The 86,758-nt window shown below is 63.0% G+C and carries 83 protein-coding genes; 40 read left to right on the forward strand and 43 right to left on the reverse strand.

Annotated features, from left to right (window positions below; genetic code table 11):
- Nucleotides 1-80 precede the first annotated feature (80 nt).
- The 10 genes from PPL01S_RS01460 to PPL01S_RS01505 all read right to left on the reverse strand — a co-directional run bounded on the left by PPL01S_RS01460 (nucleotide 81) and on the right by PPL01S_RS01505 (nucleotide 7,094).
- A complete protein-coding gene (locus PPL01S_RS01460; protein ID WP_016392684.1) occupies nucleotides 81-353 on the reverse strand; it encodes an HPr family phosphocarrier protein in 273 nt (90 codons plus the stop codon).
- A gap of 20 nt (nucleotides 354-373) precedes the next feature.
- Nucleotides 374-1,228, reverse strand: coding sequence for an RNase adapter RapZ (rapZ, locus tag PPL01S_RS01465; RefSeq protein WP_016392683.1), 855 nt, complete (start codon nucleotides 1,226-1,228; stop codon nucleotides 374-376).
- 2 nt (nucleotides 1,229-1,230) lie between these two features.
- Nucleotides 1,231-1,695: a PTS IIA-like nitrogen regulatory protein PtsN gene (ptsN, locus tag PPL01S_RS01470; protein WP_016392682.1), complete on the reverse strand. Its 465-nt coding sequence runs from the start codon at nucleotides 1,693-1,695 to the stop codon at nucleotides 1,231-1,233.
- A gap of 12 nt (nucleotides 1,696-1,707) precedes the next feature.
- On the reverse strand, nucleotides 1,708-2,016 hold the full coding sequence (gene hpf / locus PPL01S_RS01475) for a ribosome hibernation-promoting factor, HPF/YfiA family (RefSeq protein WP_016392681.1): 309 nt from the start codon (nucleotides 2,014-2,016) through the stop codon (nucleotides 1,708-1,710).
- 78 nt (nucleotides 2,017-2,094) lie between these two features.
- Nucleotides 2,095-3,588, reverse strand: a complete 1,494-nt coding sequence (locus tag PPL01S_RS01480) for an RNA polymerase factor sigma-54 (RefSeq protein ID WP_016392680.1) — start codon at nucleotides 3,586-3,588, stop codon at nucleotides 2,095-2,097.
- Between the two features lie 174 nt (nucleotides 3,589-3,762).
- Nucleotides 3,763-4,488, reverse strand: a complete 726-nt coding sequence (gene lptB, locus PPL01S_RS01485; RefSeq protein ID WP_016392679.1) for an LPS export ABC transporter ATP-binding protein — start codon at nucleotides 4,486-4,488, stop codon at nucleotides 3,763-3,765.
- Complete coding sequence (gene lptA, locus PPL01S_RS01490; protein ID WP_028625181.1) at nucleotides 4,489-5,013, reverse strand: lipopolysaccharide transport periplasmic protein LptA; 525 nt, start codon at nucleotides 5,011-5,013, stop codon at nucleotides 4,489-4,491.
- Nucleotides 5,000-5,572, reverse strand: coding sequence for an LPS export ABC transporter periplasmic protein LptC (gene lptC, locus PPL01S_RS01495; protein WP_016392677.1), 573 nt, complete (start codon nucleotides 5,570-5,572; stop codon nucleotides 5,000-5,002). Before lptC ends, lptA begins: the two co-directional genes overlap by 14 nt.
- Before the next feature lie 8 nt (nucleotides 5,573-5,580).
- Nucleotides 5,581-6,105 carry a KdsC family phosphatase gene (locus PPL01S_RS01500; protein WP_016392676.1) on the reverse strand — a complete coding sequence of 175 codons (525 nt, stop codon included), beginning with the start codon at nucleotides 6,103-6,105 and terminating at the stop codon, nucleotides 5,581-5,583.
- Between the two features lie 14 nt (nucleotides 6,106-6,119).
- A complete protein-coding gene (locus PPL01S_RS01505; RefSeq protein ID WP_016392675.1) occupies nucleotides 6,120-7,094 on the reverse strand; it encodes a KpsF/GutQ family sugar-phosphate isomerase in 975 nt (324 codons plus the stop codon).
- 249 nt (nucleotides 7,095-7,343) lie between these two features.
- Between PPL01S_RS01505 and PPL01S_RS01510 the strand changes: the two genes are divergently transcribed.
- From PPL01S_RS01510 to hisC, 10 genes are all read left to right on the forward strand, one after another.
- A complete protein-coding gene (locus PPL01S_RS01510; RefSeq protein ID WP_008092462.1) occupies nucleotides 7,344-8,153 on the forward strand; it encodes an ATP-binding cassette domain-containing protein in 810 nt (269 codons plus the stop codon).
- Nucleotides 8,153-8,950 (forward strand): lipid asymmetry maintenance ABC transporter permease subunit MlaE, encoded by a 798-nt coding sequence (gene mlaE, locus PPL01S_RS01515; RefSeq protein WP_016392674.1) that lies wholly within the window; start codon nucleotides 8,153-8,155, stop codon nucleotides 8,948-8,950. The genes PPL01S_RS01510 and mlaE overlap by 1 nt, the downstream gene beginning before the upstream one ends.
- Entirely contained in the window at nucleotides 8,950-9,435 is a 486-nt protein-coding gene (mlaD, locus tag PPL01S_RS01520) for an outer membrane lipid asymmetry maintenance protein MlaD (RefSeq protein ID WP_016392673.1), read from the forward strand. The genes mlaE and mlaD overlap by 1 nt, the downstream gene beginning before the upstream one ends.
- A gap of 9 nt (nucleotides 9,436-9,444) precedes the next feature.
- The gene (locus PPL01S_RS01525; RefSeq protein WP_016392672.1) at nucleotides 9,445-10,092 is read left to right on the forward strand and encodes an MlaC/ttg2D family ABC transporter substrate-binding protein; all 648 of its coding nucleotides are present in this window, start codon (nucleotides 9,445-9,447) and stop codon (nucleotides 10,090-10,092) included.
- Nucleotides 10,089-10,391: an STAS domain-containing protein gene (locus PPL01S_RS01530; protein WP_016392671.1), complete on the forward strand. Its 303-nt coding sequence runs from the start codon at nucleotides 10,089-10,091 to the stop codon at nucleotides 10,389-10,391. Before PPL01S_RS01525 ends, PPL01S_RS01530 begins: the two co-directional genes overlap by 4 nt.
- A gap of 119 nt (nucleotides 10,392-10,510) precedes the next feature.
- On the forward strand, nucleotides 10,511-10,750 hold the full coding sequence (locus tag PPL01S_RS01535) for a BolA family protein (protein ID WP_016392670.1): 240 nt from the start codon (nucleotides 10,511-10,513) through the stop codon (nucleotides 10,748-10,750).
- A gap of 23 nt (nucleotides 10,751-10,773) precedes the next feature.
- Nucleotides 10,774-12,039: a UDP-N-acetylglucosamine 1-carboxyvinyltransferase gene (murA, locus tag PPL01S_RS01540; protein WP_016392669.1), complete on the forward strand. Its 1,266-nt coding sequence runs from the start codon at nucleotides 10,774-10,776 to the stop codon at nucleotides 12,037-12,039.
- A gap of 93 nt (nucleotides 12,040-12,132) precedes the next feature.
- Entirely contained in the window at nucleotides 12,133-12,768 is a 636-nt protein-coding gene (hisG, locus tag PPL01S_RS01545; RefSeq protein WP_016392668.1) for an ATP phosphoribosyltransferase, read from the forward strand.
- Nucleotides 12,769-12,900: 132 nt separating this feature from the next.
- Entirely contained in the window at nucleotides 12,901-14,226 is a 1,326-nt protein-coding gene (hisD, locus tag PPL01S_RS01550) for a histidinol dehydrogenase (protein WP_016392667.1), read from the forward strand.
- Between the two features lie 2 nt (nucleotides 14,227-14,228).
- Nucleotides 14,229-15,275, forward strand: coding sequence for a histidinol-phosphate transaminase (hisC, locus tag PPL01S_RS01555; protein ID WP_016392666.1), 1,047 nt, complete (start codon nucleotides 14,229-14,231; stop codon nucleotides 15,273-15,275).
- Between the two features lie 32 nt (nucleotides 15,276-15,307).
- Here hisC and PPL01S_RS01560 read toward each other — a convergent pair whose 3' ends face one another.
- On the reverse strand, nucleotides 15,308-16,489 hold the full coding sequence (locus tag PPL01S_RS01560; RefSeq protein WP_016392665.1) for an alkaline phosphatase family protein: 1,182 nt from the start codon (nucleotides 16,487-16,489) through the stop codon (nucleotides 15,308-15,310).
- A 140-nt stretch (nucleotides 16,490-16,629) separates the two neighbouring features.
- Here PPL01S_RS01560 and PPL01S_RS01565 point away from each other — a divergent pair, with 140 nt between their 5' ends.
- The 4 genes from PPL01S_RS01565 to PPL01S_RS01580 all read left to right on the forward strand — a co-directional run bounded on the left by PPL01S_RS01565 (nucleotide 16,630) and on the right by PPL01S_RS01580 (nucleotide 19,420).
- Nucleotides 16,630-17,280 carry a FadR/GntR family transcriptional regulator gene (locus tag PPL01S_RS01565; RefSeq protein ID WP_016392664.1) on the forward strand — a complete coding sequence of 217 codons (651 nt, stop codon included), beginning with the start codon at nucleotides 16,630-16,632 and terminating at the stop codon, nucleotides 17,278-17,280.
- 13 nt (nucleotides 17,281-17,293) lie between these two features.
- Complete coding sequence (locus PPL01S_RS01570) at nucleotides 17,294-18,559, forward strand: CynX/NimT family MFS transporter (protein ID WP_016392663.1); 1,266 nt, start codon at nucleotides 17,294-17,296, stop codon at nucleotides 18,557-18,559.
- Nucleotides 18,560-18,654: 95 nt separating this feature from the next.
- Nucleotides 18,655-19,125 carry a nuclear transport factor 2 family protein gene (locus PPL01S_RS01575; RefSeq protein ID WP_016392662.1) on the forward strand — a complete coding sequence of 157 codons (471 nt, stop codon included), beginning with the start codon at nucleotides 18,655-18,657 and terminating at the stop codon, nucleotides 19,123-19,125.
- Nucleotides 19,126-19,132: 7 nt separating this feature from the next.
- Nucleotides 19,133-19,420, forward strand: coding sequence for a GIY-YIG nuclease family protein (locus tag PPL01S_RS01580; RefSeq protein WP_028625182.1), 288 nt, complete (start codon nucleotides 19,133-19,135; stop codon nucleotides 19,418-19,420).
- Here PPL01S_RS01580 and yejK read toward each other — a convergent pair whose 3' ends face one another.
- On the reverse strand, nucleotides 19,421-20,428 hold the full coding sequence (gene yejK / locus PPL01S_RS01585; protein WP_016392660.1) for a nucleoid-associated protein YejK: 1,008 nt from the start codon (nucleotides 20,426-20,428) through the stop codon (nucleotides 19,421-19,423).
- Nucleotides 20,429-20,821: 393 nt separating this feature from the next.
- On the opposite strand from yejK, the gene PPL01S_RS01590 reads away from it, so the two are divergent.
- Nucleotides 20,822-21,103, forward strand: a complete 282-nt coding sequence (locus tag PPL01S_RS01590; protein WP_016392659.1) for an HU family DNA-binding protein — start codon at nucleotides 20,822-20,824, stop codon at nucleotides 21,101-21,103.
- A 50-nt stretch (nucleotides 21,104-21,153) separates the two neighbouring features.
- On the opposite strand, the gene rlmF is transcribed toward PPL01S_RS01590, so the two are convergent.
- The 5 genes from rlmF to PPL01S_RS01615 all read right to left on the reverse strand — a co-directional run bounded on the left by rlmF (nucleotide 21,154) and on the right by PPL01S_RS01615 (nucleotide 27,520).
- The gene (rlmF, locus tag PPL01S_RS01595; RefSeq protein ID WP_016392658.1) at nucleotides 21,154-22,104 is read right to left on the reverse strand and encodes a 23S rRNA (adenine(1618)-N(6))-methyltransferase RlmF; all 951 of its coding nucleotides are present in this window, start codon (nucleotides 22,102-22,104) and stop codon (nucleotides 21,154-21,156) included.
- A 119-nt stretch (nucleotides 22,105-22,223) separates the two neighbouring features.
- Nucleotides 22,224-25,070: a valine--tRNA ligase gene (locus PPL01S_RS01600; protein WP_016392657.1), complete on the reverse strand. Its 2,847-nt coding sequence runs from the start codon at nucleotides 25,068-25,070 to the stop codon at nucleotides 22,224-22,226.
- A gap of 105 nt (nucleotides 25,071-25,175) precedes the next feature.
- On the reverse strand, nucleotides 25,176-25,541 hold the full coding sequence (locus tag PPL01S_RS01605) for a hypothetical protein (protein ID WP_016392656.1): 366 nt from the start codon (nucleotides 25,539-25,541) through the stop codon (nucleotides 25,176-25,178).
- 5 nt (nucleotides 25,542-25,546) lie between these two features.
- The gene (locus PPL01S_RS01610) at nucleotides 25,547-25,975 is read right to left on the reverse strand and encodes a DNA polymerase III subunit chi (RefSeq protein WP_016392655.1); all 429 of its coding nucleotides are present in this window, start codon (nucleotides 25,973-25,975) and stop codon (nucleotides 25,547-25,549) included.
- Nucleotides 25,976-26,026: 51 nt separating this feature from the next.
- On the reverse strand, nucleotides 26,027-27,520 hold the full coding sequence (locus tag PPL01S_RS01615) for a leucyl aminopeptidase (RefSeq protein ID WP_028625183.1): 1,494 nt from the start codon (nucleotides 27,518-27,520) through the stop codon (nucleotides 26,027-26,029).
- Nucleotides 27,521-27,809: 289 nt separating this feature from the next.
- Here PPL01S_RS01615 and lptF point away from each other — a divergent pair, with 289 nt between their 5' ends.
- Both lptF and lptG read left to right on the forward strand, forming a co-directional pair.
- Nucleotides 27,810-28,925 (forward strand): LPS export ABC transporter permease LptF, encoded by a 1,116-nt coding sequence (gene lptF, locus PPL01S_RS01620; protein ID WP_016392653.1) that lies wholly within the window; start codon nucleotides 27,810-27,812, stop codon nucleotides 28,923-28,925.
- A complete protein-coding gene (lptG, locus tag PPL01S_RS01625) occupies nucleotides 28,918-29,979 on the forward strand; it encodes an LPS export ABC transporter permease LptG (protein WP_016392652.1) in 1,062 nt (353 codons plus the stop codon). Before lptF ends, lptG begins: the two co-directional genes overlap by 8 nt.
- Nucleotides 29,980-30,104: 125 nt before the next feature.
- On the opposite strand, the gene PPL01S_RS01630 is transcribed toward lptG, so the two are convergent.
- The 6 genes from PPL01S_RS01630 to gcvH form a co-directional block, all read right to left on the reverse strand.
- Entirely contained in the window at nucleotides 30,105-30,593 is a 489-nt protein-coding gene (locus tag PPL01S_RS01630) for an RDD family protein (RefSeq protein ID WP_016392186.1), read from the reverse strand.
- Between the two features lie 89 nt (nucleotides 30,594-30,682).
- Entirely contained in the window at nucleotides 30,683-30,892 is a 210-nt protein-coding gene (locus PPL01S_RS01635) for a cold-shock protein (protein ID WP_016392187.1), read from the reverse strand.
- Between the two features lie 355 nt (nucleotides 30,893-31,247).
- Nucleotides 31,248-32,369, reverse strand: a complete 1,122-nt coding sequence (gene gcvT / locus PPL01S_RS01640) for a glycine cleavage system aminomethyltransferase GcvT (protein WP_028625184.1) — start codon at nucleotides 32,367-32,369, stop codon at nucleotides 31,248-31,250.
- A gap of 27 nt (nucleotides 32,370-32,396) precedes the next feature.
- Nucleotides 32,397-33,773 carry an L-serine ammonia-lyase gene (locus tag PPL01S_RS01645; RefSeq protein ID WP_016392189.1) on the reverse strand — a complete coding sequence of 459 codons (1,377 nt, stop codon included), beginning with the start codon at nucleotides 33,771-33,773 and terminating at the stop codon, nucleotides 32,397-32,399.
- 131 nt (nucleotides 33,774-33,904) lie between these two features.
- Nucleotides 33,905-36,760 (reverse strand): aminomethyl-transferring glycine dehydrogenase, encoded by a 2,856-nt coding sequence (gene gcvP / locus PPL01S_RS01650; protein WP_028625185.1) that lies wholly within the window; start codon nucleotides 36,758-36,760, stop codon nucleotides 33,905-33,907.
- 11 nt (nucleotides 36,761-36,771) lie between these two features.
- Nucleotides 36,772-37,155, reverse strand: coding sequence for a glycine cleavage system protein GcvH (gene gcvH / locus PPL01S_RS01655; protein ID WP_016392191.1), 384 nt, complete (start codon nucleotides 37,153-37,155; stop codon nucleotides 36,772-36,774).
- Between the two features lie 762 nt (nucleotides 37,156-37,917).
- Between gcvH and PPL01S_RS01660 the strand changes: the two genes are divergently transcribed.
- Complete coding sequence (locus tag PPL01S_RS01660; RefSeq protein ID WP_050483649.1) at nucleotides 37,918-39,612, forward strand: pyocin-S2/colicin E7-DNase domain-containing protein; 1,695 nt, start codon at nucleotides 37,918-37,920, stop codon at nucleotides 39,610-39,612.
- A 1-nt stretch (nucleotide 39,613) separates the two neighbouring features.
- A complete protein-coding gene (locus PPL01S_RS24430; RefSeq protein WP_081663492.1) occupies nucleotides 39,614-39,877 on the forward strand; it encodes a bacteriocin immunity protein in 264 nt (87 codons plus the stop codon).
- A 110-nt stretch (nucleotides 39,878-39,987) separates the two neighbouring features.
- On the opposite strand, the gene gltS is transcribed toward PPL01S_RS24430, so the two are convergent.
- The 7 genes from gltS to arcD (PPL01S_RS01695) all read right to left on the reverse strand — a co-directional run bounded on the left by gltS (nucleotide 39,988) and on the right by arcD (PPL01S_RS01695) (nucleotide 48,186).
- A complete protein-coding gene (gene gltS, locus PPL01S_RS01665; RefSeq protein ID WP_028625186.1) occupies nucleotides 39,988-41,166 on the reverse strand; it encodes a sodium/glutamate symporter in 1,179 nt (392 codons plus the stop codon).
- A 92-nt stretch (nucleotides 41,167-41,258) separates the two neighbouring features.
- Nucleotides 41,259-42,770, reverse strand: coding sequence for a transcriptional regulator GcsR (gene gcsR / locus PPL01S_RS01670; protein WP_016392195.1), 1,512 nt, complete (start codon nucleotides 42,768-42,770; stop codon nucleotides 41,259-41,261).
- Between the two features lie 124 nt (nucleotides 42,771-42,894).
- Nucleotides 42,895-43,263, reverse strand: a complete 369-nt coding sequence (locus PPL01S_RS01675; RefSeq protein WP_016392196.1) for a DUF5064 family protein — start codon at nucleotides 43,261-43,263, stop codon at nucleotides 42,895-42,897.
- 55 nt (nucleotides 43,264-43,318) lie between these two features.
- Nucleotides 43,319-44,257, reverse strand: a complete 939-nt coding sequence (gene arcC / locus PPL01S_RS01680) for a carbamate kinase (protein WP_016392197.1) — start codon at nucleotides 44,255-44,257, stop codon at nucleotides 43,319-43,321.
- Nucleotides 44,258-44,391: 134 nt separating this feature from the next.
- On the reverse strand, nucleotides 44,392-45,402 hold the full coding sequence (locus PPL01S_RS01685; protein WP_016392198.1) for an ornithine carbamoyltransferase: 1,011 nt from the start codon (nucleotides 45,400-45,402) through the stop codon (nucleotides 44,392-44,394).
- A gap of 69 nt (nucleotides 45,403-45,471) precedes the next feature.
- Entirely contained in the window at nucleotides 45,472-46,725 is a 1,254-nt protein-coding gene (gene arcA, locus PPL01S_RS01690; RefSeq protein WP_016392199.1) for an arginine deiminase, read from the reverse strand.
- Between the two features lie 33 nt (nucleotides 46,726-46,758).
- On the reverse strand, nucleotides 46,759-48,186 hold the full coding sequence (gene arcD, locus PPL01S_RS01695) for an arginine-ornithine antiporter (RefSeq protein WP_016392200.1): 1,428 nt from the start codon (nucleotides 48,184-48,186) through the stop codon (nucleotides 46,759-46,761).
- A 429-nt stretch (nucleotides 48,187-48,615) separates the two neighbouring features.
- On the opposite strand from arcD (PPL01S_RS01695), the gene arcD (PPL01S_RS01700) reads away from it, so the two are divergent.
- Nucleotides 48,616-50,043 (forward strand): arginine-ornithine antiporter, encoded by a 1,428-nt coding sequence (arcD, locus tag PPL01S_RS01700; protein WP_016392201.1) that lies wholly within the window; start codon nucleotides 48,616-48,618, stop codon nucleotides 50,041-50,043.
- On the opposite strand, the gene PPL01S_RS01705 is transcribed toward arcD (PPL01S_RS01700), so the two are convergent.
- From PPL01S_RS01705 to gap, 6 genes are all read right to left on the reverse strand, one after another.
- Entirely contained in the window at nucleotides 50,023-50,436 is a 414-nt protein-coding gene (locus PPL01S_RS01705) for a YbaN family protein (RefSeq protein ID WP_016392202.1), read from the reverse strand. The two genes, arcD (PPL01S_RS01700) and PPL01S_RS01705, sit on opposite strands and share 21 nt — an antisense overlap.
- Nucleotides 50,437-50,489: 53 nt before the next feature.
- Nucleotides 50,490-51,083 carry a biliverdin-producing heme oxygenase gene (locus tag PPL01S_RS01710; RefSeq protein ID WP_016392203.1) on the reverse strand — a complete coding sequence of 198 codons (594 nt, stop codon included), beginning with the start codon at nucleotides 51,081-51,083 and terminating at the stop codon, nucleotides 50,490-50,492.
- Between the two features lie 132 nt (nucleotides 51,084-51,215).
- Nucleotides 51,216-53,804: a TonB-dependent receptor gene (locus tag PPL01S_RS01715; RefSeq protein WP_028625187.1), complete on the reverse strand. Its 2,589-nt coding sequence runs from the start codon at nucleotides 53,802-53,804 to the stop codon at nucleotides 51,216-51,218.
- 125 nt (nucleotides 53,805-53,929) lie between these two features.
- A complete protein-coding gene (locus tag PPL01S_RS01720; RefSeq protein WP_028625188.1) occupies nucleotides 53,930-54,892 on the reverse strand; it encodes a FecR family protein in 963 nt (320 codons plus the stop codon).
- A 90-nt stretch (nucleotides 54,893-54,982) separates the two neighbouring features.
- Nucleotides 54,983-55,495 carry an RNA polymerase sigma factor gene (locus tag PPL01S_RS01725; RefSeq protein WP_028625189.1) on the reverse strand — a complete coding sequence of 171 codons (513 nt, stop codon included), beginning with the start codon at nucleotides 55,493-55,495 and terminating at the stop codon, nucleotides 54,983-54,985.
- 188 nt (nucleotides 55,496-55,683) lie between these two features.
- Complete coding sequence (gene gap, locus PPL01S_RS01730) at nucleotides 55,684-56,685, reverse strand: type I glyceraldehyde-3-phosphate dehydrogenase (protein ID WP_016392797.1); 1,002 nt, start codon at nucleotides 56,683-56,685, stop codon at nucleotides 55,684-55,686.
- 264 nt (nucleotides 56,686-56,949) lie between these two features.
- On the opposite strand from gap, the gene edd reads away from it, so the two are divergent.
- The 11 genes from edd (at nucleotide 56,950) to PPL01S_RS01785 (ending at nucleotide 70,217) form a co-directional block, all read left to right on the forward strand.
- Complete coding sequence (gene edd / locus PPL01S_RS01735) at nucleotides 56,950-58,776, forward strand: phosphogluconate dehydratase (RefSeq protein WP_028625190.1); 1,827 nt, start codon at nucleotides 56,950-56,952, stop codon at nucleotides 58,774-58,776.
- Complete coding sequence (locus PPL01S_RS01740) at nucleotides 58,773-59,732, forward strand: glucokinase (protein WP_016392799.1); 960 nt, start codon at nucleotides 58,773-58,775, stop codon at nucleotides 59,730-59,732. Before edd ends, PPL01S_RS01740 begins: the two co-directional genes overlap by 4 nt.
- 175 nt (nucleotides 59,733-59,907) lie before the next feature.
- Nucleotides 59,908-60,633, forward strand: a complete 726-nt coding sequence (gene gltR, locus PPL01S_RS01745) for a two-component system response regulator GltR (RefSeq protein ID WP_016392800.1) — start codon at nucleotides 59,908-59,910, stop codon at nucleotides 60,631-60,633.
- Entirely contained in the window at nucleotides 60,614-62,068 is a 1,455-nt protein-coding gene (locus tag PPL01S_RS01750) for an ATP-binding protein (RefSeq protein WP_016392801.1), read from the forward strand. Before gltR ends, PPL01S_RS01750 begins: the two co-directional genes overlap by 20 nt.
- A gap of 120 nt (nucleotides 62,069-62,188) precedes the next feature.
- The gene (locus PPL01S_RS01755) at nucleotides 62,189-63,412 is read left to right on the forward strand and encodes a D-mannose isomerase (protein WP_016392802.1); all 1,224 of its coding nucleotides are present in this window, start codon (nucleotides 62,189-62,191) and stop codon (nucleotides 63,410-63,412) included.
- A 103-nt stretch (nucleotides 63,413-63,515) separates the two neighbouring features.
- Nucleotides 63,516-64,808 carry an ABC transporter substrate-binding protein gene (locus PPL01S_RS01760; RefSeq protein ID WP_028625191.1) on the forward strand — a complete coding sequence of 431 codons (1,293 nt, stop codon included), beginning with the start codon at nucleotides 63,516-63,518 and terminating at the stop codon, nucleotides 64,806-64,808.
- A 153-nt stretch (nucleotides 64,809-64,961) separates the two neighbouring features.
- A complete protein-coding gene (locus PPL01S_RS01765) occupies nucleotides 64,962-65,870 on the forward strand; it encodes a carbohydrate ABC transporter permease (protein ID WP_016392804.1) in 909 nt (302 codons plus the stop codon).
- Complete coding sequence (locus tag PPL01S_RS01770; RefSeq protein WP_016392805.1) at nucleotides 65,863-66,702, forward strand: carbohydrate ABC transporter permease; 840 nt, start codon at nucleotides 65,863-65,865, stop codon at nucleotides 66,700-66,702. The genes PPL01S_RS01765 and PPL01S_RS01770 overlap by 8 nt, the downstream gene beginning before the upstream one ends.
- A 3-nt stretch (nucleotides 66,703-66,705) precedes the next feature.
- Nucleotides 66,706-67,860, forward strand: coding sequence for an ABC transporter ATP-binding protein (locus tag PPL01S_RS01775; protein ID WP_016392806.1), 1,155 nt, complete (start codon nucleotides 66,706-66,708; stop codon nucleotides 67,858-67,860).
- A 42-nt stretch (nucleotides 67,861-67,902) separates the two neighbouring features.
- Nucleotides 67,903-69,246: a carbohydrate porin gene (locus PPL01S_RS01780; RefSeq protein ID WP_016392807.1), complete on the forward strand. Its 1,344-nt coding sequence runs from the start codon at nucleotides 67,903-67,905 to the stop codon at nucleotides 69,244-69,246.
- A 116-nt stretch (nucleotides 69,247-69,362) separates the two neighbouring features.
- Nucleotides 69,363-70,217 (forward strand): D-hexose-6-phosphate mutarotase, encoded by an 855-nt coding sequence (locus PPL01S_RS01785; RefSeq protein WP_028625192.1) that lies wholly within the window; start codon nucleotides 69,363-69,365, stop codon nucleotides 70,215-70,217.
- Here PPL01S_RS01785 and hexR read toward each other — a convergent pair.
- Entirely contained in the window at nucleotides 70,210-71,073 is an 864-nt protein-coding gene (gene hexR / locus PPL01S_RS01790; RefSeq protein ID WP_171817231.1) for a DNA-binding transcriptional regulator HexR, read from the reverse strand. The genes PPL01S_RS01785 and hexR overlap by 8 nt on opposite strands.
- Nucleotides 71,074-71,284: 211 nt before the next feature.
- Between hexR and zwf the strand changes: the two genes are divergently transcribed.
- The 3 genes from zwf to PPL01S_RS01805 are packed head-to-tail and all read left to right on the forward strand — an operon-like array spanning nucleotide 71,285 to nucleotide 74,152.
- The gene (zwf, locus tag PPL01S_RS01795; RefSeq protein WP_016392810.1) at nucleotides 71,285-72,754 is read left to right on the forward strand and encodes a glucose-6-phosphate dehydrogenase; all 1,470 of its coding nucleotides are present in this window, start codon (nucleotides 71,285-71,287) and stop codon (nucleotides 72,752-72,754) included.
- Nucleotides 72,741-73,454, forward strand: coding sequence for a 6-phosphogluconolactonase (gene pgl / locus PPL01S_RS01800; protein WP_028625193.1), 714 nt, complete (start codon nucleotides 72,741-72,743; stop codon nucleotides 73,452-73,454). The genes zwf and pgl overlap by 14 nt, the downstream gene beginning before the upstream one ends.
- 17 nt (nucleotides 73,455-73,471) lie before the next feature.
- Nucleotides 73,472-74,152 (forward strand): bifunctional 4-hydroxy-2-oxoglutarate aldolase/2-dehydro-3-deoxy-phosphogluconate aldolase, encoded by a 681-nt coding sequence (locus tag PPL01S_RS01805; protein ID WP_016392812.1) that lies wholly within the window; start codon nucleotides 73,472-73,474, stop codon nucleotides 74,150-74,152.
- Nucleotides 74,153-74,323: 171 nt separating this feature from the next.
- Here the strand turns inward: PPL01S_RS01805 and leuA are convergent, their stop codons facing one another.
- The 4 genes from leuA to PPL01S_RS01825 form a co-directional block, all read right to left on the reverse strand.
- Nucleotides 74,324-75,997 carry a 2-isopropylmalate synthase gene (gene leuA, locus PPL01S_RS01810; RefSeq protein ID WP_016392813.1) on the reverse strand — a complete coding sequence of 558 codons (1,674 nt, stop codon included), beginning with the start codon at nucleotides 75,995-75,997 and terminating at the stop codon, nucleotides 74,324-74,326.
- A gap of 350 nt (nucleotides 75,998-76,347) precedes the next feature.
- Nucleotides 76,348-77,175 carry a M23 family metallopeptidase gene (locus PPL01S_RS01815; RefSeq protein WP_016392814.1) on the reverse strand — a complete coding sequence of 276 codons (828 nt, stop codon included), beginning with the start codon at nucleotides 77,173-77,175 and terminating at the stop codon, nucleotides 76,348-76,350.
- Nucleotides 77,176-77,178: 3 nt separating this feature from the next.
- On the reverse strand, nucleotides 77,179-78,558 hold the full coding sequence (gene xseA / locus PPL01S_RS01820) for an exodeoxyribonuclease VII large subunit (RefSeq protein ID WP_028625194.1): 1,380 nt from the start codon (nucleotides 78,556-78,558) through the stop codon (nucleotides 77,179-77,181).
- 105 nt (nucleotides 78,559-78,663) lie between these two features.
- Entirely contained in the window at nucleotides 78,664-79,542 is an 879-nt protein-coding gene (locus PPL01S_RS01825; RefSeq protein WP_028625195.1) for a LysR family transcriptional regulator, read from the reverse strand.
- 97 nt (nucleotides 79,543-79,639) lie between these two features.
- Here PPL01S_RS01825 and PPL01S_RS01830 point away from each other — a divergent pair, with 97 nt between their 5' ends.
- From PPL01S_RS01830 to guaA, 4 genes are all read left to right on the forward strand, one after another.
- Complete coding sequence (locus PPL01S_RS01830; protein ID WP_016392817.1) at nucleotides 79,640-80,395, forward strand: sulfite exporter TauE/SafE family protein; 756 nt, start codon at nucleotides 79,640-79,642, stop codon at nucleotides 80,393-80,395.
- A 46-nt stretch (nucleotides 80,396-80,441) separates the two neighbouring features.
- Nucleotides 80,442-80,999 carry a hypothetical protein gene (locus PPL01S_RS01835; protein WP_016392818.1) on the forward strand — a complete coding sequence of 186 codons (558 nt, stop codon included), beginning with the start codon at nucleotides 80,442-80,444 and terminating at the stop codon, nucleotides 80,997-80,999.
- Between the two features lie 87 nt (nucleotides 81,000-81,086).
- Nucleotides 81,087-82,556 carry an IMP dehydrogenase gene (gene guaB / locus PPL01S_RS01840; protein WP_016392819.1) on the forward strand — a complete coding sequence of 490 codons (1,470 nt, stop codon included), beginning with the start codon at nucleotides 81,087-81,089 and terminating at the stop codon, nucleotides 82,554-82,556.
- 127 nt (nucleotides 82,557-82,683) lie between these two features.
- Entirely contained in the window at nucleotides 82,684-84,261 is a 1,578-nt protein-coding gene (gene guaA / locus PPL01S_RS01845) for a glutamine-hydrolyzing GMP synthase (protein ID WP_016392820.1), read from the forward strand.
- Nucleotides 84,262-84,324: 63 nt separating this feature from the next.
- Here the strand turns inward: guaA and PPL01S_RS01850 are convergent, their stop codons facing one another.
- Nucleotides 84,325-84,495 carry a hypothetical protein gene (locus PPL01S_RS01850; protein ID WP_162180275.1) on the reverse strand — a complete coding sequence of 57 codons (171 nt, stop codon included), beginning with the start codon at nucleotides 84,493-84,495 and terminating at the stop codon, nucleotides 84,325-84,327.
- 5 nt (nucleotides 84,496-84,500) lie between these two features.
- Entirely contained in the window at nucleotides 84,501-84,719 is a 219-nt protein-coding gene (locus tag PPL01S_RS24995) for a hypothetical protein (RefSeq protein WP_144062864.1), read from the reverse strand.
- A gap of 196 nt (nucleotides 84,720-84,915) precedes the next feature.
- On the opposite strand from PPL01S_RS24995, the gene PPL01S_RS01855 reads away from it, so the two are divergent.
- Together PPL01S_RS01855 and tadA are read left to right on the forward strand one after the other, a co-directional pair.
- Nucleotides 84,916-86,298, forward strand: a complete 1,383-nt coding sequence (locus PPL01S_RS01855) for a multicopper oxidase family protein (RefSeq protein ID WP_016392823.1) — start codon at nucleotides 84,916-84,918, stop codon at nucleotides 86,296-86,298.
- Nucleotides 86,298-86,758, forward strand: a 461-nt coding sequence (tadA, locus tag PPL01S_RS01860; RefSeq protein ID WP_042155221.1) for a tRNA adenosine(34) deaminase TadA, incomplete at its 3' end; no start/stop codon positions are given. The genes PPL01S_RS01855 and tadA, both read left to right, overlap by 1 nt.

An 86,758-nucleotide genomic window follows, 5' to 3' on the forward strand; every position in this document is an offset into this window, starting at 1 on the left:
ACAGGTCAAGCATTGCGCTGTACCTGTGGGAGCCGGCTTGCCGGCGATAGGGCAGGTTCAATCAGCCCAGATGCAGCGGCTCACTCGCCTTCGTCGAAGTAGTTGTTGATCAACGCGACCAGTGCTTCCAGTGCATCGTTGTCCTGCTCACCCTCGGTTTGCAGGTGCACCTGGGTACCTTTGCCCGCCGCCAGCATCATCACCGCCATGATGCTCTTGCCGTCCACCAGTTTGTCTGGCGCACGCCCCACCCGCACCTGGCAAGGGAAACGCCCGGCCACGCCAACGAACTTGGCTGCCGCCCGGGCATGCAGCCCCAGCTTGTTGATGATGGTGATTTCGCGGGCGGGCATCGTGGGGCGGATCCTGTGGGCTAGAGGTCGCGGTGGCGGACCTGGACGTTTTTCAGGGACTGTTGCAGCAACTGGCCAAGCCGTTCGGTGATGTAGACCGAGCGGTGGTGACCGCCGGTGCAGCCGATGGCGATGGTGACATAGGCACGGTTGCTGGCAGCGAAGCGTGGCAGCCATTTGAGCAGATAAGTGGAAATGTCGGTGAACATCTCTTCGACATCCGGTTGAGCGGCGAGGTAGTCGATGACTGGCTGCTCGAGGCCGGAATGCTCGCGCAATTCGGGCTTCCAGTACGGATTGGGCAGGCAGCGAACATCGAACACCAGGTCGGCATCGACCGGCATGCCGCGCTTGAAACCGAACGACTCGACCAGGAAGGCGGTGCCGGGCTCGGGTTGATTGAGCAGGCGCAGCTTGATCGTGTCGCGCAGTTGATAGAGGTTGAGGTTGGTGGTGTCGATCTTCAGGTCGGAGAGGTCGGAGATCGGTCCCAGCAGCTCGCTTTCCACGCGGATCGCTTCAGCCAGCGAGCGGTTAGCGTTGGTCAGCGGATGGCGACGGCGGGTTTCGGAGAATCGCTTGAGCAGCGTTTCTTCATCGGCATCGAGAAACAGTACGTCGCACTGGATATGGCGGGCACGGGCTTCTTCGAGCAGCTCGGGGAAACGCGACAGATGGCTTGGCAGGTTGCGCGCATCGATCGAGACGGCCACTTTCGGTTGCAGCAGCTCGGTGTTGATCAGCGCACTCTCCGCCAGCTGCGGCAACAAGCCGGCCGGCAGGTTGTCGATGACGTAGAAGCCGTTGTCTTCCAGTACGTCGAGGGCGGTACTCTTGCCGGAGCCGGACCGGCCGCTGACAATGATCAGGCGCATGTTCAGTGCTCGTTCTGTGCGTCCAGGACAACCTGGTAAAGGGCCTCGCTGCTGTTGGCGGCACGCAGGCGCTCGCGAACTTCCTTGCGGTCGAGCATGCTGGCGATCTGACGCAGCAGTTCCAGATGGGCATCGGTGGCAGCTTCTGGCACCAGCAGGACGAACAGCAGGTCGACTGGCGCGCCATCGATGGCGTCATAGTCGATCGGAGCATCCAGGTGCAACAGGGCGCTGACGGGCGTAGAGCACCCTTCGAGCCGACAGTGGGGAATGGCGATTCCATTGCCGAAGCCGGTGGAACCGAGCTTTTCCCGGGCAATCAGCTTTTCGAAGACGTCTTGCATCTCCAGCTCGGGTACTTGTTCGGCAATCAGGTTGGCGACCTTTTCCAGGGCGCGCTTCTTGCTGCCGCCCGGCACGTTCACCAGGGAACGGCCGGGGGTCAGGATAGTTTCAAGTCGGATCATGGATGAGGGGGATCAGCGGGCGGCTGCACCTTGCAGCAGGCTTTGCTGTTTTTCCTTGTGTTTTTTCAATTGGCGGTCGAGCTTGTCGGCCATGTCGTCGATCGCTGCATACATGTCTTCGTGTTCCGCATTTGCTACCACTTCGCCACCGGGAATCTGCAGGGTCGCTTCGACCTTCTGTTGCAGTTTCTCGACTTTCAGGATGACCTGCACGTTGGTGATCTTGTCGAAGTGACCCTCCACGCGCTTAAGCTTCTGCTCTACGTAGTCGCGCAGAGGGGGGGTGACTTCTACATGGTGTCCACTGATGTTGACTTGCATACAGCTTCTCCTTTGTTGCCCGTGCATAAAGAGGCAGGTATTGCACCTGCCCCAGAAACGCTGTGGCACACCCAGGGGCTACATCAGTCGCTTGCGCTCGCTCGACGGTGCGATGCCGAGGGACTCGCGGTACTTGGCGACGGTGCGACGGGCTACCTGGATGCCTTGTGCCTCCAGTAAACCAGCGATCTTGCTGTCACTCAATGGCTTTTTCTGATTTTCCGCCGCAACCAGTTTCTTGATGATCGCGCGGATCGCCGTGGACGAGCATTCTCCGCCTTCGGCGGTGCTGACGTGGCTGGAGAAAAAGTATTTCAGTTCGTAGATGCCGCGGGGCGTGTGCATGTATTTCTGCGTGGTGACCCGCGAAATGGTCGATTCGTGCATGCCGACGGCTTCGGCGATGTCGTGCAGCACCAGGGGCTTCATCGCCTCGTCGCCGTGGTCGAGGAAACCACGCTGATGCTCGACGATCTGCGTGGCCACCTTCATCAGCGTTTCATTGCGGCTCTGCAGGCTCTTGATGAACCAGCGCGCCTCTTGCAGCTGGTTGCGCATGAAGGTGTTGTCGGCGCTGGTATCGGCGCGGCGGACGAAGCCGGCATATTGCGGGTTCACGCGCAGGCGCGGGATGGCTTCCTGGTTCAGTTCGACCAGCCAGCGCTCGCTGTCCTTGCGCACTATCACGTCGGGCACCACGTATTCGGGTTCGCTGGACTCGATCTGCGAACCAGGGCGCGGGTTGAGGCTCTGGACCAGCTCGATCACCTGGCGCAGCTCGTCTTCCTTGAGCTTCATGCGGCGCATCAGCTGGCTGTAGTCGCGGCTGCCGAGCAGGTCGATGAAATCGCTGACCAGGCGCTGGGCTTCGCTCATCCATGGCGTGCTGGCGGGCAGTTGGCGCAGTTGCAGCAGCAGGCACTCGCCAAGGGTGCGGGCACCGACGCCGGCAGGCTCGAACTGCTGGATGCGGTGCAGCACCGCTTCGATCTCGTCGAGTTCGATATCCAGTTCCGGGTCGAAGCCGGCGCAAATCTCTTCCAGCGTGTCTTCCAGGTAGCCCTGGCCGTTGATGCTGTCGATCAGGGTGACGGCGATCAGACGGTCGGTGTCGGACATCGGTGCCAGGTTCAGTTGCCACAGCAGGTGGCTTTGCAGGCTTTCGCCTGCCGATGTGCGCGTGGTGAAGTCCCACTCGTCGTCATCGTTGCTCGGCAGGCTGCTGGCGCTGGTCTGGTAGATGTCTTCCCAGGCGGTATCGACCGGAAGCTCATTGGGGATTCGCTCGTTCCACTCACCGTCCTCCAGGGTTTCGGCACTGCTGGTGCTTTCCTGGAAGCTGTTGTCCTGGGTTTCGGCAACCGGCTTGCTCTCGGCGTTGTCCGCCATCGGGTCGCTGTTGTCGAAGTCGTCGCCGTCTTCCTGGCGTTCGAGCATCGGATTGGACTCCAGCGCTTCCTGGATTTCCTGTTGCAGGTCCAGGGTGGAAAGCTGAAGGAGGCGGATGGCCTGTTGCAACTGCGGAGTCATCGTCAGTTGCTGGCCCATTTTTAGGACGAGCGATGGTTTCATGGCTGGGGCTAAATACCTTGTTCGCCGGCGCGCATGCGCCATCCACTACACGAGGGCGCCGGAGCGCCAAATTCAAGCAAGTTTTATGCCTTAAATTGTAGCGTTTGCCTAGAGCACTGTAACAACTTAAGCCCCGTCAGGAGACGTTTGCCAGTGCTCCAGGCACATCCGGGGTCAGAGTCGGAACTCGTGACCCAGATAAACTTCCTTCACCAGGTCGTTGGCCAGGATGGTCTCGGCATCGCCCTCGGCGATCAGTTGGCCATCGTTGACAATGTAGGCGGTTTCGCAGATATCCAGGGTTTCGCGGACGTTGTGGTCGGTGATCAGCACGCCGATGCCTTTCGCCTTGAGGTGGTGGATGATCTGCTTGATGTCGCCCACCGAAATCGGGTCGACACCGGCAAAAGGTTCGTCCAGCAGGATGAACTTCGGCGCGGTCGCCAGCGCGCGGGCAATCTCGACGCGGCGGCGTTCGCCACCGGAAAGGCTCATGCCGAGGTTGTCGCGGATATGGCTGATGTGGAACTCCTGCAGCAGGCTTTCCAGTTCCTTGCGTCGGCCATCACGGTCGATATCCTGGCGCGTCTCGAGGATCGCCATGATGTTGTCGGCCACCGACAGCTTGCGGAAGATCGATGCCTCCTGCGGCAGGTAGCCGATACCGGCGCGGGCGCGGCCGTGCATGGGCTGGTGGCTGACGTCGAGGTTGTCGATCAGTACGCGACCCTGGTCGGCCTGGACCAGGCCGACGATCATGTAGAAGCAGGTGGTCTTGCCGGCGCCGTTGGGGCCTAGCAGGCCGACGATCCGGCCACTGTCGATAGACAGGCTGACATCGCGCACGACTTGCCGGCCTTTGTAGCTCTTGGCCAGATGCTGGGCTTTGAGGGTTGCCATTTACTCGGCCTTCTTCTTCGGCTGGATCACCATGTCGATGCGCTGACGTGGTTGAGTCACGTTGCCACCACGACCGGCGGTCGCAACCTGGGTCTTGGTGTTGTAGACGATCTTCTCGCCTTCGGTGGTGTTGCCTTCGTTCTCGACCTTGGCGCGGTCGGTGAGGATCACCATGTCTTTCTGCGACTGGTACTGGATGGTGACTGCCCAGCCTTTCATCTTGTCGGGCTTCTCGGCGCTCTGCTGCTGCTCGAAGTAGGCCAGGTTGCCCACCGAGGTCACCACGTCGATATCGCCGGACGGGGCGCGAGTGATGGTCACGGTGTTGCCTTTGATCATCATCGAACCCTGGGTGATGATCACATCGCCGGTATAGGTGGCCACGCCCTGCTTGTCGTCCAGGTGAGCGTTGTCGGCCTGGATGCGAATAGGCTGGTCACGGTCATTCGGCAGGGCGAAGGCGCTCGCGCTTCCCAGTGCTGCGCTCAGGCTGAGCAAAAGGGGGAGGGTTTTAACGAGCCTCATACTGTCCTCTTACGTTAGAAAGCAAGTCCATCTTGCCTTCTTTCAAATACGCTTTCATTCCCTTGCCTGTGGTCGTGCCACCGGCGCCGTCGATTCTAACGGCTTGCTCGGTCTGCGCATATTGCTTCTCTGGGAATACCGTCATGCGCGAGCTGGTAATGATCAATTCGCGCTGTTTTTCGTCCGTGCGGGCGACCCGCACGTTGTCGATCAGTTCGACCTCGCTGCCGTCGGGGTTGACCTCGGCGCGAACGCTCTGCACGTGCCATGGGAACTCGGTGCCGCGGTACATGTGCAGGTCGGGCGTGGTCACCATTGTGACTTCGCTGGCCTTGAGGTGTTCGACCTTGTCGGCGGTCATTTCGTACTGCAGCTTGCCATCGGGAAGAAACTGCAGGCTGTGGGCGTTGATCGCGTAGTAGTCGATGGCACTTTCATCGACCTGGGCCACGGGCTCGTCGAGGAAGCTTTCAGGGCTGACATTCCAGTACCCGATCGCCACCAGCAGGGCGGCGATCAGCGCGAGCAGCACGGTATTGCGGGCTTTCTTGCTGAACATGTTCGGCCTTAGAGGTAATTGGCATTGGCAGCGTCCAGGGTGCCCTGGGCCTGCATGATCAGTTCGCAGAACTCGCGTGCGGCGCCTTCACCACCGCGCGCCTGGGTCACGCCGTGGGCGTGCTGGCGAACGAACGGCGCGGCATTGGCCACCGCCATGCCCAGGCCGACCCGGCGAATCACCGGCAGGTCTGGCAGGTCATCGCCCAGATAGGCGACCTGTTCATAGCTTAGGCCCAGTTCGGCGAGCAGGCTGTCGAGCACCACCAATTTGTCCTCGCGGCCCTGGAACAGATGCGGGATGCCGAGGTTTTTCGCGCGACGTTCGACGACCGGGGTCTTGCGTCCGCTGATGATTGCCGTGGTCACGCCCGCGGCCATGAGCATCTTGATGCCGTGGCCGTCGAGGGTGTTGAAGGTCTTGAACTCGCTACCGTCCTCGAGAAAGTACAGCCGTCCGTCGGTCAGCACGCCATCGACATCGAATACGGCGAGCTTGATGGCTTTGCCACGTTGCAGCAGATCCTGGGTCATTGTGGGGTTCTCCTTTACATCACGCCAGCGCGCAGCAGGTCATGCATGTTCAGGGCGCCGGTCGGGCGGTCGTCCTTGTCGACGACCACCAGGGCGCTGATCTTGTGGTCTTCCATGATCTTGAGGGCCTCGGCCGCGAGCATCTCGGCGCGAGCGGTCTTGCCGTGCACGGTCATCACCTGGTCGATCAGGGTGGTGTGCACGTCGATACTGCGGTCCAGGCTGCGGCGCAGGTCGCCGTCGGTGAAGATCCCGGCCAGCCTGCCGTCCTGTTCGAGAACGACGGTCATGCCCAGGCCCTTGCGGGACATCTCCAGGAGTGCGTCCTTGAGCAGCGTGCCGCGTTGCACCTGCGGCAGCTCGTCACCGGCGTGCATGACGTTCTCGACCTTGAGCAGCAAGCGCCGGCCCAGGGCTCCGCCCGGGTGCGAGAAGGCGAAGTCCTCGGCGGTGAAACCACGCGCTTCGAGCAGGGCGATGGCCAGCGCGTCGCCCAGCACCAGGGCCGCAGTGGTGGAGGAGGTAGGCGCCAGGTTCAGCGGGCAAGCCTCCTGGGCGACACTGGCGTCGAGGTTGACCTCGGCTGCCTTGGCCAGAGGCGAATCCGGATTGCCGGTCAGGCTGATCAACTGGATGCCCAGGCGCTTGATCAATGGCAGCAAGGTGACGATCTCGGCAGTGCTGCCCGAGTTGGACAGGGCGAGAATGACATCGTCGCGAGTGATCATGCCCATGTCGCCATGGCTGGCTTCGGCCGGGTGCACGAAGAATGCCGTGGTGCCAGTGCTGGCCAGGGTCGCGGCGATCTTGTTGCCGATATGTCCGGATTTGCCCATGCCGACCACCACCACGCGGCCCTTGCTCGCCAGAATCAGCTCGCACGCCTTGACGAAGTTGGCGTCGATACGGGCCATCAGGCCTTCCACGGCCTCGAGTTCAAGGCGCAGTGTGCGCTGGGCGGATTGGATCAACTCGCTGGATTGGCTCATGTTGGAAAGCGATGCCTGAAGAAAAGGCGGCGATTATAGCCGCAATGGAAGAAAGCCTCATCCTTTCGATTCTGCTGACGAAAAACCATCAAAGCCTGTCATTGGCCTGAACGGGTCGTTCCATGGCCTTGGGGGCGGCCTGTCAGCGGTGCTATAGTTCGCCGCTATTCGGCCTGCCAGGGGGCGCGTGTGCCTTCCTGAGAGGGACCGGCGTCCATAAGGACAAGCCTGCACTAGCAAGGAGTCTAGATGAGTGTGGATAGCGCCTACGCGGTCGAGTTGAAGGGCGTCACCTTCAAGCGCGGTTCGCGCAGCATTTTCAGCAATGTCGACATACGCATTCCGCGTGGCAAGGTCACCGGCATCATGGGGCCGTCGGGTTGCGGCAAGACCACGCTGCTACGCCTGATGGGTGCGCAATTGCGTCCGGCGAGCGGCGAGGTATGGGTGGCCGGCCAGAACCTGCCGAGCCTGTCGCGCAGCGACCTGTTCGACGCGCGCAAGCAGATGGGGGTTCTGTTCCAGAGCGGCGCCCTGTTCACTGACCTCGATGTGTTCGAGAACGTCGCCTTCCCGTTGCGTGTGCACACCCAGCTGTCGGACGAGATGATCCGTGACATCGTCCTGATGAAGCTGCAGGCAGTCGGCCTGCGCGGCGCCATCGACCTGATGCCCGACGAATTGTCCGGCGGCATGAAGCGTCGGGTGGCGCTGGCGCGGGCGATCGCGCTGGATCCGCAGATCCTCATGTACGACGAACCGTTCGTCGGCCAGGACCCGATCGCGATGGGGGTGCTGGTGCGGCTGATCCGTCTGCTCAACGATGCCCTTGGCATTACCAGCATCGTGGTGTCCCACGACCTGGCCGAAACGGCCAGCATCGCCGACTACATCTACGTGGTGGGTGATGGTCAGGTATTGGGTCAGGGCACGCCCGACGAGCTGATGGGGTCGGATAATCCGCGCATTCGCCAGTTCATGAAGGGTGATCCGGACGGCCCGGTGCCATTCCATTTTCCTGCGCCTGACTACCGCGCCGATCTGCTGGGGGCGCGTTGATGCGTAGAAAATCCTTACTGGAGCGTATTCGCCTGATGGGCCGTTCGGCTATCGACGTGCTGGCGGTGCTGGGGCGCTCCTGCCTGTTCCTGTTCCATGCCCTGGTCGGCCGTGGCGGTATCGGCGGCGGTTTCCAGTTGCTGACCAAGCAGCTGTATTCGGTGGGCGTGCTGTCGCTGGCGATCGTGGTCGTGTCGGGTGTGTTCATCGGCATGGTGCTGGCGCTGCAGGGCTACAGCATCCTGACCAAGTACGGTTCCGAGCAGGCGGTCGGGCAGATGGTGGCCTTGACCCTGCTGCGTGAACTGGGCCCGGTGGTCACTGCGTTGCTGTTCGCCGGGCGTGCGGGTTCTGCGCTGACGGCCGAAATCGGCAACATGAAGTCCACCGAGCAGCTGTCGAGCCTTGAAATGATCGGCGTCGACCCGCTCAAGTACATCGTCGCGCCGCGCTTGTGGGCCGGTTTCATTTCCCTGCCGTTGCTGGCACTGATCTTCAGTGTGGTCGGCATCTGGGGTGGTTCGTGGGTCGCGGTGGACTGGCTGGGCGTCTACGAAGGCTCCTTCTGGGCCAACATGCAGAACAGTGTTTCCTTTACCGACGACGTGCTCAACGGGCTGGTCAAGAGCCTGGTGTTCGCCTTCGTCTCGACCTGGATCGCCGTATTCCAGGGGTACGACTGCGAGCCCACCTCGGAAGGGATCAGCCGTGCCACCACCAAGACCGTGGTCTATGCCTCATTGGCAGTACTGGGTCTGGACTTTATTCTGACCGCCTTGATGTTTGGAGATTTCTGATGCAAAACCGCACCCTGGAAATCGGTGTCGGCCTGTTCCTGCTGGCCGGGATCCTGGCGCTGCTGCTGCTGGCCCTGCGTGTCAGCGGGCTGTCGGCCAGCCCGAGCAGCGATACCTACAAAGTTTACGCCTACTTCGACAATATCGCCGGATTGACGGTCAGAGCTAAAGTGACCATGGCCGGTGTGACGATCGGCAAGGTCACCGCCATCGATCTGGACCGTGATTCGTACACCGGTCGGGTGACGCTGCAGCTGGACAAGACGGTCGACAACCTGCCGTCGGACTCCACTGCCTCGATCCTGACCGCGGGTCTGCTTGGCGAGAAGTACATCGGCATCAGCGTGGGCGGCGAAGAAGAGGTGCTCAAGGACGGTGCAACCATCCATGACACCCAGTCGGCACTGGTGCTGGAAGATCTGATTGGCAAGTTCCTGCTCAACTCCGTTGGCAAGGAACCGAAAGAAGCGCAACCGGCTAATTAAGGAGTTTCCATGATTTCGATCCTGCGACGTGGCCTGCTGGTCCTGCTGGCGGCTTTCCCTCTGCTGGCCCTGGCAGCGCAATCACCTCATGAGGTGGTTCAAGGCACCACCAATGAACTGCTGAGTGATCTCAAGGCCAACAAGGAGCAGTACAAGACCAACCCGCAGGCGTTCTACGATGCACTCAATCGCATCCTGGGCCCGGTGGTCGATTCCGATGGCATTTCCAAGAGCATCATGACCGTCAAGTACTCGCGCAAGGCCACGCCCGAGCAGATGCAGCGCTTCCAGGAAAACTTCAAGCGCAGCCTGATGCAGTTCTATGGCAACGCACTGCTCGAGTACAACAACCAGGGCATCGTCGTCGATCCGGCCAAGGCAGACGACGGCAAGCGCGCCAGCGTCGGCATGAAGGTCACCGGCAACAACGGTGCCGTGTACCCGGTGCAATACACCCTGGAAAACCTGGGTGGCGAGTGGAAGGTGCGTAACGTCATCGTCAACGGCATCAACGTCGGCAAGCTGTTCCGTGACCAGTTCGCCGACGCCATGCAGCGCAACGGCAACGACCTGGACAAGACCATCGACGGCTGGGCCGGCGAAGTGGCCAAGGCCAAGGAAACTGCCGAAAGTTCGCCAGAGAAGAGCGTCAAATGAGCGAGTCCGATGTGAGCATGGTCGAGCCGGGCGTGTTGCGCCTGGCCGGCGTGCTGGACTACCGCAGCGGCCCGGCCTTGCGCAAGCAGGGCAAGGGCTTGATCGCCGCCTGTCGTGAAACGAAGCTGGTGCTCGATTGCTCGTCGGTGGACAAGTCGTCCAGCGTCGGCTTGTCGTTGCTGCTTGCCTTCATGCGTGACGCCCAGGCTGCCGGCAAGACCTGCGAAGTTCGCGGGATGCCGGAGGACATGCGGGAAATTGCCGAGGTCTATGACCTCGATGAAGTACTGGCGAGCTGATGGCTCGTCACTGATGGAGGGCCCCTCGGTCAGCGCGCACACTCGGTGGGCTTCGCAGGCGAGGGGCTTTTTTGTATGATGGCCGACCCGTGCGCATCGGGCGCCGATTGAGGTTGAGCATGCAGGCCGTAGAAGTTAAGAACTTCCTTGAAGAGAAATTGCCGGGATCCCGGGTCGAAGTTGAAGGCGAAGGCTGCAACTTCCAGTTGAACGTGATCAGCGACGAGTTGGCTGGCCTGAGCCCGGTCAAGCGCCAGCAGGCGATCTATGCTCACCTGAATCCCTGGATCGCCAATGGCAGCATCCATGCGGTAACCATGAAATTTTTCAGCAGCGCAGCCTGGGCTGAGCGCACCTGAGCCAACTTGGCGGCGAGACTCCAATGGACAAACTGATTATTACTGGCGGCGCTCGCCTCGATGGCGAGATCCGCATTTCTGGCGCGAAGAACGCGGCCCTGCCGATTCTGGCGGCGACCCTGCTGGCCGATGGCCCGGTCACCGTGGGCAACCTGCCGCACCTGCACGACATCACCACCATGATCGAGCTGTTCGGACGCATGGGCATCGAGCCTGTGATCGACGAGAAGCTGGCGGTGGAGATCGATCCACGCACCATCAAGACCCTGGTCGCGCCTTACGAACTGGTCAAGACCATGCGCGCCTCGATCCTGGTGCTCGGCCCGATGGTCGCGCGCTTCGGCAAGGCCGAAGTGGCCCTGCCAGGTGGCTGCGCGATCGGCTCGCGCCCCGTCGACCTGCACATCCGCGGCCTCGAGGCCATGGGTGCGAAGATCGAAGTGGAAGGCGGCTACATCAAGGCCCAGGCGCCTGAAGGCGGCCTGCGTGGCGCGCACTTCTTCTTCGATACCGTCAGCGTGACCGGTACCGAGAACATCATGATGGCCGCCGCCCTGGCCAACGGCCGCAGCGTCCTGCAGAACGCCGCGCGCGAGCCTGAGGTGGTCGACCTGGCCAACTTCATCAACGCCATGGGCGGCAAGGTCCAGGGCGCGGGTACCGATACCATCACCATCGATGGTGTTCAGCGTCTGGACTCGGCCAACTACCGCGTGATGCCAGACCGTATCGAGACCGGCACCTACCTGGTCGCCGCTGCCGTGACCGGCGGCCGCGTCAAGGTCAAGGACACCGATCCGACCATCCTCGAGGCGGTGCTGGAGAAGCTCAAGGAAGCGGGTGCCGACATCACCACCGGCGAAGACTGGATCGAGCTGGACATGCATGGCAAGCGGCCGAAAGCCGTCAACCTGCGTACCGCCCCGTACCCGGCGTTCCCGACCGACATGCAGGCTCAGTTCATCTCGCTGAACGCCATCGCCGAAGGCACTGGCGCGGTCATCGAGACGATCTTCGAGAACCGCTTCATGCACGTGTACGAAATGCACCGCATGGGCGCGCAGATCCAGGTCGAAGGCAACACCGCCATCGTCACTGGCGTACCGACGCTCAAGGGCGCCCCGGTAATGGCCACCGACCTGCGCGCATCCGCCAGCCTGGTGCTGTCGGCGCTGGTTGCCGAAGGCGATACCCTGATCGATCGCATCTACCACATCGACCGTGGCTACGAGTGCATCGAAGAAAAACTGCAGATGCTGGGCGCGAAGATCCGTCGCGTACCGGGCTAGTCATCTGCCTGGCGCAGGGACGCGCCTCACGAATCGAATGCGGTCGGGCCAGCGGGCCCGGCCGGCAGTAGCCGCTTAAGGACCGACGTTCCAATGTTGACCATCGCGCTTTCCAAAGGCCGTATCCTCGACGATACCCTGCCGTTGCTGGCCGAGGCCGGTATCGTGCCTACCGAGAATCCGGACAAGAGCCGCAAGCTGATCATCCCGACCACGCAGGACGACGTGCGCCTGCTGATCGTGCGTGCCACCGATGTGCCGACCTATGTCGAGCATGGCGCCGCCGACCTTGGCGTGGCAGGCAAGGACGTGCTGATGGAGTACGCTGGCCAGGGCCTGTACGAGCCGCTGGACCTGCAGATCGCCCGCTGCAAGCTGATGACCGCAGGCGCGGTCGGTGCACCGGAGCCCAAGGGCCGCCTGCGTGTGGCTACCAAGTTCGTCAACGTGGCCAAGCGCTACTATGCCGAACAGGGACGCCAGGTCGACATCATCAAGCTGTACGGCTCGATGGAGCTGGCCCCCTTGATCAACCTTGCCGACAAGATCATCGACGTCGTCGACACCGGCAACACCCTGCGCGCCAACGGCCTGGAGCCTCAGGAACTGATCGCCACGATCAGCTCGCGCCTGGTGGTCAACAAGGCATCGATGAAGATGCAGCACGCCCGCATCCAGAGCCTGATCGACACGCTGCGCGGAGCGGTCGATTCGCGACACCGCGGCTAACTCCCTACCTACTGCGCGGCCTTCGCTGTCGCGCCCGTCTATCCGCGTCATAGCCATTTTTCTCGGGTGCCCGCGCGGATGGATTGGTAGCCTAGGGCGCCTGAGCATTCGCCAATAATCGAGGCCCTCGCCATGACCGTGTCCACTGCAATTGCCCGTCTCAACGCTGCTGATCCGGATTTCGCCCGACATCTGGATCATCTGCTGAGCTGGGAAAGCGTGTCCGATGACGCGGTCAATCAGCGCGTGCTCGACATCATCAAGGCCGTGCGCGAGCGTGGCGATGCAGCGTTGGTGGAATTCACCCAGCGTTTCGATGGCGTCGACGCGAAATCCATCGACGACCTGATCCTGGGTCGCGAGCGCCTGGAACTGGCCCTGACCCGCATTACCCCGGTCCAGCGTGAAGCCCTGGAGAAGGCTGCCAACCGTGTGCGCCTGTACCACGAGCGGCAGAAGCAGGATTCCTGGCAGTACACCGAAGCCGACGGCACTGTACTGGGTCAGAAGGTCACCCCGCTGGACCGCGCCGGCCTCTATGTGCCCGGCGGCAAGGCGTCGTACCCGTCGTCGGTACTGATGAACGCCATTCCCGCCAAGGTCGCTGGCGTCACCGAAGTGGTGATGGTCGTGCCGACCCCGCGTGGCGAGGTCAACGAGCTGGTGTTGGCCGCGGCCTGCATTGCCGGTGTCGATCGCGTGTTCACCGTCGGCGGCGCCCAGGCAGTCGCGGCGCTCGCCTACGGCACCGAGAGCGTGCCGCAGGTCGACAAGATCGTCGGTCCGGGCAACATCTACGTGGCCACCGCCAAGCGCCATGTATTCGGCCAGGTCGGTATCGACATGATCGCCGGCCCTTCGGAAATCCTCGTGGTGTGCGATGGCCAGACCGACCCGGACTGGATCGCCATGGACCTGTTCTCCCAGGCCGAACACGATGAAGATGCCCAGGCCATCCTGGTCAGCCCGGATGCTGCATTCCTCGACCGCGTCGCCGCCAGCATCGACAAGCTGCTGCCGACCATGGAGCGCGCCGAGATCATCGAGAAATCCATCAACGGCCGCGGCGCGCTGATCCAGGTGCGCGACATGCAGCAGGCGATCGAGGTGGCCAATCGCATCGCACCCGAGCACCTGGAGCTGTCGGTCGCCGACCCGCAGGCCTGGTTGCCGCAGATCCGCCACGCCGGTGCGATCTTCATGGGGCGCCACACCAGCGAGGCGCTGGGCGACTACTGCGCAGGCCCCAATCACGTGCTGCCGACTTCCGGCACGGCGCGTTTCTCGTCGCCGCTGGGGGTGTACGACTTCCAGAAGCGTTCGTCGATCATCTTCTGCTCCGAGCAGGGCGCATCCGAGCTGGGTCATACCGCCTCCGTCCTGGCCCGTGGCGAATCGCTGACCGCCCACGCGCGCAGCGCCGAATACCGCATCCTGACCCAAGACAAGGGGAACTGAGCATGAGTCGATTCTGGAGCCCCTTCGTCAAGGACCTGGTGCCTTACGTCCCGGGCGAGCAGCCCAAGCTGGCCCGTCTGGTCAAGCTCAACACCAACGAGAACCCCTATGGGCCGTCGCCCAAGGCGCTGGAAGCCATGCGTGGTGAGCTCAACGACAACCTGCGCCTGTACCCGGACCCGAACGGCGACCGGCTCAAGCAGGCAGTGGCTGAGTATTACGGTGTAACGCCCGCCCAGGTATTCGTCGGCAACGGCTCGGACGAGGTGCTGGCGCACATCTTCCACGGCCTGTTCCAGCATGGCGCGCCGCTGCTGTTCCCGGATGTCAGCTACAGCTTCTACCCGGTGTACTGCGGCCTGTACGGCATCCCGTACGAGCAGGTGCCGCTGGACGAGCAGTTCCAGATCCGTGTGCAGGACTACAACAAGCCCAACGCCGGCATCATCTTCCCCAACCCCAACGCGCCGACAGGCTGCTTGTTGCCGTTGCAGGCGATCGAGCAGCTGCTGCAGGCCAACCGCGACTCGGTGGTGGTGGTGGATGAAGCCTACATCGACTTCGGTGGCGAAACGGCCATCAGCCTGGTGGGGCGTTACGACAACCTGCTGGTCACCCAGACCCTGTCGAAATCGCGCTCGCTGGCCGGGTTGCGGGTTGGTCTGGCCGTGGGTCACCCTGACCTGATCGAGGCGCTGGAGCGGATCAAGAACAGCTTCAACTCCTACCCGCTGGACCGCATGGCGATCGTTGGCGCGGCGGCGGCGTTCGAAGACCGGGCGTATTTCGAGGAAACCTGTCGCCAGGTGATCGACAGCCGCGAGGTGCTGGTAGAGCAATTGACGGCCAGGGGCTTCGAAGTGCTGCCTTCGGCTGCAAACTTCATCTTCGCCCGTCATCCGCAGCAGGATGCCGCGCAACTGGCTGCACGCCTGCGTGAACAGGGCGTGATCGTGCGTCACTTCAAGCAGCAGCGCATTGCCCAGTTCCTGCGCATCACCATCGGCACGCCGGAGATGAACCAGGCGCTGATCGACGCCTTGGGCTGATTGTCATCGGGGCCGTACTGCGGCCCCTTTGTTCAATAGGCAACTTTCTCGTTGGCATGCGGTTTACCGGCCGGTTCATTGCGCACCGCCGCCGCAGTGCCATTGAGCATCAGCAGGTAATCGTTGACCTGTTTCATCCCGTCTGGATCTGTCCACTGCCCGTGAGCCGCTGGCACTTCTGTCAGCAGGTAGCCATTCCTGTAGATCGTCACGCCTGCGCTGGAAGCGCTGTTCCATAACAAGCGCGCGCGGCTTTCGTCGGCCCTTGCCTTGCGCACTCCGGTCTCGCCCAGTAGCGGAGTGCCGTCGAGGTTCCATTTGGGCTGCAGATCGACCCCCATGTGCCGCAGCACGGTGGGTGCAACCGACGTTTGCGCGGCATGGCTGTACAGGTTGTTGGGGCCTGGATTGTCCTCTGGAATGCTGGGCTCGGTCAGCTCCTCGTTCAACACCTTGTTGCTGGCGATGAACACGGTCTTTTCCTGCTCCGTCACGCCGCCATGTTCTTTGCCCCAGAAGTCGCGGCCATGGTCCGTGCTGACGATGACCAGCCAATCTTCCTGGGGATGCTCCTTCGCACGCGCTTCGACCTTGTCCAGCAGCCGCCCGATCCTGTTGTCGGTTTCGCGCAGCGCGAGTTGATAGCGCTCGCCGAAGCCGCTGCCATGGCCAGCCTGGTCAGGCTCGTCGAGCTGGATGAAGGTGAAGTCGGCCGATTGCCTGTCGAGGATTTCCAGGGTGCGTTCGATGACCTGATCATCCGACAAGCCGCTTTCGCGCACATCATTGTCCTTTGCGTCTTCGAGCAGGAACGCAGTGTTGATGGGGCCCCAGTTCACCACGCTGGCCAGGTAGGCATTCGGCAGCGCCTGTCGCAGCCTTTTGAACAGGCTGGGAAACGCTGGGTCGACCCGCAGTGACTCGACATTGCCGGTAACGCCATGCTTGTTCGCCCACACGCCGGTCAGCAAGGTGATCCAGCCGGGGCCGCTGACGGTCGCCTGTTCGCTGCCGCGGCCGGTGATGCCGCCAGCATAGGCCTTGGCGTAGTGCAGCCGGCGCTTGAGCTGGGTGTCGTCACCCAGCGCTTCGTAGTGCTGCAGTTGAACGCCATCGACACCGATGAACAGGGTCTTGGGCTGCGGCGCCGCAGATCCTGCATCGCAGCCAGAGAGCAGCAGACATGCCAGCAATAGCGACTCGGTCATGCGCATGGGGAGACATCCTTGATCCTGTTGTCGGAAGCGTTGCAACAAAATGCGGCGTTCACAACTGGTAAAAATGTCAGTGGCATTGATGGCCTCCCAAGGTTCGCGTAAGCTTGAAAAATTCATAGGATGATTGGTTGAGTAGCATGAGTAGCGAATTGCCTCGACGCTCCCTGGTCGAGCTCGCCGTCGAGCGGATGCGCGAACGCATTCTCCAGGGCGACTGGGCCGTCGGTGAGCGCCTGCCGACCGAGCCTGTGCTGGCAGTGGACATGGGCATCAGCCGCAACACCGTGCGCGAAGCCATGCGCGTGCTGGCATTCAGCGGCCTGGTAGAGATCCGTCAGGGAGATGGTAGCTACCTGCGCACCTGCCAGGACCCCTTGCAAGCCGTGCTGGCCATGTCTCGCAGTACGCCTGAACAGGCCCGAGAGACCCGGCACATACTCGAAAGCGAAGCCATCGGCCTTGCGGCGCTGCGGCGCACCGACGAGGACTTGCGAGGCTTGCGCGAAGCCCTTCAAGCCAGCGCAGCGCACTTTCACGGCGACATCAACGCGTATGTCAGCTGCGACCTGGTATTTCACCAGCGCCTGATCGATGCCGCACACAACCCGGCCCTGAGCGAGTTGTACCGTTATTTCTCGGGCGTAGTCAGCGCGGCCTTGCAGCGCAACATGGCCACGGTGCCCCGCTGCCAGGCGACCTTCGACCTGCATGGGCAGATCCTCGCCGCCATCGAACAACGCGATCCGGAGCAGGCCAAGCGCCTGAGCCGTACCCTCATCGAATCCTGAGCACGAGAAGGCCATGGCTGAACCTATCACCCGCGAGCGAGAGCTCGATGAACTGCTGATCGACGCCGAAGCCGACGACGCCCAGGTGCAGCAACAGGCTGTCGTGCTGCGCCGGCCATGGCTGTTGTTGCTGGGGCTGGTGCTGGTGGCGCTGAACCTGCGCCCGGCGCTGTCGAGCATGGCGCCTGTGCTGGGCCAGGTGTCGGAGGGCCTGGGCCTGAATGCATCGCAGGCCGGCCTGCTGACCACCCTGCCAGTACTCTGCCTGGGGTTGTTCGCGCCACTGGCGCCGATGCTTGCGCGGCGGTTCGGCAGCGAGCGGGTAATCCTCGGCATCTTGTTGACGCTTGCCCTGGGCATCCTGGTGCGCAGTGCATTGGGGGCCGTCGGGGTGTTCGTGGGCAGCCTGATGGCGGGCGCCAGTATCGGCATCATCGGCGTGTTGCTGCCGGGTATCGTCAAGCGTGATTTCCCCAAGCATGCCGGGACCTTGACCGGGGTCTACACCATGGCACTGTGCCTTGGGGCGGCCATGGCCGCTGGCGCCACCGTGCCACTGAGCCAGCATTTCGACGACAGCTGGGCCGCTGGCCTGGGCTTCTGGATGCTGCCGGCGCTGCTGGCGATGCTGGTCTGGTTGCCCCAGGCGCGTCAGGGCCATGGCCTGCACAAGGTGGCCTACCGGGTGCGCGGGTTGTGGCGTGATCCGCTGGCGTGGCAAGTCACCCTGTACATGGGCCTGCAGTCGTCATTGGCCTATATCGTCTTTGGCTGGTTGCCGTCGATCCTCATCGGCCGTGGCCTGAGCCCGACCGAGGCCGGGCTGGTGCTTTCCGGCTCGGTGATCGTGCAGTTGATCAGCTCGTTGGCTGCACCATGGCTGGCGACGCGCGGCAAGGACCAGCGACTGGCCATCGTGATCGTGATGCTGGTCACCCTGGCCGGCCTGTTAGGCTGCCTGTATGCACCGATCGAGGGACTCTGGGGGTGGGCGGTTCTGCTGGGGTTGGGGCAGGGCGGTACCTTCGCCCTGGCATTGACGCTGATCGTGCTGCGCTCGAAGGATGCGCATGTGGCAGCGAACCTTTCGAGCATGGCTCAAGGGGTGGGGTACACGCTGGCGTCCATGGGGCCTTTCGCGGTCGGCCTGGTGCACGACCTGACCGGAGGCTGGGCGGCGGTGGGGTGGATTTTCGCCGTGCTGGGCGTGGGGGCCATCGTGTTCGGGCTGGGCGCGGGGCGGGCGCTGCATGTGCAGGTGACCTGCGAAAAGCTCTGAAATCGAGTGTGGCCTTACTGGCCCTGTCGCCGGCACTGGCATCCACAAGCGGAGCAGATTATCGTTCTGCTTCCGACCGCCAGGAGGGCCCGCCCATGAGCGACGCCAATCATGACCTGATCACCCGCTTCTACCAGGCCTTCCAGCGCCTGGACGCCGAGGCAATGGTGGCCTGCTACAGCGAAGACATCGTGTTCAGCGACCCCGTCTTTGGCACCTTGCGCGGGCGTGATGCCGGTGACATGTGGCGCATGCTCACTGCCCGAGCCAAGGACTTTTCCCTGACCTTCGACCAGGTTCGTGCCGATGCCGGCAGCGGCTGCGCCCACTGGGTGGCAACCTACCTGTTCAGCCAGACCGGCCGGGTTGTCATCAATGATATCCAGGCGCGCTTCGTCATCCGTGACGGCCTGATCTGTCAGCACGACGACAGCTTCGATCTGTGGCGCTGGTCGCGTCAGGCGCTGGGCATGCCGGGGGTATTGATGGGCTGGTCATCGCTGTTGCAGAACAAGGTGCGCCAGCAGGCGTTCAAAGGCCTGCGTGCCTTCCAGCAGGCGAGCTGAGCGTTCGATGGCAAGCGACGTATCCGCAACCACGCTCGGCAAGCCCTGGTATGTCTACCTGGTGCGGGCCGCCAACGGCTCCCTGTACTGCGGCATCAGCGATGACCCTGCGCGGCGTTTCGTTGCGCACCAGAAGGGGCAGGGTGCACGCTATTTCAAGACCAGCCCGGCTCAGGCGCTGGTGTATGTCGAGCAGTGGCCGGACAAGGGCGAGGCCCTGCGTCAGGAGCGCCTGGTGAAGAAACTGCGCAAGTCGGCAAAGGAGGCGCTGGTCGCCTCCTATGCTGGTTGCTGATCAGTCCTTGCGGCGCTTGAGCTGATCCACCAGCTGGGTTGGCAGCCCCTTGATGATCAAGGTCCCGGCCACCTCGTCGTATTCCACCTTGTCACCCAGCAAGTGCGCCTCGAAACTGATCGACAGGCCTTCGGCGCGGCCGGTGAAGCGGCGGAACTGGTTGAGGGTGCGTTTGTCCGCAGGGATTTCCGGTGACAGGCCGTAGTCCTTGTTGCGGATATGGTCGTAGAAGGCCTTGGGGCGATCCTCGTCGATCAGGCTGGAGAGCTCTTCCAGGGTCACAGGCTCCCCCAGCTTGGTCTGGGTGGTGGCGTAGTCGACCAGGGTCTGGGTCTTTTCGCGGGCCGATTCCTCTGGCAGGTCCTCGCTTTCGACGAAATCGCTGAAGGCCTTGAGCAGGGTGCGGGTCTCGCCGGGGCCGTCGACGCCTTCCTGGCAGCCGATGAAGTCGCGGAAGTAGTCCGAGACCTTCTTGCCGTTCTTGCCCTTGATGAACGAGATGTACTGCCTGGAGTTCTGGTTGTTCTTCCACTCCGACAAGTTGATGCGCGCCGCCAGGTGCAGTTGGCCCAGGTCCAGATGGCGCGAAGGCGTCACATCCAGCTCGGCGTTCACCGCCACGCCTTCACTGTGGTGCAGCAGGGCGATCGCCAGGTAGTCGGTCATGCCTTGCTGGTAGTGGGCGAAGAGGATGTGGCCGCCCGTGGAGAGGTTCGATTCTTCCATCAGCTTCTGCAGGTGCTCGACGGCTGTCCGGCTGAAGGCGGCAAAATCCTTCTCGTCTTCAAGGTACTGCTTGAGCCAGCCGCTCAAGGGATAGGCCCCCGATTCGCCGTGGAAGAACCCCCAAGCCTTGCCCTGTTTGGCGTTGTAGCTGTCGTTGAGGTCGGCCAGCAGGTTTTCGATGGCATCCGATGCCGCAAGCTCCGTGTCCCGTGCGTGGAGCACGGCAGGGCTGCCATCGGGCTTCTTGTCGATCAGGTGAACGATGCAGTGACGGATTGGCATGGGGGTCTCGGCGAGTCTGGGGCGGTCAGGGGCCGCGCTGCAAAAGTGGTCAAGTTTACCCCAGGTGCCCGGTGGTGCAGTGGCCGGATGTTGGCAGAAATGCCTGTTGTTCGATTTTTGTTCAATTTTGTGCGTTTTCGGCTGAACCCCCCGAAAAACCTGCATAAAAGCGAAGCGGGCAGCGGATATTTATCCTTTCCTGTGGTAGCTTTGCGCGGTCTTGCGCACCTCGGGTGGCGCATTGCTGGCAGCGTGCTTGCGCCGTGTCGAACCAAACGCCGATTTTCGCATCTACATGCGCGATTGGCGCGGCCCTCCATCTTTCAGGGGCTGGCCCGATAACGTCGTAGAACGCTGCATAACCACTGAATTTGATAGGGAAGGAACATCACCATGGCATTGACCAAAGACCAACTGATTGCCGACATCGCCGAGTCGATCGACGCGCCGAAAACCACTGCTCGCGCTGCGCTGGAGCAACTGGGCCAGATCGTTGCCGACCAACTGGAAAACGGCGCTGAAATCACCCTGCCAGGCATCGGCAAGCTGAAAGTCTCCGAGCGTCCTGCCCGTACCGGCCGCAACCCTTCGACTGGCGCTGCCATCGAAATCGCTGCCAAGAAAGTCGTCAAGTTCGTTCCAGCCAAGTCGCTGACCGACTCCGTCAACAAGTAATTGTTGGCGTTTTGACGAAACCGCGCCCGGCTTGTCCGGGCGCGGTTTTTTCATGCCTGCGATTTGCGCCGGGCCTGCCAGTCCTTGCGTGCGCTGTCGTCGTGGAAGCTCCAGGCGATCATGCGGCTCTGCTTCTGCCCCTGGCCCATCTCGACGATGCGCCGGGCCTTGACGCCGGCCTTGTTAAGGGCCGACTCGATGCCCGGCAGGTTGCTGGCCTTGGATACCAGGCTGGTGAACCACAGCACCTGCTCGGCGTATTGCACGCTTTCGCCGATCAACTGCGTGACGAAACGAATCTCGCCGCCCTCGCACCACAGCTCGTTGTTCTGTCCGCCGAAGTTGAGCACGGGCAGTTTTCGCTTGGGGTCCTGCTTGCCAAGGTTCTTCCACTTGCGTTGGCTGCCGCGGGTGGCTTCTTCGCGCGAGGCATGGAAGGGCGGGTTGCACAGGGTCAGGTCGAAGCGGTCGTCTGCCTGCAGCAGGCCGCTGAGGATGTGCTTGCGGTCGCCTTGCTGGCGCAGGGCGATGCCCTTTGTCAGGCCGTTGGCCTGGACGATGGCCTTGGCCGATGCCAGCGCCACCGGGTCGATGTCGCTGCCCAGAAAGCGCCAGCGATAGTCGCTGTGCCCAAGCAGCGGGTAGATGCAGTTGGCGCCCACACCGATGTCCAGCGCGCGCACCTGGGCGCCCTTGGGGACTTCGCCGGCATTGTCTTCGGCCAGCAGGTCGGCGGCCACGTGGATGTAGTCCGCGCGACCGGGTATGGGTGGGCACAGGTAGTCGGCGGGAATGTCCCAGTGCTGGATGCCGTACTGGGCCTTGAGCAAGGCGCGGTTGAACACCCGCACGGCCTCGGGGTTGGCGAAGTCGATGCTGGGTTTGCCGTGGGGGTTGGTGATGGTGAAGCGGGCCAGGTCCGGGTGGGCCTTGATCAGGCTGGGGAAGTCGTAGCGGCCCTGGTGGCGGTTGCGCGGGTGCAGGGTGGGTTTCTCGGTCATGGTGAGGTCCTGAAAAAGCATCGCCGGCAAGCCGGCTCCCACAGGTACGGCGTTGTCCTTGTGGGAGCCGGCTTGCCGGCGATGGGCTGCAAAGCAGCCCGCTATGGCTTCACGTTAGGTTACAGCGCCGCAATCCGCGCATGCTGCTCGGTGAAGTTGGCCAGCGCCTGCTCGGAGTCGGCCAGCTTGGCGCGTTCCTTCTCGATCACCGCAGGCGGTGCCTTGTCGACGAAGGCGGCGTTGGAGAGCTTGCCGCCGACGCGCTGCACTTCACCTTGAAGGCGCTGGATTTCCTTGCTCAGGCGCGCGAGCTCGGCATCCTTGTCGATCAGGCCGGCCATCGGCACCAGCACCTGCAGGTCGCCAACCAGGGCGGTAGCCGACAGCGGGGCTTCGTCGGCATCGCCCAGCACGGTGAACGACTCGACCTTGGCCAGCTTCTTCAGCAGTGCTTCGTTCTCTTGCAGGCGACGCTGGTCGTCGGCATTGGCGTTCTTGAGGAACAGCGGCAGTGGCTTGCCCGGGCCGATGTTCATCTCGGCGCGGATGTTGCGCAGGCCGACCATCAGCTGTTGCAGCCATTCGATATCGCCTTCGGCGGCCACATCGATGCGGGCTTCATTGGCCACCGGCCATGGCTGCAGCATGATGGTCTTGCCATCGATGCCGGCCAGCGGCGCGATGCGCTGCCAGATCTCTTCGGTGATGAACGGCATGAACGGGTGCGCCAGGCGCAGCGCCACTTCCAGCACGCGTACCAGGGTGCGGCGGGTGCCACGGGCGCGCTCGACCGGGGCGTTCTCGTCCCACAGTACCGGCTTGGACAGCTCCAGGTACCAGTCGCAGTACTGGTTCCAGATGAACTCGTACAGGGCCTGGCTGGCCAGGTCGAAGCGGAACTGCTCGAGCTGGCGGGTCACTTCGGTTTCGGTGCGCTGCAGCTGCGAGATGATCCAGCGGTCGGCCAGCGACAGCTCGTAGGCCTCGCCGTTCTGGCCGCAGTCCTCGCCCTTGTCCAGCACGTAGCGGGCGGCGTTCCAGATCTTGTTGCAGAAGTTGCGATAACCTTCGACGCGGCCCATGTCGAACTTGATGTCGCGACCGGTGGAGGCCAGCGAACAGAAGGTGAAGCGCAGGGCGTCGGTGCCGTAGCTGGCGATGCCTTCGGGGAACTCGGCCTTGGTCTGCTTGGCGATCTTCTCGGCAAGCTTGGGCTGCATCATGCCGCTGGTGCGTTTTTCCAGCAGGGCGTCAAGGGTGATGCCGTCGACGATGTCCAGCGGGTCGAGGACGTTGCCCTTGGACTTGGACATCTTCTGGCCCTGGCCGTCACGCACCAGACCGTGCACATACACGGTCTTGAACGGCACCTGCGGGGTGCCATCCTCGTTCTTGATCAGGTGCATGGTCAGCATGATCATGCGCGCAACCCAGAAGAAGATGATGTCGAAACCGGTGACCAGTACGTCGGTGGAGTGGAAGGTCTTGAGGAATTCGGTCTGCTCTGGCCAGCCCAGGGTGGAGAAGGTCCACAGGCCGGAACTGAACCAGGTGTCGAGCACGTCGTCGTCCTGGCGCAGGACCACGTCGGCACCGAGGTTGTGCTTGGCGCGGACCTCTTCTTCGTTGCGGCCCACGTAGACCTGGCCGGCTTCGTCGTACCAGGCCGGAATGCGGTGGCCCCACCACAGCTGGCGGCTGATGCACCAGTCCTGGATGTCACGCATCCAGGAGAAGTACATGTTCTCGTACTGCTTGGGCACGAACTGGATGCGGCCGTCTTCCACGGCAGCGATCGCAGGCTCGGCCAGCGGCTTGGTGGAGACATACCACTGGTCGGTCAGCCACGGCTCGATGACGGTGCCGGAGCGGTCGCCCTTGGGCACTTTCAGCGCGTGGTCGTCGATGCTGACCAGCAGGCCCTGGGCATCGAGGTCGGCGACGATCTGCTTGCGCGCGACGAAGCGGTCGAGGCCGGCGTACTGCGCAGGCAGGCTGGTGTCGACCTGCTCGTTGACGCTGCCGTCGAGGTTGAAGGCCTGGGCGGCGGACAGCACCAGGGCGTTCTTGTCGAAGATGTTCAGCAACGGCAGGTTGTGGCGCTTGCCGACTTCATAGTCGTTGAAGTCGTGGGCCGGGGTGATCTTCACGCAGCCGGTGCCGAATTCGGGGTCGCAATAGTCGTCGGCGACGATCGGGATGCGACGGCCGACCAGCGGCAGTTCGACGAACTTGCCGATCAGTGCCTGGTAGCGTTCGTCGTTCGGGTTGACCGCGACCGCGGCGTCACCCAGCAGGGTTTCCGGACGGGTGGTGGCGACTACCAGGTAGTCCTTGCCTTCGGCGGTCTTGGCGCCGTCGGCCAGCGGGTAGCGCAGGTTCCACAGGTGGCCTTTCTCGTCGTGGTTTTCCACTTCGAGGTCGGAGATCGCCGTGTGCAGCTTGGTATCCCAGTTGACCAGGCGCTTGCCGCGGTAGATCAGGCCGTCCTCGTGCAGGCGCACGAAGGCTTCCTTGACCGCTTCGGACAGGCCGTCGTCCATGGTGAAGCGTTCGCGGCTCCAGTCGACCGACGAACCCAGGCGGCGGATCTGCCGGCTGATGTTGCCACCGGACTGCTCTTTCCATTCCCAGACCTTGTCGAGGAAGGCGTCGCGGCCCAGGTCGTGGCGGTTCTGGCCCTTGGCCTCGAGCTGGCGCTCTACCAGCATCTGGGTGGCGATACCGGCGTGGTCGGTGCCCGGCTGCCACAGGGTGTTGCGGCCCTGCATGCGGCGGAAACGGATCAGGGCGTCCATGATCGCGTTGTTGAAACCGTGGCCCATGTGCAGGCTGCCCGTCACGTTCGGTGGCGGGATCATGATGGTGTAGGACTCACCTGCACCTTGCGGGGCGAAATAGTTCTCGGACTCCCAGGTGTTGTACCAGGAAGTTTCGATGGCGTGCGGCTGGTAGGTCTTATCCATGCGCGGCGGGACCCTATGGCATTAATTCGGGAAAGCCGGGAAGTATAACCAAGCTGGGGGCCGCAGGCGACAGCTGTACTTGTGTTGCCGGTGCAGGCTTGTTCCTTATTCGGACCGCTGGATCAACCGCTCGATGCGCGCATCCAGTCGGCGCTTGATCTCGGTCTCGATATGCGGGGTGAAGTCGTTGATCACGTCCTGCATGATCAACTGCGCCGCGGCACGCAGTTCGGCTTCCAGGTGCAGCAGGGTGTCCTGGCGGCGGGTCTGCGGGTCATCCTCGGGCTCGGCCTTGACCGGCTCTGGTGCAGGCTCGGCGTTGCCGCTCGGGGTGTCCAGCAACAGTGGAATCTGTTCGACCGTCTCGGTCAGCAATGGCGGCTGCAGGTCGGCATCGCCCAGCAACTGGCGAATCGACTCGAGGTCGTCGAGCAGATGGGCGGAATCGGGTAAGGCGGAAGGCTTGTCCATCGTCGTCAAAGTCGCTGTAAGCGGTGATCTTGCAGAGCATAGCCCTGTTCGCGGTAGAAACGGAATCGTTCGCGCGCCGATTGGCGGACGCCGGGCTCCTCGACCACGATTTCGGCGACCCGCTCGAACTGGCCCACGAAGCTGGGTACACCGGCACCCAGGTTGATCAGCAGGTCGCGGTGTTCACCGGCATCGTCGGCCAGGCCCAGGGCCACCGTGGCATCGGCATGGGCTTCGGCCAGGTCGTGGGGGACGAATGCCTCGCCCTTGAAGCGCCACAGGCGTTGGTCCAGCGCTTCGCGCTGTTCGGCGTCCTGGCAGTGCAGGTAGACCCGGTGACCGAGGCGCCAGGCCTTCTCGCACAGCTTGCAGGCGAAATCGAGCCGCGCCGACAGCGAGTCGGTGGGCAGGATGTAGAAATCGACTTTGCTCATGATTCATTCAGCCGACCGGCGGCGCCGTCGGGCGCCACCGGCCTTGCGCCGTCAGGCGCCGGCGCGATCCAGCAGGTACTGGGTCAGCATCGGCACTGGGCGGCCAGTGGCACCCTTGTCCTTGCCGCCGCTGATCCAGGCCGTGCCGGCGATGTCCAGGTGCGCCCAGTCGTAGGCCTTGGCGAAGCGCGACAGGAAGCAGCCCGCCGTGATGGTGCCGGCCTTCGGCCCGCCAATGTTGCCCATGTCGGCGAACGGGCTGTCCAGCTGTTCCTGGTACTCGTCGAACAGTGGCAGCTGCCAGGCGCGGTCATCGGCACGCTTGCCGGCGTCCAGCAGTTGCTCGACCAGGTCGTCGTTGTTGCCCATCAGGCCGGAAGTATGGCTGCCCAGGGCGACGATGCAGGCGCCGGTCAGGGTGGCGATGTCGATCACCGCCTGTGGCTTGAAGCGTTCGGCATAGGTGAGGGTGTCGCACAGCACCAGGCGGCCTTCGGCGTCGGTGTTGAGGATTTCCACGGTCTGCCCGCTCATGGTGGTGACGATGTCGCCCGGACGGGTGGCGCCGCCGCTGGGCATGTTCTCGGCACAGGCCAGCAGGCACACCAGGTTGATCGGCAGCTGCAGTTCGAGGACGGCACGCAGGGTGCCGAACACGCTGGCGGCGCCGCACATGTCGTACTTCATCTCGTCCATGCCCGCGCCCGGCTTGAGGCTGATGCCGCCGGTGTCGAAGGTGATGCCCTTGCCGACCAGCACGAAAGGCTTCTCGGCCTTCTTGCCGCCCTGGTAGTTGAGCACGATCAGCCGTGGCGGCTGGTCGCTGCCCTGGCCCACGGCGTAGAACGCGCCCATGCCCAGGTCCTTGATCTTCTTCTCGTCCAGCACTTCGACCTTCAGGCCCTTGTGCGCCTTGCCCAGGTCTTTGGCCTGCTCGGCGAGGTAGCTTGGGTGGCACAGGTTGGGCGGCAGGTTGCCCAGGTCGCGGGTGAAGGCCATGCCGGTGGTGATGGCACTGGCATGCTTGACGGCGCGCTCGACTTCGCCCTGGCCCGACTTGTCGGCCAGCAGGGTGATCTTCTTCAGCGCGCGTGGTTCGGCTTTCTGGCTCTTGAAGCGGTCGAACACGTATTCGCCATCGAGCAGGGTCTCGGCCAGCAGGCGGTACTTGCCGTAATGGGCATCGCGGTTGTTGACGGCAATGTCGTCCAGGGCCAGCACCGCATCGGCGCCATTGAGGCTCTTGAGCACACCGGCCACGCTCGCCACCAGCTTGCGCCAGGCGCGGTCGCCCAGGGCGTCGTCCTTGCCGCTGCCGACCAGCAGCACGCGCTCGGCCTTGAGGCCCGGCAGGCTCTGCAGCAGCAGGGTCTGGCCAGGCTTGCCAGCCAGGTCGCCGCGCTTGAGTACGGCACTGATGGCGCCTTCGCTGGCCTGGTCGACGGCCTTGGCAACAGCGCCAAGCTTGCGGCCTTCGCCCACCGGTACGACCAGGGTGGCGGTTTTTACAGATGCAGCAGCTACGCTTTTTACAACCAGTTCCATGTCAGGGTCCCCGAATGATCTTTGCAGTTGGCGCTTGGAGTTCTCGCGCTCTGGACGGGCCTGGCCGCTTGCTCGCGCACCAGTGGAAAAGCTGCCAGTTTGAGCCTCTGGCAAGTGTGCTGACAACCCCGTTGTCTGCCTTCATGCGCGGCCAAGTGACAGGCGCGGCCAATCACAGGATAATGCGCGCACTTTACATGGAGGTTCGCCTTCGGCGAACCGGCATTGGTCTTGGCTGTCGTCAGCCTTTGTTTGGCAATCCGCCCCTGACAACCCAGGAGTGTCTGGCTTGATCGTCTTTCGTTATCTGTCCCGCGAGGTCTTGCTGACCTTGAGCGCCGTCAGCGCCGTGCTGCTGGTGATCATCATGAGCGGGCGTTTCATCAAGTACCTGGCCCAGGCCGCCCAGGGCGTGCTCGACCCGAGCGTGCTGTTCCTGATCATGGGTTTCCGACTGCCAGGCTTTCTGCAACTGATCCTGCCATTGGGGCTGTTCCTCGGCATCCTGCTGGCCTACGGCCGGTTGTACCTTGAAAGTGAGATGACGGTCCTGTCGGCCACCGGCATGAGCCAGCAGCGCCTGCTCGGCCTGACCATGGTGCCTGCCGCCCTGGTGGCGCTGCTGGTTGCCTGGCTGAGCCTGGGCCTGGCGCCTCAGGGTGTGGCCCAGGTGCAGAAGATCATTGCTCAGCAGGATGCCCTGACCGAGTTCGATACCCTGGTGCCCGGACGCTTCCAGACCCTGCGTGACGGTTCGCGGGTGACCTACACCGAAGAGCTGTCGGACGATCGCAGCAACCTCGCCGGGGTGTTCATCTCCGAGAAGCGCTTCAACCAGGACAAGACCAAGGACCGCGCACCGTCGGTACTGGTCGCCGAGAAAGGCCATCAGGAAGTGCAGGCCGACGGCAACCGCTACCTGGTGCTGCAAAACGGCTATCGCTACGACGGCAACCCTGGCCAGGCCGATTACCGCGCCATCAAGTACGACACATACGGCGTGCTGCTGCCAAAGCCGGAAGTGAGCGAGGAAGTGACCGAGCGTGAAGCCATCCCGACTTCGCAACTGATCGGCCAGAACGGCCTGCGCGAACGTGCCGAGCTGCAATGGCGTATTTCGCTGCCGATCCTGGTATTCATCGTGACCTTGCTGGCGGTGCCGCTGTCCAGGGTCAACCCGCGCCAGGGCCGCTTCCTCAAGCTGCTGCCGGCGATTCTTCTGTACATGGCCTACCTGACAATGCTGATTTCCGTACGCGGCGCCCTGGAGAAGGGCAAGTTGCCGATCGCCCTGGGCATGTGGTGGGTGCACGGCCTGTTCCTGTTTATCGGCCTGGGGCTGATGTACTGGGAACCGCTTCGCCTGAAGCTTGCCGCTCGTCGTGCGGAGGTGGCCCATGGCTAAGCTCGACCGCTACATCGGCCAGAGCGTGCTGATGGCCATCCTGGCCGTGCTGGGGATCATCCTCGGCCTGGCATCGCTGTTCGCCTTCATCGACGAGATGAGCGACCTGAGTGACACCTATACCGTGCTGGAAGCGGGCAATTTCGTGTTGCTGACCGCGCCACGGCGCTTGTACGACATGCTGCCGATGGCCGCCCTGATCGGCTGTCTGATCGGCCTGGGCAGCCTGGCCAGCAGCAGCGAGCTGACCATCATGCGGGCCGCCGGGGTTTCCATCGGTCGTATCGTCTGGGCGGTGATGAAGCCGATGCTGGTGCTGATGCTGGTCGGTGTGCTGATCGGCGAGTACGTGGCGCCTGTTACCGAAAACAAGGCCCAGGCCGACCGTTCCCTGGCCCAGGGCGGTGGTGAAGCGCAAAGCTCCAAGCGCGGCATGTGGCACCGCCAGGGTGAAGAGTTCGTGCACATCAACGCCGTGCAGCCCAATGGCCTGCTGCTGGGCGTGACCCGTTATCGCTTCGACAGCGAGCGCAAGATCGTCACCTCGAGCTTTGCCCGCCGCGCCCAGTACAACCAGGACCACTGGCTGCTCAGCGATGTCAGCACCACCCATTTCCGTGGCGACCATACCGAAGTGGTCAAGGCCCCTGAGGAGCGCTGGGACGTGTCGGTCACGCCAGAGCTGCTCAATACGGTGATCCTGGCGCCTGAGTCGCTGTCCATCTCGGGGTTGTGGGACTACATCCACTACCTGTCCGACCAGGGTCTGAACAACTCCCGCTACTGGCTGGCGTTCTGGACCAAGGTCCTGCAACCGATGGTGACCGCAGCGCTGGTGCTGATGGCGATTTCCTTCATCTTCGGGCCGCTGCGTTCGGTGACCTTGGGCCAGCGCGTGTTCACCGGTGTGCTGGTGGGCTTCGTGTTCCGGATCGCCGGCGACCTGCTGGGCCCTTCGAGCCAGGTGTTCGGCTTCCCGCCGTTGCTGGCGGTGGTGATCCCGGCGGGGGTGTGTGCCCTGGCGGGGCTCTGGTTGTTGCGCCGGGCTGGATGATGGCCTGACCGACACAAAAAAAGCCGACCTCAAGGTCGGCTTTTTCATTGGGGCCCTATCGCCGGCAAGCCGCTCTCAAGGCCAGCGGAGTTCCTGTGGGAGCCGGCTTGCCGGCGATGAGTTGGCTATTTGCTCCGCTTCGGCACCCGCACCAGCTGGGTATCCGAATAGATGTCATGCCAACCGCGCTTGCGCTTGTCGATCAGCGACCAGAAGAACCCCAGCCCCAGGCACAGCCACGAGGCGATCGACACCACGAAGCGCAGCAGCGCCTGCCACAGGCTGATCGCGCTGCCATCGGTGTTCTGCACCCGCACGCCCCACACCTGCATGCCCAGGGTCTGCCCGCCGTGGGTCCAGAACTTGGCAAAGAAGCCGAACAGCACGAACAGCAGCACCGTCGACAGCAGGGGGTCGCCATCCAGCGCGCCTGCCTCGGTGAGCTCGCGCATGCGGGCCTCGCCGATGATCGCCATCTGGATCATCTTGTAGGCGCCGGCGGTGACGATCAGCAGCGCCGTGCACAGCAGGAAGTCATAGAACATCGCCGCCAGGCGCCGGCCGAGGCCGACCGGTGGGAAGTCACCCTGGGGTGAGAGCATAGGCTTGGACATGCAGAACGGCTCCAGATGGCGAAGCCGGTATTCTACGGGCAAAAAAAGCCCCTGCACATGGCAGGGGCTTTTTGGAGTCAGGCTTGTACTCAGACAGGCTGGACTTTGTCAGCCTGCATGCCTTTCTGGCCTTGGACTGCTTCGAAGGTGACCTTCTGGCCTTCTTTCAGGCTCTTGAAGCCGTTGCCTTCGATGGCGCGGAAGTGCACGAACAGATCCGGACCGCTCTCTGGAGTGATGAAGCCGTAACCTTTTTCGTCATTGAACCACTTGACGGTACCGTTCTGACGCTCAGCCATTGTCTTATTTCCTATGAAGCTTGAATTTTGATGACAGTTTCTTTCACGTTATAAAGAGTGAAAGAGTACTGGGCTGGGTTGCAGGAAGTAAGAGACGTCGAACGGGTTGTAGCAGATTGCGGCTACTGGCCCAGGTCACGAACTGTTGCGACCCATGCAAACACAGTGCAGTGACTCTACGCCAACTCCCAAGCGAAAAACAAGCCCTTGGTCGTATGGAAAATCAGGCTTTTTCCGGTGACCGAACAATTTGTTGGAAACGGCATGGCGCCTGGCCTGGCGCCATGTTCAAAAGTTATTGGGCAGATTCGAAATCGAATATCTGGAACCTGCCGTCAAACCTTAGACAGTGCCTTCAACCGCGATAGTAACGTTGCGGAACAAAAGGCATTTTGCTGACTTTCATGGCAACCTTCTTTCCTCGCACCATGGCATACAGTGGTGTGTCGAGTGCGCCATGTTCGATATCGACATAACCCATTGCAACCGGCGTGCCGAGTGTCGGCCCGAAGCCGCCGCTGCAGACTTTGCCAATCACTTTTTCAGTTGCATCGACAATTTCCGCGCCTTCACGTACCGGGGTACGTTCCTGCGGCAGCAGACCCACCCGCTTGCGCGTCACGCCTTGCTGCTGCTGGGCAAAGATCGCCTCGGCCCCGGGGAAGCCACCGGCGCGCTCGCCGTCTGCGCGGCGCACCTTGGAAATGGCCCAGAGCAGGCTGGCTTCGATGGGCGTGGTGCCGGTGTCCATGTCGTGGCCATACAGGCACAGGCCGGCTTCCAGGCGCAGCGAGTCACGCGCACCCAGGCCGATCGGTTGTACTTCGGTTTCGGCCAGCAGGCGACGGGCGAGGTCTTCGGCGGCGCCTGCCGGCACCGAGATCTCGTATCCGTCCTCACCGGTATAACCCGAGCGGCTGACGAAGCAGTCTTGGCCGAGCAGCTGGAGCGGGCGGAACTGCATGAAGGTCATGCTGGCCACTTCCGGCGCCAGGCGCGCCAGCACTTTGACCGCAGCAGGGCCTTGCAGGGCGAGCAGGGCACGCTGCTCGAACAACGGCTGGATTTCGCAACGGTTACCGATGTGCTTTTGCAGGTGGGCCAGGTCCTGGTCCTTGCAGGCGGCGTTGACCACGAGGAACAGGGTGTCATCGCCCAGATTGGCGACCATCAGGTCATCGAGGATGCCGCCTTGCTCGTTGGTGAACATGGCATAGCGTTGCATGCCCACCGGCAGATCGACGATATCCACCGGCACCAGGCTTTCCAGGGCCTGGGCTGCATCCTTGCCGCGCAGGATGATCTGGCCCATGTGGGAGACGTCGAACAAGCCGGCCTGCTCGCGGGTGTGCAGGTGCTCCTTGAGCACGCCGAGCGGGTACTGCACCGGCATGTCGAAGCCGGCGAACGGCACCATGCGCGCGCCCAGTTCGATGTGCAGGGCATGCAGCGGGGTCTTTTGCAGTGTTTCGGACATCGGTGACTCCTTGGTTTTATTGTCAGGTCAACATTCGATGATGTTGACGGCCAGACCGCCGCGGGCGGTCTCCTTGTATTTGCTTTTCATGTCGGCGCCGGTCTGGCGCATGGTGCGGATGACCTTGTCGAGTGACACGAAGTGCTGGCCGTCGCCACGCAGGGCCATGCGCACGGCGTTGATCGCCTTCACCGAGCCCATGGCATTGCGCTCGATGCACGGCACCTGGACAAGGCCGCCGATCGGGTCGCAGGTCAGGCCCAGGTTATGTTCCATACCGATCTCGGCAGCGTTCTCTACCTGCTGTGGCGTACCGCCCATTACCTCGCACAAGGCACCGGCGGCCATCGAGCAGGCCACGCCGACCTCGCCCTGGCAGCCGACTTCGGCCCCGGAGATCGAAGCGTTCTCCTTGTACAGGATGCCGATCGCGGCAGCGGTCAGCAGGAAGCGCACCACGCCGTCCTCGCTGGCGCCCGGCACGAAGCGCATGTAGTAGTGCAGCACCGCCGGGACGATGCCCGCCGCGCCATTGGTCGGTGCCGTGACCACACGCCCGCCGTAGGCGTTTTCCTCGTTCACCGCCAGGGCATAGAGGTTGACCCAGTCGAGTACCGACAGGGCATCGCGCAGGCTGGCTTCCGGGTGCAGGCTGAGCTGGCGGTACAGCGCCGGGGCACGGCGCTTGACCTTCAGCCCGCCCGGCAGGATGCCCTCATGCCGACAACCGGCCTCGACGCAGTCCTGCATGACTTGCCAGATCCGTAGCAGGCCGGCACGGGTCTCGGCCTCGGGACGCCAGGCTGCTTCGTTGGCCAGCATGACCTGGCTCATCGACAGGTGTTGCCCGGTGCAGTGGCCGAGCAGTTCCTTGGCGGTCTTGAACGGGTAGGTGAGTTGCGTGCTGTCCTCGACGATCCGGTCATGGCCGGCGGCGTCCTCGTCGACCACGAAACCGCCGCCTACCGAGTAGTACTCGCGGCTGCGGATCTGCAGGCCGGCCTGGTCGAAGGCGCGAAAAATCATGCCATTGGGGTGATAGGCCAGCGGCTTGCGAATCATCGCCAGGTGCTGCTTTTCAACGAAGACGATGCCGTGTTCGCCGAGCAGACGCAGATGGCCGCTGTCGCGGATTGCCTGCAGGCGAGCGGGGATGGATTCGGTGTCGACGGTATCAGGGTGCTCGCCTTCCAGGCCGAGCAACACCGCCTTGTCGCTGCCATGGCCCTTGCCGGTGGCACCGAGCGAGCCATACAGCTCGGCCTTGACGCTGGCAGTACGGGCCAGCAGGCCGTCGCGGCGCAGCCCTTCGGCGAAGCGCGCGGCGGCTCGCATCGGGCCGACCGTGTGGGAGCTGGAGGGGCCGATGCCGATCTTGAACAGGTCGAAGACACTCAGGGACATTGCTCGTTCCCTCCAGATGGTAAAAGCGAGTGCTGCGCACTCGATCGCCGGCAAGCCAGCTCCTACAGGTACAGCGCCGTCCATGTGGGAGCCGGCTTGCCGGCGAAGGGCCGCGTAGCGGCCCCTCACTATCAGGCGTCCTGATAGCTCTCGATCGACGGGCAGGCGCAGACCAGGTTGCGGTCGCCAAACACGTTGTCGACCCGCCCGACCGGTGGCCAGTACTTGCCTTCGACCAGGCTCGGCAGCGGGTACACCGCCTGCTCGCGGCTGTAGCCATGGGCCCATTCGCCAACCAGCTCGGCGGCAGTGTGCGGGGCGTTCTTCAGCGGGTTGTCGTCCTTGTCCAGGCTGCCAGTTTCCACGGCGCGAATTTCTTCGCGGATCTGGATCATGGCATCGCAGAAGCGGTCCAGTTCTTCCTTGGACTCGCTTTCGGTCGGTTCGATCATCAGCGTGCCGGCCACCGGGAAGGACATGGTCGGGGCGTGGAAGCCGAAGTCGATCAGGCGCTTGGCCACATCGTCGACGCTGATGCCGCTGGTGTCCTTCAGCGGGCGCAGGTCGAGGATGCATTCGTGGGCGACCAGGCCATTGCCGCCGGTGTACAGGACAGGATAGTGCTCTTCCAGGCGACGGGCGATGTAGTTGGCGTTGAGGATCGCCATCTGCGACGCACGCTTGAGGCCGGCACCGCCCATCATGCGGATGTACATCCAGGTGATCGGCAGGATGCTGGCGCTGCCGAACGGTGCGGCGCACACCGCGCCCTCGCGGTTTTCCAGCTGGGCATGGCCCGGCAGGAAGGGGGCCAGGTGCGACTTGACGCCGATCGGGCCAACGCCCGGGCCGCCACCGCCGTGGGGAATGCAGAAGGTCTTGTGCAGGTTCAGGTGCGAGACGTCGCCACCGAACTTGCCTGGGGCGCACAGGCCGACCATGGCGTTCATGTTGGCGCCATCGATGTACACCTGGCCTCCGTTGTCGTGAATGATCGCGCAGATCTCGCCGATCGCTTCCTCGAACACGCCGTGGGTCGACGGGTAGGTGATCATGATCGCCGCCAGCCGTTCGCGGTGCTCGATGGCCTTGGCGCGCAGGTCTTCGACATCGACGTTGCCACGGGCGTCACAGGCGGTGACCACCACGCGCATGCCGGCCATGTGCGCGGTTGCCGGGTTGGTGCCGTGGGCCGAGGACGGGATCAGGCAGATGTCGCGATGGCTTTCGCCGCGGCTGCGGTGGTAGGCACGGATCGCCAGCAGGCCTGCGTACTCGCCCTGGGAACCGGCGTTGGGTTGCAGCGACACGGCGTCGTAGCCGGTGGCGGCGCACAGCATTGCCTCGAGCTCCTGGGTCATCTGCAGGTAGCCCTGGCTCTGCTCGGCGGGGGCGAACGGGTGCAGGTTGCCGAACTCGGCCCAGGTCACCGGGATCATTTCGCTGGCGGCGTTGAGCTTCATGGTGCACGAGCCCAGCGGGATCATGCTGCGGTCCAGCGCCAGGTCCTTGTCGGCCAGGCGGCGCAGGTAGCGCATCAGTTCGGTTTCGCTGTGGTAGCGGTTGAACACCGGGTGTTCGAGGATCGCTGACTGGCGCAGCAGGGCGGCAGGCAGGCGCGAGCCGGTGCTGGCGGCCAGGGCCGCGAAGTCAGGTTGAGCCTGGTCGCCGGCGAACAGCTGCCACAGCGCTTCGACATCGGCCTGGGTGGTGGTTTCATCGAGCGACAGGCCCAGATGGCTGGCGTCGATCTGGCGCAGGTTGATGCGCTGGGCACGGGCCTTTTCATGCAGGCTCGCGGTCGCGGCACCGGTGGCCAGGGTCAGGGTGTCGAAGGCGGTCTCGCCGACCACTTCGATGCCCAGGGTCTTCAGGCCGGCGGCCAGGATCGCGGTCAGTGCGTGGGTGCGCTGGGCGATGCGCTTGAGGCCTTGCGGGCCGTGGTAGACGGCGAACATGCTGGCGATGTTGGCCAGCAGTACCTGCGCGGTGCAGATGTTGCTGGTGGCCTTTTCGCGGCGGATGTGCTGCTCGCGGGTCTGCATGGCCAGGCGCAGGGCGGTCTTGCCGAAGCGGTCGATCGACACGCCGACCAGGCGGCCAGGCATGTCACGCTTGAAGGCATCGCGGGTGGCGAAGTAGGCCGCGTGCGGGCCACCGAAGCCCAGTGGTACACCGAAGCGCTGGGCGCTGCCGATGGCTACGTCGGCGTCGAATTCGCCCGGCGGGGTCAGCAGGGTCAGGGCCAGCAGGTCGGCGGCAACGGCCACCAAGGCGTTGGCGGCATGAAAGCGCTGTACCAGTTCGCGGTAGTCGAACACTTCACCGTTGCTGGCCGGGTACTGCAGCAGGGCACCGAAGAAGGCGCTGACATCGTTCAGCTCGCGCTCGTCGCCGACCACGATCTCGATGCCCAGCGGCTCGGCACGGGTGCGCAGCACGTCGAGGGTCTGCGGGTGGCAATGTACGGAGACGAAGAAGGCATGGCTGGCCTTGTTCTTCGACAGGCGCTTGCAGAAGGTCATGGCCTCGGCGGCGGCAGTCGCTTCGTCGAGCAGGGAGGCGTTGGCGATCGGCAGGCCGGTCAGGTCGCTGATCAGGGTCTGGAAGTTCAGCAGCGCTTCCAGGCGGCCCTGGGAAATTTCTGGCTGGTACGGGGTGTAGGCGGTGTACCAGGCCGGGTTTTCCAGCAGGTTGCGCAGGATCGGCGCCGGCGTGTGGGTGTTGTAGTAGCCCTGGCCGATGTAGTTCTTGAACAACTGGTTGTTGCCGGCGATGGCCTTCAGCGCGGCCAGTGCATCGGCTTCGCTCTGGCCGTCTTCGCTGCCGAGCACGCTGGTGCCCTTGATGCTGTCGGGGATGACCGCGGCGGTCATGGCTTCCAGCGAGTCGAAGCCCAGGGTGGCCAGCATGGCCTGCTCGTCAGCGGCGCGCGGGCCGATGTGACGGGCGATGAATTCGTTGGCGGTGCCGAGGTTGATGGTCATGGTCAGGTTCCTCAGGCGTCGTCGTTGGCTTTGATCAGGCGGTCGTAGGCGTCCTGGTCGAGCAGGGTGGCCACTTCACTGGCGTCGGCGGGGATGAAACGGAAGAACCAGCCTTCACCCAGTGGGTCTTCGTTGACCAGTTCGGGGCTGTCATTGAGCGCGTCATTGACGGCGATCACTTCACCAGCCAAAGGCATGTACACGCCGCTGGCGGCCTTTACCGATTCGACGGTGGAGACTTCGGCGCCTTTGTCGTACGGCTGCAACTCCGGCAGTTGCACGAAGACCACATCGCCCAGGGCATTCTGCGCGTAGGCGGTGATGCCCACGGTGACGCTGCCGTCGGCTTCGGTGCGCAGCCATTCGTGATCTTCAGTGAAACGCAACTCGCTCATGGGGAATCCTCGGGGGCAGGGCGTGGGGCGCGGTGTGTTCGCGCTCTTGGGTTGGCGTTTACAAAGCAAGAATGCGGCCATTCTTAAAAAGATATTAAAAATCAATAACTTAGTATTTTATTTCATTCGCTCTGCTGACTTTGCTGGAATGAAAACGATACAGGTGGGGCGCGATCAAAAACCGCCGGAGGATCAAACCCTTGTGCACGCGCACTCAAATGCCACGTATTGGAATCGATACAGTGTAATGAAATCGATACGATTGGTCTTGGCTGTCCTCCATGGAATTCGGGATGGCGAATGCGGCCGGGTGCGATTACGCAGCGTCTCCATACAATGGGCGGTTGCTATTTTTAATAAGCGATGGGTTACGAACAAGTATTTGTTTGACAGTTATTTGCCCCTTGGTTGTAGGACTTGTCTATTTTCACAGAGAATTCTCTTTTTCTCCAAGTGCTGTATTAGGCTGGGCGCTCCGGCGCAATAGTGATTTGTATTCTTTTTGTGAGGCGGTAAGGGGAATTGGCTAAGCCACTTTTCTCGATTTCTCTCGCCCTGAAACTTATTAATGCGAATCGTGAGTGTTGTGGTCGGTGTGAACGAGGCTAATGAGAGATTCTCAGGGAGATTTATATGGCCCGAAAAAAGAGACAAGTTATATTGCCACCCACCCATGTCGGAGCACAACCTCCACGCATTGCGAGCTCTGCGCCAGGGGGTAGCGTTGCGAATCATGTGGGGCCGATTTTGGAAGGTTTCAAGATGTCCGCAGCTGGCGCGATGAAAATCGCTGATGATGCCGCTAGAGTCGTTTATTTGAAAAGTTTGTCTAAACTGGCTGGTCTACTTGAACAAGAAGTTTCTGCAGTGCGCAAGGGGCTGGGTAGTGCTCAGCGATCGGACATCGAAAGCTTCCAAAAGGACATCGCTGCTCGGACAGTCTTGTTAAATCGCAAAACGATTGATTTGGGCAAACAACAGAAGCTAGCTAATAGCTATTATGGCTCATCGCCATTTGGTAAGAGTGCTGGGTATTATGCCGCTGCCACGTTCCAGAATATTGCTACCGGTCGTATAAAGGTCTCGAATACTCAAGAGGCTTTGAATGCTGCTTATCGCGCAGCATACACGGTGCAATTGCGAGAAGCCGAAATAAAGATGCTTCACGCGCAGATAGCAGCGCTGCAACAGGCGCTCCACACTGCGCAAGAGCAACTTAGAGTTGAAGCAGAGGCCCAGGCCAGGGCACGGCAGGAGGCGGAAGCTCAGGCCAGGGCACGGCAGGAAGCTGAAGCCATGGCCAGAGAGCAAGAGCGGGCACTGGCGGAGGCCGAGGCGCAAAAGGAGCGAGGTCTGTCAGCCGCCCGGGCAGCCAACACGTACAACCTTGAACTCTCGGCGGTCGCTGCGCCGCGTTTTGTAACGGCTTTCAGTGCTACTGGGCAGCTTGGTGCAGTTAATACACTGGCTCAAGCGATCAGTGCTGCCATCGCTGAACTGAAGAATGCTCAAGGGATACTTGCTGGGCCTTTAGCGGTCGGAATTGCGGCGTTGTTGTACCCGTCCGAGCTGGGTGACGGAGAGCTACCGAATAATTACCTGCTCAGTACACCGTTAGCCGATCTTGCTGTGGATCTTGACAGTGAGGCGCAAGCGGCTGCCTTGGCCAGCGGGGTGGTAGACCTGTCGGTAAGGATGGGGAGCCAAAGCGAAGAGGCCAACCGAGAGGAAGTGTTCGTCGCCCGGACTGATGGCGCGGCTGAGCTCTTGGCGGTCAGGGTGCTGGCGGCAACGTTCAATGCCGAGAACGGTAGTTACTCCGTAACGACCGAGGATATGCCACCCAGAACACTGCTATGGACGCCTGTCTCCACGTCAGAGAGCAGTTCGACAACGTCGCCGGCCACCCCGCCGTCAGTTACAACACATGTGGGGCCAACCCTTGAGCCGATAGAAGGGCGGCTGGATTCATTCCCGGAACTTGAGGACACTGGGTTTGATGATTACGTCATCATCTTTCCCGTCGACTCGGGGTTGCCGCCGATCTATGTGATGTTCAAGAGTCGACGGTATATGCCGGGGGTGGTCACAGGTAAAGGCGAATTGACAGAGGGTCATCTATTGGTTGAAGGTAACGAAAAAGGGCGTGGAATTCCAGAAGGGATTGCCAACGAAATGCGAGGGCGGAAATTCAGGGATTTCGGGGCGTTTCGTATCGAATTCTGGATGCTGTTATCCAACAGTCAGGAGTTTTCTGCGCAATTCGACCATGGTGATATCATGATGATGAGGCGAGGTTTGGCACCCCTGGCGCTACCCAATGAGCGTGTAGGAGGTAGGGTGAAATATGAAATTCACCATAAGCAAAGGATTGCCGACGGTGGAGGCGTATACGATATAGATAATATGGTGATCCTATCGCCAAAATTTCATATCAAGTTTCATAGGGGTGATTGAAATGGTGAAAATATCAGATTACACGGAAAGAGCGTTCTTTGAATTTGTAGCGGGTATATATAATGCCGATCCTCGTATTTACCCTAATGAGCGTTCGCATACTAAAGCAATTCTTGAGTTCGAGAAAATGGTTGAGCACCCCTTAGGTGCCAGTTTGATTTTTCATCCGACTAGGCATGGGATGAAAGATGACCCTGGGGAAATAGTACAGGTAGTGAAAGCGTGGCGGGCTGAGCAAGGTCTTCCGGGCTTCAAAGCTGAGTAGTCTTCGTCGATTTGCCATCTGCATTACCTTCAATGATCGGGGCGGTATCTGTAGCTGTTGTGATACCGCCTCGATGCAAGACATATTTTTTGGAATTCAAACGAGTCCAGTCATGGTAAGGGCACGACGAAGAAAGGCAATGCCAGATACAACTTGATCACGATCACATTGATGATGTCGATGAAGAACGCGCCCACCATCGGCACCACCAGAAACGCGATCTGCGAAGGGCCGTAGCGTTGCGTCACCGCTTGCATGTTGGCAATGGCGGTCGGTGTGGCGCCCAGGCCGAAACCACAGTGCCCGGCCGCCAGTACTGCCGCATCGTAGTTGCTGCCCATGACCCTGAAGGTCACGAATATCGCGAACAACGCCATCACCAGCGTCTGCACCGCCAGGTCCCACAGCTTCAGCGACATCAGGGCGATCGCCAGGAACAGTGACAGGCTGACATTGCCCAGCACCGAGACTTCCCGCTCGAACACCTGGTACAGGCCGATCGCTGCAAGCCCGTTGCGCACCACGACGCCTACGAACAGGACACAGACGAAGGTCGGCAGTTCGAACGAAGTACCGAGCAACAGGCCGTTGAGCAAGGAGCCGCCCATCAGGCTGATCGCGATCAGTGCGAGGGACTCGATCATTGAAAAAGGCGTGATCAGACGTTCCTTGTTCGGCTGTTCGAAGCCTTTGGGCACGCGGGGTGTTTCCTGTTCGAGGCCGGGTGTCTGCACGCGGCTGATCAGCAGGCGGGCGACGGGTCCGCCAATCAGGCCGCCGAGGACCAGGCCGAATGTCGCGGCAGCCAATGCCAGTTCCGAAGCGGAGGCAAGCCCGTACTTTTCGCTGAAAGTCGCACCCCAGGCAGCGCCTGTGCCATGACCGCCCGCCAGGGAAATCGAACCTGACAGCAGGCCCATCAAGGGGTCGAGCCCCAATGCCGTGGCCAGGCCGATGCCCATGGCGTTCTGCACCACCAGCAGGCCGGTGACCGCAAAGAGGAAGATAGCCACGACGCGGCCGCCCTTCTTCAGGCTGGCCAGGTCGGTATTCAGGCCGATGGTGGCAAAGAAGGCGAGCATCAGCGGGGATTGCAGCGACGTGTCGAACTGCACCTGCACATCGAAGCTGCGCAGGGCCAGCAGTATCAAGGCAACCACCAGGCCGCCGGCTACCGGTTCTGGAATGTTGTAGATACGCAGGAAGGTGACGCGGGTGACGAGGCCGCGCCCAAGTAGAAGGACCAGTGAGGCGGCGACCAGCGTTCCATAGAAATCGAGTTCAAGCATCAGGTAACTCTTTGTTATGTCAGCAACGTGAACGGGGCCTCCATTTTCGTGGCGAAACTGCCTGTATATGTGTAGGTGAAGTCTGAAAAAGCTTAGGGATTAGTTTTCGGAATGCCGTATTTGCGCAGGCGCTGGGCAATCGCGGTATGTGAGGTTTGCAGGCGCCCGGCCAGCTGCCGTGTCGACGGGTAGCTGGCGTACAAGCGCTGCAGCAGTTCCCGTTCGAAGTCGCCCACCGCCTGTTCCAGGCTCGCCACTTCCCCATCCTGCCCCCGTGCCACCGAAGTCCCGGCGATGTCGAGGTCGCCGATGTCCACCAGGTTGCCTTCGCAAATGGCTGCGGCGCGGAATATCACGTTCTGCAACTGGCGCACGTTGCCCGGCCAGGGGTTGGCCAGCAGCGCCGAATGGGTGGCGGGCGTCAGCCGGCACGGCGGGCGCTGGATCTGCGTGCAGGCCTGCTGCATGAAGAAATGCGCGAGCACCAGGATGTCCTGGCCACGGTCACGCAGCGGTGGTACCTGCAGGTTGAGCACATTCAGGCGGTAGAACAGGTCTTCACGGAAGGTGCCTTCGGCGACCATGCGTTCCAGGTCGCGGTGCGTGGCGCTGATGATGCGCACATCGACTTTCACTTCCCGGTCGCCACCCACGCGCCGGAAGCTGCCGTCACTGAGAAAGCGCAGCAGCTTGGCCTGCAGGTAGGGCGACATCTCGCCGATTTCGTCGAGAAACACCGTGCCTTGGTTGGCCAGCTCCATCAGCCCCGGCTTGCCGCCACGCTGGGCGCCGGTGAAGGCGCCGGGGGCGTAGCCGAACAGTTCGCTCTCGGCCAGGCTCTCGGGCAGTGCGGCGCAGTTCAGGGCGAGGAAGGGCGCGGCATGGCGACTGCTGATGGCATGGCAGGCGCGGGCCACCAGCTCCTTGCCGGTGCCGGTCTCGCCATGCACCAGCAGCGGGGCATCCAGCGTTGCCACGCGCAGGGCACGGGCCTTGAGGGTGCGAATGGCCGGGGACTCGCCAAGCAAGCCATCGAAACCTTCGGCATGGTCGTGGTGCAAGGCCGACAGGCGCTCGCCCATGCGGTTGGGCGGGTACAGAGTCAGCAGGCCGCCCGCGTTGGTGATGGGCGTGGCGTCCAGCAGCAGGCTCTGGCCATTGAGCTGCATTTCCCGCATCGGCAAGTGGAAGTTGTTGTCCAGCAAGGCCTGCAGCAAGGCGGGGTCGCCGAACAGCTCACCCACTGAGCGTCCGGCCGATTCGCGGCCGCACAGGGCGATCAGCGCCGGGTTGGCCAGCAGCACCTGGCCTGCGCTGTCCACGGCCAGGACCGGGTCGCTCATGGCGGCCAGCAAGGCATCCAGCTGCAGATGGCGGCGTTGGCCGGGGAGGATGTCGACCACGTCCACCGATTGCACGCCGTGCACGTCGAACAGCGCGTCGTGCAGCTCTTCGAGCACGGCGGGGCTGAGGGTCGGGGCGTCGATGTAGACGTTCGGCGGGACCATCTCCACGGCGTCCAGGTTGAGGTTGCGGGCACCGAGCAGGGCCAGGACTTCCTGGGTGATGCCGACGCGGTCGATGAAGCTGACGTGGATGCGCATGGGGAGGCGGGTTGTGGCTGGGGAGGGCGTCAGTATGCCTTGAGTCGGTGATCAGCCCAAGGTGGGCGGCGCCTGCATCGCCGGCAAGCCCGCTCCTACAGGAGCCGGCTTGCCGGCGAAGGATTCACTCGAAGTGTTCAGGCTTGACCGCGTCGCCCGATTTCATGTCCAGTTTCTGGCGGATGTCTTCGAACATCGCGTCGTAGAGCTTATGCGGCGAACCGAGGTTCTCAAATTTCTTGGGTGGAGCGAGATAGGACTGGGCCTTGCGGCTCAGCACCATCAGAAAACTGGGCAATACCTCTTCCTTGGACAGGAAGAACTTCTCGTCCACCGACTTGCCCTCGATGCTGCCATGCATGTGGAACTGGATGCCCCTGCCTTCCTTGGGATCCGAAGATGCCTCGTAATTGATGTTCAGGTCGTAACTGTGGTCAGCCGAGTTAAGCGCGGCACGCTGGATATGTACATGACCTGGCTCATACGTCGCCATGGCAGGCTCCTCTGGATAGTGAAAATGGCGGGCTCTGGTAGCCCGCCAACTGCATTCAACGGTAGCTGATTCCTGGCTTGGCAATGCTGACACGTGTGCCACCGGTGCCTTGAACGATCTTCTCGATGTTCTCCAGCGAACCAATCACCGCAACCCTACCGGTCAAGCGGGCAAACTCGCAAGCGGCCTGGACTTTTGGCCCCATGGACCCCGCCGCAAAGCCCAGGCGCTCCAGTTCGTCGGGGTGCGCTTCGGCGATCGCTTTCTGGGTAGGCTTGCCGTAATCGATATACGCGGCATCGACGTCGGTGGCGATCACCAGCAGGTCGGCGCGCAGCTCGCGGGCGAGCAGTGCCGAGCACAGGTCCTTGTCGATGACCGCTTCGATGCCCTTGAGCGTGCGCTTGGTCTTGTCAGGATCGTACATGGTCGGGATGCCGCCGCCGCCCGCGCAGATCACCACGGTGCCGCGTTCCAGCAGCCAGGTGATCGGCTTGATCTCGAAGATGCGGATCGGCTTGGGGCTGGCCACGACACGACGGTACTTGTCGCCATCGGGCTTGACCTTCCAACCCTTCTCATCGGCCAGGCGCAGCGCCTCGTCCTTTTCGTAGACCGGCCCGATGAACTTGGTAGGGTCCTTGAAGGCGGGGTCGTTGGGGTCGACCTCGACCTGGGTGAGCAGCGAGGCGAACGGCACTTCGAAAGGCAGCAGGTTGCCCAGTTCCTGTTCGATCATGTAGCCGATCATGCCCTCGGTCTCGGCGCCGAGCACGTCCAGCGGATAGGCTTCGTCAGGTTTGTAGGAGAGCCCCTGAAGGGCAAGCAGGCCAACTTGCGGGCCGTTGCCGTGGGCGATGACCAGTTCGTTGCCGGGGTGAACCCTGGCGATCTGCTCGGCGGCAGTGCGGATATTGGCGCGCTGATTGTCAGCGGTCATGGGCTCGCCGCGGCGCAGCAGGGCGTTGCCGCCCAATGCAACAACGATACGCATGGGGAATGTCCTTTGTGGGGCAGCTTCAAGCTTCAAGCTTCAAGCTTCAAGCTTCAAGAAGAAGCGGATCCGAGTAATGAGCCGCCTTTCTTGTGGCTTGTAGCTTGTAGCTTGTAGCTTGTAGCTACTGGTTGTCAGAGATCGGCCAGGGTCGAGACCAGGATCGCCTTGATGGTGTGCATGCGGTTTTCCGCCTGCTCGAAGGCGATGCACGCTGGCGACTCGAACACGTCGTCGGTCACTTCGATGCCATTGGCCATTTCCGGGTACTGTTCGGCGATCTGCTTGCCGACCTTGGTTTCGGAGTTGTGGAACGCCGGCAGGCAGTGCATGAACTTGGAGCGTGGGTTGCCGGTGGCTTTCATCAGTTCCTTGTTCACCTGGTAAGGCTTGAGCAGCTTGATGCGCTCGCCCCAGGCTTCGATCGGCTCGCCCATCGACACCCAGACGTCGGTGTGCACGAAGTCCACGCCCTTGACCGCCGCTTTCGGGTCTTCGGTCAGGGTGATGCGTGCGCCGCTTTCTTCCGCATACTTCTTGCAGCGCTCGACCAGGTCGTCATGCGGCCACAGGGCTTTCGGCGCGGCGATGCGCACGTCCATGCCGAGCTTGGCACCGATCAGCAGCAGCGAGTTGCCCATGTTGTTGCGGGCATCGCCCAGGTAGGCGTAGCTGATGTCGTGCAGCGGCTTGTCGCTGTGCTCGCGCATGGTCAGCACGTCGGCGATCATCTGGGTCGGGTGGTATTCGTCGGTCAGGCCGTTGAACACCGGGACGCCGGCGAACTTGGCCAGCTCTTCGACGATTTCCTGCTTGAAGCCACGGTATTCGATCGCATCGTACATGCGCCCCAGTACGCGGGCGGTGTCCTTCATGCTTTCCTTGTGGCCGATCTGCGAGGAGTTCGGGTCGATGTAGGTGACGTTGGCACCCTGGTCATAGGCGGCGACTTCGAAGGCGCAACGGGTGCGGGTCGAGGTCTTCTCGAAGATCAGGGCGATGTTGTTGCCCTTCAGGTGCTGCTGCTCGGTGCCAGTGTACTTGGCGCGCTTGAGGTCGCGGGACAGGTCCAGCAGGTAGCGCAGTTCGCGGCTGGTGTGGTGTTCGAGGCTGAGCAGGTTGCGGTTGTGAATGTTGAACGCCATGACAGTTCTCCTTGAATTCGGTGGGCAGCCCGGCCGCCGCTTTGTGGGCGCGGCCGGGTGTAATGGGCGTTAGTAGTCGATTGGGTCGCGGACGATCGGGCAGGTCATGCAGTGGCCGCCGCCACGGCCCCGGCCCAGTTCACCGGCGCTGATGGTGATGACCTCGATCCCGGCCTTGCGCAGCAGGGTATTGGTGTAGGTGTTGCGGTCGTAGCCGATGACCACGCCGGGCTCGATCGCCACCACGTTGTTGCCGTCATCCCACTGTTCACGCTCGGCGGCGAAGCTGTTGCCGCCGGTCTCGACAACCCGCAGCTTGACGCCAAGTTGTTCGCCGACCACCTCGATGAACGATTTGTTGATACGGCGAACATCCATGCCGTAAGGCTTTTTCTCGTCCGGACGGATGATGAACGGCACGATCTCGTTGACCACTTCCGGGAAGACTGTGACCAGGTCGCGGTCGCAGAAGCTGAACACGGTGTCCAGGTGCATGGCGGCACGGGATTTCGGCAGGCCGGCAACGATGACTTCGGTGGCCGCGCCTTTCTCGAACAGGTTGCGCGCCAGTTGGCCGATCGCTTGACGCGAGGTCCGCTCGCCCATGCCGATCAGGACGATGCCCTTGCCGATCGGCATGACATCGCCACCTTCGAGGGTGGACGAGCCATGCTCTTTGTCCGGGTCGCCGTACCAGACTTCGAACTCGGCGTTGGTGAATTCCTTGTGGAATTTATAGATGGCGGTGGTCAGCAGGGTTTCCTGGCGTCGCGCCGGCCAGTACATCGGGTTCAGCGTCACGCCACCGTAGATCCAGCAGGTGGTGTCGCGGGTGAACTGGGTGTTGGGCAAAGGTGGCAGGATGAAGCTGGAGTGGCCCAGATAGTCGTTGTACATCTTGACCACATCGGCGCCTTCGCTCTGTGGCAGGTCCTGGCCTGCCACGCCACCGATCAGGAACTCGGCCAGGTGACGCGGATCCTGGCCTTCAAGCCAGCTGCGCACTTCGTTTTTCAGGCCTACGCCGACGGTGTCATCGGTGAGCTTGCGGTCAAGGATCCACTTGAGTGCATTCTTGTCCTGCACGATGTCGGTCAGCAGGTTGTGCATTTCCAGCACGTCGACGCCGCGTTCGCGCATCTTGGTGACGAAGTCGAAGTGGTCACGCTTGGCCTGGTCGACCCAGATCACGTCATCGAACAGCAATTCGTCGCAGTTGCTCGGCGTCAGGCGCTTGTGCGCCAGTCCCGGCGAGCAAACCATCACCTTGCGCAGCTTCCCTGCTTCGGAGTGGACACCGTACTTCTGTTTTTCAGTGGACATTGTTCAATCCTCCATTTAGTGCGAAGACGTGGGTCAAAGAGTCAGGAAGCCGTCGTATAGGCCATAGGCCGCCACCAGGGCGCCGATGACAACGGCTGCGAAGAGCAGTTTTTCCACGTTGGTGAAGATCGGTTGGCCAATTTCATGCTTGGCCTTGGCGAACAGGATCACGCCCGGGGCATACAGCAGGGCGGACAGCAGCAGGTATTTCATGCCGCCGGCGTACAGCAGCCAGATGGCGTAGATCAACGCGATGGCGCCGATGAGCAAGTCCTTGGTGCGTTCGCCCGCAGCCTGCTCGTAGGTTTCGCCGCGCATGGCCAGCAGGAACGCATAGGCCGCCGACCACAGGTAAGGCACCAGGATCATCGAGGTGGCGAGGTAGATCAGCGACAGGTAGGTACTGCTGGAGAACAAGGTGATGACCAGGAAGATCTGCACCATGGCGTTGGTCAGCCACAGGGCGTTGGCCGGCACATGGTTGGCGTTCTCGCGGCGCAGGAACTCCGGCATGGTGTGGTCTTTGGCGGCGGCGAACATGATCTCGGCACACAGCAGTACCCACGACAGCAGGGCACCGAGCAGCGAGATGATCAGGCCGACGCTGATCAGCACCGCACCCCAGTGGCCGACCACGTGCTCGAGCACGGCAGCCATGGATGGGTTCTGCAGCTTGGCCAGCTCTGGTTGAGTCATCACGCCCAGCGACAGCACGTTGACCAGTACCAGGAACAGCAGCACGGTGATGAAGCCGATGACGGTGGCCTTACCCACGTCAGAGCGTTTTTCCGCCCGTGACGAGAAGATGCTGGCGCCTTCGATACCGATGAACACCCAGACGGTGACCAGCATCATGTTGCGCACCTGGTTCATCACGCTGCCCAGTTCCGGTGTACCGGTGCCCCAGATGTCAGCCGTGAAGATGTCGAGCCTGAAGGCGAACAGACAGATCAGCGCGAACAGCACCAGCGGCACGATCTTGGCCACCGTGGTGACCAGGTTGATGAACGCTGCTTCCTTGATGCCGCGCAGCACCAGGAAGTGCACTGCCCAGAGCAGGACCGAGGCGCCGATGATGGCCGCCGGGGTGTTGCCCTCGCCGAAGATCGGGAAGAAGTAGCCGAGAGTACTGAACAACAGCACGAAGTAGCCGACGTTGCCCAGCCAGGCACTGATCCAGTAACCCCAGGCCGAAGAAAAGCCCATGTAGTCACCGAACCCGGCCTTGGCGTAGGCATATACCCCGCCGTCCAGGTCAGGCTTTCGGTTGGCCAGGGTCTGGAACACGAATGCCAGCATCAGCATGCCGACGGCCGTGATGCCCCAGCCTATCAGCACGGCACCGACACCGGCGCTTGCTGCCATGTTTTGCGGCAGCGAGAAGATCCCGCCACCAATCATCGAGCCGACGACAAGTGCAACTAGCGCGCCGAGTTTTAGTTTTGCGGACGAATCAGACATTTAACAACTCCTGCCAGGAGAAAGTTGACGACAGAATAAATCCGACGCCGAGGCCATGCCCTGACCTAGATCAGTCTCATGACCGGGTGTGTAGGAAATTGCCTACACGCGGCTCCTGGAGAGTGCCGGCAGCTCTGCCGCAGGCCTTGTGCGCTGGCACCTCCATGTACTACTAGAGCAAACGCTCTGTTAACCCTGCGATGACTGAAGCTAGCCGCTTTTGCCGCAATCGCAAATTTTTCACAAGAATATTCAGTTTTATCAGCTTCTTTTCTAGTTGCCCGACAGCTGCTAGTTTTCAAAGGTAAGGTCTATAGAAAAAGTGGTTATGAGCACCGCTCGTTCAATAACCCTTATATATGTAAACTGCACCCATATTGGCCGTCAGGGCCGTTACAAACGCATGACAACAGGTAAAAAAGGAGCCCCATGAGCGAACCAGGACATAAGCTACGCCTTGGTGCATTGATCGCGCTGGTGGTCGGTTCGATGATTGGCGGCGGGATCTTCTCGCTGCCGCAGAACATGGCGGCACGCGCCGATGCCGGTGCGGTGCTGATTGGCTGGGGGATCACGGCGGTCGGCATGCTGGCGCTGGCGTTCGTGTTCCAGACCCTGGCCAACCGCAAGCCTGAGCTGGACTCCGGGGTGTATGCCTACGCCAAGGCCGGCTTTGGCGAGTACATGGGCTTTTCCTCGGCCTGGGGATACTGGATCAGCGCCTGGCTGGGCAACGTCGGCTACTTCGTGCTGCTGTTCAGCACCCTGGGCTTCTACTTTCCGATTTTCGGTGAAGGCAACACGCCGGTCGCCATCGGCTGCGCCTCGGTGCTGCTGTGGGCCGTGCATTTCCTGGTGCTCAGGGGCATCAAGGAAGCGGCGTTCATCAACCAGGTGACCACCGTGGCCAAGGTGGTGCCGCTGCTGATCTTCATCGTCATCGCCGCCTTTGCCTTCCGTGCCGACATCTTCACCCGCGATATCTGGGGCCTGAGCAACCCTCAGTTCGGCAATGTGCTGGACCAGGTACGCAACATGATGCTGGTGACGGTGTTCGTGTTCATCGGCATCGAAGGTGCCAGCGTGTATTCGGGGCGGGCCCAGCATCGCTCGGACGTCGGCAAGGCCACGGTGATCGGCTTTGCCGGGGTGCTGGCACTGCTGGTGCTGGTCAACGTGCTGTCGTTGGGGGTGATGACCCAGCCTGAGCTGGCCAATCTGCAGAACCCGTCGCTGGCCTCGGTGCTCGAGCACATCGTCGGCCCCTGGGGCGCGTTGCTGATCAGTATCGGCCTGGCCATTTCGCTGCTGGGAGCCTTGCTCTCGTGGGCGCTGTTGTGCGCCGAGATTCTCTACGCCACGGCACGGGACAAGACCATGCCGCGCTTCCTGGCCAGGGAAAACGCCAACCATGTACCGGCCAACGCCCTGTGGCTGACCAACTGCATGATCCAGGGTTTTCTTCTGATCACGCTGTTTTCGGCGGGCACCTACACCAGCCTGATCTACCTGGCCTCGTCGATGATCCTGGTGCCTTACCTGTGGTCGGCTGCCTATGCGGTGCTGCTGGCCGTGCGCGGCGAAAGCTACACCGGGCAGCCGGCGCTGCGGCGCAAGGACCTGCTGGTGGGGGCGGTGGCGCTGGTGTATGCGGTGTGGCTGTTGTACGCCGGCGGTCTGAAGTACCTGTTGCTGTCGGCGCTGCTGTATGCGCCGGGGGTGATCCTGTTCGCCCGGGCCAAGCGTGAGCAGGGGCAGACCCTGTTCACCACCTGGGAGAAGCTGATATTCGCGGCGGTGCTGGCCGGGGCGGTGCTGGCGGCCTACCTGCTGTGGTCAGGGCTGCTGAGCTTGTGACCCGGCAGGGCAGGGGTGTTCCGGGCGGGACCAGATCCACAGGTTGCCCAGGGTCATGCCGGCAATGGCCAGAAACACCGGCCAGTGATGTTCGAGGAAGGTCAGCATCAAGCCCGCGCACAGCAGCATGCTGACGGTGGCGCTGACCTTCGCCCGGCGCTGGATCACCTTGCCGTTGCGCCAGTTGTACAGGATCGGCCCGAACAGCCGGTGGTTCTCCAGCCAGGCCGACAGCCGTGGTGAACTGCGGGTCGCGGCCCAAGCGGCGAGGAGGATGAACTCCGTGGTCGGCAGGCCAGGGATGACGATCGCCACCAGGCCGATGCCCAGGCTCACATAGGCCAGGATGCCGTACAGCAGGCGCGACAGTTTCGAGGGGGCGGGTCGGGTCATGGTCTCTTTCGTAAAACGGTCCGGCCACCGGAGGGGTGGCCGGGTGAGGCGTGTCAGGCCAGCGCAGCGTCCGCAGCGTAGGCATGCTTGAGCAGTTCGGTGAAACGCTCGAAGGCAGCGACTGCGCCACGTTCGGCAGCAGCGTCGTCTTCGGCCGACAGCGCCAGGCCATCGAGGATACGGGTGAACTGCTTCCAGCCTTCGGCACGACCACCGGCCGGTTCGCCGAGGTGGCGGGCGCCGAAACTGTCGGACAATTCCAGCGCCACGGCACGCTTGATCAGAAACGCGGCGCCCAGTTTGGAGCCTTCGGAGACGAAGATCCAGCCCAATGCTTCACCCAGGCTGGGGTTCTGCAGTGCACCGGGTACCGCTGCCGGCACTTCGGTGTCGAGGTCGGCGAGGTCCAGGCGAGCCTGCTCGGCGCGGCAGCGCTCGGCCAGGTCGGGGACGATGGCGATCAGCTGCGGATCGGTATAGAGGGCCTGCAGTTCGGACTGGAACAGGTACTGGGCGACGACGAAGCGGGCAAAGCTTTCGCGGCTGTCGAACGGTTTGTGCGACTTGACCAGGGCGTCGAGTTCGGTGTGCGGGGCGTGGGTGACCTGGTTGAGGCGTTGCGAGCGCAGGGCGGGGCGGTCGGTCATGGGGTGTCCTTGGGAAATGAGGGCGTCTAGTGACAAGACGAAACAGCGGGGTCGGGACAGTAAAAAAACTGCGGTCTTGTGTTGATTCTTCTGACCTCATCGCCGGCTTGCCTGCGATGAGGTCAGTGCAAATCAGATGTCCCACACCACATTGATGGCAAAGTTGCGCCCCGGCATGGTCAGGCGGTCGAGGTTGGCCGGCTGGGTCACGCCTGCCTCGCCCTGGCCGTCGTAGGCACGCACTGAATCCCACTGCCAGTATTTCTTGTCCGTGAGGTTGTAGAGACCCGCATTGACCGTGACGTCATCGGTCACCTTGTAGAAGCCCGACAGATCCAGCACGCCGTAGCCCGGGGTGCGGAACTTGCTGCTCGAACCATCTGGGGCGAAGAAGTTGGTGTCGTCGACACGGGTCTTGCGTTTGACCAGTGTCCAGCTCAGCAGGCCGCCATAATTGGCCTGGTCATAACCCAGGCCGAACACGCCGGTCAGCGGATTGACGCTGTTCAGCGGCGCGCCGGTGTCATCGTTGCGGCCATTGGCGTAGGCAATGGACGCTTGGCTGTACAGGCCATTCGGTGCGCCGAAGCGGTCCAGGTTCAAGCGCCCCTTGACCTCGGCGCCCTTGATGGTGGCGTGCTTGATGTTGTTGGCCGTGAACGTGTTGCCCAGGTTGGCGCTTTGCACCGCATCTTCATCGATGAAGTCGCGGTACTTGTTGTAGAAGACTGCCACGTCGAAATTGCCGGCATCGAAGTTGCCGCGCAGGCCGGTCTCGTAGCTCTTGCTCTTTTCCGGCTCAAGGTCTGGGTTGCCTACGACGCGATAACCTTCGCCCAGGTTATCGAAGCGGCCATACATCGACTTGGCCGTGGGTGTGCGGAAGCCCTCGGCGTATTGGCCGTACCAGGTGTAGTTGTCGTCGAAGGCATAGGTCAGGCCAAACTTCGGCGACACGCGGTGCCACTTCTTGTCCGAATCGTCGAGGCTGGTGGGGCTGGCGCCGCCGGAAGTCTGCAAGCCACGCAGGAACTCGTTGGTGAACTCCGGCTCCATGCGCGTGTAGTCGTAGCGGGCACCCGGCAGGAAGGTCCAGTTGTTCCAGCGGATTTCATCCTGCACGAACAGGCTGTAGGTGTTGACTGTCGGGTCCGGGAAGTCGCTGACCAAGGCTTGGGTATCGGGGACGCTGATCTGGCCGATGGCCCGGCAACTACCGCCAACCTCCAGGCAGGTGCCGGTGCCACTGCGCGAGCCGGTGACCTTCTCGTGCCTGAGGGTGGTGCCGTAGGTCAGCAAATGGTCGGTTGCGCCGATGCTGAAGGCTTTGTCCAACTGGGCATCGAAGACCCAGAGCCGGTCCTTGTAGGTGGTGTCGCGGGTACGAAAGACCGTGCGGGAGAAGGGGACGTAGACTTCCTCGGTGTGCTGGTCGGTCTTGGCGATCTGATAGTTCAGGCTCCACTTGATGTGGTCGGCCAGCGCCGACTCGAGGCCGAACTCATGGTTGATGCCGAAGCGTTCGCGGGTCACCGTGTCGTTGCCCATGCGGCTGCGGTACATGCCCATGCCGACGCCACCGTTGAACGGCCCCCCGACGGCACTGAGGATGTTCTGGTCGCGGTCATCCTTGTAGCGCTCGTAGGTGAACCCCAGGCGCGCATCGTCGGCGTAGTCCCAGCCCAGCTTGGCCAGCACGTTGGTGGTACGCACGTCCTGCGGGTTGGCTTCGGTCCGGGACAAGCCGCTGCCGCCATGCTCGCCGTAGGATTCGGTTTCGTGGCCATTGCGCTGGCTCAGGTGCAGCAGGCCGTCAAAATCGCCCTGGCGGCCGGCCACGGTGGCGGAGGTCAGCCAGCTGTCGTCGGCCGAGCTGTAGCCGGTCTTCAGGCGTGCACCCACATCCTTGCCGGGCTTGATGATGTCGTCCGGGTCGAGGGTGAAATAGCTCACCGCGCCGCCAATGGCGTTGCTGCCGTACAGCACCGAAGCCGGGCCGCGGAGGATTTCCACGCGCTTGACGATCTCGGGGTCGACGTAGTTGCGCTGGGTCTGGGCGTAGGGGCCGTAGAAGAAGCTGTCAGGGATCGACACACCGTCGATCTGGGTGAGTACGCGCTCGCCGTCGATACCGCGAATGTTGTAGCCGTTCAGGCCACTGCGCTGGCCGGTGCCGGCCACCGAGACGCCCGGCTCGTAGCGCACCAGGTCGTGGATGTCGTTGACGTTCTGCCGGTCCAGTTGCTCGCGGGTCTGCACGCTGACGGTGCTGGGTACCTGGCTGACGTCCTGGGCGCTGCGGGTGGCGCTGACGGTCATCTGCTGCAGGGCGATGGCGTTGCCTGCCGACTGACGTTCCAGCACCACATTGCCGTTGCCGATCTTGCGGTAGTTCAGGCCGGTGCCCTGCAGCAACTGTTTCAACGCAGCTTCCGGCGCCAGGGCGCCGCGTACGCCCGGCGATGCCACACCTTCGGCGAGTTCGGCACTGAAGCCGACCTGCCAGCCAGTCACCTGGCTGAAGGCGTTGATGGCTTCCACCAGCGGTTGCTGGGCGATGTTGAAGCGGTAGTCGCCCATGCGCTTGCTGCTGGCCTGGGTAGGCTCCGCGGCGAGGGCCGGCAGGCTGCAGGCACCACTGGCGAGCAATGCCAGGGTCAGCAGGGACAGTTGTCCTGTACGGCGGGGAAGAGTGGACGGGCGTGTTGGACCTGTGGACATCGAAAGCGCTCCCTGACGCGCAAACTGTTATAGGTATGACCGTTCCTGTTTTGAAACAAGAATCAGTTGCATTGGCTATAACGAGACGGGCGGGGGAGCGCGATCGCGTAAAAATAATTTTCAGGTCAGTTGAGGATGACCACGGCCGGGTATTCGTGCAGCTGCGCTGAAGTGATGTGGGCCAGTGCGCGCAAGGTCTCCAGTGGTTGGTCGAGGCGGTAGTTGCCGGTCACGGCCATGTCGTCGAGGTGGTCGTTGCGGTTGATGATCCACCCTGGGTAATAGCGGCGCACTTCCGCCAGTACCTGGCTCAGCGGGCAGTTCTCGAACACCAGCCGGCCTTCGACCCAGGCCAGATCCTTGCGCATGTCCGGGCGCTGGCGCTGGCCGAAGCCTTGCGGGCCGACGCTGATGCTGTCGCCGGCGCTGAGGCGAATGTGCTGGTCGCTGGCGGCCTGCAGGTCGACGTCACCGCGTTGCACCCGCACCTGCGCCTCGCCATCGAGGTAGCGCACGGCGAAATCGGTGTCGCGTACCTGCGCGCGCAGCGGCCCGGCCTGTACCTCCAGGGGCAGTTGCGCGCCACCCGCCACCTGGAAGTACGCCTCGCCTTGCAGCAGGCGCGCCACCTGGCGGCCCTCTCGCACGTCGCTGGCGAACGCCGAGTCGGTATTGAGCAACACCTTGGCACCGTCATCGAGCTGCAGGCGCTGGCGCTCGCCGACCACGGTCAGGTGGTCGGCCTGCAGGCGCATCGGTAGGTTGCCGAAGGTGAACAGCCCGACCAGCAGCACGGCTGCGGTGGCCAGTGGTTTCCAATGGCGACGCAGGCGCCCTCGCACGGAGCGCCGCCGGTCCAGGTGCATCCGGGTGGCGGCCTGGCGCAGGGGCGCGCCATTCCACAAGGCTTCGGCCTCGACGTAGGCCTTGGCGTTTTCCGGGGCCGCACTGAGCCACTGCTCGAAGGCCAGGGTATCGGCGTCGGTGGCGCATTGCAGGCGAACGAGCCAGTCCAGTGCCTCGTCCATCGCACGGGCGCGGGCGTCGGGCCCGTCGGCAGGCGGGCGAGTGACAGGGCTGTCGGTCACGGTGGGTCCTTGAATGGATTTTTTCGAATGATCAAGGCTAAGGCGCCGTGTGGCAAGGGCTTCGGCTCACTCAGGTGGCCGGCGGTCAAGTCATTCGAGGCGGTCGGCCACGCCCATGCAGATGCCCATGATCAGCTTCAGTTCTTTCTGCACCGTGCTGGCCGACACCTTGAGCTGTTCGGCGATCTCCAGGTAGCTGGCGCCGTGCAGGCGGCTGAGGATGAAGATCCGCTGCTGGCGCTCGGTCAGCTGGTTGAGGCTGACGCTCAGATGCTCGAGCAACCGTTCGGCGTGCGCGGCGTCTTCGCTGCTGCTCAGTGGGGCCGCGACATTGTGCAGGACCTCGTCGGGCACATCGTCCACCAGCATGCGCGATTGCACCCGGCGCGTGCGCAGATGGTCCAGGGCCAGGTTGCGGGCGGTCTGGAACACGAAGGGTTCGAGATGTTCGATGGGTCGTTCGCCGAGCGCGCGGGATACCCGCAGGTAGGTTTCCTGCAGCAGGTCCTCGGCGGTGCTGGGGTTGCCCACCATGCGCTGCAAGGTACGCAGCAGGGGAAGGCGCTGGACGAGGAAGACGGAATTGAACCGGGACTGACTCACGGGGGGACCTGGCCGACGAAAGGTGAATGATAATGCTTATCATCTTGTCTGTAGGTCAAGTCTGGAAGTGTTAGGAAAAGGTAAAGATTGTAGTGGGCCGGGCTGGCCTCATCGCCGGCAAGCCGGCTCCCACAGGCTCGATGGGGGCCTTGTGGGAGCCGGCTTGCCGGCGATGGGGCCAGTGAAGATCAGCGGGCGCTGCACAACGCCAGGCAGTTGTCCAGCATGCGGTTGGAGAACGCCCATTCGTTGTCGTACCAGGCCAGTACCTTGAGCATCCGCCCATTGGCGCGGGTGTGGTTGGCATCGAAGATCGACGACAGCGGGTTGTGATTGAAGTCGCACGACACCAGTGGCAAGGCATTGTAGCCAAGGACCTTGGAGTGCTGGCTGGCCTCCAGGAACAGCTGGTTGACCTGCTCGACGCTGGCCTCGCGCCTGAGGTTGACGGTCAGGTCCACCAGCGACACGTTGATCACCGGCACGCGCACCGACATGCCAGTCAGCTTGCCAGCGAGCTCCGGCAGCACCAGGCCCACGGCCTCGGCGGCGCCGGTCTTGCTCGGAATCATCGACTGGGTGGCGGAGCGGGCACGGTACGGATCGCTGTGGTAGACGTCGGTCAGCACCTGATCGTTGGTGTAGGCATGGATGGTAGTCATCAAGCCTTGCTCGATGCCGAACTCGCGGTGCAGCACCTGGGCGATCGGCGCCAGGCAGTTGGTGGTGCAGGAGGCATTGGAAATGACCTGGTGCGAAGCGCGCAGGATGTCGTGGTTGACCCCGTACACTACCGTGGCGTCGGCGCCCTTGGCCGGTGCCGAGACGATCACCTTGCCAGCCCCCGCCGCCAGGTGCGCAGCCGCCTTGGCGCGGTCGGTGAACAGCCCGGTGCATTCGAACACCACATCGATCGCCTCGGCCTTCCAGGGCAGTTCGGCCGGGTTGCGGATGGCGCTCACGGCGATGCGGTCACCGTTTACCGTCAGGCTCTCGTGATCGGCCTCGACCGATGCAGCGAAGATGCCGTGGACGCTGTCGAACTTGAGCAGGTGGGCGTTCATCGCACTGTCGCCCAGGTCGTTGATGGCGACGACCTGCAGGTCCTGGCGGTAGCCTTGGGTATACAGTGCGCGCAGGATGTTGCGCCCGATGCGGCCGAATCCGTTGATGGCGATGCGTAGGGTCATGGCAGTACCTCTGGCAGTCGGAGTGAAACCTGTGGCACAAAGAAGCTTCACTGAAACGGTTTTGTTGTTGGAATTACAAGATTATTCACTGAGCGATAGAAAACAAGCCTTTTTGCTGGCAGTATTTTGTTTAAACATACAACGAGCGGTCGGGCAGGCCGCCTCCTTCGTAGCGTCGGGCCCTCTACCTTGAGCCTAGGTCGCAATCGTTTGGAGGGGAAATGCCGGTCAAACCGCCCTAATCGTTAGCCTGGAGTCCAGTACATGCACCCGCGCATCCTTGAGGTCACCCAACGGCTGATCGAACGCAGCCGTGCCACCCGTGAACGCTACCTGAAGCTGATTCACGGCGCGGCCAGTGACGGACCCATGCGGGCCAGCCTGCAATGCGCCAACTTCGCCCATGGCGTGGCCGGGTGCGGCACCGACGACAAGCAGAGCCTGCGGCTGATGAACGCGGCCAACGTGGCCATTGTCTCGGCCTACAACGACATGCTGTCGGCCCACCAGCCCTACGTGCACTTCCCCGAACAGATCAAGCAGGCCCTGCGCGAGGTCGGCTCGGTCGGCCAGTTTGCCGGCGGTGTGCCGGCCATGTGCGATGGCGTGACCCAGGGTGAGCCTGGCATGGAGCTGGCCATCGCCAGCCGTGAAGTGATCGCCATGTCCACCGCAGTGGCGCTGTCGCACAACATGTTCGATGCGGCGCTGATGCTCGGTATCTGCGACAAGATCGTGCCCGGGCTGATGATGGGCGCGCTGCGCTTCGGCCATCTGCCGACCATTTTCGTGCCCGGCGGGCCGATGGTTTCGGGCATTTCCAACAAGCAGAAGGCCGATGTCCGCCAGCGCTATGCCGAGGGCAAGGCCAGCCGCGAGGAGCTGCTGGAGTCGGAAATGAACTCCTACCACAGCCCTGGCACCTGCACCTTCTACGGCACCGCCAACACCAACCAGCTGGTGATGGAAGTCATGGGCCTGCACCTGCCCGGAGCATCGTTCGTCAACCCGTACACCCCGCTGCGCGATGCCCTCACTGCCGAGGCCGCGCAGCAGGTCACGCGCCTGACCAAGGCCAGTGGCAGCTTCATGCCGCTGGGCGAGATCGTCGACGAGAAGGCGCTGGTCAACTCGATCGTCGCCTTGCACGCCACCGGCGGCTCGACCAACCACACCCTGCACATCCCGGCGATCGCCCAGGCGGCTGGTATCCAGCTGACCTGGCAGGACATGGCCGACCTCTCCGAGGTGGTGCCGACCCTGTCCCACGTCTACCCCAACGGCAAGGCCGATATCAACCACTTCCAGGCCGCGGGCGGCATGGCCTTCCTGATCCGTGAGCTGCTCGATGCCGGGCTGCTGCACGAAGACGTCAATACCGTGGCCGGCCCCGGCCTGCGTCGCTACACCCAGGAACCGTTCCTCGACAACGGCAAGCTGGTGTGGCGCGAAGGGCCACGGCAGAGCCTGGACGAAAGCATCCTGCGCCCGGTGGCGCGGCCGTTCTCGGCCGAAGGGGGGCTGCGGGTGATGGAAGGCAACCTTGGCCGCGGGGTGATGAAAGTCTCTGCCGTGGCCCCCGAGCACCAGGTGGTCGAAGCACCGGCGCGGATCTTCCATGACCAGCAGTCGCTGGCCGATGCTTTCAAGGCCGGCGAGCTGGAGCGCGACTTCGTCGCCGTGGTGCGCTTCCAGGGCCCGCGCTGCAACGGCATGCCCGAGCTGCACAAGCTGACGCCGTTCCTTGGTGTGCTGCAGGACCGTGGCTACAAGGTCGCATTGGTGACCGACGGGCGCATGTCTGGCGCCTCGGGGAAGATCCCGGCAGCCATTCACGTTTGTCCCGAAGCCTTTGACGGTGGCCCGCTGGCGCGGGTTCGCGACGGTGATATCGTGCGGGTCGATGGTATCGAAGGTACGCTGCGGGTCATGGTCTCGGCCGAAGAGCTGGCCAGTCGCGACCTGCCCGCGCCGCCCCAGGGCAACGACCTGGGCTGTGGCCGCGAGCTGTTCGGCTTCATGCGCATGGCGTTCAGCCCGGCAGAGCAGGGTGCGAGCGCCTTCACCTCGGCCCTGGAGAACCTCAAATGAAGGACCTGCTGGTTGGCGACATCGGTGGCACCAATGCCCGTTTTGCGTTGTGGCGTGACAACCAGCTGCATGACGTGAAGGTGTTCGCCACGGCGGACTACACCAGCCCCGAGCAGGCCATCGAGGCCTACCTGCACGACCAGGGCATTGCCCGAGGAGGGTTGTCGGCGGTGTGCCTGGCGGTAGCCGGGCCGGTCGATGGCGATGAGTTTCGCTTCACCAACAACCATTGGCGCCTGAGCCGCAGTGCCTTCTGCAAGACCTTGCTGGTCGAGCAGTTGCTGCTGATCAACGACTTCTCGGCCATGGCCCTCGGCATGACGCGACTCAAGCCCGGAGAATTTAGCGAGGTGTGCCCTGGTCAGGCCGACCCGGTACGGCCGGCGCTGGTGATCGGCCCTGGGACCGGGCTTGGCGTCGGCAGCCTGCTGCGCCTGGGTGAGCGGCGCTGGCAGGCCCTGCCGGGCGAGGGCGGGCATGTCGACCTGCCGGTGGGCAATGCCCGCGAGGCGGCCCTGCACCAGCAGATTCACCAGCAGATAGGCCATGTCAGCGCCGAGACGGTGCTCAGTGGCGGTGGTCTTGTTCGTTTGTATCAGGCCATGTGCGCGCTGGACGGTGACACGCCGCGTCACAAGACCCCGGCGCAGATCACCGATGCCGCGTTGAATGGCGAACCGCGGGCGTTGGCGGTGGTCGAGCAGTTCTGCCGTTTCCTTGGGCGGGTGGCCGGTAACAATGTGCTGACCCTGGGCGCGCGCGGTGGGGTCTATATTGTCGGCGGTGTCATCCCGCGGTTTGCCGAGTTGTTCCTGCGCAGTGGCTTTGCTGCGAGTTTTGCCGACAAGGGGTGCATGAGTGGTTACTTCGCCGGGGTGCCGGTGTGGCTGGTGACGGCGGAGTTTTCCGGGTTGCTGGGCGCCGGGGTGGCCTTGCAGCAGGCGTTGGATCATTGATTTGACAATGGGGCTGCTGCGCAGCCCAATCGCTGGCAAGCCAGCTCCTACAGGTGCCGTGTGATCCCTGGGGGCGCGGTCTCTGTGGGAGCTGGCTTGCCAGCGATTGGGGCGCGAAGCGGCCCCTGAAGCAGGCAACAAAGACCTGTGACAACAACAAGAGGGGCGGGACACCTTGAGCACTGCCGGTAAATCGATCCTGATGGTCGACGACGACCAGGAAATCCGTGAGCTGCTGCAAACCTACCTGAGCCGTGCAGGTTTGCAGGTGCATGCCGAAGCCGATGGCATGGGCTTTCGTCGGGCGCTGGAAAGCACCCCGTGCGACCTGGTCATCCTCGATGTGATGCTGCCCGACGAAGACGGCTTCAGCCTGTGCCGCTGGGTGCGTCAGCACCCACGCCAGTCGCGGGTACCGATCATCATGCTGACGGCCAGTTCCGACGAAGCCGATCGGGTCATCGGCCTGGAGCTGGGCGCCGACGACTACCTGGGCAAACCGTTCAGCCCGCGTGAACTGCAGGCACGGATCAAGGCCCTGCTGCGCCGCGCGGAGTTCGGCCAGGCAGCATCGGCCAGCGCCGTACTGGCCTTCGACGACTGGCGCCTGGATACGGTCAGCCACCGCCTGTTCCACCGCGATGGCGAAGAAGTGATCCTCTCGGGGGCCGACTTTGCCTTGCTCAAGCTGTTTCTCGATCACCCTCAGCAGATCCTCGACCGCGACACCATCGGCAACGCCACCCGTGGGCGCGAGCCGATGCCACTGGACCGCATCGTCGACATGGCCGTCAGCCGCTTGCGCCAGCGGCTGCGCGACACCGACAAGCCGCCACGGCTGATTCGCACCGTGCGCGGCAGTGGCTACCTGTTGGCAGCCCATGTCTGCTGCGCGGGTTGAGCGGCGCTGGCGCCTGCTGCCCCGCTCGCTGCTGGGGCGCATGCTGCTGTTGACCCTGCTGGTGGTGCTGCTGGCCCAGGGCCTGTCCAGCCTGATCTGGGTCGCCCAGTTGCGCGCCAGCCAGTTGCAGGGGTTGCGTGCCAGCGCCAGCAGCCTTGCCCACTCGATGAGCGCCAGTGTCAGCTACTTCCGCTCGCTGCCGGTGGCCTACCGGCCCATGGTGCTCGACCAGCTGCGCAGCATGGGCGGTACGCGCTTCTTCGTGTCGCTCAACGACAAGCCGCTGGACATGCCGGTATTGCCCGTCACACCGCGCAAACAGGCCGTCATCGAGGTGTTCCAGCAGGTGCTGCACGAGCGCCTGGGGGCACAGATGGACATCTCCGTGGAATTCGTCGGCCCCGATGATCTGCGCATCTTCAACAGCGGCCTGAAGCTCGATGAGTTGCCGCGGTCGTGGGCCCACTATTCGCTGACCCTGGAGCCGCTCAACCCGCCGGTACTGGTCACCCAGATTCGCTTGGACGAAGGCGAATGGCTGTACATCGCCTCGCTGTTGCCCGAGCCCTACACCAGCCTTGAAACCGAGCGCCTGCCGCGTCAGCAGATCGGTTTCATCGTCCTGACCACTGTGTTGCTGTTGCTGTTCATCGGCCTGCTGGTGCACTGGCAGAGTTGGCCGCTCAAGCGACTGGCCCGCGCGGCACGGGAACTGTCGCTGGGCGCGGATGTGGCGCCGGTGGCCGAAGGCGGCGGTAGCGAGGTGGTCGAAGTAGCGCGGGCCTTCAACAGCATGCGCGAGCGCATCAGCCGTTACCTGACCGAGCGATCGCAATTGTTCAGCGCGATATCCCATGACCTGCGCACGCCGATCACCCGGCTGCGACTGCGTGTGGAGCTGTTGGAGGACGAGCGCCTGCAGGCCAAGTTCAGCCAGGACCTGGACGAGCTGGAGCTGCTGGTCAAAGGCGCATTGCAATGCGTGAAGGACACCGACATCCACGAGAACATCGAGCCGATCGACCTCAACCAGGTGCTGGAAATCCTCGCCGAGCCGTACCTGGGCGATGGCCGCATCACGGTCGAGGGGCGGGCGCTGGCGCCGTATCCGGGCAAGCCCCTGGCGGTGCGGCGCTGCATCGGCAACCTGATCGACAACGCCATCAAATATGGCGAAAGGGCCCGCCTGCGCATCATCGACAGCACCGAAGGCTTCGTGCTGCAGGTGGATGACCAGGGCCCAGGCGTTCCGCAGCAACGCCTGGAGCAGGTGTTCGAGCCGCACTTTCGCTTGGCGGGGCAGCAGCAAGGGTACGGCCTGGGGTTGGGGATCGCGCGCAACATCGCCCATAGCCATGGTGGCGAGGTGAGCTTGCTCAACTTGCGGGAGGGGGGGTTGCGGGTGACCTTGCATCTGCCGCGAGGGGTGGATTGAGCCTGATGGCCCTATCGCCGGCAATGTCACCGCCCGGTGACACACGCACCGGCCTTCGTGACATCCCGGCCAGGACGGCTGGCTAGACTCTGCAAACCTCAGGCATGGAAGTAGCCGCACATGGACACCCTGGATTTCCCCACCGAGCCCTGGCTCAAGGCCGAAGGCCAGCGCCTGCTGTCTTTCGCCAAGGCCTCGCGGACGGCGCATGGCTTCGCCAGCCTGGACGCACAAGGCCGGCTGCCACCCGGCGCCACCGCCGACACCCTCAACACCGCCCGCATGACCCACAGCTTCGCGCTGGCCCACCTGCAGGGTGAACCCGGCTGCCTGGCGCTGGTCGAGCACGGTGTGGCGGCCTTGCGCGGGCCCTTGCATGACGCCCGCAACGGCGGCTGGTTCGGCGCTCCCTTCGGACTCGGCGACAACGGCAAGGCCGCCTACCTGCATGCCTTCGTCGCCCTGGCCGCCAGTTCTGCCGTGGTGGCGGGCGCCCACGGTGCGCAAGGGTTGCTGGTGGATGCGATCCGCATCATCGAGGCGCGCTTCTGGCGTGAAGAAGAGGGTGCGTTGTGCGAGTCCTACACCAGCGACTGGCAACGCCCTGAAGCCTACCGGGGCGCCAACAGCAACATGCACGCCACCGAAGCGTTCCTGGCCCTGGCCGATGTCACCGGCGACACCCTCTGGCTGGAGCGCGCCCTGCTCATCGCCGAACGCATCATCTACCGGCATGCCGCGATCAACGGCTTTCGCGTCAACGAACATTTCGATACGCACTGGCGACCCTTGGCAGGCTACAACGGCGATAACCCTGCCGATCACTTTCGCCCCCATGGCGTCACGCCCGGCCACGGCTTCGAATGGTCGCGCCTGCTTCTGCACCTGGAGGCGGCGCGGCGCCAGGCCGGGCTGTCGGCGCCCGAGTGGCTGCTGGAATGTGCCCGTGGCCTGTTCGACAGCGCCTGCCGACTGGCATGGAGCGTCGATGGCCAGGAAGGCATTGTCTACACCCTGGACTGGGATGGTCGGCCACAGGTGCGCGAGCGCCTCCACTGGGTGCATGCAGAGGCCAGCGCCAGCGCCGCAGCGCTCTTGCGGCGTACCGGCGAGCAACAGTATGGCCATTGGTACCGGCGCTATTGGCAGTTCATCGACCGCCACCTCATCGACCGCAGTGCCGGCAGCTGGCACCACCAGCTCGACCCTGCGAATAAGCCGGCCGGCACTATCTGGGCCGGCAAGCCGGACCTCTATCACGCCTATCAAGCCGTGTTGTTGCCTGGGCTGGCGCTGGCGCCCAGCCTGGCGACGGGATTGGCGGGCAATGTCACCAAACGATGACATTCACGCATCGCTTCGTTACCTGGCGCAGCGAGCACCCTGTTTAGACTCCATGCAATGCAAGCGATCGACTTGCCGGCATAACAACAAGAAAGGTACTCCGATGAATTCCACGCCCCGTCTCGCTGCCGCGATCTCCCTTGCCGCTGCCCTCCCGCTCAGTGCCTTGGCCGCCGATTCCAAAGGCAGCGTCGAGGTGGTGCACTGGTGGACGTCCGGTGGCGAAAAGGCCGCGGTCGATGTGCTCAAGGCCCAGGTCGAGAAAGATGGCGTCACCTGGAAGGACGGCGCTGTCGCCGGGGGTGGCGGTGCCACGGCAATGACCGTGCTCAAGAGTCGCGCTGTGGCAGGTAACCCGCCTGGCGTGGCCCAGATCAAGGGCCCGGACATCCAGGACTGGGCAGCCACCGGCCTGCTCGACCAGGATGTGCTCAAGGATGTGGCCAAGCAAGAGCAGTGGGACTCGCTGCTCGACAAGAAGGTCGCCGACACCGTGAAGTACGACGGTGACTACGTCGCCGTGCCGGTGAACATCCACCGCATCAACTGGCTGTGGATCAACCCCGAAGTATTCAAGAAGGCCGGCATCGACAAGGCGCCGACCACCCTCGGCGAATTCTACGCTGCCGCCGATAAGCTCAAGACCGCCGGTTTCATCCCGCTCGCCCATGGTGGTCAGCCCTGGCAGGACAGCACCGTGTTCGAAAGCGTGGTGCTGTCGGTGATGGGCGTGGACGGCTACAAGAAAGCCCTGGTCGACCTCGACGACGGCACGCTCAAGGGGCCGGAAATGGTCAAGTCGCTGACCGAGCTGAAGAAGGTCGCCACCTACATGGACCCGGACGGCAAGGGCCAGGACTGGAACCTGGAGGCGGCCAAGGTCATCAACGGCAAGGCGGGCATGCAGATCATGGGCGACTGGGCCAAGAGCGAGTGGACCCTGGCGAAGAAAGTCGCCGGCAAGGACTACGAATGCGTGGCGTTCCCGGGCACCCAAAATGCCTTCCTGTACAACATCGACTCGCTGGTGGTGTTCAAGCAAAAGGACGAAGGCACGGCGGCCGGCCAGCAGGATATTGCGCGCAAGGTGCTGGGGCAGGACTTCCAGAAAGTCTTCAGCACCAACAAGGGCTCGATCCCGGTGCGCAACGACATGCTCGCCGACATGGGCCAAGGCAAGAGCGGCTTCGATGTCTGCGCCGAGACCTCTGCCAAGGATTTCCTGGCCGATGCCAGGAACGGCGGCCTGCAGCCGAGCATGGCGCACAACATGGCCACCACGCTTGCCGTGCAGGGTGCGTTCTTCGATGTGGTGACCAACTACATCAACGACCCGAAGGCCGATCCGACCGATGCGGCGAAGAAACTGGCAGCGGCGGTGAAAGCGGCCAAGTAGCCGGTCTCGAAGCTGTAAACCCGGCCTGCCTTTGTAGGAGCGGGTTTACCCGCGATCCAGGGCGTAGCCCTGGCCATGCACCGCGCCGCATCCATCGCGGGTAAACCCGCTCCTACAGGGGCGCGGTGCTCTCATGATTGTAGGAATCCAACCATGACTACAGCTACCGCCCAACTGCGGGCCTCCCCCCTGGACGCGCTGCAGCGCTGGCTGCCGAAACTGGTACTGGCGCCAAGCATGTTCATCATCCTGGTGGGCTTCTACGGCTACATCCTGTGGACCTTCGTCCTCTCCTTCACCACCTCGACCTTCCTGCCGACCTACAAATGGGCGGGCCTTGCGCAATACGCCCGGCTGTTCGAAAACGACCGCTGGTGGGTGGCGAGCAAGAACCTGCTGGTGTTCGGCGGGCTGTTCATCGCCATCAGCCTGGCCATCGGCGTGTTGCTGGCCGTGCTGCTGGACCAGCGCATCCGCCGCGAAGGCTTCATCCGCACCATTTACCTCTACCCCATGGCGCTGTCGATGATCGTCACCGGCACCGCCTGGAAGTGGCTGCTCAACCCCGGCATGGGCCTGGACAAGCTGCTGCGCGACTGGGGCTGGGAAGGCTTTCGCCTGGACTGGCTGATCGACCCTGACCGGGTGGTGTACTGCCTGGTGATCGCTGCCGTGTGGCAGGCCTCGGGTTTCATCATGGCGATGTTCCTTGCCGGCCTGCGCGGTGTCGATCCGTCGATCATCCGCGCCGCACAGATCGACGGTGCGAGCCTGCCGCGGATCTACTGGACCGTGGTGCTGCCCAGCCTGCGCCCGGTGTTCTTCAGTGCGCTGATGATCCTCTCGCACATCGCCATCAAGAGCTTCGACCTGGTGGCGGCGATGACCGCGGGTGGGCCGGGATATTCGTCCGACCTGCCGGCGATGTTCATGTACTCGTTCACCTTCAGTCGCGGCCAGATGGGCATGGGCTCGGCCAGCGCCATCCTGATGCTCGGGGCGATCCTGGCGATCCTTGTGCCTTACCTGTACTCGGAGCTGCGGAGCAAACGCCATGCATAACCCTGCTGCGAAAACGAGCCCGAGCCGGATTGCCATTCACATCGTGCTGCTGGCGGCTGTGCTGCTGTACCTGGTGCCGCTGGTCGTGATGCTGCTGACCAGTTTCAAGACGCCGGAAGACATCAGCAGCGGCAATCTGCTGAGCTGGCCTGCGGTTGTCACCGGCATCGGCTGGATCAAGGCCTGGGACACGGTGAGCGGCTACTTCTGGAACTCGATCATGATCACCGTGCCGGCGGTGCTGATCTCCACCGCCATTGGCGCGCTGAACGGTTATGTGTTGTCGATGTGGCGCTTCCGGGGTTCGCAGCTGTTCTTCGGGCTGCTGCTGTTCGGCTGCTTCCTGCCGTTCCAGACCGTGCTGCTGCCGGCCTCGTTCACCCTTGGCAAGCTGGGCCTGGCCAGCACCACCGAGGGCCTGGTGCTGGTGCATGTGGTCTATGGCCTGGCGTTCACCACGCTGTTCTTTCGCAACTTCTACGTCAGCGTGCCCGATGCGCTGGTCAAGGCCGCGCGCCTGGATGGCGCCGGGTTCTTCACCATCTTCCGCCGCATCATCCTGCCGATGTCGACGCCGATCATCATGGTCTGCCTGATCTGGCAGTTCACCCAGATCTGGAACGACTTCCTGTTCGGCGTGGTGTTCTCCAGCGGCGATTCGCAACCGATCACCGTGGCCCTCAACAACCTGGTCAACACCAGCACCGGGGCCAAGGAATACAACGTCGACATGGCGGCGGCGATGATCGCCGGCCTGCCAACCCTGCTGGTCTACGTGGTGGCAGGCAAGTATTTCGTCCGCGGGCTCACCGCCGGCGCCGTCAAGGGGTAAGTCATGGCAACGCTTGAACTTCGCAATGTGAACAAGACCTACGGCAGCGGCCTGCCGGACACCCTCAAGGATATCCAGTTGTCGATCCGGGACGGCGAGTTCCTGATCCTGGTCGGGCCTTCCGGCTGTGGCAAATCGACCCTGATGAACTGCATCGCCGGCCTCGAGAACATCACTGGCGGGGCAATCCTGATCAACGACCAGGACGTCAGCGGCATGAGCCCCAAGGACCGCGACATCGCCATGGTTTTCCAGTCCTATGCGCTGTATCCGACCATGAGCGTGCGCGAGAACATCGAGTTCGGCCTGAAGATCCGCAAGATGCCGCAGGCGGCCATCGACGAGGAAGTTGCGCGGGTGGCCAAGCTGCTGCAGATCGAGCACCTGCTGGCACGCAAGCCGGCGCAGCTGTCCGGTGGCCAGCAGCAGCGGGTGGCCATGGGCCGGGCGCTGGCGCGGCGGCCGAAGCTTTACCTGTTCGACGAACCGCTGTCGAACCTCGATGCCAAGCTGCGGGTCGAGATGCGCACCGAAATGAAACTGATGCACCAGCGGCTGAAGACCACCACGGTGTATGTCACCCACGACCAGATCGAGGCGATGACCCTGGGCGACAAGGTGGCGGTGATGAAGGACGGCATCATCCAGCAGTTCGGTACCCCGCAGCAGATCTACAACGACCCGGCCAACCAGTTCGTGGCCAGTTTCATCGGCTCGCCGCCGATGAATTTCATCCCGGTGCGCCTGGCCAGGCAGGACGGGCGCCTGCTGGCCCTGCTCGACAGTGGACAGGCCCGTTGCGAGTTGCCGCTGGGCGTGGCCGGTGAAGGGCTGGAGGACCGCGAAATCATCCTGGGCATCCGCCCGGAGCAGATCACCCTGGGTACGGGGGAGGGCAATGGCCTGCCGGGCATTCGCGCCGAGGTGCAGGTCACCGAGCCTACCGGGCCGGACTTGCTGGTGTTCGTCACCCTCAACCAGACCAAGGTCTGCTGCCGCCTGGCGCCGGATGTGACATGCCGCGTCGGAGACAGCCTGAACCTGCAGTTCGACCCGGCGCGGGTGCTGCTGTTCGACGCTACCAGCGGCGAGCGCCTGGACCTGGGGGCTGGCAACGCATCAGCGAGGGGCAACGTGGCTCACTTCAAGAGCCGATGAATCGTCTACACCAATCAATAAGAAAAAAGAGGACGCAAAGGGATGGAACAGCGCAATCGCATCAGGACCTTGGGCTCGCTTGCCTTGCTTGCCGTGGTCGGCAGCAGTGGCGTCCAAGCCGCCGAGGCCTTCTCCAGCGAGTCGAAATGGATGTCCGGCGACTGGGGTGGCACCCGCACCGAACTGTTGGAAAAAGGCTATGACTTCACCCTCGACTACGTCGGTGAAGTGGCCGGCAACCTCAATGGCGGGTACAACGATGACAAGACCGCTCGCTACAGCGACCAGTTCGCCCTCGGCGCGCACCTCGATCTGCAGAAAATCCTCGGCTGGCATGATGCCGAGTTCAAGCTGGCGATCACTGAACGCAGCGGCCGCAACCTGTCCAACGACCGCATCAGCGACCCGCGTGCCGGGCAGTTCAGCTCGGTGCAGGAAGTGTGGGGCCGTGGCCAGACCTGGCGCCTGACCCAGATGTGGATCAAGCAGAAGTACTTCGACGGTGCCCTCGATGTGAAATTCGGTCGTTTCGGCGAGGGCGAGGACTTCAACAGCTTCCCCTGCGACTTCCAGAACCTGGCCTTCTGCGGCTCGCAGGTGGGCAACTGGGTCGGCGGCATCTGGTACAACTGGCCGGTCAGCCAGTGGGCGCTGCGGGTCAAGTACAACATCACCCCGGAATTCTTCGTCCAGGTCGGTGCCTTCGAGCAGAACCCCTCGAACCTGGAAACCGGCAACGGCTTCAAGCTCAGCGGCAGCGGCACCGAGGGCGCAATCCTGCCGGTGGAGATGGTCTGGTCGCCGAAGGTCAACGACCTGCCCGGCGAGTACCGACTGGGCTACTACTACAGCACGGCCAAGGCCGACGATGTGTTCGACGATGTCAACGGCAACCCCCAGGCGCTCACCGGCGAGGCCTTCAAGTCGCATTCGAGCAAGCACGGCTGGTGGGTGGTGGCCCAGCAGCAGGTCACTGCTCATGCGGGCGACGTCAACCGTGGACTGAGCCTGTTCGCCAACTTCACCGTGCATGACCAGGCGACCAACGTGGTCGACAACTACCAGCAGGTCGGACTGGTCTACAAGGGCGCTTTCGATGCCCGGCCCAAGGACGACATCGGCTTCGGCGTGGCTCGTATCCATGTCAACGACGATGTGAAGAAGCGTGCCGAACTGCTCAACGCCCAAAGTGGCATCGACGATTACGACAACCCCGGCTTCGTGCCGCTGCAACGCACGGAGTACAACGCCGAGCTGTACTACGGCTTCCATGTCACCAACTGGCTGACCGTGCGACCCAACCTGCAGTACATCAAGAGCCCGGGCGCGGTGGACGAGGTGGATAACGCGCTGGTCGCCGGCTTGAAGATTCAGTCGTCATTCTGAGCACAATTGTTGTAAATTTACGCCAATCCAAATCGGCTCCCGACAACCACTGGCTTGCAGTGGTTGTCGGGGATAGGCCGAGACAGCGCTATCTCAAACAACAAGAGCCTGGAACCATGCCCGAACATCCGCTACATCGCTTCTTTTCCTCGCAACGGCCCAGGCCGACCTTCGAGTGGGAGCGTTACCAGCAGCGCGATGTGCTGATCATCGATCATCCCCGCTGCCAGGCAGTGTTCAGCCGCCAGGGGGCGCAATTGCTGCACTTCCAGCCAGCTGGCGAACGGCCCTGGCTATGGTGCGCCGAGCAGTGGCCTCAAGGCGGCGCGATACGCGGTGGCGTGCCAGTGTGCTGGCCCTGGTATGGCCGTCACCCCAGCGAAGACCTGTGGCCGGCGCATGGCTGGGCACGTCTGCTGGACTGGAAGCTGGTGGACAGCCGTGAGGACGAGGAGGGCGTGACGTTGAAGTGGCGCCTGGACCTGTGCGACTGGCAGGTCGACCTGCACGCACGGCTGGGCAGCCGCATGGAGCTGAGCCTGCGCACCGAGCATCAGGACAGCGAGCCCTGTCAGTTGAGCCATGCCCTGCTGGCTTACTGGCGTATCAGTGACGTTTCAGAGATAGCGCTGTCTGGGCTGGAGAATATCGAAGGTTACGACCGTCTGAACCGCCAGGCCTGCCGCGAAGGTGGCGCGCTGAAGCTCAAGGGCGGCTGCCAGAAGGTCTACCCGGGCACGCCCCGGGTGCAGTTGCAGGACCCGGCCTGGCAGCGCGAGCTGTGCATCGATACCGGCGACAGCGATGACACGGTGGTCTGGCACCCTGGAAATCGCCCGTTGATGGGCGTGAGCGGGCGCGAGAGCCAAGGCTTCGTCTGTGTCGAAGCGGCCAGCGGCAGCGGCGAGGGGCTGAGCCTGGCGCCAGGCCAGCGTGCGCATTTGCGGCTGCAGGCGCACCGGCTCAGTTGAGGTCGTCGTCTTCGAGCGGGTAGCGGCTGGCGTTCAGGCTCTCCTTGATCTTGCGCAGGTGTGGCTGGAAGTCCACGCCGCGGCGCAGGGTCATGCCGGTGGCCAGTACGTCGAGCACGGTCAGTTGGATGATCCGCGAGGTCATCGGCATGTAGATGTCGGTGTCTTCCGGCAGCGGGATATGCAGGCTCAGGCTGCAGGCCTTGGCCAGCGGCGAGTCGGCGGCAGTCAGGCCGAGCACCGAGGCGCCGTTCTCGCGGGCTAGGCGGGCCACCTCCACCAGTTCGCGGGTACGGCCGGTGTAGGAGATGATCACGAACAGGTCGCCGGTGTGGGCCACCGAGGCCAGCATGCGTTGCATGAGCACATCGGCATGGGCCGACACGGCCAGGTTGAAGCGGAAGAACTTGTGCTGGGCGTCCAGCGCCACCGGGGCCGAGGCACCGAGGCCGAAAAAGTGGATCTGCCGGGCCTGGATCATCATGTCCACGGCGCGGCTGACCTGTTGCGGGTCGAGTTGCTGGCAGGCGGCGTCGAGCGAGGCGATGGCGCTGCCGAAGATTTTCTGGGTATAGGCCGCCGGGTCGTCGTCGGCCTCCACCGCGCGGCTGACATAGGCCGCACCGCTGGCCAGGCTCTGCGCCAGTTGCAGTTTGAGCTCAGGGTAGCCGCTGACGTCGAACGAGCGGCAGAAGCGGTTCACGGTCGGCTCGCTGACCTTGGCCGCCTGGGCCAGCGCGGCAATGCTGAAGCGGGTTGCTTGTTGCGGGTTGAGCAGGATGACTTCGGCGACTTTGCGTTCGGCCTTGTTCAGCTCGTCGAGGCGTCCCTGGATCTGTTCCAGGAGGTTTCGCACGCGGTCCATGGGGGTGTCCTTGGGTCGGGAAGACAGCCGGCTGACGGAGCAGCAGGCCTCTTGCAGGGTCGTCTATCGTACTGACGGTGCGGGTGGTGCACCACTTGTCTGTAACCTTTGTGTGTAATGTTGTGGTTTTTACTACATTTTTCCTTGAAAACCGTATGTGAAAGCGGTATTCCTAGACCAACTTTAGGAAAGAACCAACATCATGGCTGCGATCAGTGTCGAACCTTGCACCTTTGCCCTGTTTGGCGCCCTGGGCGACCTGGCATTGCGCAAGCTGTTTCCTGCGCTCTACCAGCTCGACCGCGCCAATCTCCTGCATGCCGATACCCGTCTGCTGGCGCTGGCCCGCGAGGCCGGCAGCGCCCAGGAGCACCTCGATACCATCGAGGCCCACCTGCGCCGGCATGTCTCGCAAGCCGAGCTGGAGCCTGCGGCGCTGGGCCGTTTTCTCGCTCGCCTGAGCTACCAGCACCTGGACTTCCTGCAGCCCGAGGGCTACCTGGCCCTGGCCGAGCAGGTGCCCGCCGGGCTGCCGCTGATCGCCTACTTTGCCACGGCCGCCGCCGTGTATGGCGCCATTTGCGAAAACCTGGACAAGGCCGGCCTGGCCCCGCGCACCCGGGTAGTGCTGGAAAAGCCCATCGGTCACGACCTGGAGTCGTCGCGCCGGGTCAACGATGCCGTGGCGCGCTTTTTCCCGGAAAGCCGGGTGTACCGGATCGACCATTACCTGGGCAAGGAGACGGTGCAGAACCTGATCGCCCTGCGCTTTGCCAACAGCCTGTTCGAAACCCAATGGAACCAGAACTCGATTTCCCATGTGGAGATCACCGTGGCCGAAAAGGTCGGTATCGAAGGCCGCTGGGGCTATTTCGACAAGGCCGGGCAGCTGCGTGACATGATCCAGAACCACCTGCTGCAGTTGCTGTGTCTGATCGCCATGGACCCACCCAGCGATCTGTCGGCCGACAGCATCCGCGACGAGAAGGTCAAGGTGCTCAAGGCCCTGGCTCCGATCACCGGCGATGGCTTGAGCACCCGTGTGGTGCGTGGCCAGTACATTGCTGGCTACAGCGACGGCAAGGCGGTGCCGGGCTACCTGGAAGAAGACAACGCCAACGCCCAGAGCGACACTGAAACCTTCGTCGCCCTGCGCGCCGACATCCGCAACTGGCGCTGGTCCGGCGTGCCGTTCTACCTGCGTACCGGCAAGCGCATGCCGCAGAAGCTGTCGCAGATCGTCATCCATTTCAAGGAAACACCGCATTACATCTTCGCGCCGGAACAGCGTTTGCAGATCGGTAACAAACTGATCATCCGCCTGCAGCCGGACGAAGGTATCTCTCTGCGGGTGATGACCAAGGAGCAGGGGCTGGACAAGGGCATGCAGCTGCGTAGCGGCCCGCTGCAACTGAATTTTTCCGACACCTGGCGCAGCGCGAGGATTCCGGATGCCTACGAGCGCTTGTTGCTCGAAGTGATGCGCGGCAACCAGAACCTGTTCGTGCGCAAGGACGAGATCGAGTATGCCTGGAAGTGGTGCGACCAGTTGATCGCCGGCTGGCGTGACGCGGGCGATGTGCCCAAGCCTTACGCGGCAGGGTCCTGGGGGCCGATGAGCTCGATTGCACTGATCACCCGCGACGGGAGGACATGGTATGGGGATATCTGAACTGAAATTGCCGGTAACCGTGAAGGTACACGAGCTGACGGATGCCAGCGTGCTCGCGGCCACCTTGGCCGGCGATGTGGCGGCGCGTCTGCGCTCGGCCATCGCCGCCAGGGGCGAGGCCTGCGTGGTGCTGTCCGGTGGGCGCAGCCCGGTGCCGTTCCTGGAAAAGCTGGCCTGTGAAGATCTGGACTGGACCAAGGTCACTGTCAGCCTGGCCGATGAGCGCTGGGTGCCGGTAGAGCACGCTGACAGCAACGCTGGCCTGTTGGCCCGCCACCTGCTCAAGGGCGCGGCGGCCAAGGCACGCTTCATCGGCTTGTACCAGCAGGCTTCGAGCCTCGAGGCCGCTGCGGACAAGGCCGACCAGGCCCTGGCTGCGCTGCCTGCGATCGATGTGCTGGTGCTGGGCATGGGCGACGATGGCCATACCGCCTCGCTGTTTCCCGCCAGCCCCAACCTGGCCGCAGGCCTGGACCCGGTCGGCCAGCGGCGCTGTCTGCCATTGCTGGCACCGGCTGTCCCGCACCAGCGCCTGTCGCTGACCCGCTCGCTACTGGCCAGTGCTTCCTTCATCGCGCTGTCCGTGCAAGGGCAGGGCAAACTCGCTACCCTGCGCGCCGCGCTGGCTGGCAACGACCTTACTGAAATGCCGATTCGCGCTTTTCTTCACGACCCCCTGGACATCTACTGGTGCCCATGAGCCAAGGATCTACTGTCATGACCACCCTTGAACGCCCGCAGCCCAAGCTCTCGATGGCCGAGAAAGCGGCACGGATCGACGCCATCTGCGAGAAGGCGCGCATCCTGCCGGTGATCACCATCGCCCGTGAGGAAGACATTTTGCCGCTGGCCGATGCGCTGGCCGCAGGGGGCATCCGCACCCTGGAAGTGACCTTGCGCTCCAGGCACGGCCTGAAGGCCATCCAGGTGTTGCGCGAGCAGCGTCCTGAGTTGTGTGTCGGTGCTGGCACCGTGCTTGACCGCAGCATGTTTGCGGCCGTTGAAGCGGCGGGCGCGCAGTTCGTCGTGACCCCGGGCATTACCCAGGACATTCTCGAAGCGGGCGTGGACAGTGAGATCCCGCTGTTGCCGGGTATCAGCACGCCGTCCGAGATCATGATGGGCTACGCGCTGGGCTACCGCCGTTTCAAGCTGTTCCCGGCGGAAATAAGCGGTGGCGTGGCAGCGATCAAGGCCTTTGCCGGGCCGTTCGGTGATATTCGCTTCTGTCCCACTGGCGGCGTGAATCCGGCGAACGTACGCAACTACATGGCGCTGCCCAATGTGATGTGCGTGGGCGGCACCTGGATGCTCGACAGCAGCTGGATCAAGAACGGCGACTGGGCGCGGATCGAAGCGTGCAGCGCGGAGGCGATGGCGCTGCTGGACGCCAACTGAAACTGTTGTGTGCTTTACGGCTTGTGGGGCGCTTGGTCGGCGCCCCTTTTTTTGCCTGCAGATTTTGTGTTGCATGTACTGGCCCTATCGCTGGCTTGTCAGCGATAGGGCCAGCGCAGGCAATAAAAAGCCCGCATCATGGATGCGGGCTTCAGAACAACTACCAACAGCTTACGCCGCCTTGGCTTCCTGCTGGCTCAGCGACCGGTTCAGCGCACTGAACAGCGCCTTGAAGCTGGCCGTGGTGATGTTTTCATCGATACCCACGCCATGCACCGGACGACCACCGGCCACGCGCAGTTCGATATAGGCCGCCGCCTTGGCGTTGGTGCCGGCACCGATGGCGTGCTCGTTGTAGTCCATGATCTCCACGGCAATCGGCAAGCCGGCCACCAGGGCTTCCAGGGCGCCGTTGCCCTTGCCGCGCCAGTGCAGGGTGGTTTCGCCTTCGCCGGCGACTTCCACTTCCACGGCGCTGTTGCCGTTCTCTTCCTGCAGACGGTGGCTGACCAGCGCATACGGGGCGTTGGCCTGGAGGTATTCCTTGTGCAGCAGGCTGTAGATCTGCTGGGCAGTCATTTCCAGGCCCAGGCGGTCGGTTTCACCCTGCACCACCTGGCTGAATTCGATCTGCATGCGGCGCGGCAGGCTGATGCCGTATTCCTGCTCGAGCAGGTAGGTGATGCCGCCCTTGCCGGACTGGCTGTTGACGCGGATCACCGCCTCGTAGCTGCGGCCGATGTCGGCCGGGTCGATCGGCAGGTACGGCACTTCCCACAGCTCGCTGTCCTGCTGCTTGGCGAAGCCCTTGCGGATGGCGTCCTGGTGCGAGCCGGAGAAGGCGGTGTGAACCAGGTCGCCGACATACGGGTGACGTGGGTGCACCGGCAGCTGGTTGCATTCCTCGACCACCTTGCGCACGCCGTCGATGTCGGAGAAGTCCAGCTCAGGGTCGATACCCTGGGTGTAGAGGTTCAGCGCCAGGGTCACCAGGTCGACGTTGCCGGTGCGCTCGCCGTTGCCGAACAGGCAGCCTTCGGCGCGGTCGGCGCCGGCCATCAGGCCCAGCTCGGTGGCGGCGATGCCGGTGCCACGGTCGTTGTGGCAGTGCAGGCTGATGATCACGCTGTCACGGCGGGTGATGTTGCGGCAGAACCACTCGATCTGGTCGGCGTAGATGTTCGGCGTGGCGACTTCGACGGTGGCCGGCAGGTTGAGGATGACCTTGTGCTCAGGGGTCGGGTTCCATACCTCGATGACCGCGTCGCAGACTTCCTTGGCGAACTCCAGCTCCGTGGCGCTGAAGGTCTCCGGCGAGTACTGGAAGGTCCACTGGGTTTCCGGCTGCTGGGCAGCGTATTTGACGAACAGCTTGGCGGCATTCACCGCGATGTCCTTCACGCCTTGCTTGTCCTGGTTGAAGACGATGCGGCGGAACGACGGGCTGGTGGCGTTGTACAGGTGGACGATGGCCTTCTTGGCCCCGCGCAGCGACTCGAAGGTACGCGCGATCAGGTCTTCACGGGCCTGGGTCAGCACCTGGATGGTGGTGTCGTCCGGGATGTGGCCGTCTTCGATCAACATGCGCACGAAGTCGAAGTCGGTCTGCGAAGCGGACGGGAACGATGCTTCGATTTCCTTCACGCCAACCTGCACCAGGGTCTTCCAGAAACGCAGCTTCTTCTCCGAGTCCATCGGCTCGATCAGCGACTGGTTGCCATCACGCAGGTCGGAGCTGCACCAGATCGGCGCGGCGGTGATGGTCTTCGACGGCCAGGTACGGTCAGGCAGGTCGATGGTCGGGAAAGCGCGGTACTTTTTCGATGGGTCTTTGAGCATGGTCATGGAAGCAATCCTTTTGTGTGCGGCCGAGATCGGGCCTGCCGGGCAGTAACGAGATGAAGAGGCGAGGCGACGCGATTCAGCCTGGTAGTCGGGCGCTGACCAGGCAGAGGCTGCGATGTTGTCGGAGCAGGATGAGGGTGCTGAAGGTTTTCATGCCTTCAACCCTAACCAGTGGGGTGGGGGATGGCAAGTGCTCGCGGAAAATTGAGAGGAATGCTTAAAAAAAGCTTGATCGCGAGATTTTATAGCTTGAATTCCTTTCAAGATTTTAGCGGGTTGCGCTGAATTTTTTGATCGCGCAAGACAGGGGAAGTGATGGCGAGGGTGCCGGCGATGCAGGCGCTGCGGTCTCAGGGCTGGAACGCGCCGATGAAGATCGCCGGATCCACTCGCGCATCATTGAGGCTGACATTCCAGTGCATGTGCGGGCCGGTTGCGCGCCCTGTCGAACCCACCCGACCCACCACATCCCCACGGCGCAGTGCCTGCCCGACATTCACATCGATCTTCGACATATGGCAGAACATGCTGATGAAGCCCTGCCCATGGTCGACGAACACCGTGCGGCCATTGAAGAAATAGTCGCCCACCAGGATCACCTTGCCATTGGCGGGCGTCTTGATCGGCGTGCCTGCCGGTACCGCAAAATCCAGGCCTGCGTGCGGGTTGCGCTCCTCGCCATTGAAGAAGCGGCGCACCCCAAACTTGCTGGAGAGCGGTCCGCTGACAGGCTTGTCGAGCACCAGGTTGCTCGGCAGGGTGGGGCTGAAGCTGCGGTAGGCCTTGATCTGCTCGGCCAGTTCGCGGTCGATGCGCTTGAGGTCGGCCGGGTCGGGGTTGACCTGGCGCTTGTTCTTCAAGGTGATGTGCTGTTCCGGGTACTTCTTGCTGCCCACTCTGAAGGTCAGGTCGCGACCACCCTGGCTCAGCACGGCAGTGCCGGGCTTCTGCGTCAGCGGGATGCCGACGATGGCCAGCCAGTTGTCCTGTTCCTTCACCACCAGCACCGGCTTGCCGTCGAAGCGCGCGCTCGGCGCTGTGGACGCAGGCCCCAGGTCGACCACGGCGACGCCACCAGGTACCGGTTTGTTCAGGGTGCGGGTGATGTAGCTGGCCTGGGCGCCGCCCGCCAGCAGCAACAGGGAAATGGCAAGCAAGGGCGCGAACAGGCGGGGCATGTGTCAGTCCAGTAGAGAAAGGGTGACCGGAGTCAGGTGGTTGTCCTCGACCCGCACCTGCAACTCGCCTTCGTTCAGGCGGGCAGTCAGGCGCTGGCCGTTGCGGGTCTGCGCGGCGCTGCGGATGGCTTGGCCACGTTCGTCGAGCAGGATGCTGTAGCCCCGCGCCAGGGTGGCCAGCGGGCTGACCACCTGCAAGGTCTGCAACTGCGCCTGAAAGCGCTGTCGGCGGTCCCTGAGCACTTCGCGCATGGCCCGCGGCAAGCGTTCGGCGAGGCTGTCCAGGCGCTGAGCCAGCAGTTTCAGGGTTCGGCCCGGATGCTGCGCAGCCAGTCGCGTGTCCAGGCGTGCCAGGCGCTCGTGGCGCTGGTTGAGGTTGAGCATGAAGGCTCGGCGCAGGCGCATGTCCAGGTCGTCGAGGCGCTGGGCCTGTTGACGCAGGCGTTCGCCAGGATGGCGCAGGCGTCGGGCGAGCGAGTCCACCCGCAGGCGGTCATGGCTCAGGCGGTTCTGCATGCGCAGCAGCAGGCGCCGCTGCAGGCTGTCCAGGCGTTGCTGCAGGCCACTGCTGTCGGGGGCCAGCAGCTCGGCGGCGGCCGAAGGCGTGGGGGCGCGCACGTCGGCCACGAAGTCGCTGATCGATACATCGGTTTCATGCCCCACGGCGCTGACGATCGGCGTCACGCAGGCGGCCACCGCACGTGCCACGGCTTCTTCGTTGAAGCACGACAGGTCTTCCAGCGAACCGCCGCCACGGGCCAGGATCAGGGCATCGAAGCCAAGCCGGTCGGCCTGCTGCAAGGCACGGACGATCTGGTTGATCGCCTCGCGGCCCTGCACGGCGGTGGGAATCAGGTTCAGCTCGACCTGGGGGGCGCGGCGGCCGAACACGCTGATGATGTCGCGGATCACGGCGCCGGTGGGCGAGGTGATGATGCCGATGCGTCGTGGATGGGCGGGCAGCGGCTTCTTGCGTTCGGCGCTGAACAGGCCCTCGGCGCCGAGCTTTTCCTTCAATGCTTCGAAGGCCAGCCGCAGGGCGCCATCGCCGGCAGGTTCCACCGTGTCGAGGATCAGCTGGTAGTCGCCACGGCCTTCGAACAGCGAAACCTTGCCCCGTACCCGTACCGCCAAACCGTCGCGCAAGGCCTGGCGCACGCGGGTGGCGTTCTGGCGGAACAGCGCGCAACGCACCTGGGCACCGCTGTCCTTGAGGGTGAAGTACATGTGGCCGGAGGCCGGGCGGGCGAGGTTGGAAATCTCGCCTTCCACCCAGACGCTGCGGAACACGTCTTCCAGCAGCACCCGGGCGCGGCCGTTGAGCTGGCTGACGGTGAGGACCTCGCGGTCCAGGCCGAGTCGTTCGAAGGGGTCTTTGATCATGGCGGGCATCATAAAGGACAAGGTGCCTGGTTGTCTGTCCCGGCCTCATCGCCGGCAAGCCGGCTTCCACAGCGCCGGCAGCGCTGCTTGCCGGCGATAGGGCCCTCAGCCCTGCAGTGCAGCCAGAAACTGGCGCACCATCTGCCCCGCGTCCCGCCGGCAAGCCAGTGCCACGCTACTGTCACAGCCGCCTTCCAGCGCCACGAAGCTGACCGACGCCGGTGCGATGTCACGCATGCACGCCGGCAGCAACGCCACCCCGAACCCCGCCTGAATCAGTTGCAGTTGGGTGGTCTTGCGTGACACCACCTGCGCCGCCTGCGGGAAAAAGCCCGCACTCATGCACAAGGAAGCAGACAGGTAGCTCAGCCCACCGCGATCCCGGTGCGGGATGGATATGAAGCGTTCTTCGCGCAACTGCTGCAGCTTCACCTTCGCCGCCCCGGCCAGCGGGTGTTCGGCGGCGACTGCCAGCAGCAGCGGCTCACTGAACAGTTCATGCAATACCACGCCTTCGTGCTGACGCAGCACCGGCAACCGCAACAGACCAATGTCCAGCCGGCCCGCGGCGATGTCCTCCAGTTGCCCCTCCGAAGACTGTTGCGCAATCGCCAGCGAAACCCCCGGGTTGTCGTGCAGGTAAGCACCCAGCCGCACCAGCAGCGTGCCGGTCAGGGGCACGGTGCTGGAATGGTTCACGCGCAAGCTGCCTTGCAGCCCGTCGCCGATGTCGCGCGTGACACGCTCGGCCTGTGCCAGGTCGGCCAGCAAGCGCCGGGCCCGCTCCATGAAGGCCTGGCCGGCCGGGGTCAGGTTTGGCAAGCGCGCGGTGCGCTCGAACAATGGCGTGCCCAGTTGCTGTTCAAGTGCCTTGATCTGTCGGCTCAATGCCGACTGGGCGATGTACAGTCGCTCGGCGGCGGCGCTGAAGCTGCCGCACTCGGCGATTTCGACGAAGTAACGCAGCTGGCGAATTGACGTCATGTCATGCCTTTTCGAGATGAGTGTGGCGCTAAAGGCATATTAGTCGGCATGGCTCCTGGCTGGCTAATCTTCGCCTGACTTTCCCTGGAATCCCGCCATGTTCGCTCAACTGTCCTATTCCGGCCTTGACTGGCTGCCCATCCTGCTCGGTGTCGGCGTGGCCTACATCGTCTTCGGCATTGCCGGATTCGGCACCGCGCTGGTCGCAGGCCCGGTGCTGATCCACTTCATGCCACTGTCGCGCATCATCCCGCTGCTGGTGCTGCTGGATTTCGTCGCTGCCTTCGGCAACCTGCTACCGTCGCGTCGGGATGTGGTGCGTGGCGAGTTGCTGCGCCTGTTGCCGTGCATGGCCGTCGGCTGCACCCTGGGCGTGGTGTTTCTGTTGCGGCTCAAGTCCGATCTGCTGGTGCTGCTCATGGGCCTGTTCATCACCGCCTATGCACTCTATATGCTGGCGGTGAAAGTGCGCCCGGTCAGGCTGTCAGGTTTCTGGGTCGTACCGATGGGCACGATGGGTGGCCTTTTCGGCGCACTGTTCGGCAGTGGCGGGTTTCTCTACGCCCTGTACCTGAGTGCGCGGCTGGAAGTGAAAGAACAAGTTCGCGCGACCCAGAGCGCGCTCATCAGTTGCAGCACCGTGGTGCGCCTGTCGTTGTTCCTGATCGCCGGGGTCTACACCGATACCCGCCTTCTGCTGCTCGCTGCCTGCCTCTTGCCGGTGATGTTCATCGGTCTGTGGATCGGCCGCCGGCTGATCCTGAAATTGTCCCGCGAAGCCTTCGTGCGGTTGATCACCTGGCTGGTGCTGGCCAGCGGCCTGGCGCTGATTGGTCGCTACCTGAGTGCCTGAGCGGTAGAATTGCGCCATTACCGCAATCCCCAGGCCCGTTTCGCCAATGAACACCCAGAGCATCATCGTTCCCAAGCTTTCCACCGTGCCGGTGCATGAGGCACGCGCCCGCGCCATTCTGCGCTGGCTGGTGCGCGAGAAAATCGTCGAAGAGCAACTGACCACCTGCGGTCGCACCGGCAACCGCATGGGCCATGCCCTGGCCGCCGGTGCGCGCAAGATTGCGCTGCACCCGGAGAGGCTGCCGTTCGGCGGGCAGGTCAATGGCCTGGAAGTGATGCTCAAGCGCTGCATCTACACGCCTACCGAAGGTTTCCTGGAAGAAGCCGGCTGCCCGGAGTGCCGGCGCGAGGTTGGCGAGCCGCTGTTCGAGAGCCTGGAAGAGTGGATGCCGGGGGTGAGCGACAACTTCACCTGCCCGCTGTGCGGCTTCGAGGACGACATCAATGGCTTCATCTACCTGCAGCCATGTGCCTTTTCCAACCTGGGATTCATCTTCAACAACTGGGGCGAGGCCGGTTTCACCCAGGCCTTTCTCGACAGCTTCGCCGACTGGCTCGACCAGCCAGTGACGGTGGTGCAGGTAAAACTGCCAGAACGCTGACCGAAGGCCCTTATTTTGCATTGAGCGGCGCGCCGTGGATGAGTATAATGGCGCGCTTCCATTTTTTCCCGCCCGGGAGCCCCCGCGATGTTGCGTATCAGCCAAGAAGCCCTGACCTTCGACGATATTCTCCTTGTACCTGGCTATTCCGAGGTACTGCCCAATGAAGTCAGTCTCAAGACCCGTTTGACCCGTGGCATCGAGCTGAACATTCCGCTGGTTTCCGCCGCCATGGATACCGTGACCGAAGCGCGCCTGGCCATCGCCATGGCCCAGGAAGGCGGTATCGGCATCATCCACAAGAACATGACCATCGAACAGCAGGCCGGCGAAGTGCGCAAGGTCAAGAAGTTCGAGGCTGGCGTGGTCAAGGACCCGATCACCATCGACGCCGACGCCACCGTACGCGACCTGTTCGACCTGACCCGCCTGAACAACATCTCCGGTGTGCCGGTACTGGCCAACGGCGACCTGGTCGGCATCGTCACCTCCCGTGACGTGCGCTTCGAAACCCGCCTGGATGCCAAGGTGCGTGAGGTGATGACGCCGAAAGAGCGTCTGGTCACCGTCCGCGAAGGCGCCGACAAGAACGAAGTCCGCGAGCTGCTGCACAAGCATCGCCTGGAAAAAGTCCTGATCGTCGACGACAAGTTCACCCTCAAGGGCATGATGACCGTCAAGGACATCGAAAAGGCCAAGGCCTACCCGCTGGCCAGCAAGGACGACCAGGGTCGCCTGCGCGTCGGCGCTGCCGTCGGTACCGGCAAGGATACCGGCGAGCGCGTTGCCGCCCTGGTTGCCGCCGGCGTTGACGTCGTCGTTGTCGACACTGCCCACGGCCACTCCAAGGGCGTGATCGATCGCGTTCGCTGGGTCAAGGAAACCTACCCGCAAGTGCAGGTGATCGGCGGCAACATCGCCACCGGCGCTGCCGCCAAGGCCCTGGCTGAAGCCGGCGCCGACGCCGTCAAGGTCGGTATCGGCCCAGGCTCGATCTGCACCACCCGCATCGTTGCCGGTGTCGGCGTACCGCAGATCAGCGCCATCGCCAACGTCGCCGCCGCACTGGAAGGCACTGGCGTGCCACTGATCGCCGACGGCGGTATCCGCTTCTCGGGCGACCTGTCCAAGGCCATCGTCGCCGGTGCTTCCTGCGTGATGATGGGTTCGATGTTCGCCGGTACCGAAGAAGCCCCGGGCGAAGTCGAGCTGTTCCAGGGCCGTTCCTACAAGGCCTACCGCGGCATGGGCTCGCTGGGTGCAATGGCGCAGGCGCAAGGCTCCTCCGACCGTTACTTCCAGGACTCCTCGGCCGGTGCCGAGAAGCTGGTTCCTGAAGGCATCGAAGGCCGTGTGCCGTACAAGGGCGCCCTGGCTGCGATCATCCACCAGCTGATGGGCGGCCTGCGGTCGTCCATGGGCTACACCGGCAGCGCGACCATCGAAGAGATGCGTACCAAGCCGGAGTTCGTGCGCATCACCGGTGCCGGCATGGCCGAGTCCCACGTGCATGACGTGCAGATCACCAAAGAAGCCCCTAACTACCGGGTCGGCTGACGCCTCCAGCAGGTTAGCGACAAGCTTCAAGCTACAAGCGGTAGTTGCCCTTCTGCAGCTGCCGCGTTTTCCCCGATCAACTTGCAGCTTGCGGCTTGACGCTTGCAACTGCATCAGAGATTGAGTCATGGCCCTCGACATTCACGCTCACCGCATCCTGATCCTCGATTTCGGATCCCAGTACACCCAGTTGATCGCTCGCCGCGTTCGCGAGATCGGTGTCTACTGCGAGCTGCATCCGTTCGACATGGACGATGAAGCGATCCGCGAATTCAACCCGCGCGGCATCATCCTCGCCGGCGGCCCCGAGTCGGTCCACGAAGCCAACAGCCCGCGCGCCCCGCAGGCCGTGTTCGACCTGAACGTACCGCTGCTGGGCATCTGCTACGGCATGCAGACCATGGCCGAGCAGATGGGCGGCAAGGTCGAAGGTTCCGACCTGCGCGAGTTCGGTTACGCCCGCGTCGACGTGGTCGGCAAGAGCCGCCTGCTCGACGGCATCGAAGACCATGTCGATGACGACGGCGTACTGGGCCTGGACGTGTGGATGAGCCACGGCGACAAGGTCACCCAGATGCCGGGCAACTTCCACGTGCTGGCCAGCACCCCGAGCTGCCCGATCGCCGGCATGTTCGACGATGCCCGCGGCTACTACGGCGTGCAGTTCCATCCGGAAGTGACCCACACCAAGCAGGGCGGTCGCATCCTGTCCCGCTTCGTGCAGGACATCTGTGGCTGTGAAGCCCTGTGGACGCCTTCCAACATCGTCGAAGACGCCATCGCCCAGGTGCGTGAGCAAGTCGGTTCGGCCAACGTCCTGCTCGGCCTGTCCGGCGGCGTCGACAGCTCCGTGGTTGCCGCGCTGCTGCACCGCGCCATCGGCGACCAGCTGACCTGCGTGTTCGTCGACAACGGCCTGCTGCGCCTGCACGAAGGCGACCAGGTGATGGCCATGTTCAAGGAGAACATGGGCGTCAAGGTGATCCGTGCCGATGCCGAGAAGCAGTTCCTCGACAACCTGGAAGGCGAAGCCGACCCCGAGAAGAAGCGCAAGATCATCGGCCGCACCTTCATCGACGTGTTCGACGCCGAAGCCAGCAAGCTGGACAACATCCAGTTCCTCGCCCAGGGCACCATCTACCCGGACGTGATCGAGTCGGCAGGCGCCAAGAGCGGCAAGGCCCACGTGATCAAGTCGCACCACAACGTCGGCGGCCTGCCGGAGGAAATGAACCTCAAGCTGGTCGAGCCACTGCGTGAACTGTTCAAGGACGAAGTACGCAAGATCGGCCTGGAACTGGGCCTGCCTTACGACATGGTCTACCGCCACCCGTTCCCGGGCCCGGGCCTGGGCGTGCGTATCCTGGGTGAAGTGAAGAAGGAATACGCCGACATCCTGCGTCGTGCCGACCACATCTTCATCGAAGAGCTGCGCAAGGCCGACTGGTACCACAAGACCAGCCAGGCGTTCGTGGTATTCCAGCCGGTCAAGTCGGTCGGCGTCGTCGGCGACGGTCGTCGCTACGCCTGGGTCGTGGCCCTGCGTGCCGTCGAGACCGTGGACTTCATGACCGCGCGCTGGGCGCACCTGCCGTACGAACTGCTGGAGACCGTCAGCGGCCGTATCATCAACGAAATCGACGGCATCTCCCGCGTCACCTACGACGTGTCGAGCAAGCCGCCAGCCACCATCGAGTGGGAATGAGTTGAGCCACAAGGGCGCCGCAAGGCGCCCTTGTCGTATCCGGTTGCAAGGTATACTCGCCGTTCAAGGGCGGGTGTAGCGCAAGCCGCGGCGCGACAGGGCGTCGCGCAACTGAGCTAGGCCATCCACATGGCGCCCGCTGATCCATGGCCAGTCAGGCTTGTCGATATGGAGATAACGCCCGTCCTCGCGCACCCGGGTGTATTTCAATTGCCCGTTGTTGCTGCGATGCACCAGGCTCAACTGAAACCGCTGAAAGTCCGTGGGCTGCTTTCGGCGGTGTTGAAGCGGTTGAGATGGACCTGATCAGGATCCAGCTGCGCCTGTTGGCGCTTGATCAGGATGGACATAGCGGTTTCGCGCGCCATCTGGCGCATGTCCGGGCAGGCGGCAACCAGCGGCGAGGCCATGGTCCGAAGCTGCTGGAGGGTTTGTTGTTGCGCTGGGGAGAAGTCCATGGCATTTGCTCGACGAGGGAAAGTCGCCGAGCCTGCATCGGCAGAGGGGCCTGGTAGAGGTAGATATTGCTTTGTGGTGAAAGTACTGCGACAACACTTCACTTAATATTTCCCATTTGCAGGTGTATCGTATTCGCCCTTCATCGCCGGCCGCTGCTGGCAGACTGATTGCGCAGAACACGAGGTACCTGCACCGATGTCCTTCACTCGTCGACAAATGCTCAAGGGCCTGACTGGCCTCGCTGTGGTAGGCCTGGGCGCCGGAGGCGCGGCGCGCTACTGGCTGGGCAAGGTCGAGGACGAGAATGCCGGGCATGACTACGAGCTGATTGCCGCGCCGCTGGACGTGGAGCTGGTGCCCGGTTTCAAGACCGAGGCCTGGGCGTTTGGCCCGTCGGCGCCGGGCACCGAACTGCGGGTACGCCAGGGCACTTGGCTGCGGGTGCGCTTCATCAACCATCTGCCGGTCGAGACCACCATTCACTGGCACGGCATCCGCCTGCCGCTGGAAATGGATGGCGTGCCTTACGTGTCGCAACTGCCGGTCAAGCCGGGCGAGTATTTCGACTACAAGTTCCGCGTGCCGGATGCCGGCAGCTACTGGTACCACCCGCACGTCAGCAGCTCGGAAGAGCTCGGCCGCGGCCTGGTCGGGCCGCTGATCGTCGAGGAGCGCGAGCCCACCGGTTTCCTCCATGAACGCACCATGAGCCTGAAGAACTGGCATGTGGATGAGCAGGGCGCCTGGCTGCCATTCAGCATCCCCCGCGAAGCTGCGCGTAACGGCACCGCCGGGCGGCTGATCACCATCAACGGCCAGGCCGACTCGGTCACCGAGCTACCGGCCGGGCAAGTGGTGCGTCTGCGTCTGCTGAACCTGGACAATACCTGGACCTACCGCCTCAACCTCAAGGGCAACTGCGAGGCAAAGATCTACGCCCTCGACGGCAACCCGGTGACCCCCCGGCCGATGGACGACGACTACTGGCTGGGGCCAGGCATGCGCATCTGCCTGGCGATTCGCATTCCCGAGGCAGGCGAGGAAATCTCCTTGCGTGATGGCTTCGTGCGTCTGGGCACCCTGCGTTCGGTAGCCGGCAACGACGCGCCGAGCGACTGGCCGCCGGCACTGCCGCCCAACCCGGTAGCCGAGCCAGACCTGGAGAATGCCGAGAAGCTGAACTTCAATTTCGAATGGGTCGGCAAGGTCTCGGTGAACACCGAGAATGGTAAGCCGCCAAGCCTGTGGCAGATCAACGGCCAGGCCTGGGACATCACCGACAAGACCTGCGCCGACCGCCCGATCGCCACGTTGCAGAAGGGCAAGAGCTACATCCTCGAGCTGAAGAACATGACCCAGTACCAGCACCCGATCCACTTGCATGGCATGAGTTTCAAGGTGATCGCCTCCAATCGCCGTGAAATCGTCGAGCCGTGGTTCACCGACACCTACCTGCTGGGCAAGAACGAGCGCGCCCAGGTGGCACTGGTGGCGGATAACCCGGGGACCTGGATGTTCCACTGCCATGTCATCGACCACATGGAAACCGGCCTGATGGCCGCGATCGCGGTGGTCTGATGCGCCCGCAGATCGTCGATCGCAGCCGCGATCAGGAATTCATGCGCCTGGCCCTGGCCTTGGCAGCCGAGGGTGCCGCGCTGGGCGAGGTGCCGGTGGGCGCGGTGCTGGTGCAGCATGGCCAGGTGATCGGGCAGGGCTTCAACCGGCCGATCATCGACAGCGACCCCAGCGCCCATGCCGAGATGGTGGCGATCCGTGCGGCGGCGAAGTCCGCCAGCAATTACCGGCTGCCGGGTAGCACCCTGTATGTGACGCTGGAGCCCTGCAGCATGTGCGCCGGCTTGATCGTGCATTCACGGGTGGCACGGGTGGTGTACGGGGCGCTGGAGCCCAAGGCGGGGATCGTGCAGAGCCAGGGACAGTTCTTCAGCCAGGGCTTTCTGAATCATCGGGTGATGTTCGAGGGTGGCGTGCTGGCCGAGCAATGCGGGCAGATCCTGAGCGAGTTCTTCAAGGC

The organism is Pseudomonas plecoglossicida NBRC 103162 = DSM 15088 (assembly GCF_000730665.1).
GTDB classification, from domain to species: domain Bacteria; phylum Pseudomonadota; class Gammaproteobacteria; order Pseudomonadales; family Pseudomonadaceae; genus Aquipseudomonas; species Aquipseudomonas plecoglossicida.

Coding starts and splice junctions, on each gene's coding strand:
- PPL01S_RS01460 (WP_016392684.1), bottom strand. CDS start 353: ATGCCCGCCCGCGAAATCACCATCATCAACAAGCTGGGGCTGCATGCC.
- rapZ (WP_016392683.1), bottom strand. CDS start 1,228: ATGCGCCTGATCATTGTCAGCGGCCGGTCCGGCTCCGGCAAGAGTACC.
- ptsN (WP_016392682.1), bottom strand. CDS start 1,695: ATGATCCGACTTGAAACTATCCTGACCCCCGGCCGTTCCCTGGTGAAC.
- hpf (WP_016392681.1), bottom strand. CDS start 2,016: ATGCAAGTCAACATCAGTGGACACCATGTAGAAGTCACCCCCCCTCTG.
- PPL01S_RS01480 (WP_016392680.1), bottom strand. CDS start 3,588: ATGAAACCATCGCTCGTCCTAAAAATGGGCCAGCAACTGACGATGACT.
- lptB (WP_016392679.1), bottom strand. CDS start 4,488: ATGGCAACCCTCAAAGCCCAGCATCTGGCCAAGAGCTACAAAGGCCGG.
- lptA (WP_028625181.1), bottom strand. CDS start 5,013: ATGAGGCTCGTTAAAACCCTCCCCCTTTTGCTCAGCCTGAGCGCAGCA.
- lptC (WP_016392677.1), bottom strand. CDS start 5,572: ATGTTCAGCAAGAAAGCCCGCAATACCGTGCTGCTCGCGCTGATCGCC.
- PPL01S_RS01500 (WP_016392676.1), bottom strand. CDS start 6,105: ATGACCCAGGATCTGCTGCAACGTGGCAAAGCCATCAAGCTCGCCGTA.
- PPL01S_RS01505 (WP_016392675.1), bottom strand. CDS start 7,094: ATGAGCCAATCCAGCGAGTTGATCCAATCCGCCCAGCGCACACTGCGC.
- PPL01S_RS01510 (WP_008092462.1), top strand. CDS start 7,344: ATGAGTGTGGATAGCGCCTACGCGGTCGAGTTGAAGGGCGTCACCTTC.
- mlaE (WP_016392674.1), top strand. CDS start 8,153: ATGCGTAGAAAATCCTTACTGGAGCGTATTCGCCTGATGGGCCGTTCG.
- mlaD (WP_016392673.1), top strand. CDS start 8,950: ATGCAAAACCGCACCCTGGAAATCGGTGTCGGCCTGTTCCTGCTGGCC.
- PPL01S_RS01525 (WP_016392672.1), top strand. CDS start 9,445: ATGATTTCGATCCTGCGACGTGGCCTGCTGGTCCTGCTGGCGGCTTTC.
- PPL01S_RS01530 (WP_016392671.1), top strand. CDS start 10,089: ATGAGCGAGTCCGATGTGAGCATGGTCGAGCCGGGCGTGTTGCGCCTG.
- PPL01S_RS01535 (WP_016392670.1), top strand. CDS start 10,511: ATGCAGGCCGTAGAAGTTAAGAACTTCCTTGAAGAGAAATTGCCGGGA.
- murA (WP_016392669.1), top strand. CDS start 10,774: ATGGACAAACTGATTATTACTGGCGGCGCTCGCCTCGATGGCGAGATC.
- hisG (WP_016392668.1), top strand. CDS start 12,133: ATGTTGACCATCGCGCTTTCCAAAGGCCGTATCCTCGACGATACCCTG.
- hisD (WP_016392667.1), top strand. CDS start 12,901: ATGACCGTGTCCACTGCAATTGCCCGTCTCAACGCTGCTGATCCGGAT.
- hisC (WP_016392666.1), top strand. CDS start 14,229: ATGAGTCGATTCTGGAGCCCCTTCGTCAAGGACCTGGTGCCTTACGTC.
- PPL01S_RS01560 (WP_016392665.1), bottom strand. CDS start 16,489: ATGCGCATGACCGAGTCGCTATTGCTGGCATGTCTGCTGCTCTCTGGC.
- PPL01S_RS01565 (WP_016392664.1), top strand. CDS start 16,630: ATGAGTAGCGAATTGCCTCGACGCTCCCTGGTCGAGCTCGCCGTCGAG.
- PPL01S_RS01570 (WP_016392663.1), top strand. CDS start 17,294: ATGGCTGAACCTATCACCCGCGAGCGAGAGCTCGATGAACTGCTGATC.
- PPL01S_RS01575 (WP_016392662.1), top strand. CDS start 18,655: ATGAGCGACGCCAATCATGACCTGATCACCCGCTTCTACCAGGCCTTC.
- PPL01S_RS01580 (WP_028625182.1), top strand. CDS start 19,133: ATGGCAAGCGACGTATCCGCAACCACGCTCGGCAAGCCCTGGTATGTC.
- yejK (WP_016392660.1), bottom strand. CDS start 20,428: ATGCCAATCCGTCACTGCATCGTTCACCTGATCGACAAGAAGCCCGAT.
- PPL01S_RS01590 (WP_016392659.1), top strand. CDS start 20,822: ATGGCATTGACCAAAGACCAACTGATTGCCGACATCGCCGAGTCGATC.
- rlmF (WP_016392658.1), bottom strand. CDS start 22,104: ATGACCGAGAAACCCACCCTGCACCCGCGCAACCGCCACCAGGGCCGC.
- PPL01S_RS01600 (WP_016392657.1), bottom strand. CDS start 25,070: ATGGATAAGACCTACCAGCCGCACGCCATCGAAACTTCCTGGTACAAC.
- PPL01S_RS01605 (WP_016392656.1), bottom strand. CDS start 25,541: ATGGACAAGCCTTCCGCCTTACCCGATTCCGCCCATCTGCTCGACGAC.
- PPL01S_RS01610 (WP_016392655.1), bottom strand. CDS start 25,975: ATGAGCAAAGTCGATTTCTACATCCTGCCCACCGACTCGCTGTCGGCG.
- PPL01S_RS01615 (WP_028625183.1), bottom strand. CDS start 27,520: ATGGAACTGGTTGTAAAAAGCGTAGCTGCTGCATCTGTAAAAACCGCC.
- lptG (WP_016392652.1), top strand. CDS start 28,918: ATGGCTAAGCTCGACCGCTACATCGGCCAGAGCGTGCTGATGGCCATC.
- PPL01S_RS01630 (WP_016392186.1), bottom strand. CDS start 30,593: ATGTCCAAGCCTATGCTCTCACCCCAGGGTGACTTCCCACCGGTCGGC.
- PPL01S_RS01635 (WP_016392187.1), bottom strand. CDS start 30,892: ATGGCTGAGCGTCAGAACGGTACCGTCAAGTGGTTCAATGACGAAAAA.
- gcvT (WP_028625184.1), bottom strand. CDS start 32,369: ATGTCCGAAACACTGCAAAAGACCCCGCTGCATGCCCTGCACATCGAA.
- PPL01S_RS01645 (WP_016392189.1), bottom strand. CDS start 33,773: ATGTCCCTGAGTGTCTTCGACCTGTTCAAGATCGGCATCGGCCCCTCC.
- gcvP (WP_028625185.1), bottom strand. CDS start 36,760: ATGACCATCAACCTCGGCACCGCCAACGAATTCATCGCCCGTCACATC.
- gcvH (WP_016392191.1), bottom strand. CDS start 37,155: ATGAGCGAGTTGCGTTTCACTGAAGATCACGAATGGCTGCGCACCGAA.
- PPL01S_RS01660 (WP_050483649.1), top strand. CDS start 37,918: ATGTCCGCAGCTGGCGCGATGAAAATCGCTGATGATGCCGCTAGAGTC.
- PPL01S_RS24430 (WP_081663492.1), top strand. CDS start 39,614: ATGGTGAAAATATCAGATTACACGGAAAGAGCGTTCTTTGAATTTGTA.
- gltS (WP_028625186.1), bottom strand. CDS start 41,166: ATGCTTGAACTCGATTTCTATGGAACGCTGGTCGCCGCCTCACTGGTC.
- gcsR (WP_016392195.1), bottom strand. CDS start 42,770: ATGCGCATCCACGTCAGCTTCATCGACCGCGTCGGCATCACCCAGGAA.
- PPL01S_RS01675 (WP_016392196.1), bottom strand. CDS start 43,263: ATGGCGACGTATGAGCCAGGTCATGTACATATCCAGCGTGCCGCGCTT.
- arcC (WP_016392197.1), bottom strand. CDS start 44,257: ATGCGTATCGTTGTTGCATTGGGCGGCAACGCCCTGCTGCGCCGCGGC.
- PPL01S_RS01685 (WP_016392198.1), bottom strand. CDS start 45,402: ATGGCGTTCAACATTCACAACCGCAACCTGCTCAGCCTCGAACACCAC.
- arcA (WP_016392199.1), bottom strand. CDS start 46,725: ATGTCCACTGAAAAACAGAAGTACGGTGTCCACTCCGAAGCAGGGAAG.
- arcD (WP_016392200.1), bottom strand. CDS start 48,186: ATGTCTGATTCGTCCGCAAAACTAAAACTCGGCGCGCTAGTTGCACTT.
- arcD (WP_016392201.1), top strand. CDS start 48,616: ATGAGCGAACCAGGACATAAGCTACGCCTTGGTGCATTGATCGCGCTG.
- PPL01S_RS01705 (WP_016392202.1), bottom strand. CDS start 50,436: ATGACCCGACCCGCCCCCTCGAAACTGTCGCGCCTGCTGTACGGCATC.
- PPL01S_RS01710 (WP_016392203.1), bottom strand. CDS start 51,083: ATGACCGACCGCCCCGCCCTGCGCTCGCAACGCCTCAACCAGGTCACC.
- PPL01S_RS01715 (WP_028625187.1), bottom strand. CDS start 53,804: ATGTCCACAGGTCCAACACGCCCGTCCACTCTTCCCCGCCGTACAGGA.
- gap (WP_016392797.1), bottom strand. CDS start 56,685: ATGACCCTACGCATCGCCATCAACGGATTCGGCCGCATCGGGCGCAAC.
- edd (WP_028625190.1), top strand. CDS start 56,950: ATGCACCCGCGCATCCTTGAGGTCACCCAACGGCTGATCGAACGCAGC.
- PPL01S_RS01740 (WP_016392799.1), top strand. CDS start 58,773: ATGAAGGACCTGCTGGTTGGCGACATCGGTGGCACCAATGCCCGTTTT.
- PPL01S_RS01750 (WP_016392801.1), top strand. CDS start 60,614: ATGTCTGCTGCGCGGGTTGAGCGGCGCTGGCGCCTGCTGCCCCGCTCG.
- PPL01S_RS01755 (WP_016392802.1), top strand. CDS start 62,189: ATGGACACCCTGGATTTCCCCACCGAGCCCTGGCTCAAGGCCGAAGGC.
- PPL01S_RS01760 (WP_028625191.1), top strand. CDS start 63,516: ATGAATTCCACGCCCCGTCTCGCTGCCGCGATCTCCCTTGCCGCTGCC.
- PPL01S_RS01765 (WP_016392804.1), top strand. CDS start 64,962: ATGACTACAGCTACCGCCCAACTGCGGGCCTCCCCCCTGGACGCGCTG.
- PPL01S_RS01770 (WP_016392805.1), top strand. CDS start 65,863: ATGCATAACCCTGCTGCGAAAACGAGCCCGAGCCGGATTGCCATTCAC.
- PPL01S_RS01775 (WP_016392806.1), top strand. CDS start 66,706: ATGGCAACGCTTGAACTTCGCAATGTGAACAAGACCTACGGCAGCGGC.
- PPL01S_RS01780 (WP_016392807.1), top strand. CDS start 67,903: ATGGAACAGCGCAATCGCATCAGGACCTTGGGCTCGCTTGCCTTGCTT.
- PPL01S_RS01785 (WP_028625192.1), top strand. CDS start 69,363: ATGCCCGAACATCCGCTACATCGCTTCTTTTCCTCGCAACGGCCCAGG.
- zwf (WP_016392810.1), top strand. CDS start 71,285: ATGGCTGCGATCAGTGTCGAACCTTGCACCTTTGCCCTGTTTGGCGCC.
- pgl (WP_028625193.1), top strand. CDS start 72,741: ATGGGGATATCTGAACTGAAATTGCCGGTAACCGTGAAGGTACACGAG.
- PPL01S_RS01805 (WP_016392812.1), top strand. CDS start 73,472: ATGACCACCCTTGAACGCCCGCAGCCCAAGCTCTCGATGGCCGAGAAA.
- leuA (WP_016392813.1), bottom strand. CDS start 75,997: ATGACCATGCTCAAAGACCCATCGAAAAAGTACCGCGCTTTCCCGACC.
- PPL01S_RS01815 (WP_016392814.1), bottom strand. CDS start 77,175: ATGCCCCGCCTGTTCGCGCCCTTGCTTGCCATTTCCCTGTTGCTGCTG.
- xseA (WP_028625194.1), bottom strand. CDS start 78,558: ATGATCAAAGACCCCTTCGAACGACTCGGCCTGGACCGCGAGGTCCTC.
- PPL01S_RS01825 (WP_028625195.1), bottom strand. CDS start 79,542: ATGACGTCAATTCGCCAGCTGCGTTACTTCGTCGAAATCGCCGAGTGC.
- PPL01S_RS01830 (WP_016392817.1), top strand. CDS start 79,640: ATGTTCGCTCAACTGTCCTATTCCGGCCTTGACTGGCTGCCCATCCTG.
- PPL01S_RS01835 (WP_016392818.1), top strand. CDS start 80,442: ATGAACACCCAGAGCATCATCGTTCCCAAGCTTTCCACCGTGCCGGTG.
- guaB (WP_016392819.1), top strand. CDS start 81,087: ATGTTGCGTATCAGCCAAGAAGCCCTGACCTTCGACGATATTCTCCTT.
- guaA (WP_016392820.1), top strand. CDS start 82,684: ATGGCCCTCGACATTCACGCTCACCGCATCCTGATCCTCGATTTCGGA.
- PPL01S_RS24995 (WP_144062864.1), bottom strand. CDS start 84,719: ATGGACTTCTCCCCAGCGCAACAACAAACCCTCCAGCAGCTTCGGACC.
- PPL01S_RS01855 (WP_016392823.1), top strand. CDS start 84,916: ATGTCCTTCACTCGTCGACAAATGCTCAAGGGCCTGACTGGCCTCGCT.